This is a genomic window from Bacillus cereus group sp. MG1 (assembly GCF_040460035.1).
GTDB classification, from domain to species: Bacteria; Bacillota; Bacilli; order Bacillales; family Bacillaceae_G; genus Bacillus_A; species Bacillus_A cereus.
The window spans coordinates 1,094,773-1,210,115 of sequence record NZ_JARVGY010000001.1 but is presented as its reverse complement, the minus strand read 5'-3'; the positions used below and the strand labels follow the sequence as shown (position 1 = coordinate 1,210,115).

Here is a 115,343-nt window from a genome sequence, read left to right as displayed (position 1 = left end):
ACTCATTTTTACCAGACTCGATTTCTGCTGCTAAGTCAATCGCCATTTTACCTGTGCTTAAAACAAGACGTTTTACTTTATTTGGTTTCATGCCAAGGTTTTCTTGTTCTAAAGCAGGTTGGAAACGTCCTTCGCTTAACTGACTAGCAGTTGAAAGCGTAAGTGGGTGACGTAATAAACTCTTCGGCGTCATCAATACTAATGGTCGAACAGCTTCTGTTCCTAAGATAGATGCTTGACGACGCAGGATATGGAAGTATTGAGCCGCGCTCGTTAAGTTTGCAACTGTCCAGTTATTCTCAGCAGCTAACTGTAAGAAACGCTCTGGACGTGCACTAGAGTGCTCTGGTCCTTGACCTTCATAACCGTGTGGTAATAGAAGAACTAAGCCAGATTTTTGACCCCATTTTGCTCTTCCAGCTGAAACATATTGATCAAATAATGCTTGCGCAGTATTTGAGAAGTCACCATATTGCGCTTCCCACATAACAAGAGTTTCTGGAGCGAATACGTTATAACCATATTCGTAACCAACAACAGCAGCCTCTGATAACGGACTGTTATGAACAGAGAATGAAGCATTAATGTTTGGTAAGCGATGTAATGGTGAATATGTTTCATTTGTATCAGTATCGTGTAATACGATATGACGGTGTGCGAATGTACCACGCTGTGAATCTTGACCAGTTAAACGAATTGGCGTACCTTCTTGTAAAATAGAAGCGAATGCTAATGATTCAGCAAGTGCCCATTCAATTTTGCCGTTCTCTTCAAGAGCATCTTTACGGCGCTCAAGAATTTTCTTCACTTTCGGATATACGTTAAAGCCTTCTGGCCAAGATAGTAGACCTTCATTAATTGCACGAAGTGAGTCAATCTCAACGCCAGTATCAATTGACTGAATACCTTTTGCAACAACATCTGGTACTTTAACGTGAATTGTTGCATCACTCGTATCAGCTGGTGGTACGAGTGCATAGTCGGATTTTAATTGCTCTTGTATAAACTGTGTAATTGTTTCAACCTCATCTGCATTTAGAACACCAGCAGCTTGTAATTGATCTGCATAAATTGCTCTTACAGTTGGATGGTTTTTAATTTTTTTGTACACTTGTGGTTGCGTAACTGCCGGGTCATCCATTTCGTTATGACCGTAGCGGCGGTAACCAATTAAATCGATTAAGAAGTCTTTTTTGAACAACATGCGATATTGAATCGCAAGGTTAGCAGCTGCAAGACAAGCTTCCGGATCATCAGCATTCACGTGAACAATCGGAATATCGAAACCTTTTGCAAGGTCACTTGAATATTTCGTAGAACGAGAATCATAGCTATCAGTCGTAAAACCAACTGCATTGTTTGCGATAACATGAATCGTTCCGCCTGTTTGATACGCGTTCAATCTGCTTAAGTTGAGTGTCTCAGATACAATACCTTGACCAGGGAATGCAGCATCACCATGAACTAAAATTACGAATGATTTTGAAGTATCTTGATCTGGAAGACCAGATTTTTTACGATTCTCTTGAGCCGCACGTGCGAAACCTTCTACTACAGGATTCACGAACTCAAGATGACTCGGGTTATTTGCTAATGTAACGCGAGTACTAACTTCTTCGTTACTAACGACTTGTTCTCTACCTAAATGGTATTTCACGTCGCCAGTCCAGCCAGAATTAGCCACTGCGCCTTCTATTTTTGCATGTTTGAACTCAGCAAACATGTGGCTATATGGTTTTTCTAATACGTGAGCAAGTACGCTTAGGCGACCGCGGTGAGCCATACCAATCATGACATCCTCTACGCCGTTCTTAGCACCTTCTAGAACAATTTCATCTAAAACAGGTACAAGCATATCAACGCCCTCGATAGAGAAACGTTTTTGCCCAACGAATGTTTTATGCAAGAATTGCTCGAAACCTTCAACAGCTGTTAAACGTTTTAAAAGAGCAGTTCGTTTTTTATTTGATAGTGGTTGACGCAATGAATTTGATTCCACCATTTGATGCAACCACGCGCGTTCTTCACTATCTTGTATATGAGAAAATTCATAAGCTAAAGATTTTGTATAAACGTCTTTTAATCTATGAATTACATCAAGTGCAGTGTGAATACCTTCTGGTGCATCTTGCCATACCGTTTTCGCTGGAATCGCTTTCAAGTCAGCATCGCTCAGTTCGTTCATTGCTTTCTCAAGAAGAGATTGTCCATTTGCAGCATCTTCCATCGGGTTGATGTGAGCCAACGTGTGCCCGAAAGAACGAATCTGCTCAACAAGTTGAACGACTTTAAGAATTTTTTCAATGTTACCTGTGTTTTGAGGAGAAAAATGTGTTGCTGTGTTGTCCCCTGTTACGACATCATCTTGAAACGAAGGAGCTCCAAAAATTTCAAAAAGCTCTTGTAATTCCGGATCAACAGAACCTGCTCCAGTTACGTAAAGATCATACTGCTCAATAACATAACCAAGGTTCGGACCGTGGAACTTGGCCCAAGGGTTTGTCGTTGTATTCTTCCTCGTCATTTGTTTAAACCTCCCAATGCATATAATCCTTTTCCATACAAAGGTGCATTTTGCTCTTTTTCAATAAGTAATGAATCAATAATCAATGTAAATGTTTTTCTTTACTCTTATGTTATTACAATAATTTACATAATACCAAACACTATTACTTATCTGTTTTGTAAAAAAACATTCACAATAACTTATCACCCAAGTTAATCTTTCATGTTATAAAGTAATTTTACAGAAAAATGGGGTGGATATATTTGGTATGCCTATACTAATAGCTATAATTGTTGCATTTAAATATAGGTATAATAGTTAGAATGTTTCGATAAAAACAGTTTGAATTATGTATATTGAAATAATAAGCGCTTTCATAGATATTATACAACAATATAACGGAATATAGTATAAAAAATAAAAAATTATGAATTTATCGTAAACTTTATTTAGATAGTGTTAAATATTGAAAGGAAAGTGAAGGATTTCTACAAAAAAAGTTGCTAAACATAAAAAATGCTCCATAAACAGTTAGTTTCTATAAATATGACGAAAAACACCGTAAAACAAATAACGCATTTCGTGAAATAAAGAAATAAATGAAATATTTTAAAAGGATAAAACAAATATGGAGATATTAAATTTTAAAAAAAGAAGTGAGGAGATATAGTAACAGTTATTTACAGTGTTCCGTGTTTCGCTTCAAAATAGACGTGCTGAAATTTAAAAAAGTTTCTTCTATATAAATAGCGTGAATAATAATCAAAATATATGTAAAGGGAACTTGACGTAAAGTTTACTTTACATATATACTCGGTATATGGAAGGAGGGAGAAATTTCCTTGGAAAATAAAATGGTCGAATACCGAAAAAAATTTGGACTATCTCAAGAAAAGTTGGCTGAGAAACTTGGAGTTTCCAGACAAACCATTATCTCAATTGAAAAAGGGAAATACGATCCATCACTTCCGCTAGCATTTGAAATAGCGAAAACATTTCAGACAACAATAGAACATGTATTTATTTATGAAGGAAAAGAAGAGGGGGAATAGGGATGAATTATTCACAAAAGTACTTTGTAATTATGGGGATTATTTTTCTATTTATGAGTGGATTTATGATATTAACAGGTATAATGACGCATTCTGCACCGCCAGCCATAACGTATCCATTGCTGGGGATGATGATTATGTGTTTCTGTCTAAGCTACTTGCATCCGCAATTTAAAGAAAAAGACGAGCGAATGAAACTGATTCGTTATAAAGGAATGTTTGTAACCTTTTTTGCATTAACGGCATATTATCTTCTTTTCTCTATCGGCTTAAACTTAAAAATACTTACACTATCAGCTACTGAATTATTGAATATACTTATGGCACTTACAATGAGTACCGTCTTTATCTCATTTGTTGTTTTAGCAAAAAGATATTAAGATGGAGGAGAGAAAGGAAGATTAACATATGCAAATGATGTATGCTTTTGGCATTGGGCTTGTATTATTTTTAGCCGTATTCTTATTTATTCGTAAAGACGTTCAAGGTGGGACGTTAACGAAGCGAGGATTTTATAAATTAATCGGCTGTTTAGTTGTTATGCTTATAGCAATTATTGTAATGATCGTATTAATTAATCAGTCACTATAGAATGTAAAAACGGAACCTTACTTCGATAAGGTTTTTTTTATTATTAAACCTAAAAATTACCACCAAATCCATTTACCGTAAATAATTTGTGTTATATAATCCAATGAAATGATAGATAAGGAGTGTAGTATTTGAATAAAAGAACTATCTTCTATTTATTAACTTGTATACTACTGGTAGCTAGTACTACTTATATAATATGTAACAAAAGAGAACAAGTGCCACCTATATTAGTATGGGACGAACAAGAATACTATGTTACGAATGAACCTGTCAAAGTAGAAGAAGTTGGGCAAAAACTTGGCGAAGTAACAAAGAAAATTAAAACAAGTAAAAAACCTACTAAAAATAGAGAATCTAATACATTACAAGAGAAAACAGAAGTATTCATAATGATTGAGGAAGAAAAAAGTGATTACCCGCCTTTAATCATAAAGGAAGCTTATAGTGATGAATATAGGGTAGTGAGGCCGATGTTGAAGCAAGTATTATGATGAAAAGGAGGTTCATATGCAGACACTAACTCCGCATCCGTAGTCGTTAAGAAAAATATTTGTCTTTTTCCTCCTATCGGTGCCGCTTACATTTTGATGAATAGAGGAGCAATACAAAAGAGAGATTACATTTTATATTTATTATTTGCTACTATGAATATATCACTCTGGTTATCGCTTATGATTTTTGATCGGAGTATGTGGATGGTAGCAGGGCATTATGTGTTTGGAGCAGTTGTTGTTGTTTCGAATATGAATAAGAGATAAGCCAGCAACCTCAAAGTTGCTGGTTTTTATTTTGCTATTTATAATAAAGAAACAAATTTTTAATAGAGAGTAGTGGGCGTTATGAGATGGAAAGAGGGAACGTTTGAAAAAATAGACACGAATGACTCACCTGTTGAGCAACTTATAAACACGTTTAAGGAACAAAACTTAATTGGTGGAGCAATAATAAGCTGTTTTAAAGTGCATAACGAAAATTTTTTTAAAGAAATACCACATTCGAAAGATGGACATGAGCACTTCTTTAGAAGAATCTTCAACTCTTTAGACATAATCAATAACTTAGAAGAGTTAAAAATACATACATCAGACAAATATAAGTTTTGTTTTAAAGAGCAGCTCGCAGTCATGCTTGATGGTAGCATTGCTGCGCAAATTTTGTGGGGCGGAGCATATGAAGGGTTTAAGGAACGACCAGTTATCGCAAAACAATTAGCAGTCAATGTATGTCAATATATGTTCCAAGATCGATACGAAGATATTAAAGTGTTCGAAAGCTATCGCCCTTGGACAGATTGGTTTTACGATGTTGCGTGGGATGTTACTTGGATGGTGTTAGATAGTAGGGAACAGAAAATGTGGTTCATTTGTGCTACGGATACAGATTGATAGAAGCCGGGCCTTGTAGGAATGCTGCAAGGTCCTTTATCTTTTGGGAATTAATAGAAAACGAATCATATAAATGATATACTAAAAAATGTTTGTAATGTCAGTTTCATACTATTATATAATGCTGACTTACTAGAAAAGATAAGAGGAGAATGAGCGTGCAAAAGATAAAGAGATTATTGCTATTAATGATGGTAGTAGGATTAACAGCAGTTGTTTTAGCAGGGTGTGCAAATCCGAAAGATACTACAGAAGAATTTTTAACAGCGATACAAAAAGGTGATGTAGAAAAGGCTCGTACATTTGTTGAGAGTGACAAGGAATTTAATAAACTAAATGAAAAAACAGATGATGCTGAGGCAAAAGCAATGCTAAGTGCAATTACAAAAACCTTTAAATTTGAAAAGCTAGAAGAAGTATCGAAAAAGGATGACAAAGCAGAAGTGAAAGTGAAAATTACATCTGCTGATCTATCCGTTGCTGTAACAAAAGCAGTGGGAGAAGTTATGCCAATGGCGTTCGCTAGTGCCTTTAGTGAAGACAAAGAACAATCTGAAAAAGCAATCGAAAAAACAATGACATCAACTATCGTCAAAAACTTAGCAGATAAAGATGCAGCAATGGCAACTCGCGAAGTTACATTGAACTTAAAGAAAGACAAAGATGGCGACTATAAAATCGTTGCTGACGATAACTTGAAAGAAGTATTGTTTGCCAATGCGAAGTCTTTGGAGAAGATGTTTGGTGGGAAGTAATTGAATTAGATAAAAAGAGACACCATATCACGTAGAATGGTCATCTCCCTGTCAAGTAGACAGAAATAAAAAGAGTATTATGCCACGGCCTTTTCCCGATATTCTATCGGGGAAAGGCCGTGAAGTTTTTCTTGGAATCTTTCTGTATTATAAAATTGAATATATTCTTGAATTGCTCGGTAGGCCATTTCATATGTTTTTGGGCACACTAAATACAACTTCTCTGTTTTTAAATGTGAGAAGAATGATTCGATACACGCATTATCAAAACAGTTTCCACGTCTAGAATGACTACCGACAAATCCTAATTTCTCTAACTGTTTTGCGTAGGATTTAGATGTATATTGAAACCCTTGATCTGAATGGAAAAGGGGCTTAGTAGTTAATGACTTCCCTTCTAATTGACGTAATGTAGTTAAAACCAAATCTAAATCATTTCTTGAAGATAGCTTCCAGGCAACAATTTCATTGTTGTATAAATCTAACACAGCCGACAAATAGGCAAATTGTTCTCCGATTCGTACATAAGTAATATCTGTTACGAATTTTTGATTTTGCTTTTCAGCTTGAAACTCTCGATTCAAATGATTTTTAAATACCACAGATGTTTTTCTTCCATAAAACGGACGTTTTTTTCGAATGATAGATTGAATACCCAGCTCTCTCATAAGACGACGAACACGTTTATGATTCATTACCATTCCTTCTCGAGCCAAAGCACGAGTCATACGTTTATACCCATAGTAAGGGTGCTGACGATGAATAGATAAAATATGTTCTTTATGCCACATATCCCTTTTCTGACGTAAACGCTGCACGTTATGATATTTCCGCCATTTATAGTAGCCAGCCTTAGAAACTTCCGCGATTTGAAGCAACCATCGGAGTGGATAGGCTTGGCGTAATGAATCGATAAGAGAAAATCGTTCTTTCTTTAGGACCATTCCTTCCCGTGTAGATTTGGATTGCGCTTTTTTAAATACTCAACCTGTGCCTTCAAATAAGCATTTTCTTCTTCTAGACTATTAAAATTCTTTCGATTCCAGACACCACGTTGATCATCAAAGGACTCCCCTTGTTGCGCACGTTTTACCCACTCAATAATCTGGGCATCGCTCTTCACACCGAGTTGTTCACGAATTTCTCGCAATGATTTTCTCTCTTCTAATCGAAGACGAACTGCTTCTCGCTTTAGTTCTTCTGTATATTTTTGAAATGATTGTCCTTTTCTTGCCATAAAAAAATCCCCTCCAGATAAAACAGTATTGAGTCCATCATATCAGATGGACTCTTTTTTTACTGTCTACCTATAGGGGATAATACCAGAAGGTTGATATGGTGTCTCTTTTTTATGAACCTGGAGAGGTTTGAACTCAAGAAATTAATTCTATAAATTTTATATTATGATTTTTTGGTTTATGACATACAGCTAGTTGTAACAGAGGAGGTACTGTATTCTATGTTTTCTTATGCGGATCCTATAACGTAGAAAGGTAAAATTTCTGGACCAGATTTTAATTAGTGTTCCTTCAGCTTTAATGAGGAGGTGTACGAAGATGTTGTGACTATACCTGCTGGGTATTATTAATTGTGAAGTCAAATAAGAAAACAATTTATTAGAGGAAGATTAGTTAGTTTAAGTATCAGATTTAGGTGTTTAACAGGGGGTACTAATTAATTTCAGTTCTTTCATGAAAAATTATAGAAAAAGTATGGATAAACAAATTCTTGTTTTAAGTGAATTTTGTGAATGTGGGGGCTGCTTTAAATAAAGATGGTCAAACACTATGTAAATAATTAGGAATGTTAAAATATGCAAAATTGCATATTAAATATTTTAAATCTTATGCTAACCTTATAATGCGAAATATAACATTTGTTGGTAATTATTCATTTTTGAAAGATAAAAAATGAATAATTACAGTGAATTGTATACCACTGTCCTATAGTATAAACGATAATAACGAAAGCTATTTGAAGTCCTTTGAAGGAAATAAGTTATTGAAAAAAATTCCATATAGAAAATTTGTTGAAATTTCAGATGTAACAAATGTCATTTTATTTTTAATGTCTGATAAAAGCGATGCCATTAGAGGGCAAAATATTGTGGTTGACTATGGATATACAATTGTATAAATAAATCATCTTGGGAATTAAGGGTGTGGATAATGAGTTTACTAATTAAAGATTTAACAAAGAAATTTGACGAGCATGTTGCAGTGGATAATTTGAATATCGAGATACCAAAAGGTGAAATATTTGGATTCTTGGGCGGGAATGGAGCAGGTAAAACGACTACATTTCGAATGATACTTGGACTTTTATCGAAATCAAGTGGAACCATTTCATGGAATGGTAAACCTATAAATTATGGTGTTACAGATAAAATTGGGTATTTACCGGAAGAACGTGGTCTTTATGCGAAAATGACTGTCAAAGAACAAGTTAACTTTTTTGCAAAACTAAAGAACATGAAAAGTAAAGATGCAGAAAAAGAACTTCACTATTGGCTGGAGCGTTTTAATATTACTGAGCATCTGAACAAAAAGGTAGGAGAACTTTCTAAAGGGAATCAGCAAAAAATCCAGCTGATAACAGCGATTATACATAAGCCTGAACTCTTAATTTTAGATGAACCATTTAGTGGTTTAGACCCAGTAAATGTTGAAATGTTAAAAGACGCTGTTCTTGATATGCAAAAACAAGGGTCGTCAATTCTTTTTAGTTCACATCGTATGGAACATGTGGAAGAGTTATGCCAACACATTTGTATTATGCACAAAGGTGTACCTGTTGTTCAGGGTGACATTGCCAAAATTAAAAGTGATTTTGGTAAAAAGAACGTTGTAATCGTTGGCGATCATGACTTTGACCATTTGAAAGAAATAAAAGGTGTAGAAAGTATGAAGAAACGTAAAAATGCAGTTACTCTTAAAATTTCATATGAAGAAGTGTCACATGTTTTATTTAAAGAGATAACAAAATTAGGGTATGTTAAAAAGTTTGCAGTAGAAGAGCCTACATTAAATGATATCTTTATTGCGAAAGTAGGTGCACAAAATGAATAGTTTCTGGACAATTTTTTTACAAAACTATAAATCTAAAGTGAAATCAAAATCATATTTTGCTATTACAATAATAGTTTCTATGTTAATTATAGGATTGATGAATTTTGACAAGATTTATAACTTGTTTGCAGGTAACGAGGACGATCAAGTTGTTGTTGTTACAGAAAAAGAAGAATTATATTCAACCATTCATCAAGTGTTTAAAAATGTCGATAGTAAGATACAAGTTAAACGTAGCACGGATAAACAAAAAGCAGAATCAGGTGTTAAAAATGGTGATTATACATATGCAATCGTTGTAGAGGAATTGAATAATAAACAATTAAAGGCTACGTATATAACTGAGACGGATGTAAATCAGCAAGATGTTAGCAAGGTTCAAACGATTTTATCTCAAATACAATCTTCTAATTTCGCCCAGCAATTGAATCTATCTCAAGATGAATTAAAGGTGTTAACAACGCCAGTAGAAATTCATACCAAAACGGTTTCAGATAAGGTTAAAGATGGAGAACATACTGAGGGTGTAGGGATTTTAATTAATGTCTTTATCATGCTAAATTATCTAATGATATTAATGTATGCTGCACAATTAGCAACAGATGTTGCAACAGAGAAATCTTCTCGTGTTATGGAGTTAGTTGTTTCAAGTATTTCGCCTACCAAACATTTATATGCAAAGCTATTCTCAACATTATTGGCTGGTATTACGCAAATCATAATTTGGGGCTTGGTCGCAACTGTTGGATATAAAACAGCAATTAATGATTCGAAAAATGATATTTTAAATAGTATTGATTTAAATTCTGTTGCTCCAACTCTAGTGTTTTATGGGATTCTATTCTTCACATTAGGATTCTTATTATATGGCTCATTATCTTGTCTATTTGGCTCTATCATTACGCGTATAGAGGAATCTTCTCAAGCTGTTATGCCGCTGATGTTTATGTTACTTGCTGCTTTGTATATAGCAATTTATGGAATGTCAAACCCAAGCAGCATGGTTGTTACCATTACTAGTTATGTACCTTTCTTCACTCCTATTGTTATGCTTGTACGAATTGGATTCCTCAATATCCCAGTATGGGAGATTGCGCTTGCATTAGCAATTCTAATTGCAACAATATGTATGATGATTGGTTTAACGAGTCGTGTTTACCGCGGTGGCGTATTAATATATGGTAAAGGTGCATTTAGTAATATCAAAAAGGCAATCAAATTAGGGCGAAAATAGGATTCGTCTATTCATTTCTAAACTTAAATTTACAAAGATCTGCATAGTTAAACTGTGTAGATCTTTTTTGTTGAGAAATTTATATAAATAAATATAAAAATTGCTGTATTAGGCTATTTTTCAAAGAGAATTTTAAAAAGCTCCCAAAAGAGAGTAAAGAATCGAGTTCTAGCGAACAACGTAGAGCGATAATTAATATAATTTATGTCTTTCTCCAAAATGGAGAAAAGAAGTAGGGAAAAATTTAGTTTTAATAATAATCATTTATTTGCTACATAAAGAAAACCCCTTGACTATCAAGGGGTTTTTCATATGACCCCGGAGAGGCTCGAACTCACGACCTCCACCCTGTCAAGGTGGCGCTCTCCCTGCTGAGCTACGGGATCCCAACTATAAATGTTACCATCAGCAATGTATTTTCATTTCATTCGTGTAATCGGAGAATTTGTACAATTTGTTGAGTATTGTAACATTTGATGTATTCCTATAATAGCAACAAACTTTAATGGTGTAAAGGTTTAATTTTCCGAATATTCATATTCTAATTTTTGTATAAAAAAATAAGCCCCGAAGAGCTTATTTTAATAATAATATCAACGCAATTATCAATGATATTTTCAAAAATACAATCATAAATAATGGAGCTTGTTCATAAGCTATCGTCCTGTAACTGTCATTCCTGCTGTGTAAATTGTATCAATAGAACCGTCAGCGCCTTTTATTTCGACTTTATAACGATATGTTCCATCTTCATAAATATCATCGCCATATTTCTTTTCAAGGCTGACATTGTAATGAATTTCTTCAGCTCGGTCATTTGTAATTCTTGCAATTACGCTGTTACCAAAAGTAACTTGTGTAGAGTGTACCTGAACTGTAACACCGTTCACCGTTTCACCAGGACCACAAATGTAATGACAACCATCCCATTCGTCAGCATGTGCTTTTGGTGTATCAATGTTCATAACCGTTAAACCGCCTAAAGCTAATGCGCCAGTTAATAATACTTTACAAAATGTTTTCACTTGAAATTCCCCCTAAGTATATTCTCAATTCGTTCGATAGATATCACATTAATCTAATGGAACGTTTTTTCCTTAAGTGTATTCGCTATGAATCTTTCATCTTGTAGTAATCTAATCACTACATAAAATTTCATAGTTTTGATTCCATATATGTATCATGATTTACATAGAACAAATCTGTTAATACGTTTTGGTTATTTGCTTATCCCACTACTTTTATTACCTTTTATTGGTAAAACGTTGATTTAATTATATACCATTATTATCTATTTACAAGAGAAAACAATACTGTATGCAAAAATGCATAATACAAGCAGTGTTGGGTTTCGATTAATATTTGAGTGGAATCTAATGCTAATTTTTTATGTTTAACAGTATAAATCTATCAATGTTTATTAAAGTCATAATTGATAAACATTGTCCAGGGGGCGCCCTTCATGCTGAGATACAGGATCTTCAAAAGGGAAAGTATAAGCGATTATGCTCGTAATGTATGAAGGGATAATGATGAGAAGAAAATTCAGTAGAAAATAGTTTTTGAATGTAGCTGTTATATTATTTCCGGTATTTATCTAAAGGATTTTCATCGCTTAAATCAACAATTAAAGGGCATAAAAATAACAGTGGTAAAGCGGCGTTAGCTTGATGAAAAGTATCATTAGACATATATTGCCTCCCAAAACAATACGGACAATCTTTTTCAAATGTCACGAGTATCGACCATATGTCTTTTACTTTCCACTTCTTTTTACAATACGTACAACGCGCCATTGAGTTCCTCCTCAGTTTAAGGTGTTTTCTAATATATTCTACTTTATTGTACGAAAGTCATTTGAATTTGATGTGGTAAAATGCAAAACAAGCCTAACCTCGTTCTACACTTAGGGAGGGGTTAGGCTTGTTTTAATTCCGTTCAAAGCCTCTTTGTATCAGGCCGTTTATACATTGCCTAGATAGCTTCGCGTTAAATTCGGGAGAATAATTTTTCCATCTTTACTGTATTTTTCGAATAGCTCTGATAGGAGAAAAATAAAGTTTTTATACTGTTCGTCATTTTCTTTCGGAGCATAAGACGCTGATAGATTTCTTCCCAAAAACCCTTCATAATCAAAAAGTAAATCATTTTGATATTCTTTAAACTCATACTTTCCATCTTTAAAAAAGCTGTTAAATACTTCTGGAGTTTCATCTATTCCACCGCTAAAGCCTTTAAAGTTTGGGCAGGTTTTCTGGCAAATTTCTGCATTCTCTTTAATAAGTGGACTAGTTAAATCTCTGCTATTCCAAACAAGTGCAACATTTGCTTTTTGTTTTAAAATTCGTTGGCATTCGATTTTGAAAGCTTCTTTATCAAACCAATGAAATGCTTGGGCAACAGTTACTAAATCTACACTATTTTCTTTTAAAGTGGTATTTTCAGCAGTTGCTTTTATGGATTGAAAACGAGAATATAGTTTTAACGATTGCTCAGCCATCTTCCTCATATCATCATTTGGCTCAACTCCAATAACATGTAAACCACTTTCAAGCAGCTGGCGGCTAAATATCCCCGTACCTGAACCAATATCAGCCACAATCCGATTCCCTTTCACTTGGTTAGCTGGAAGCAAGTAATCAATATATTCATTAGGATAACTAGGGCGATATTTTGCATACATATCGGCCCTGTCAGTAAAATTTTCTGTTGTTTTCACAGCACTACCTTCTTTCTTCCGATATTATGTACAGAAATAGAAATTAAATATGAATTCCGGCATTAGTCTTTAAGTCTACCACTTAAGAGTCCAGCTAAATAGAAGGCCTCAGTTTCTTTATTCAAATATCCTTTATCCGTTTAGTATACTATTTTAGATAATATCTTCCAAAAGTTTATAATGGCTTACTCAACTAAACCCACATAACTGACGTTGTTTAAACAACGTCAATTATGTTTTAGACTGTATGTTTTTATGAATTTATTTAATAATGTATGAGCAATTGTATGTCGTATTACGTTTACATAGGTAAGAGATTTTCATTTTTGCTATTTAAATTGGCCAATATATCCTTTTTACAATTTACTGAAAATCATGTATAACAGAGATACATGATTATTTTATCTCGCTATTTGCGGGCAGTAAGATCCCTTACCTCGAAATTCAGCAAAAGTAAAGAAGTTAGGTTCGGGTCGGAATGCCCGTAAAAGTCCGATTCGTGAGGGTTGATGAAAGTTTCACTTTATAAATATTCAGAAGTAGAGGGAGAAAAGTTGTAATGGTAAGAAAAACGTTCAAGATGCGCGTGTCTAAAAATAGAACGATTTCGATTAATGGATCGATTCTTGATGTGGATGTTACACATGATGAATTTTTACAAGAGTTTGTTGAGTGGGTTGATTCTAAAGGTTGGTCGTTTATGGGAATAACAGATGAGATTACGCCCGAGGAAGCTAGTCAAAAGTTAATAGATTCGTTGATTGATGAGAAGGATAAGAAAGAGTAATTCCTTCTTATTTTTATTGTATATTTATGTTCTTTATCGTAAAAGTATGATATAGTAAAAAATAGTGAAATTTCTTCCAATATAATACAAATCACATATGATTGGTAGATTTATTATTTTGTTAAGGAGTAAATGGAAAAGGGAGAGTCATATGGTAAATTTTAAGAAAATTTTGGTTTTTATTACAGTTATTTGTTCGTTTTTTTTGACGCCCATAACATTGCGTGCTGAGACGAATATTGGAGTAAATCCAGAACAAGTTGCACCACCACCTGCGGAAGGACCGAATGTTTTTAGTCAGTTTGCAACGACAATTGATGCGAAAACAGGAGATGTTTTGTATGATAAAAACGCATATCACCGAGCATATCCTGCTAGTACGACGAAGGTGTTAACAGCGATTTTACTCATGGAGCATACAAAGCCAGAGGACCAATTTACATTTTCACAATTAGCATTAGATCAAGAGAAGAGTAATTATCAAATTGAGTTTCAACCTGGAGAGACAATTAATAGAAATACTGCGCTTATGATTTTAATGGTGCTGAGTGCGAATGATGTGTCGTGTGCGATTGCGGAGCGGATTGGCGGGAGTGTTGAGAATTTCGCTAATATGATGAATGAGAAAGCGAAGCAATTAGGAGCGAAAGATAGCCACTTTGTAACACCGAATGGATTGCATGATCCGAACCATTATACGACGCCGTATGATATGGCTATGATTACGAAGGGTGTGCAAAAGTATCCTGAAATTTTACAAGCGATGAATACGAAAAGAACGACAGTTACGACGTCTAGGCAGACGGTGTCTATTTTTAATAAATCTAATTTTTTTGAAAATCCATATAGCATTGGCGGTAAGACAGGGTTTACGAATGAAGCACGTAATACACTTGTTTTATTAAATGAGAAAGATGGAAATCGTATTATAAGCGTAGTAATGGCTTCTCAAAGACCTGAAATTTATGAAGATTTGAAGCAGATGGCGGAATATTCTTTCGGTCAATTTACGAAGCAAATGGTGCTTGATAAACATAATTGGCATCAAAAAACAACATATTTAAATAAAGATGTTAATTCTGAGTTGGAACAAAGTGCGGAGCTTATGCTTAAGAAAGATGAAGGGAAAAATGTGAAAACTATTTTCCGGGCGGCTTCATTAGATAAAGAATCTTTATATCATAAAGGAATACATCGTGGTGAGGTAGTTGGTGCAGTTGATATTACGAAAAATAATCAAACAATTGCGACGGTAAATGTTCTTTCAACAGAAGATGTCACTTTTACGATGCCTAAAAAAGATACAACTATGCCTGAAGTAAAAGACTCAAATGTGAAAGTAATAAGTGTTGGGATAGGTGCGATTATATTATTTGGAGCAATTTTATATGTAGTGTTGCGCCGAAATACAAAAGGAATGAAATCAGAAGGTAAATAAATTACTAATAAAAAGACTGTGTAAAATTTTGGCACAGTCTTTTTTCTATATTTTAAATAACTAATAATTGTAAATTTTCTTATTGCAATAACTTAAAGTTCGTTATATCATTTACTTTTGTTCTTGTTAAAGAACGTAAGCGGATATTGCATACTTCAAATAATATAAAACAACGGAGAGGGAGAGAGACGATGAAATTAATATGGAAGATAATTAGCAACGCGATCTCATTTGTTTTATTTGCATTGATGGTTTTTTTAGCTTTTGTAGTTATTTCTTCAAAAGCAAGCGGTGGTGATCCGACAGTGATGGGATATCAATTTAAGAGCGTTCTTTCAGGATCAATGGAGCCGACGTTTTTAACAGGATCAATCATTGCAATAGAACCAAACAAAGATGGTTCTAAATATCAAAAAGGTGATGTTATTACCTTTAAAGAGAAAGATCAAAAAATTATCACTCACCGTATTATCGGTGTGAAAGATACAAATGGAAAAGTAATGTATGAAACAAAAGGGGATAACAACAACGGACCAGATTTAGAGCCAGTACTTGCAGAAAATGTAGTTGGAAAGTATGCAGATATTACAGTTCCGTATGTTGGTTATTTACTGAATTATGCGAATTCAAAAGCGGGAGCAGCATTACTTCTTATTATTCCAGGAGTCTTTTTACTTGGGTATTCCGCGATTTCTATTTTTGGTGCTATTCGTAGCATTGACGGAGAAAAGAAAGATAAAAAAGTAGAACAATCCGTCTAGTTCGTTTGGTTATACTTTCCGTTTAGGAAGTTAACAAATATATATTAAGGGGATATGGACATGACTTTAAAGAAAAAATTAGGAATGGGTATTACATCAGCAGTATTAGGAGCAGCTTTAGTTGGTGGAGGAACATTTGCATTTTTCAGTGATAAAGAAGTGTCAAATAATACATTTGCGGCTGGAACACTGGATTTAGCATTAAATCCATCAACAGTTGTTAACGTATCGAATTTAAAACCTGGGGATACAATTGAAAAAGAATTTAAACTAGAAAATAAAGGCTCTTTAAATATTAAAAAGGTTCTACTGAAAACAGATTATAATGTAGAAGATGTAAAGAAAGACAATAAAGATGATTTTGGTAAACATATTAAAGTAACATTCTTAAAAAATGTAGATAAGCATGAGACAATTGTGAAACAAACTACTTTAGATAAATTAAAAGGTGACACACTTACAGCTGTAGATAATGATTTATCGGCTTGGTTCTGGGATGAAAAAGGTATTTCAGCAGGTAAATCTGATAAATTCAAAGTGAAATTTGAGTTTGTTGATAATGGAAAAGATCAAAATCAATTCCAAGGCGACAAGTTACAATTAAATTGGACGTTTGATGCACAACAAACAGCAGGTGAAGAAAGATAATAAGAAAAAGGGCTATCACATGGATAGCCCTTTTTCTATTTTTCTAGTATTTGTCTATCAATTTTAATAGTTCTTTACTATAATATAGATAATGTTCTGTATAAAGAACGTAATGTTCGATGGGAGAGATTAAGATGCTGAAAAGACCGCGTAATTTTAAAAAGATGCTTATATTGCCGTGTATGTGTTCTATTACGTTTTATTTAGGATCTCAAATTATGACGCATACAGAAGCGGCGTTCATTCATGAAACGAAAGTAGAAGCGACGCTTTCTACAGCAATTATATTTCCGAAAACAGTTAATACGTTAAAAGAGCAATCTGAGAAACATAAACAGTTTATTGAGCGTGAGTATGGAACGATGAAGGGAAAATCGAAAGCAACTTCTATTGAAGAAATAAAACAGGCGATTTCTGTATGGCAACAAGGGCGTGAGAAAATTGTTGCTGAGAAGGAAGCCCTGCAAAATGTATATACTGAAATAGAAGCTCCTTACAATCAAATACAAGAAGAATTAAAGGTAAATAAAGATGAGTCGATGCAGCAAGTGTCCATATATGTAAATGAAGGCTTCCGCAGTATCAAAGAGAAGCGTGACTATATTGAGAAAGAAATTAGCTTGAAAGCTATTGATGAGCAAATTCAGGCTCTTCAGCAACAATTAAACGTTGCAATTGAAGCGGAAGGACAAAAGAAAGCCGAAGAACAGAAGAAAGTAGAAGAACAGAAGAAAGCAGAAGAACAGAAGAAAGTAGAAGAACAGAAGAAAGCAGAAGAACAGAAGAAAGTAGAAGAACAGAAGAAAGCCGAAGAACAGAAGAAAGCCGAAGAACAGAAGAAAGTAGAAGAACAGAAGAAAGCAGAGGAACAGAAGAAAGTAGAAGAACAGAAGAAAGCAGAAGAACAGAAGAAAGTAGAAGAACAGAAGAAAGCAGAAGAACAGAAAAAGCTAGAAGAGCAAAAGAAAGCGGAGTAACTGCTTTAGTGAAACAGCCGGAAAACAAGAATGTGGTGTAAGAGAGAGTGAACGAATAAGCAAGACTAGTAATATTTATACGAGTGTGAGGGAACGTTAGCCCTCACCTCTTTGTTTTTCTTTTTTCTTATAGTATTAAATGATTTGAGTGTGAAAAAAGTTATAAATTATCATTGTTTTTTTCTGAAAAGTCTAAATGATATTGAGAAATAAAAATAACTGAAAATATTAATAAATATGTGTTGTGTTTATATAGGGTTGTTCGTTATAATGAACATAAGGTTTTTAAAAAAGAACACATATTAGCTAAGCTAATATAGTTTTCTTTACATCTCTTATTGAAAAATAAGTGATAAAAATATAAAAAAAAGCTAGGGGGAATTGATTGTGAGTCTGAAAAAGAAATTAGGTATGGGAGTTGCATCAGCAGCATTGGGGTTAGCTTTAATTGGTGGAGGAACATTTGCATTCTTTAGCGATAAAGAAGTATCAAACAATACATTTGCAGCTGGGACGTTAGACCTTACATTAAACCCTAAGACGCTTGTAGATATTAAAGATTTAAAACCAGGGGATTCTGTTAAGAAAGAGTTCTTATTACAAAACAGCGGTTCGTTAACTATTAAAGACGTTAAATTAGCAACAAAGTATACTGTTAAAGATGCAAAAGGTGATAATGCTGGTGAAGACTTTGGTAAGCACGTTAAAGTAAAATTCCTTTGGAACTGGGATAAACAAAGTGAGCCTGTATACGAAACAACTTTAGCAGACTTACAAAAAGTTGATCCAGATCTTTTAGCTAAAGATATCTTTGCTCCTGAGTGGGGAGAAAAGGGTGGATTAGCAGCTGGTACAGAGGATTATCTATGGGTACAATTTGAATTTGTAGATGATGGAAAAGACCAAAATATCTTCCAAGGTGATACATTGAATTTAGAATGGACATTCAATGCTAACCAAGAAGCTGGGGAAGAAAAATAATAAAAAAAGCGGGTATTCCCGCTTTTTTTTATAAAGAAAAAGAAGTGCTGGTTGTAAGCACTTCTTTCTATTATTATTTTTGATTTTGCTTCCACTTTGTAAATTCAAGAAATTCACGAAATTGTTCTTTGGAGACACCAGAGTTCATTGCATCTTTAACGAGTTGTGTCCATTCGGAGTCTAGGTTAGTTTCCTTTGTTGTTTCATCATGAAGTAAAGTATCAACTGGAATTTGTAGAACTGCTGCGATCTTTTCAAGAAACTGAATGGAAGGGTTTTTTTGTAAATTTCGTTCTATAGAACTAATGTAAGATTTAGCAACGCCAGCTTTTTCGGCAAGTTCAGTTAATGAAATCCCTTTTTGTAAACGAAGGCGTTTTATACGTTCTCCAATCATATTTGCGCACCTTTCTATCAATATGTAGTTGTCTTATGATGTCATTATTATAACATAAACTTCGTTAAAAAGAACAAACCTATTGAGCCTGACTGGATGGCTTCATACGTTGGAAAAATTGCTCGATGTCTTGCATGGCGATACCGGCATCTAGAGCTTCAAGTATTAAATCAATCCATTCTTGATCCAGTGCGTCTGTCTTATCTTTGTACAAATGTAATTCCTCCCTAATTATCGGTCATAATTGCTGCTACAGAATACATGATAATGAAATCCGATTTTGTGTTTTATATAGTGAATTATCAAATATTGTGTAGATGAAACAAAGATAAAATCCCCATTAAACTCCCTCTATGGAAATTATAAATTGTTCGATAAAAACTTTCAATATTTTCAGAAAACATTGTTGAATTGTGATATATTCGTATGCTAACTATGAAATTTTTACAAATATATTAAAAACATTACATAATATGACTAAATATTGAAAAAATATTGAATTTTTAATAAAATTTAATTTGTAATACATATTATTTATTAGGGGAGGAAATAAGGGATGAACAAGAAACCGTTCAAAGTTTTGTCATCAATCGCATTGACAGCTGTATTAGGCCTTTCATTCGGAGCTGGCACTCAATCTGCATATGCTGAAACGCCTGTGAATAAAACAGCTACGAGCCCAGTGGATGATCATTTAATTCCGGAAGAACGTTTAGCAGATGCATTAAAAAAACGTGGGGTAATTGATTCGAAGGCTTCAGAGACAGAAACAAAGAAAGCAGTCGAAAAGTATGTAGAGAACAAAAAGGGTGAAAATCCTGGGAAAGAAGCAGCGAATGGGGACCAACTTACGAAAGATGCATCCGACTTTTTAAAGAAAGTGAAAGATGCGAAAGCAGACACGAAAGAAAAATTAAATCAACCAGCAACAGGCACACCTGCAGCGACAGGCCCAGTTAAAGGCGGTCTAAATGGTAAAGTACCAACTTCTCCAGCGAAACAAAAAGACTATAACGGTGAAGTTCGTAAAGACAAAGTACTCGTTTTACTTGTAGAGTACGCTGACTTTAAACATAATAATATCGACAAAGAGCCTGGATATATGTATTCTAACGATTTTAATAAAGAACATTATGAAAAAATGTTATTCGGCAACGAGCCATTCACATTAGATGATGGAAGTAAAATTGAAACGTTTAAACAATATTACGAAGAGCAATCTGGTGGTAGTTATACTGTAGACGGAACAGTTACAAAATGGTTAACAGTTCCTGGTAAAGCTGCTGATTACGGTGCAGATGCTCCGGGCGGAGGCCATGATAATAAAGGACCAAAAGGGCCACGTGATTTAGTAAAAGATGCATTAAAAGCAGCTGTAGATAGTGGTATTGATTTATCAGAGTTCGACCAATTTGATCAATACGATGTAAATGGTGATGGGAATAAAAATCAACCAGACGGTTTAATCGATCACTTAATGATTATTCATGCGGGTGTTGGACAAGAAGCAGGCGGTGGTAAATTAGGCGATGATGCAATTTGGTCGCACCGTTGGACAGTTGGACCAAAGCCATTCCCAATTGAAGGTACACAAGCGAAAGTACCATATTGGGGTGGAAAGATGGCAGCATTCGACTACACAATTGAACCAGAAGATGGAGCAGTTGGTGTATTCGCACATGAATATGGTCACGATTTAGGTCTTCCAGATGAGTACGATACACAATATAGTGGTCAAGGTGAGCCGATTGAAGCTTGGTCTATTATGAGTGGCGGAAGCTGGGCTGGTAAAATCGCTGGAACGACGCCAACGAGTTTCTCACCACAAAATAAAGAGTTTTTCCAAAAAACAATCGGTGGTAACTGGGCAAATATCGTAGAAGTAGATTACGAGAAATTAAATAAAGGTATCGGTCTAGCGACATATTTGGATCAAAGTGTTACGAAATCAGCAAGACCAGGCATGATCCGTGTTAACTTACCGGATAAAGATGTTAAAACAATTGAGCCAGCATTTGGTAAACAATATTATTACAGCACAAAAGGTGACGATCTTCATACGAAGATGGAAACACCGTTGTTCGATTTAACGAATGCAACGAGTGCAAAATTTGATTTCAAGTCATTATATGAGATTGAAGCAGGTTATGATTTCCTTGAAGTACACGCTGTAACAGAAGATGGTAAACAAACGTTAATTGAAAGACTTGGTGAGAAAGCAAATAGTGGAAATGCAGATTCGATAAATGGAAAATGGATTGACAAATCATATGATTTAAGTCAATTCAAAGGCAAGAAAGTAAAATTAACATTTGATTACATTACTGATGGTGGTTTAGCATTAAATGGATTCGCTCTTGATAATGCTTCATTAACAGTAGATGGTAAAGTAGTATTCTCTGATGACGCAGAAGGTACACCACAATTAAAATTAGATGGTTTCGTTGTATCTAACGGAACAGAGAAGAAAAAACATAACTACTATGTTGAGTGGAGAAACTATGCTGGGGCAGATAACGCGTTGAAATTTGCTCGCGGTCCAGTATTTAACACTGGTATGGTTGTATGGTATGCAGATTCAGCTTATACAGATAACTGGGTTGGTGTACATCCAGGACACGGTTTCCTTGGTGTAGTTGATTCTCATCCAGAAGCAATTGTTGGTACTTTAAATGGTAAACCAACAGTTAAGAGTAGTACACGATTCCAAATCGCTGATGCAGCGTTTTCATTTGACAAAACGCCAGCTTGGAAAGTCGTATCTCCAACGCGTGGAACATTTACGTATGATGGCTTAGCAGGCGTACCGAAGTTTGATGATTCTAAAACGTATATTAATCAACAGATTCCAGATGCAGGACGTATTTTACCGAAGCTTGGTTTGAAATTTGAAGTAGTAGGACAAGCTGATGATAATTCTGCAGGTGCTGTTCGTTTATATCGTTAATACTGTAAAACTACCGAGAGATTTTCTTTCGGTAGTTTTTTTGTGAGCAATGAATTTTATATAGCTGAAAAAGTCATATATAATGTAACCTTAAGAATAGAAATTTGTTATATATGAAGTTTATATAAATAATGAAAGAATTGGATAAAAATAGTGGGAGAAGGTGAGTGAATGAGTATTTCCTCTATTGTAAGTAGGCAAAAGGAATATTTTTTAAAAGGGCATACGAGAAGCATCGAAATGAGAAAGAATAATTTGAAGAAGCTTTATGAAGGCATTCAGCGTTTTGAAGAAGAAATATTTCAGGCATTGAAATTAGATTTAAATAAGTCAGTTCACGAGTCGTTTACAACGGAAGTTGGATATGTATTAAAAGAGATTTCCTTTCAATTGAAACATATGTCATCGTGGAGTAAACCGAAACGAGTTCGAACAGCACTTACTCATTTTGGATCAAAAGGAAAAGTAGTGCCAGAACCGTATGGTGTGACGCTTATTATTGCACCGTGGAACTATCCTTTTCAATTAGCAATTGCACCACTTGTAGGAGCACTGGCAGCTGGAAATACAATCGTTTTAAAGCCGTCAGAGTTAACGCCAAGCGTTTCAAAAGTGCTTAAGAGAATGTTAGATGAATTATTCCCGGAAGAGCTTGTAGCGGTAGTAGAAGGTGGCGTTGAAGAGAGTACATCTTTGCTGAAGGAACCGTTTGATTATATTTTCTTTACTGGTAGTGTTGGCGTTGGAAAAGTTGTAATGGAAGCAGCAGCGAAACAGTTGACGCCGCTCACTTTAGAACTTGGCGGGAAAAGTCCTTGTATTGTACATAAAGATGCAAAGATAGAGATGACAGCAAGAAGAATTGTTTGGGGAAAGTTTTTAAATGCAGGGCAGACGTGTGTAGCGCCTGATTATATGTACGTGCATTCTTCCGTGAAAGAAAAGCTAATTGAGGCACTGCGACATGAAATTACAGAGCAGTATAGTAAAGAACCTTTACAAAATGAAAATTACGTGCGTATTGTAAGTGAGCGTCATTTTGAACGATTATGTGGATTCTTACAAGATGGTCAAGTCGTAATTGGTGGAAACTATGAGAAAGATACTTTACATATTGAACCGACAGTACTAGCGGATATTACATGGCAAGATGCTGTTATGGAAGATGAAATTTTTGGTCCGATTTTACCAATCATAGAGTACGACAATATAGAAAATGTAATTGGCACAATCCAGCAACATCCGAAGCCGTTAGCGTTATATGTATTTTCTGAAGATAAAGAAGTACAAAAGAAAGTGACGAGTAATATTTCATATGGTGGAGGCTGTATTAATGATGTTGTCTATCACCTTGCTACGCCATATTTACCTTTTGGGGGTGTTGGAAGTAGTGGATTAGGGGGTTATCATGGGAAAGAAAGTTTTCGGACTTTTTCACATTATAAAAGCATTTTAGCCCAATCTACAGCATTCGACATGAAAATTCGTTACTCTTCTACAAAAAGTGCTTTAAAATTCATACGAAAGTTGTTAAAATGATGATGGTGTTTATCAGTAGGCGTAGCCGTATGATAATAGCCCCTTCGCAATGGAAGGGGTTTTTCTGTTCGACGTTATGTATCAGGCGAAAATGAATCAAACATACTACATAAAGAATAGAAACGAACGCTTGCTAAATAACCATTTTTGTTTGGATCGAAACAAAAAATAGTCTATAGAACATAAATATTTATTCATGAATATAAAAATTTAAAATTTAAGGTAGATAGGACGGGAAAATGAAAAAGATTATTAAAGTTGAAGCAGTTGAAAAACATTTTGGAAATCAAGTGATTATCCCACCTCTTTCTTTAGATATTAAAGAGGGAGAGTTTTTAACAATTTTAGGGCCGAGTGGCTGCGGGAAAACGACGTTACTTCGTATGATCGCAGGATTTGAAACTCCAACTAAAGGGAATCTTTTATTAGATGATGAAAGAATTAACGATTTGCCGCCATATAAGCGTCATATGAACCTAGTGTTCCAACATTACGCACTATTCCCACATATGACAGTAGAGAAGAATATTTGTTTTGGTATGAAAATGCAGAAAGTATCAGCAGCAGAGCAGAAAGAGCGTGCTGAAGAGGCAATGCGTTTAACGCAGTTACTTGAGTTCCGTAATCGTAAACCTGCGAAGCTTTCTGGTGGACAACAGCAGCGTGTTGCAATTGCAAGAGCGATTGTAAATAATCCGCGTGTATTACTATTAGATGAGCCACTTGGAGCGCTTGACTTTAAGTTACGAAAAGACTTGCAACGTGAATTGAAAAACTTACAACGTAATTTAGGAATTACGTTCATATACGTAACGCACGATCAAGAAGAAGCAATGAGCATGAGCGATCGTATTGTAGTTATGAATAAAGGACATATCGAACAAATCGGAACACCGAAAGAAATTTACAATAAGCCGAAAACATTGTTCGTTGCGACATTCATCGGTGAAAATAATATTGTGAAAAACGGGGAAGGCTATGTAGCAATTCGCCCTGAAAATGTAAAAGTACGTTCGGTTGAAGAGTCAATTTTAAAAGAATACCATCTTGGACATATTGAAGATATCGAGTTTGTCGGAAATATGGAGAAGCTTTATGTACGTGATGAGAAAACATCAGAATTACTAATGGCATATCAAACTGCTGAAGAGGCAGCACAGTGGAGCATTGGAGATAATGTATATGTAGGCTGGGAGCAAGAGGACGAGGTGACCTTAAATTGAAAAAAGGGAAATTACTCGCACTACCTACAGTCGCGTGGCTGTTAATTTTCTTCCTAATCCCGCTCGTATTCGTATTAGGATTCGCCTTCATGCAGCGCGGAGCTTACGGGACAGTAGAAATGCAATTTACGCTGGAGAATATATCCCGTGTGTTTGATCCATTATACTTAGGAACGTTATGGGAAACTGTTAAAATTGCAGTTATTACAACAGTAATATGTTTATTAATTGGTTATCCGTTTGCGTATACAATTACAATTGTTGACCGCAAATACCGCTCTATTCTTTTATTATTGGCAACGATCCCGTTTTGGATTAACTTTCTTGTTCGTTCATACGCATGGATTGTTATTTTACGTTCACAAGGTCTTGTGAATACGTTGTTATTAAAGCTTGGCATTATTAGTGAACCGTTAAATTTATTATATAATACTCCTTCTGTAATACTCGGAATGGTCTATTCTTTATTACCATTTATGATTTTACCAGTGTATGCAGCAATTGAGCAGCTGGATAAGCGTAAGCTAGAAGCTGCTTATGATTTAGGAGCAACACCAATAAAGGCATTTTGGAATATAACAGTGCCGATGACGATGTCAGGAATTGCGACTGGTTCTATTTTAGTATTCGTTTCTTCTATCGGAATGTTTGTTGTATCAGACGTGATGGGCGGATCGAAAGTAGCATTAATCGGAAACGTTATTCAAAATCAATTCTTAGGTGCACGTGACTGGCCGTTTGGATCTGCGTTATCGATTATCGTTGTTCTATTCTCTGTTCTGTTAATTTACTTATATTATCGTGCAACGAAAGTATATAAATATAATGAGAACGGAGGGGAATAGGCAAAGATGAAGAAGTTTTTAGTTTCTTATTCTTGGTTAATTTTGTTATTCTTGTATTTTCCAATGATGGTTTTAATGGTCTATTCTTTCAACGACTCTCGCATTAATGCGGAGTGGGAAGGTTTTACATTCCATTGGTATACAGATTTATTTCAAAAACAAGATGTTATTGATGCATTTGTAAATAGTATTACGATTGCAGTTATAACAACGATTGTGACAACGGTACTTGGTGTATTCTTTGCAATCGCTTTACATCGTTATAAATATCGTTTTGAAGGGGCTATTAATGGCCTTGTATATTTACCAATTTTAATTCCTGATATTTTAATGGGATTATCTTTACTAATTCTTTTCAGCCAGTTAGGAATGGAACTTGGACAAACAACGATTATTATTGCACATATTACATTTAGTATTTCGTTTGTTGTTGTTATTTTAGCTGCGCGTCTTTCAAGTATGGGACGTGACTTAGAAGAAGCTGCAAATGATTTAGGAGCAACGCCTTGGCAAACGTTTCGTTATGTAACGTTCCCAGCAATTGCACCGGGAGTTATTTCGGCAGCATTATTAACATTCACATTATCAATTGATGATTTTGTAATTAGTTTCTTCGTATCAGGACCAGGATCAACAACATTGCCACTATACATTTACAGTATGGTTAAGCGCGGAGTATCACCAGAAATCAATGCTCTTTCTACAATTTTAATTGTTGCTATCGTAGGATTAATGGTTCTATCTGAAATCTTCCGGAATAAAGGTGCAGATGGTGAAGAAAACTCTGGAGGACACCTTCCTTTATAATACGAACGATATAGAAAGTACAAGGGGGTAATAAACCGATGAAATTAATGAAAAGAATAGCTGGCGCAGCAATTAGTTTTAGCCTTGTTGCTGGTGTGCTTGCTGGTTGTGGTGAAAAGAAAGAAGAATTAAATATTTATAGCTGGGCTGACAATTTTGATGAGCAAGTGCTAAAAGATTTTGAAAAGAAATATAATGTGAAAATTAACTATGACAAGTACGCAAGTAATGAAGAAATGCTTGCGAAATTACAAGCTGGTGGCGCAAAGTATGACTTAATCCAGCCGTCGGATTACATGGTTAAAACAATGGCGAAAATGGACTTATTAGCGCCGTTAGATAAAAAGAATATCCCGAATATCGAAAATATGGTTTCTAATTTCAAAACACCTGCGTTTGATCCAGAGAATAAATATTCTTTAGTGTACACTTGGGGTGTAACAGGGATTGCATACAATAAAAAGTATGTGAAAGAAGCACCTACAAGCTGGGCGGACTTATGGAATGAGAAATATAAAGGACATGTAACGTTATTGAACGATTCTCGTGAAGTATTAGGAGTGGGTCTTAAGAAGCACGGGTTCTCAAACAGTACGAAAGACGATGCACAATTAAAGACAGCAGCAGATGATTTAAAGAAGCTGCTTCCAAACTTATTAGCATTTGATACAGATAACATTAAACAAAAATTCATTACAGAAGATGCTTGGATCGGAACAGTTTGGTCTGGAGATGCAGCATTTATCGCAAAAGATAATAAAGATGTAGAATATGTTGTACCGAAAGAAGGCGGCACAATTTGGGCTGATACGTTAGCAATTCCAAAAGGTGCAAAACATAAAGAGCTTGCTGAGAAATTTATGAACTACTTACTAGATGAAAAAGTAAGTGTGAAAAACTACGAGTCAATTGGTTACAGTAATCCAAATGAAAAAGCTCATCCTCTTCATAGTAAAGAATACCGTGATAATCACATGATTTTCTTAACGAAAGAAGAGTTAGATCGTACAGAATGGCTTGTTGATGTAGACGATAAGTTAAAAGACTATGATCGTTACTGGACAGAGCTAAAAACAAAAGGTAAATAAGTAAGGAAATGCGGTTTCTAAAGTAGAAATCGCATTTTTTCATAGTAGGAGGAAATCGTTTGAAGAAGAAGTTACATCAGTATGAGGTAATGTGTATCGGTTTGTTATTTGCTGTATTTGGTATTGTTGCTTGGCGCGTACATGCAGGTGGCGTTACAGTGATGGATACATATGTCCGTGGATTAGTAAGAGGGCTACAAACGGAAAGTTCTCTTACATTTTTCTCGTACTTTACAAAATTGGGATCAGCAATTGGGATAGTCGCTACGCTCGTTATAAGTTTGCTTGTTTTTTGGAAGAAGCGTTATTATGCTGCGATGATTGTATATCCAATGGGAATTTTAATAACACATCTTGTGAATAAAGGGATAAAAGAGAGTGTAAAGAGAGAACGTCCGTCATTAAATGAAGCGCTAGATGCACTTGGATATAGTTTTCCTAGTGGACATGCAATGCTATCGATTATGACATTTGGATTTCTTACTTATATCATTGCTGCTAATTTGAAAAGTGTAGCTGGGAAATGTGTCACAACAATTTTGATGGGTATAGTAATTTTATCGATTGGATTAAGTAGAGTCATTTTAAATGTACATTATCCAACTGATATTTTAGCTGGTTACTGCGTAGGTGGTATTTTGTTAATTATCGCGATTTACTACCATCGTTTACTTACTGAGAGATTAGGGCTTAATAAAGAGAGATAGAAAAACGTCTGGAAAAACTATTATTATAGTTTTTCCAGACGTTTTTTGTTTATATCAAGATGTGATACAGTATAAGTGACAATTGAATTATTTAAAGTAGGTGAAAATGTGTGAAGACAAATGTACATAAAGTTGATAAGTGGGGGAAGTTAGGAGCCTTTTTGTATCAGTTTCGTTATACCGTAATTGTAACGTTACTGTTGCTCGCAATCGCACTTGGGATTTTTGCTCCAAAGCTACCGGGAGTATTAGGTGGTGACGGTTTCCAAACGGAAGGCGACTATCAAAAAACGAAAGAAATTTTAGATAAAGATTTTAAGAAGTCTCAAGATACGCTGCTGCTCATTTTTGAGAAAAATAAAGATGCTTCGCATGAGGAATTTAAAAAGCGAATAAATGAAATTGTAAAGAATGTTCAAGAGAAAGAGAACTATGAATCTTTCCATCACCCAATCCAAAATAAAGAAATGCTACAAGATGACATCGGTTATGCGACAATTTTATTTTCCGGGAAAACAAATAAAGAAAGAATGGAAAAGACATTACAATTTGCTGATGAGATTGAGAAAGAAAGTAATGTAGCATTAAAAGTAACACCTACAGGATTTCCGAAAATTAATAAAGAGATTAATGAAAGAACGCAAAATGATTTAAAAGTAGCAGAAATGATTGGATTACCAATTGCGTTTCTTGTATTACTATTTTCGTTTGGTAGTCTTTTGGCATCAATTTTACCGATTTTGAATGGGGCGCTTAGTGTTATTAGTACGATGGGGATATTGTATTTCATCGGTGTTGATAAAGAACTATCTATTTTCGTGTTAAATGTTGCACCGATGATTGGACTTGCATTATCTATTGATTTTGCGCTATTATTTGTGAACCGTTTTCGAGAGGAAGTTGCTAAACGAACGGTAAAAGAAGCGATAACAATTACATATCAAACGGCAGGACGTGCGATTGTATTTTCAGGATTATGCGTATTTGTTGGATTATCTGGTTTGTTTTTCTTTAAGATAGATTATATTCAATCTGTCGCGATTAGCGGAATGATTGTTGTCATTATGAGCATTTTATTCTCACTCACACTTCTTCCAGCACTATTATCGTTAATCGGTAAAAGAATATTAAAAAAGAATCAAGTAGCACATACGCCGGCAAAAGCATGGCGTAAATTTGCACAATTTGTGATGAAACATCCAATTGCAATGATTATTGTTGTTACAACATTTATTGTTATTTGCTTATTACCGTTACGTACAGCTAATTTGCAGTTCCCTGGTATTGAAGCTTTACCTGAAAAGAGTGATACAAGGATTGCATATGAAAAGTATGAAGAAGCATTTAATGAAACTGTCAAAACACACGCTGATGTTACGTTAGTTGTAGAGACGAAAAAAGATATGAAAGAAAAAGAAAGTCTACAAAAGATAGAAGAAGTCGTTCAAAAGTTAAAAGATGATAAGAAAGTACATGAAGTAAGAAGTTTATACGACGGGTTAACTGGAATGAAAGCAGATCAAGTTGTTGGAATATTGCAGTCGCCAGAATCAGCGAAACTAACTCCTGTATTTGAAGCATACACGCAAGGGAATAAGACGACGATAGAAATCTTTTTGAAAACAAAACCACGTACAGAGACTGCAAAACAGTGGGTACGTGACTTTAAAAAGAACTATAAAGAAACGGATGTTACGTATTATCTAGGCGGAATGACGACGTTTCAACAAGAATTAGAAGATGAAATTAAAGATAAAGTTGTAATTGGTATGTCTGTTATATTTGGATCGACCTTTGTTATATTATTATTTGCATTCCGATCTATGCTCATTCCAATTAAGGCAATTGTTATGAATATACTTAGTTTAAGTGCAACCATTGGAATTGTTGTTTGGTTATTTGAAGGTGGTCATTTCGGTTTAGAAGCGAGTCCGGTTCTGTTTGTCTTACCAATCTTCATTTTTGGCCTCGTATTTGGGCTTAGTATGGATTATGAAGTATTTCTTATTTCACGTATTCATGAGCTCTATGAAGAAACAGGAGATAACGATCAAGCAACGTTAGAAGGGCTCGTTTCAACAAGCAGAATTATTACATCAGCTGCTTTAATAATGATTGTTGTAACTGGTGCATTCGCATTTACTGATATTTTACCAGTAAAGCAGATGGGTCTTGGCGTTGCATTAGCAATATTTCTTGATGCAACAATTATTCGTCTTATGCTCGTACCAAGCTTAATGAAGTTATTTGGAGACTGGAACTGGTGGTTACCATTTCGAAAAAAACGAGAAAAAGCATCGTAAAAAATGCTCATCAATATGATGAACATTTTTTATGAATAGCAAAGCCTACATTTTGCAAATAGTATGTGATAAGAACATTACATAATAAGTAGGTGAAGGCAATGTTTCGTTATTTTAAGTTTAAGTTAAATGATACAGTACAGTTTGCCGAGAACGATGGGCATATGTATCGCATTGTCGGTTATCGGTTAGAAAAAGGATTTTATCCAAAAGATGAATGGACTCATATCATTTATGAACTACTTAGAGAATTTGACGGGTATACGATGGATGCAGAAGAGGAAGAACTTGTAAAGGTCGTTCAAGTAGAGGATGAGTATTACAAAATACAAGAAGTATCAGGTTATCGCTATCCAGTAAAAATGAAACAAAAACAACAAGTGATGAAAATAGAAAAGATGGACGATTTATTAGATGCTTACAATGATTATAAAAGGTTGGCGGATTTCTTTAAAGATTTATCGTATGAACAAAAAGCTGAAGAAGTATTATTAGAAATGAAAAGACTTAGAGCTTGAGGGGCAGTCTATTATAAGACTGTCCTCTATTTTTGACAGTGCATCAAAGTGTGTTTTCCGTTACAATGAGAGAATCAATAGAAATAAGGTGATAAACAGTATGGAAACAAAGAAAAAGGGCGAATGGTGTGAAATTATCGTTCCAGCTAAATGGAATGGTATAAGTATTGAATCGGTATTAAAAGTAGAATGGGAAATACCGAAAAAGCTATTACATCAGCTTCGTATGGAAAAAGGTGTTACGGTTAACGGGGAACAAAGAAGATGGAATGAGCTTTTAAAAGAGAACGATAAGTTACAAGTCCATATGTTTGCGGAGGAAGAGTACGGTGTAGATCCAGAATATGGTGAATTACATGTAGTATACGAAGATGATCACGTACTTATCGTAAATAAACCAGAGCAAATGGACACACACCCTGCTGAAAGAGGTGGAACCGGGACGCTTGCAAATCTTGTTGCTTTTCATTTTCAAATGCAAGGTTTAGAGACGAAGGTGCGTCATATTCATCGTTTAGATAAAGATACGACAGGTGGTGTCGTGTTTGCTAAGCATAGAATTGCTGGTGCAATTATGGATCGTCTATTAATGGAAAGAAAAATTAAAAGAACGTACGCAGCGCTCGTTGAAGGGAAAGTAAAGAAGAAACAAGGAAAGATTGATGCTGCTATCGGAAGGGATCGCCATCATGCTACAAGGCGTCGTATTTCTCCAAAAGGTGACCAAGCTATCACATATTATAAAGTAGAAAAGTATTTTAAGAAGCAAAACACGACTTTCGTAACGTTACAATTAGAAACGGGTAGAACACATCAAATTCGTGTTCATATGAGTCATAATGGTAATCCACTAGTTGGGGATGTATTATATGGTGGACAAACAAAATATATGTCCAGTCAAGCATTGCATGCGATGAAGATAAATTTCTTGCATCCAATTACGAAAGAAGCAATTGAAGTTGATGTGCCGTTTCCTACAAAGTTAAATAAAAAAATAAAAGAATTTCAAAAAGAAAATGCGTAAAGTATAAGTTTTAACTTGAAAAAAGTAGATTTTTGCAGGGATTTCTCTAAAAGAAGCGAAGCCGTTAAGAGAAAAGAGAGGTGAGAATCACTTGATCAAATATAAGTATGTACTTGGAATATTTTTCGCTTGTCTTTTACTTACTCTATTTCTCTATCCCTATTTACCAAATCGTATGGCAGTACATTGGAATGTAAATGGTGAGCCAAACGAGTTTATGAGTAAACAAGTTGTTGTAGCATTTATTCCCTGTTTTATTATTTTTTCATATGGATTTTTGTATATTATTTCACATAATATATTTAAGTTTAATGAAAGAGGGCATGGTATTATAGGCGGCTTTATAAAGAAAATTACGTTATTTATGTTGTTTATTCATATGCTTATCCTCTTTATTAATTTTAGGAAGGTGATATCCTTTCAAACAGGATTAACGATTGGGATTAGTATGTTTCTTTTTATGCTGAGTAAAGAATTTAAGAACATAAAAGGCAAAGAAAAAGAAAAAGAAAAAGAAAAAGACCCAATTAAATTACAAAAAATTCGTTTAGTGAGTAGACGAATTTTTCAAGTGATGGCATGGGGCATATTGTTTTCATTGTTTTTGAACTTAGAGTGGGGATTTTATGTATTGCTTAGTATAATAAGCTGTGGATCTATGTTGTTTATGTTATATATTTTCTATTCATACATAATAGAAAGCTATGAAACTTAAAAAAGAGTCTTCTCATTATGAGAAGACTCTTTTAATCTATTTACTTCGTAATAAATTGTTGTGTCCAGTAGTTGCCGCTTTCTACATAACCAACACCGATGTGAGTGAAGCCGTTATTTAAAATGTTTGCACGGTGTCCAGCGCTGTTCATCCAAGCTTGTACTACTTCTTCAGGTGTACGTTGGCCTTGAGCGATGTTTTCACCTGCAGATGTATAAGAAATACCAAATTTCTTCATCATATCAAACGGAGATCCGTATGTAGGGCTGTTATGATCAAAGTAGTTGTTTTTTTGCATATCTTCAGACTTAATACGTGCTACTTTGCTTAATTCAGTATCGATTTTTAGTGCTGGTAAGCCTTGTTTTGCACGCTCAGCGTTTGTTAATTCAACAACACGTTGTTCGAACTCACTTAAAGATTTTGCTTCTTCAGCAGGCTTTTGCTCAGCTGGTTTTTGTTCAGCAGGTTTTTGAGTATTGTTGTTTTCAGCAGGTTTTTGAGCTTCTGGTTTTTGAACTTCTTCAGCAGGCTTTTGCTCGGCTGGTTTTTGTTCAACTGGCTTTTGAGTTTCTGGCTTAGCTGTTGGTTGCTCAGTTACAACATTTTCAGTAGGTTGTTGACCAGGAATGAAGCAGTTTGGTTGGAAGTTTCCTTGTTGCCATTGTGCTAATGATTCAACTCCCATAGATTGTAAGAATGCTTGTAATTCTTGTTGGTTCATTTGTTTCATCATCACTTTTGAATGCTGAATATTTTGAACCTTTACGTTAGATGGTTGTACTGTTGCAGCTTGTGCATCTAGAGAAGATACTCCTAAAGTAAGAGCTGTTGCAGCAGCTACAGATAATAAAACACGCTTTTTCATGATGTGTGTCCCCCTATATAAAGTTTTAATTTGTTTTCACACGATTTGTTTTTGACAGCCTGTCTGACTGACAAATTCATCGTAGCATACAATTTGCGAGAAAAAAGATGGAAAAAAATTCATAGACTTTAAAATTACCTAATTTATCCTAAGAGAAGAAGGGAGCAAAAATAAGAGAAATATAGAGTATAAAAGGAATTTATAGTGTTTTTATACTTGGTTTTAAGAGGGGGTTTTTGGATAAAGTTACCTAAATAGAAAATGAAGAATCCTATTGTATCAATGGTTTGAACGATTTTTTGAGGAATATAATGGATTGATTTTTACGAAACTGTAATGTTTCTGTTGTTCTTTTTTATAATAAAGTAACATATTTTTAATGTTGTAGCAGACAAAAAAGCGGCTATCTCTTTACATAGACGAAGGAGATAGCCGTTTTCCTATTATTACGTATGTTACGAGTTATTACGAGTTAGTTTCAATTGCTTCTAATAATAAATCCACAATGTGAATTCCTCTCATTTTATGAGAAAGCCCTTCTCGCTCAATGCCCAATTTCATTTGTAATAAACAACCTGGATTTGCAGTAACAATGGTTGCTGCTTCTGTTTCATGCACACGGTCCATTTTGTAATCTAGAAATTCCATTGATAACTCTGAATGAACAATATTGTAAATACCAGCAGAGCCACAGCAACGATCGGCATCTTTCATTTCTCGATATGTTGCACCTTGGATAGCCTCTAGTAACATACGAGGTTCAGAAGATGTGCGCATAACATTGCGTAAATGACAAGAGTCTTGATACGTAATAACTTGCGGCGTGAGTCGTAAGTCAGTTCGCTTATGGAAGTCTAGTTCTACTAGTATAGCAGTAATATCTTTAATCTTAGAAACAAACTGCTTAGCACGTTCAGCCCAATCCGGATCATCCTTTAAAAGATAATCATAGTCTACAAGATAAGCCCCGCAACCACCTGCATTGGTAATAATATAGTCGATGTTTAAATCTTCGAATGCTTTTATATTTCGCTTTGCTAATTCTTTTGCTCCACTCTTTTCACCAGCATGTCCATGTAATGCACCGCAGCAACTTTGTGTTTTTGGAATAACGATATCACAACCAGCTAGTTGAAGAAGTTTCATCGTTGCGTTATTTGTTTCTAAAAACATCGTATCCATTAAGCAGCCTGTGAAGAATGCAACTTGTTTTTTCTTTGTACTTTCTGCAGGTAAAAATGAAGGACGATCTTTCATCGCTTTCATTTTAGGGACTTTTGGTAAAACGAGATCCATCGTTGCAAGTGTTTCAGGGAATAACTTCATAATCCCTGTTTTATGTGTTAGCGTTTGTAAACCAGAACGTTGATAAAATCCGATTAGTCCAGTTAATGTTCTCATTCGATTTTGATGGGGGAATAATCCTTCAAAAACGACTTTTCGAACAGCTTTCACTGGCACCGAGAATTTTTTATTTTGATTAATAATATCACGAGCTTCTTCTAATAAATGGCCATAATTTACACCAGATGGACAAACAGGTTCACAAGCACGGCAACCAAGACAAACGTTTAATGTATCTTCAACATCTTCATCTGGTTCGATTAAACCATCAACGACAGCTTTCATTAATGCGATACGTCCGCGCGGTGAATGTGACTCTTTATATCCGGATTGAATGTAGGTAGGACAAGTAGGTAAACAAAAACCGCATCGCATACAGTTTAGTAATTCATCTTCACTTAATCGTTCTTTAAATTCTTTTTGAATATTTTCTTTATTCAATGTCGTCATCGCTCAACCACCACTCTTTTTCGAGTGTCTTTCGCGAACATTTTTCCAGGATTCATAATGTTATTTGGATCGAAAGCTTGCTTTATTCCTTGCATAGCTGCAATACCTTCCTTACCTAATTTCATTTCTAAATATGGAGCTTTCATCGCACCAACACCATGTTCACCAGTAATTGTGCCACCAAGTTCAATTGCTTTCGCAAATATTTCAGCAAAAGCTTGTTCAGCTCGGTGCATTTCTTCTGCATTACGAACGTCTGTCATACAAGTTGGATGTAAGTTACCATCACCAGCGTGCCCAAACGTACAAATAGGAATATTATATTTTTTTGCAATGGTATTAATAGCTTCAACCATTGGAGCTATTTGTGAACGTGGTACAGTTGCATCTTCTAATATTGTAGTAGGTTTTAATCTTGCAAGCGCTGATAGGGCACTACGACGAGCGGTACGAAGCGCATCTGCTTCTGTTTCATCTTTTGCAACACGAACATCAACCGCATTCATAGAGTGACAAACGTTAGCCATTTTTTCAATATCTCGATTGACTACTTCGGGCGGACCGTCTTGTTCGATTAATAAAATTGCTTTTACATCTGTAGGTAAACCGATTTGTGCAAACTCTTCTACTACTTCAATTGTCGGTTGGTCTAAAAACTCCAGTGTTGCTGGAATGATTTTATTTGCAATAATAGAAGAAACAGCACGTGCAGCTTCATTAATATCTTCATATAATGCAAGCATTGTTTTCTTTGTTTCAGGCATAGGAACAAGTTTTAATATGGCTTCTGTTACGACGCCGAGTGTTCCTTCAGAACCGATAAATAAACGAGTTAAATCGTAACCAGCTACATCTTTTGCTAATTTACCACCAGTGCGAATAATATCACCATTTGGTAAGACAAGTTCAAGCCCCATTACATAATCACGTGTTACGCCATATTTCAAACCGCGTAATCCACCTGAGTTTTCATTAATATTACCGCCGATTGTAGAAATTTTCATCGAGCTTGGATCTGGTGGATAAAATAAACCTTTTTCTTCTACCGCTTTAATAATATCAAGTGTAATGACACCAGCTTGTACAGTAATTGTTAAGTTTTCTTCATCAATTTCTAAAATATTGTTCATATGGCGGAAAATAAGGACGATACCGCCTTCAAGTGGACATGTTCCTGCGCAAAGATTTGTTCCAGACCCGCGCACATACACAGGGATTTTGTAAGTGTTACATACTTTTAACACTTCAGCTACTTCATTTGTATTACGAGGAGCAATGACTGCATCAGGCATTGCTTGGAAGTTTGGAGTGGCATCATAACTATAAGTTAAACGCCCCATATTGGATGTATCTACATTATCTTCGCCAACAATAGATACGAATGAATGAATAATTTGTTTTTCTAACATTGGAAATCCCCCTCAAACTGTTAACGTGTTTAGTTATAATAAACAACGTGGTAACAGTGCTTTCATTATAATGATAAAAAAGTCGAGGGATTCTTTCTATGTATAATCATCTAAAGATTAATCTGTTTTATCGTTCTTTTTTGTATGATTATCTAATAGGAGGAGTGCGAAGTATAAAACGTTTAAGTCTTTGAATTGTTTTGGATCAAGTCCTGTATGTTCTTCAATCTTTTTTAGCCTATAATGTAAGGTGTTAATGTGTATATGTAATTGTTTAGCTGTCTGTTTATAAGATTGGTTATAATCGATAAATAAGCGTAAAGTGTGCATAAGCTCAGGAGATGATAGTAAGCTTTCGATGGTACGCTCTAGAAATTGTTCACGCGTTTCGGCAGAAATATCTTGTAAACACATTTCTAAACGTAAATCTTCATTAAATACAATTTTTTTCGTTTCCAATGATACAGAAAGAGCACGTAATGCTTGTTCGTAACATATGTTCATATTGTTTGGGGTAACTGTTTGCCCAATCCCGATATATAAAGGAATAGAAAATAAAGCTTCGCAGTCTTGTTTTAACCGTTTTAAAAACTGATAAGTTTGTTCTTTGGAGCTCATCGCTGTAAATAAAATAAAACGATCATTTCCCCAGCGAACAAATAGATGCTCTTTTGTTAAAATATTTCGTACATGTTGCCATATTTTACGCTGGAGCATTGTGTCATTTTTGCCAATAGAAAACAAAACAAGTTGTTTTTTCTTATATAAATCAATGCCAAGTGTTTTGGCACGATCAAGAAAACTCGGGGACCACTCTGTATTTTGAAGCCAATCAAAGACAAAAGCTTCATAAGAACGGTGCTCAAGTTCTAATTGCTCTAAAAAGTAGTTTTCATGAATTAATAATTCGGTCATCTTACGCAATATTTCTCCGTAGCGTGAAATGTTTTCAGGTTCTCCGGTAATCCCAATGACACCGATTACTTCATCATGAAATAATAGAGGAAGATTCATCCCAGCCTTTACACCTTGCAATCGCCTTTCATCTTCTTTTGTAATGATGACGGTTTTCTTTTGTTTAGCGCAGCGGAGTGCACCTTCATGAAATTGGCCAATTCTTTCTGTATCTGTACTTGCGATAATAACGCCTTCTATATTAATGATAATTATATTTTCTGTAATTAGTCTGCGTACTTCTCGTACAATTTTATTCGCTAAATCAGGAAATAGCATAATTGACACACCTCAAATTCTATTTGTTGTACATTATATATGTAAATTGAGTAAGAAAGGGGAATTTCACACTTTCCACACATTTATTTGTTATTTTACAATTATAACGAAATCATCTGAAGGTGGAGGGAATCTTTTGAGAAAGTATGTTTTTCTTCTCTGTTTTTTATTTCTATTAGTAGGGTGTCAAGGAAGTTCATATACACCAATTGCTAAAGATAAAAATGTTATTATAACTACGAATATAAAAGAAGGCAGTATTAGTTTTATTGATAAAAAAGATAAAAAGTTAATTACGACATGGGAACTAAATGAGCCAATGGCTGGAATCACACTGCTTCCAAATGGCGATGAAATACTTGTATACGGTAAGCAATTAGAATATATGTATGTATATTCACTAGCGGAAGGAAGGCAAGTGGAAAAATATAAAACTGGAAAGGGCATTGTAAATGTGGTCGTATCAGCAGATAAAAAACAATTATTTGCTGCTGATCAAAATGTTCAAAAGGTAAGGTTCTTTACGATAAATGGGAAAGAGACAGGAAATGTTTCAACAGGAAAAGGGCCTATAACGATGGTAGAGTATCAGAATCGGTTATCTGTACTAAACTTTTATGATACGAAACTAACGACAATTGATACGAAGAAAAAAGAAGTTGTTCAATCCTTTATGATTCCGCCAGCATCAACAGGAGCGACGATTAGTCCTGATGGGAAAGAAATATGGATTGGCGGGCATGGTGATGGAAATCAAGTGAATGAGAAAGTATTAGTGTATTCTTTACAGAGCGGTGAAATGGTACGTTCTTTACACGCTCCATTTATGCCTGTGAACATAACGAAAGATAATAAGTACGTATATGCATTAAGCCACGGTTCGAATATGCTTAGAAAATTTGATATTAGTACGTATAAAGAGGTAGCTTCCGTTGAAATAGGCTCAAATCCATTTGCATTTTTGAAAAGCGGAGCAGAAGGATATGTAGCAAGTTATGATAGTGATGAAGTGTGCGTCATGGATATGAAGAGTATGAAAATAAAACAAACAATTAAAGTCGGAAAAGGACCGTTTCAACTCATAGAGAGGGAAGGGAAGGACAATGAATAAATATAGAGTGCTAGTTGTAGATGATGAAAGTGATATGAGGCAGCTTGTTGGAATGTATTTGGATAACTTTGGATATGAGTGGGGAGAAGCTGAAAACGGAAAAGAGGCTCTTAAAAAACTAGAAACGGATCATTATGATTTCGTTGTATTAGATATAATGATGCCAGAAATGGATGGACTTTCAGTTTGTAAAGAAATTAGAAAAACGTCAGATGTGCCGATTATATTTTTAACCGCAAAAGGTGAAGAGTGGAATAGGGTGAATGGCTTACGTATGGGAGCAGATGATTATATTGTAAAACCGTTTAGTCCTGGTGAATTGGTTGCCCGTATGGAAGCTGTACTAAGAAGATATACAAAGCAAGAACAGCAAGAAGAGATTCAATTTGGACCAATTCTTATCAATGAAAAAAGCAGACGAATTGAGGCGAATGGTGAGTCGATTTCTCTTACTGTAAAAGAGTTTGATTTACTATATTTTCTTTGTCAGCATACAGGACAAGTATTTAGCCGGGAGCAATTACTTGAAAAGGTATGGGGATATGATTATGCCGGAAGTACAAGAACAGTAGATACGCACGTGAAAACGATGCGCTTGAAGCTTGGAGAAAGTGGAAACTACATTCAAACTGTTTGGGGTGTAGGCTATAAATTTGAGGTGTAACATATGTTTACGATGGTACAAAAACTTTGGCTTACAGTAGTATGTGCAGTATGTGTAACAGTGTCCTTTCTTTATTTCGTATCTTTATACTCGTATGAAAAGTTATACGTTGATAATTTAAAAACTTCGTTAGTAATGGAAGGGAAAAGTCTTGCTGCTCAATATGATAAGCGTGAAGGAATATCAACTTTTGAAGAGAAAGTAAGATCGTTTGATCAAATATCTAGTTCAGACGTTATTTTCGTATCTAATCCGCGTGATTTAAGCGCATGTTTGCCTTTTGATGTGCATCATCATTCTCTTATAAGTGAAGGAGATAGGCAAACGCTATTAGATGGGAAAACTGTGACAAAAATAGGATATGAAGAACATTTTGAACGTAATATTATGGGGGTTGTCATTCCTGTATTGGAAAATAAAAAATTAGTCGGAATTGTCTATTCGTATATTCCTTTAAAAAGTATAAAAGATTTAATCTATGATATGGGTCTTATTTTAGCACCGCTAGCAATTGCTATGATTTTAATTACGATATGGGTTGGAAGAAAAATTATAATTGCAATTACGAAGCCACTTTCGCAAATGGAGCGGGTTGCAAATCATTTGGCTACGGGAGATTTTTCGGAGCGGATTACAGTTTCTTCAGAGGATGAAATTGGACGATTAGGAAAAGCATTTAATAAAATGGCAAATTCATTAGAAACAGAAGATGTAAAGCGTAAGGAATTTTTAGCAAATGTTTCGCATGAACTTAGAACACCACTTAGTTATATAAAAGGGTATAGCGAGGCTATTTTAGATGGTGTTGCAAAGGGAGCTCAGCAGGAAAAAGTAACTCAGCTAATTCATAAAGAAGCAGGTCGTATGCAGCGTCTCGTTCATGACTTGTTAGACTTAGCACAATTAGAAGGTGAGCACTTTCCGTTAAAGAAGCAACCTATCGTTTTTTCACAGCTGATTGAAGACGTATTAGATACGTATGAGATTAAGTTTATAGAAAAGGAAATTCATATTTCAACCAATTTAAATCCAGAGGTCATTGTCATGATTGATGAGGATCGTATGCAACAAGTGCTTCATAATGTGTTAGATAATGCGATACGGTATACAAATCAAAAAGGAAATATCGTTATAACTTTAGAGCAAATCGATGATTACTGTGAATTAAAAATAAAAGATACAGGAATTGGCATTGATATAGAGCATTTGGAGAATCTTGGGGAACGCTTTTACCGAGTTGATAAAGCGAGAAGTCGTCAACATGGTGGAACAGGTTTAGGCCTTGCTATTGTGAAACAAATTGTTCATATACATGGTGGACAGTGGAAAATTGAAAGTGAAAAAGATAAGGGAACAACGGTTATTATTAAACTGAATGTACAGGATGAGGGGGCATGTTCTAATTTTTAGGGCATGTTCTTTATATTGAAGAAAATATTTATCCCGCTATTCTCCGGTCAGTAAGACCCTCACCTCAAAATTCAGCGGAAGCAAAGAAGTTAGGTGGAGGCACTGCTGCCCGTAAAAGCCCGATTGGTGAGGGCTAATAATCAGTGGGGGATGAACAAAACCCTCACTGATTAAAGTTTCACTTTATACGTAAAAATATAAATTAATATGTAATAAATATCGAAAATTTGACTATTTTATGAACAAAACATTTGTACTTCTTATCAATTCGGTCTAAAATAGTTATGATGCAAAGTTCTTATAAATCGTTTCAATTGTTGTTTGGAAGATACTGAGGTGATTTAACTGGAGTACAAATCTATTAAACCGAAAAAAATTTACGAAGAAGTATCTGAAGCTATTTTAACAATGATTAAAAATGGTACGTTAAAACCTGGTGACAAACTACTCCCTGTGCATCAATTAGCTGAGCAGTTTCAAGTTGGCAGATCTGCTGTTCGTGAAGCGCTAAGTGCGCTAAGAGCGATGGGCTTAATTGAGATGAAACAAGGAGAAGGTACATATGTGAAGAACTTCGATTCTTCTTCATTAACGAAATCATTAAACAATAGATTATTAATGAAGAAAGAAGATATTTTGAATTTATTAGAAGTACGAAAGGTGCTTGAAGTGGGGGCAGTTCGAGTAGCGGCGGCAAAACGTACGGAAGATAATTTACAAAATATGAAACATTGGTTAGATGAAATGGCAAAGAGCATTGGAGATGAAAAGGCTGGCGAAAAAGCCGATTTTCAATTTCATATGGGAATTGCAGAGTCTTCGCATAATAGCATTTTGCTTGAACTCATGAATCATGTTTCAGAGATGATTGCTGAAACGATTGGTGAATCAAGACGCATTATTTTATATGGTGAACAAACGACATCAGAACGACTTATAGAAGAGCATCAAGTTATATATGATGCGGTGTTAAAACAAGATGTAGAATTAGCGCAGCAAGCAATGCTAGATCACTTAACAAATGTAGAACATATTGTCACAGGTAAAAACGATATAAATTCGTAATTTAATCTTTTAAAAATTTAATTTTCTGATAAAATAGAGAAAGGTTAAGTAAGCGTTTTCTTTAGAAGAGGGAGAGGATAGGCCATGGTTGAGCCTATTTCTTCTCTGCTAAGTCATCTGATGACCATATGTTTGTTGGTGAAGTTGTAAAAAGGGGGAGTAATAGTTATGAAAGTTACTTTATTTGTTACTTGTTTAGTCGATATGTTTGAAACAAATGTCGGTAAAGCAACGGTTGAAGTGTTGGAGCGTTTAGGTTGTGAAATTGAATTTCCAGAAGCGCAAGTTTGTTGTGGTCAGCCTGCTTATAATAGCGGCCATGTAGAAGCAGCAAAAGAAGCAATGAAACATATGATTGAAACTTTCGAAGATGCAGAATATATTGTTACGCCATCTGGTTCTTGTGCGACAATGTTTCATGAGTATCCACATGTTTTCAAAGATGATCCAAAGTGGGCTAAACGTGCACAAAAAGTTGCTGATAAAACTTATGAATTTACACAGTTTATTGTGGATGTTTTAAAGGTTACTGATGTTGGTGCAAGTTTACCAGGGGTCGCTACTATTCATAAATCATGTCATATGACACGTATGCTTGGAATAAAAGAAGCACCAGGAATTTTATTATCAAATGTAAAAGGATTAACTGTGAGAGATTTGCCAAACGTGCAAAATTGTTGCGGGTTTGGGGGAACGTTTTCAGTTAAGATGACTCCAATTTCTGAGCAAATGGTAGACGAAAAAGTAGATAGTGTAATGGAAACAGGTGCAGATTATTTAATCGGTGCAGATTGTGGGTGTTTGTTAAACATTGGCGGACGTATTGAGCGTTTAGGAAAAGAAGTAAAAGTAATGCATATTGCTGAGGTACTGAATAGTCGCTCATGAAGGGGGAACATAAGCTATGTCTATGAAAATCAGTGAGAAAAAATTTAATGATCGCGTTGGTGATGGAATTCAAGATTCGTTTATGCGCGGAGCAGTATCTTCTGCACAAACGCGTTTATATACGAATCGCTTAAAAGCCGCAGATGAACTAGGAAACTGGGAAGAGTGGCGTGAACTAGGTGAACAAATTCGTCAACATACGTTAGAAAATCTTGATTATTACTTAATGCAGTTAAGTGAAAATGTATCAAAAAGAGGCGGACACGTGTACTTTGCGAAAACGAAAGAGGAAGCAGCAAAGTATATTCAAGACGTTGCAAAAAAGAAGCAGGCAAAAAAGATAGTAAAATCAAAGTCGATGGTAACAGAAGAAATCAGTATGAACCATGCGCTTGAAGAGATTGGCTGTGAAGTGTTAGAGAGTGACTTAGGAGAGTATATCTTGCAAGTAGATAACGATCCACCTTCACATATTATTGCACCTGCACTTCATAAAAATAGAACGCAAATTCGCGATGTATTTAAAGAAAAGCTAGGTTATGAAAATTCTGATGACCCGTATGAAATGACAAAGTTTGTTCGTAAACAACTTCGTGAGAAATTTATGGATGCAGAAATTGGTGTAACTGGTTGTAACTTTGCTGTTGCAAATACTGGCTCTCTTTGTTTAGTAACGAATGAAGGTAATGCAGATCTTGTTATGTCAATTCCTAAAACACAAATAGCGGTAATGGGTATGGAACGTATGGTTCCGACAATGGAAGAATTAGATGTTTTAGTTGGTTTACTATGTCGTAGTGCAGTAGGTCAAAAATTAACAAGTTATGTAACAGTAGCGGGGCCAATTCAAGAAGAGGAAGTTGATGGACCTGAAGAATTTCATTTAGTTGTTGTTGATAATGGTCGCTCTCAAATTCTTGGATCTGAATTCCGTTCAGTATTACAATGTATTCGTTGCGCTGCTTGTGTTAATGTATGTCCTGTATATCGTCACGTTGGTGGACATTCATATGGATCGATTTACTCAGGACCAATCGGTGCGGTATTAACACCGCTTCTAGGTGGATATGATGATTACAAAGAGCTTCCTTATGCATCTAGTTTATGCGGAGCATGTACAGAAGCTTGTCCAGTAAAAATTCCATTGCATGATTTATTATTAAAACATCGTCAAGTCATCGTTGAGCAAGAAGGTCGTGCACCACTTGCAGAAAAACTGGCTATGAAAATGTTTAGTATGGGTGCTTCTTCAGCTGCTTTATATAAAATGGGTTCAAAAATGGCACCAGCGGCAATGAGTCCATTTACATCTGGTAATCGTGTATCAAAAGGTGTTGGACCACTTAAAAACTGGACGGATATTCGTGAATTCCCAGCTCCAAGTAAAGAACGATTCCGTGATTGGTATAAAGATCATAAGAAAGGCGGGGATAAATAATGACAGGATTAATTCAAAACCGTGATGCCTTTCTAGATAACATTGCAAAAGAACTTGGGCGCGCGCGTAAAACAGAAGGTGTAGAGCGTCCAGTATGGAAAAGTAATGTGAATATAGAAACGTTAAAAGATTATTCACAAGAAGAATTACTAGAAGTGTTTAAAGAGCAATGTACAAACATTCATACAACTGTAGTAGAAACGACAAACGACCGTTTAGGTGAAGACCTTCAAAAAGTAATCATGGAAAACGGCGGGGGACCTATTTTATTATCAGCAGATGCGCGTTTTGATGCATATGGTTTAACATCTTTATTTAAAGAAGAACTTCCAAAACGAGATGTTGAAGTAAATGTATGGGATCCAGAGAGAAAAGACGAAAATATGCGTTTAGCTGAAAAAGCGAATATTGGTATTGCATTTAGTGATTATACATTAGCTGAATCTGGTACAATTGTTGTACAAAGTCATAAAGGTCAAGGGCGTTCTTTACACTTTTTACCGACTGTATATTTTGCTATTATTCCACGTGAAACACTTGTGCCTCGTATTACACAAGCAGTTCAGGATATGAACTCACGCGTAGAAAATGGGGAGACAGCGGCATCTTGTATTAACTTTATTACAGGGCCAAGTAACTCGGCTGACATCGAGATGAATCTTGTTGTCGGAGTACATGGACCATTAAAAGCAGTTTATTTCATCGTATAAAAGAGGGGAAAGCAGGCCAGGAAATGGCCTGCTTTTTAGTAGAATAAAGGATAATATGAAGTAGAAGTTCTCTCCTTTTTTTGCTATGTTTTTTGGGAAAGGAGAGGAAGGGATGTTCACTTATTTATATGCACTGTTAGCAGGGATGGTGTTTGGTTCTTTTTTTATGCTAGTTGCGATGAGGGTTCCATCAGGTGCTTCTATTATTACCCCGCGTTCACATTGTGATTATTGCAAATATGTGCTAAGGACAAAAGAACTAATCCCCATCATTTCATTTTATATACAAAGAGGCTGTTGTACGAATTGTAAGAGGAAAATTCCAATTATGTATGTAGCATTTGAATGTATAACAGGAGGTATATTTCTTCTTACAGTGTATATGATTGGAATAGAACGAGAGCTTATTATTATTTTATCCCTTTTTTCGCTGCTTCTTATTATTTCAGTTACAGATTACTTATATATGTTAATTCCTGATTGTATTTTAATTTCGTTTGCCTTTTTACTCATTCTCGAAAGTGTTTTTGTACAATTAGTTACTTGGACAGATAGTATAGCTGGTAGTGGTGTTATATTTATTTTGTTATATTGCATGCAAAAGATATATCCAGAAGGGCTTGGCGGAGGAGATATAAAACTACTTTCGTTACTTGGATTTATAGTAGGAGTGAAAGGAGTTTTTATCGTTTTATTTTTAGCATCTTGTTTTAGTCTTTGTTTTTTCGGGATTGGTATCGGATTAAAACGTATAGAAGTACGAAAGCCAATTCCATTTGGTCCTTTTATTAGTCTCGGGGCAATATGTTATGTATTGGCCGCATATTCAAATTAGAGAGGGAATCGAAAATGAACGTATATATGGATGATCAAAGAAGTTGCCCGTTCGGGTATGTGCCCGCAACTACAGTAGAATGTGCTTTGCAAATGGTTCGGGATTATGATGTGAATATTCTTTCTCTTGATTTTAATATGGGATGGGGAGCGAAAAATGGACTGGATTTTGTAGAAGCTTTTTGTACAGAGGGGTTATATGTAAATGAAATTCACTTTCATACGAATGATGTCATCGGTATGTACAAGATGAAACAGAGAATGGATAAGGGAAAGGAAGAAGGAGAAATTACTCCTCACCTTGTTATTAAATACGTGGGAAGCTAAAAACTCCAAAGTAAAACTTTGGAGTTTTTAATGTTTCATATGGGCTTGTAAAGGAATAATCTCTTCTTGTTGAGCTGTTGCGATTTCAGTTTCTTCCTGTTGAACTTCAGGCGTTTTCTTTGTTAAGTAGTGGTATACCATACCGACAAATACTGATCCGCCAATAATGTTACCAATTGTAACAGGAATTAAGTTATGAATAGCACCTGAAAAAGAAATTGTCTCAGGATGCGGTGAAACTAAAGATAAAGCAAAGAGTGATAAGTTTGCAATACTATGTTCGTAACCAGATAAGAAGAATGTGAAAACAAGTAGCATCATGACCATTATTTTTGCTGTGTCACCTTTAACCTGAGAAGGTAAGAAGCAAGCAAGACATACGAGCCAGTTACATAAAATGGCTTTAAAGAATAACTGCATCGTAGGTGTATTCATTTTTCCTTCAACGACTTTACTCATTAAGTGACCGTGATCAATTGCTTCAAAAATTCCAGTTGCGTAAAATAGTAAGGCAAAGAATAATGCGCCGGCTAAGTTACCTGCATAACAAGCAACCCAGTTACGAAGTGTATCAGAAATCGTTGTTTCTTTTCTTAAAGTTGCGACAGTAAAGTACATTGTGTTCCCAGTAAACAATTCAGCACCGCCATATATAATAAGTACGAGAGCAATCCCGAAAAACATAGAAGCGGCTAAATAAGTTGCTGGTGAATCTGCAATGTGAAAAAAGTTACCTAATTTAAAACATAGTACAATAATAAAACCGATATAAATACCAGCAAGTGCAGCACGAATGAAATATTGCATTGGGTTTGTATCTAGTATTTTCTTTTTGCTTTTAGCCAGTTTGACAACATAATCTAGTCCTTGTTCTAGCATGAGTAATACGCTCCTTTAGTAAATCTTCTATAAATACTCCTTATATGAATAAAGTACATGGAATTGTTCTTACTTTCAATAAGTTTGTGCAATGTTTCACAAAAAGGACATACATACATTAAGAAAACGTTTACAAAAGGTAGTATAATGGAATTTTTTCTGGACATTGCGAGGAAGAAAGGAAAAAGAAAAAGCGCTGTAATTACAGCGCTTTTTCGTCTAAATTCTTTTCCACTTTTACTTCTACTTCTTTTGAGAAGAACCAACCACCAACTGCGATTCCGACTAATACAATCCAGAATGTAAGCTTCCACGGAGTGGATTCTGGGAATGAATGTGGAATTACATTTAATGCAGGATGTGCTAATGTATAAACTGCTAGCTTCACACCAACCCAACCTACAATTAAGAATGCTGCAGTTTCAAGCCCTGGTTTACGTTTTAAGATTTGTACGAAAGCAGTTGCTGCAAATCGCATAATGATTAATCCGATAAGTCCACCTACAAAGATAACAACGAATTGCCCAGTATCAAGACTACCAATTGTACCTAGTCCTGTTTTTGGTAAAGTCATTGCTAGTGCAACAGCAGCTAAAATTGAATCAACTGCGAAGGCGATATCAGCAACCTCAACTTTAAATACAGTCCACCAAAAGTTCTCTTGTTTTTTCTTTGCTTCTTTTTCTTCAGTTTCTTCATCTGTATTCTTTTTAACATATGTTTTAAATAAGTGATTACCAGCGATAAACATAAGGTAGATGGCACCGATTGCTTGCACTTGCCATACATCGACTAAGAACGAAATCATAAATAACGATCCAAATCGGAAAACGAATGCCCCCGCTAATCCGTAAAATAGTGCTTTCTTTCGTTTTTCTTCTGGTAAATGTTTTACCATAATTGCAAGAACAAGAGCGTTATCAGCCGCTAAAATCCCTTCAAGTGCAATTAGGATGAGTAATACCCAACCATACTCCAATAATAATGATACATCCATGTACATTCTCCTCTCATCTCTATAACTTCTAAATAAGTGAAGAATTTCCCCACTATTTAGTTTCCCCATACTCCTGCCTATTAACTTTGGGAGAATCTGGAAATGAATGCAAAAAAGACCTCTGCCGTTAATAGGCAAAGGTCTTGCTAGACATATGTAATAAAAATGCCAACAAAGCCGGAAGAACTAAGTTCTACGTAATGACGACTTTGTTTCCAAGATATATTCTTGGACGCTACTCCCCTTTGGAGATATGTTATTGTATTCTCATTATATGGATAATTTATACGGTTGTCAACCTGTTAAAATATCTTCATTCGGATATTTTATTTTTCGGTTCTTTTTACGAGCAAATGAAAATGCCAATGTTAAAGGACCCATTTTCCCAAAAAACATCATAAAAATAATAATCGCTTTTCCAATTATAGTTAAGTGGGGTGTTAAGTTCATACTGAGGCCAACAGTCCCAAATGCTGAAAATACTTCGAAAGCACTCATCAATAGAGGAACTCGTTCAGTAATACTCAAAATTAAAATAGCAAAAAAGATAAATGAAATAGAAATAATAGTAATGGTTAATGATTTGACAATGAGAGTATCTTTAATGGATTTTTTAAATACGACAATATCTTCTTGTTGTTGTAAAAATTTAAATACGCCAAAAAATATGATTAAAAATGTTGTTAACTTAATCCCCCCACCCGTTGAAGCACTACCAGCACCAATAAACATAAGTAGCATCATTAATAGCAGGGAAGGTTTTGACAATGTAGAAATATCAACTGTATTAAAACCGGCAGTTCGCGTTGAAATTGCTTGGAAATAAGAGGCCATTCCTTCTTCAAATGGGGTAAACCCTCTCATAGAAAGGGAGTTATGGAACTCGAATATAAAAATAAAAAGGGTAGCAATAATGTTGATGATTAGAGTAGAAGAGAGCATAAGTTTTGAATGTAGTGTAAGGTTTTTAAAGTTTTTCTTTCTTTTTATGTCTACGATCACTGTAAAACCAATTCCACCTAAAATGATGAGAGAGGAAATGACGAAATTGACAATAATGCTATGAGAATGGGACATTAAATTATCGCTCCACACAGAAAAACCAGCATTGTTAAAGGCTGAGATTGAATGGAAAAAACTATAATAGATCCCTTTGGTAACCCCGTATTTTGGTACCCACTCAAAAGAAAGAATTAAAGTAGCGATACATTCGACTGTAAAAGAGAATAAAAATAATGCTTTGGCAAGACGGATGACGCCGCCTATATTCGTTTGATTTAATGCTTGTTGCAGTAAAATCCGATTTTGAAGACCGATTTTTCTTCCGAGCATAATCGCAATTAAGACAGCAAAGCTCATAATACCAAGCCCGCCAACTTGTATAAGCGTTAAAATGATACATTGTCCAAACAAAGTAAATACTTTTCCAGTGTCCACAACACCAAGCCCTGTAACCGTACAAGCAGAAACTGTTGTAAATAAAGCATCGAGCCATGAAATAGACGTTGTTGTAGCAATTGGAAGCTTTAATAAGCATGTACCTATAATTGATAACATGATAAAAGACAAAGTAAGAACGCGGGGAGGACTCATACGAATGTTAATCCGTTTCATGTTATATATCGTTCCTTTCTGTTTGCTCTTACTAGTATGTGAAAAAGTCCGATTATGTATGTGAAAAATAGAAAGAGGCAGAGAATATCTGCCTCTAAGCCATATGTTATATTATTATCCACGTAATTGTTGTTGAGCTAAAGAAACAAGACGTTTTGTTACTTCACCGCCAACTGATCCGTTAGAACGAGATGCTGTATTAGACCCTAAGCTTACGCCGAATTCTTGTGCAATTTCATATTTAAATTGATCAAGTGCTTGTTCAGCACCTGGAACTAGTAATTTGTTTGTTTTTGCCATGATGATACACATCCTTATGAGTAATCCAGTCCAGATAAGTACTTATCTGAATTGGTACTGTTATTTTATGTGGAACCGGCGTGCTCATACGCGGAAGTAATCGGTGTGATTAGAAGTTATTGGATAGAAAAAAGAGTAGCAAATTTGCTACTCTTTTTTTAGTATTGTCGCTGTACCTTCCACGACAATATCATCCGATTGATTATATATATTTGTTTGCAACGTAATGATTTTTTTATCGTCACGCTTCTTAATAACCTCTGCCACAACGCGAAGTGTATCACCGATTTTGACAGGGGCACGGAATGAAACATTTTGGGATAAATAAATCGTATTTTTGCCTGGGAGTTTCGTTCCAAGGATGGTAGAAATAAAACTCGAAACGAGCATACCATGGGCAATACGTTCTTTAAACATTGTCGTTTTCGCAAAAGAATCTAAAATGTGAATAGGGTTCACATCTCCAGTCAATTTTGCAAAATTGATAACATCTTCATCTGTAATTGTTTTTGTAAGGGATGCTTGATCACCGACTTGAATCTCATCATAGCGAAGCTCCGGAACAGTTTGTGCTTCTTGAAATGGATTCATTTTGTCCTCCTTCTTTTCCATATCGAAAAATGTTAGCCATCTTGATGTAGTAGGAGGAAGAAAGAGTTTTGTTTGTGCTGCGGTTAGCTCCCACATTTTTCTTACTTGATGGAAGTAAATAGATTTTTTGAGTTTTCCTCGAACTTTTTTGCGAGTTCCAACTGTTTTGACTTGAACTCTTCCAAAAAACCCTCTAACTGTTTTTGAGCCTCTTCACGTTGTAATTGTTGTTGTTCAATAAATTGTTTTGTTGTTTCTTCAAATTGACCGCTTGTTTGTGTAAGAATTGACAAAGAAGTTTTTGTAGGAGAAACGGTAAGCTGATGCATATGAGCAGAAAGTTCTTTCCATTTGTCTTGCCACTCGTTAATTTGATCATTTAAGGAGTTTCCAGTTAATTGTTTCACGTAATCTGTATATTGGTTATTGAACTGAGCAGTGAGTTGTTGTAGTTCTTTTTCTAGTTCATCTACTCCTGATGTTAACTTATGCAAAGCGTCTTGTTGTTGTTTTAATGTTTCTAAAGTAAGTTGCTCTAACTGTTTCCCAGCTGAAGAGAAAAGGGAAAGTGATTGAGACCAGTTTTTCCAAAATGCATCGACTAATTCGTATGGTTTAGTTTCCATTGTTTGACCCCCAAATGTTTTTTTGCATATTGTGAACGCAGATTACTCTGCTGTACCACCAGGTGAAGATGAAGAATCCTTTTCATCCTTTTCTGGAGAAGTAGAAAATGGAAAGAATGCATTGGTGTATAACGTGAAAAACGTTCGCAACATATTTTGATAATGTTCAAAAGAAGTCGCACATGTTGTTAAATATTGCTCTCCATATTCAGTTAAAGAATAAATTCTTTTTGCTGGCCCTCCATCGCTTGTATCCCAAGTAGAAGAAATAAGGTTTTCTTTTTCTAACTTGCGTAGTGTTCTATAAACATTACCTTGGTCAACAGAAGAAAAGCCGATATCCATTAGCATTTGAATAAGTTTGTAACCATGAAGACTCCAGTCTTTTAGACAGAGAAGTAAGAAGGGAACTAAGAAGTTTTTTGGCATGGAGTTTGGTTGTTTCGCTTGGTTGCTCTCCAAACTTTCGCGTTGTTCTGGTTCATTTTGTAGCATGATTGTGCATCACCTCATGAATCAGTTAGATGGAATTTTTTGCTTATAAGTGCAATTTACACCTATCTGTTTTTAAAGTCAACACATTTGTTAGAAAATAGAAAAAAATAAAATATAGACTTGAAGTTTTATTCAGAATATTAGAAAATAGTGAATAGGTTGAATTGTTTCAAAAACGAAAAAAGGAGTGTAGGTAAAGTGATTGATCAAAAATTCGATCCACTACAAGCATGGAAAAATGCTTATGAACAAACCGAAACATTTTGGGGAAAAGCGCTCAATGAAACAATTAAAACAGAAGAATATTCTGCTTGGATGGGCAGCGTTCTAGATTTGAATTTGTTTTATCAAAAAGCATTAAATGATACGACAAAAAACTATTTAGAACAAGTAAATGTGCCGACGAAAGAGGATATCGCAAGAGTGGCTACGCTTGTTATTAACTTAGAAAATAAAGTAGATAACATTGAGGAGTTTCTAGAGGAGAAAGTAGATTCTTTAGGACAAGCTCCTACATTAAAGCGTGATGTGACGAAAGTAAAACAAGATATTCGTACGCTTGAAACAAAAGTAGATCAAATTTTAGAATTGCTAGAAAAGCAAAATGCAGTACTAGCTAAACTACAAGTACCTGTAAAAGAAGAGGTAAAGCCTGCGAATAAACCAGAAAATAAAAAATGATAAAAGCGCTTGTTTATAACATGTAAAAGAGAGAGGGAGAATCTCTTTTCGTGTATAAACAGCGAAACATAATTATATATGGACTCTATAGTATGAGTACCAAAATGATTCATAACAATCGTTCACAAATTCATTTAAGGGGGAAAAGAAATGGTTCAATTAAATGGAAAAGTAGCAATCGTAACAGGTGGAGCAAAAGGAATTGGAAAAGCAATTACAGTAGCATTAGCACAAGAGGGAGCGAAAGTAGTTATTAACTATAATAGCAGTAAAGAAGCAGCTGAAAATTTAGTAAATGAATTAGGAAAAGACGGACATGACGTTTATGCAGTGCAAGCGGATGTTTCTAAAGTAGAAGATGCAAACCGACTTGTAGAAGAAGCTGTGAATCATTTTGGTAAAGTTGATATTCTTGTTAATAATGCTGGTATTACAAGAGATCGTACATTCAAAAAGTTAAATCGTGAAGATTGGGAGCGCGTAATTGACGTGAATTTAAGTAGCGTATTTAATACGACAAGCGCGGTTCTTCCATACATAACGGAAGCAGAAGAAGGAAGAATTATTAGCATTTCTTCTATTATTGGTCAAGCAGGTGGATTTGGCCAAACAAACTACTCAGCAGCAAAAGCGGGTATGTTAGGATTTACAAAATCATTAGCGTTAGAACTTGCAAAAACAAATGTCACTGTAAACGCTATTTGCCCAGGATTTATTGATACTGAAATGGTAGCAGAAGTACCAGAAGAAGTACGTCAAAAAATCGTTGCAAAAATCCCGAAAAAACGTTTTGGTCAAGCTGATGAAATTGCAAAAGGTGTAGTATACCTATGCCGTGACGGTGCGTATATCACAGGTCAACAATTAAACATTAACGGCGGATTATATATGTAATGAAGTAAGAAAAAAGTGCATATCCATAGCAGGAATGCACTTCTTTTTTTAGAAGGAAATCGACCAAAAAGGAGATAGAAAAATGACTACATTCGCAACAGAATGGGAAAAGCAATTAGAGCTATACCCAGAAGAGTACCGAAAAGCATACCGCCGAGTGAAAAGGGCGAGTGAAATTTTATTACGTGAACCAGAGCCCCAAGTCGGATTAACGCCGAAAGAGGTTATTTGGACGAAGAATAAGACGAAGCTTTATCGCTACATTCCAAAACAAGAAAAAACACAAAGAGTTCCAATTCTATTAATATATGCTCTTATTAATAAACCATATATTATGGATTTAACTCCTGGAAATAGTTTAGTGGAATATCTAGTGGATCGTGGTTTTGATGTGTATATGCTTGATTGGGGCACATTTGGTTTAGAAGATAGTCATTTGAAATTTGATGATTTCGTGTTTGATTATATTGCAAAAGCAGTAAAAAAAGTAATGCGAACTGCAAAATCGGACGAGATTTCTTTACTTGGTTATTGCATGGGTGGAACGCTAACTTCTATTTATGCAGCACTTCATCCGCACATGCCAATTCGTAATTTAATTTTCATGACAAGTCCTTTTGATTTCTCTGAAACAGGATTGTATGGCCCTTTATTAGATGAGAAATACTTCAATTTAGATAAAGCGGTTGATACATTTGGAAATATTCCGCCAGAAATGATTGATTTCGGAAACAAAATGTTAAAGCCAATTACGAACTTTGTTGGTCCATATGTTGCTTTAGTAGATCGTTCAGAGAATGAGCGCTTCGTCGAAAGCTGGAGATTGGTTCAAAAGTGGGTTGGTGATGGTATTCCGTTCCCAGGTGAATCATACAGACAGTGGATTCGTGATTTTTATCAAAATAATAAGTTGGTTAAGGGTGAACTCGTTATTCGCGGACAAAAGGTAGACCTTGCAAATATTAAGGCGAATGTCTTAAATATTTCCGGGAAACGTGATCATATCGCTTTGCCATGTCAAGTAGAAGCATTACTAGACCATATTTCTAGCACAGATAAACAATATGTATGTTTACCAACAGGGCATATGTCTATCGTTTACGGTGGAACAGCTGTAAAACAAACATATCCGACGATTGGAAATTGGCTTGAAGAGCGTTCTAATTAAAAATAAAAAAATCCAACTAGCCTATGTTAGTTGGATTTTTTTATGAAAAATAACAAAACATAGAAAGGAGAAATTTATATTTTAGGAGTATAATTATGAAACTTATGATGGGTAAGTTGTTTTGGAATACAGGAGTTTCTGTACCTTGTTATCCACTGTTAGAAAATGATATGATATGTGATGTGCTCGTAGTTGGAAGCGGCGAAGCCGGTGCTCATATAGCGCATTCGTTAGCGCAAATTGGCATGAGTGTTACACTTATTGAAAAAAGAGCAATTGCGTGTGGTAGCACAGCTGCTAATACAGGTTTACTACAATTTCTTCATGATAAATCGTTAACCTCTCTTATCCATACATTTGGTAAAGAAAAAGGGGTACGAGCATATAAGCTTTGTTATGAAGCGCTAAGAACAATGGAAGAGGTTATACCGACTCTTGATATTAATCCCCATTTTATTCCGCGAAATAGTTTATATTATGCAAGTAAAAGTGAGGATGTCTCATTTTTACAAGAGGAATATAATACGTTACAGAATTATGGATTTCCAGTTGAATATTTTACAGAAGCTGATATTAAGAAACGTTATTCTTTTGCAAAACAAGCAGCGTTATATACGCAAGGTGATGCTGAGGTGAATCCGTATTTACTAGCGTATAGTTTTTTGCATAAAGCAAACCAAATGGGAGCTAATATATATGAACATACAGAGGCAATACATATAAAAAAACGCAAAAATGATTTAATTTGTTACACGAAAACAGGAAATCAAATTGTAGCAAAGAATATTATTATGGCGACAGGTTATGAGGCGCTTTTTGGAAAGAAAGAAAAAAATACAACAGTAGACACCTCTTATGCAATTGTAACAAATGAAATAGATCAATTTGAAGGCTGGCATGAGCGATCGTTAATTTGGGAAACGGCACGGCCTTACTTATATTTTCGAACGTATCGAAACCGCATTATTGTAGGCGGATTAGATGAAGCGCTACAAATTCAAACAATTGGTGATACGAAATTATTGCATAAGCGTGATATCCTTATTAATATTGTAAAAGAGATGTTCCCGCAGTATAAAAATATACAGGCAGACTACTATTGGGCAGCCGCATTTGGTGGTACTCATGATGGTCTCCCCATTTTAAAAGAAGACGAAAAGATACATAATTTGTTTTATGCATTGCCGTATGGAGGTAATGGAACTGTATATGGAATGGTCTTTGCCAAATTATTTGAGCAGTTATTTACAAATAAAGAAAGTAAAGATTTTTCTTTATTTAATCGATAGAAAAAAGGTAGCGAAGTGATGGAATGAGAGATATAAAAAAGTTTTTACAAAAATTACGTCCTGTACAACTCATCGTTTTGTTTTATTTATTAGCGGTAGTTGTATCGGTGATATTGCTTAGTTTACCGTTTGTTACGAAGCCTGGTGTGAAATGGACATTTATAGATGCGCTTTTTACATCGGTTAGTGCGGTAAGTGTTACGGGACTGTCTGTTATTACGATTTCAGATACGTTTACTACAGCAGGAATTATTGTTTTAGCCCTTATTTTACAATTAGGCGGCTTAGGAATTATGGCGCTTGGGACATTTGTTTGGATCATTACGGGGAAAAAGATTGGTTTGCAAAGAAGAAGATTAATTATGGCAGACCATAATCAAGGAAATTTATCGGGTCTCGTAGAATTGATGCGTTCTATTTTAATTGTAATTATTTCAATAGAACTTATTGGAGCAATCTTATTGGGGACAAGATTTTTACTTTACTTTCCGACTTGGCAAGAAGCTTATTTTCACGGTTTCTTTGCAGCTGTTAGTGCGACTACGAACGGCGGATTTGATTTAACAGGACAATCATTAATTCCGTATAAAAAAGATTATATTGTTCAAATGATTCATATGTTACTAATTATTTTAGGAGCGATTGGTTTCCCTGTGCTAATGGAAGTGAAACAATTCCTTAGTAAAAGGAGACAACAATTATTCCGTTTTTCATTATTTACAAAATTGACGACAACAACATTTTTTGCACTCGTTGTTGTTGGTACAATTATGATTTTTTTACTGGAGAGAAATCATTTTTTAGTAGGAAAGTCATGGCATGAAACTGTATTTTATACATTATTCCAATCTGTGACGACGCGAAGTGGTGGACTTGCAACAATGGATATACGTGAATTATCACAACCGACGCTTTTATTTATGAGTATATTAATGTTTATAGGGGCATCTCCAAGTTCGGTTGGGGGCGGAATACGTACAACTACATTTGCTGTTAGTATATTGTCACTATACACCTTTGCAAGGGGCGGTAGAACAGTTAGAGTCTTCAAACGTCAGCTACATGAAGAGGATGTACTGAAAGCATCTGTCGTTATGACGATGGGGATTTTGTTATGTGCTACTGCGCTATTCATTTTATCTATTACGGAAAATGTACCGCTTATGAGCTTAATTGTTGAAGTTTGTTCTGCTTTCGGAACGACGGGACTATCAACAGGTGTTACGCCGGATTTAACAACTGTTGGGAAACTTGTACTTATTGTGCTTATGTTTATCGGACGCGTTGGTATTTTAACATTTATTTTAGCTAGTGGTGGAAGGGAACAACCACCTCGCTATAAATACCCGAAAGAGCGGATTATTATTGGATAGTATGAAACCATTCTACCTACGTTAGGTAGAATGGTTTTTTAGTCGTTAATGCCAAATTGTGGATGCATAAAAGCTTCATTTTTATTATCCACTTCGTTTTTTAGTAACTCTTGATTTTCTTCTGAAATCCACCCAATATCATTTGTCGGATGGATCCACTCATCGCCAGCCATAATGGCAGGATCTACTTCATCACTCCAATTGTTAAGCGGACTGTTCTCGGAATTATATTTACTGTCTCCAATTACAACATTATATTGATTCACAAAAGGTTGTTGCATCGTTTTTCCTGTTCCTTTAAAAGATGGAAAATTCATTTGATGCGGGAGCGTTTCGTCTAAAATGGGTGATTGAATCTTTTCTTTTTTCTTCAAAATTATCGCTCCTTTTTATAATGATTTCTTCATATGTAGTATTTCCATCTAACGCCTCTTATGTACTTGTTAACACTTGCCAGTAATAATTATTTTAAGTTGTTTCAAACTAGAGTAGAAAGTAATTTCTTGAGAGCAGGTGAATGTATTGGTAAAAAGAAAAGTGAAACAAAATGCGGCAATCAATAATAATAAAACTCCGAAAGAAAGCTTACCAGATGCAGAATTTGCATTAGAGTATGAAGGAGAAAATAGCGCAAAGTATGCGAATCGTAATTCAAAAAAAGGGAAACAAAAATGAGGCGTTTTTTACAAACGCCTCATTTTTTTGTGGGATTATAAAGGTTTTTTTAATTATTTGTAAATTTAGTGTTTTCTATTAGCAGAAAAATGCGAAAAAACATAGAAGTAGCAACGTATTACACAAAAACAAACAACAAACAAAAGATTAATGTTGGTTTAATACTGCTTTTACACTAGTTGTTTATATTTGAGTTGTACATAAGATTTGTAAAAGGAGAGAGAAACAGTGAAAAAAACAATCTTTAAAGCTGTAGCGACTGGAATGGTATTTTCGTTATTAATGGGGTGTGGTGCAAAGAAGGAAGAAAGTGTTGGAGCGAAAGTGAAAGATGACAAATTATCTGGATCATTAACTGTTTACACAGCAATTGAAGAAGAACTTGTACCAATTTATCTTGATTCCTTTAAAAAGAAATATCCTGATGTGAAATTGAACATTGTACGTGATTCAACAGGAGTTATTACTGCGAAATTGCTAGCTGAAGGGAAAAATACACAAGCAGATGTTGTATGGGGAACTGCGGCATCAAGTCTATTAGCTTTAGATAAAAAAGATATGTTAAAAGGATACTCTCCAAAAGGAGCAGATCGTGTTCTTCCACAATTTAAAGATGATAAGCAACCTGAAAAATGGGTAGGAAATACTGCATTTATGACGGGGATTGCTGTAAATAAAGAAGAGTTAAAGAAGAAAAATTTACCGATGCCAGAATCATATGAAGATTTAACGAAACCAGAGTATAAAGGAACACTTGTTATGCCACATCCAGCATCATCTGGAACAGGATTTTTAACAGTTTCTGCATGGCTACAAATCATGGGTGAAGATAAAGGCTGGGATTACATGAAGAAACTTCATGATAATATGGCAAGTTATACGCATTCAGGATCAAAACCAGCGAAATTAGCAGGAGCGGGTGAATATCCAGTTGGCGTATCAATGGTTTATAGTGCTTTGAAAGAGAAACAAAAAGGTGCACCAGTTGAAGTTGTATTGCCGAAAGAAGGATTAGGTTGGGAAGTAGAAGCGAACGCACTTATTAAAAAAGATAATGCAAAAAATGAAAAATTAGCGCAAGCATTTTTAGATTGGGCGATTACTGATGATGTAATGAAGTTATACTTCGAGAAAAATGGATTTGCGACAATTAAAAATGATTATAAACTTCCAGATGGATTCCCTAAAGATGTAACAGAAAAGTTATACAAAAAGAATGACTTTAAGTGGGCAGCAGAAAATCGTGACAAAATTTTAGAAAAATGGGAAAAAGAGTTTGGCCAAAAAGCAGAACCGAAAAAGTAAGTGAGTGGGAGAGAGAAAAAATGAGCGAATATTTATCAATTCAACACATTCAAAAACAGTTTGATGCATTTACAGCGTTAAAAGATATTTCTTTTACTGTGAACAAAAATGAGTTTGTATGTTTATTAGGCCCAAGTGGTTGTGGGAAAACGACATTGCTTCGAATTTTAGCAGGTCTAGAAGAGGCAACAACAGGTAGTATAGCTGTGAATGGAAAAGATATTACAGCATTACCTCCTGGAAAGAGAAACTTCGGAATGGTGTTTCAATCGTATGCATTATTTCCGAATTTAACAGCACTTGAAAATATTGAATACGGCTTAAAGACAAAAAAATATGGAAAAGCAGAAGTAAAAGAGAAAGCGCTAGAGGCGTTAAAACTTGTAGATTTACTGAATGTAAAAGATAAATATCCTGCTCAAATGTCTGGTGGACAACAGCAGCGAGTGGCACTTGCACGTGCGCTCGCTCTGTCTCCAGATATTTTGTTACTTGATGAGCCGTTATCTGCTTTAGATGCGAAAGTACGTGAAAAGTTACGTAGAGAAATGCGTGATTTGCAAGAGAAAGTAGGAGTAACAACTATTATGGTCACGCATGATCAAGAAGAGGCATTAACGATGGCTGATAAAATTGTTGTAATGAATCATGCGGAAATTATGCAGATTGGAACACCAGAGGAGATTTATCAAAGACCAGCCAATCCGTTTGTGGCAGATTTTATTGGTTCTATTAATTTCTTTTCGAAAAATAACGAAGAGCATGCAATTCGTCCTGAACATGTAACAATTGTACAAAAGGACGGTATTAAAACAGTTGTGGAAAGTATGGAATTTCGTGGATCTGTATATCGAACGGAAGTGCGAGTCGTAGAAGAAAACACACACCTTTATAATGAGAAAATTGTAGTGGATATATTAGCATCAGAAGTAGAAGTAGCTGATATTAGAAAAGGAAAGCCGATTCAAATCTCTTTCTCAGAAAATCATATGTTGTCATATGGAAAGAAGGTCATTGTATAGATGGAGATGTTAGAAAACTACAAGGTAGAAAGTGCGAAAAAAAAGATTAAGAGAAGTATAGGGAAAGAGGAATGGATCCAAAGGCTTGTAATTATCGGTATGATTCTTTCCTTCCTTGTCATACTTGTATTACCACTATTACAACTATTTACACAAGCTTTTTATAATAAAGATGGAGTTTTCATTGGTTTAGCGAATTTCAGTAAATATTTTACAACACCAACTTTAGTTCAGTCTTTACAAAATACGGTATGGATTTCGGGCGCAACAACAATTATTTCAGTTTCAATTGCATTCGTTTACGCATATGCAATTGCCCGTACGAATGTTTTTGGAAAGCGTGTATTTCAGTATGTAGCGTTATTACCATTGTTTGCACCAACGATGATGCACGGTATAGCACTTACATATTTATTTGGTAATCAAGGGCTAGTAACGAAAGGAATGTTTGGGTTATTTGAAGGTATACAAATCCCTTTATATGGACCAGTAGGAATTGTAATAGCTGAAGTTATGTATACATTTCCGCAAGCCTTTCTCATATTACTAATTGCCTTTCAAGGATCCGATTATCGTTTATATGAAGCTTCTAATATGCTAGGGGCGAGTAAAACAAAACAATTTTTCACGGTTACTTTACCTAGTGTAAAGTACGGATTAATTAGTGCAATGTTTGTTGTGTTTACACTTAGTTTCACTGATTTTGGGGCACCAAAAATTGTTGGTGGACAATATAATGTGCTTGCTACTGACGTATACAAACAAGTAATTGGACAGCAAAATATGTCGATGGGTGCAACAGTTGGAATGATTTTATTAATCCCAGCTATATTCGCATTTGCAGTTGATCGTATTACGCAAAGAAAGCAGGCGAATTTCTTATCTTCAAAAGCAGTACCATACAGAATAATAGCTAATAAGAAAAGAGATGTCATCTCATTCATATACTGTAGTGTGATTACATTTATGATCATTCTGTTATTTGTGGCAGTTGGTATTGCTGCAAGTGTGAAAGTATGGCCATATAATATGAGTTTTACATTTGAGCATTTTAATTTTTCGAGTTTAACAGGAGATGGACTTGAAGCATTTAAAAATAGCGTAATTGTTTCAGCAGTTACAGCAGTTATTGGGGCGATTTTAACATTTGTATTTGCATATGCAATTGAGAAAATAGACCAGCTACAATTCTTCCGAAAAACAGGTTACTTTTTCTCTATCGTTCCTTTAGCCATACCAGGTTTAGTACTCGGATTAGGATATGTCTTTTTCTTTAGTCAACCAACGATTCAAATTTTGGGACTATCAGTAACGAACCCGTTTCATTCTTTATACGGAACAATCGCTGTGTTAGTACTAGTAAATATCATTCATTTTTATTCTGTAACATTTGTCACGGCAACGACTGCTTTAAAGAAATTAGATCGAGAGTTTGAGCTTGTTTCGCAGTCGATGGGTATTCCGTTTTATAAAACATTCTTTAGAGTAACGGTACCAATGTGTTTACCAGCAATTTTAGAAATGGTAATGTACTACTTCGTAAATTCAATGGTAACTGTATCGGCAGTTGTATTCCTATATGCAGCTGATTTTAAACTAGCTGCCGTATCAATCGTAAATATGGATGATGCAGGAAATGTGGCGCCAGCAGCTGCAATGAGTGTGCTTATTGTTGTTACAAATATTGTAGTAAGAGTTGTATATGAATGGGGAACGAAAGCACTTCGTAACCGAACTTCACAATGGCAAAAAAGATAAGTAAGAAAGGTGATGGACAGAATGAAAATTGAAGCAGTTATTTTTGATTGGGCAGGGACAACAGTTGATTACGGATGTTTTGCACCACTAGAAGTATTCATGGAGATTTTTCATAAACGGGGTGTAGCAATTACAGCAGAAGAAGCTCGTAAGCCAATGGGGTTATTAAAAATAGATCATGTAAGGGCACTTACTGAGATGCCTCGTATTGCGAGTGAGTGGAATCGTGTTTTCCGACAATTACCAACAGAAGCAGACATTCAGGAGATGTATGAAGAATTTGAAGAGATTCTCTTCGCTATTTTACCGCGCTATGCTTCGCCGATTAATGGAGTAAAAGAAGTGATTGCTTCTTTACGTGAAAGAGGAATTAAAATTGGTTCAACGACTGGTTATACGAGAGAAATGATGGATATTGTAGCAAAGGAAGCAGCGTTACAAGGATATAAACCTGATTTTCTTGTTACGCCAGATGATGTTCCAGCAGGCCGTCCATATCCATGGATGTGCTATAAAAATGCAATGGAACTTGGTGTGTATCCGATGAACCATATGATAAAAGTTGGGGACACAGTATCAGATATGAAAGAAGGTAGAAATGCTGGAATGTGGACAGTTGGTGTAATTCTTGGCAGTAGCGAGCTCGGTTTAACGGAAGAGGAAGTGGAGAATATGGATTCGGTAGAACTTCGTGAAAAAATAGAAGTAGTTCGCAATCGTTTCGTTGAAAATGGGGCGCACTTTACGATAGAAACGATGCAGGAACTCGAAAGCGTAATGGAACATATCGAGAAACAAGAACTTATTATTTCATAAAAGGGGAATAGGATCATGACTGAAAATCACTACTTATTATTAACACCAGGACCATTAACGACAACAAAATCAGTAAAAGAAGTTATGCTATACGATTGGTGTACGTGGGATGATGAATATAATACGATGGTGCAAGAAGTAAGAGCTAAACTTGTATCGTTAGCGACGAAGGAAGAAGAGAAATATACAACAGTGTTAATGCAAGGAAGCGGTACGTTTTCAGTTGAAGCAGTAATTGGTTCTGTTATTCCGGCAAATGGGAAGATTCTCGTTTGTACAAATGGTGCGTACGGTAAGCGCATTGTGCAAATGGCAGAGATGTTACAGATTGATGTAGTGGTCAGTCAAACAGAAGAGTGGGAACCTACTAATATTGTAGAAGTAGAGAAGTTATTGCAAGAAGATAAAGAGATTACGCATATTGCAGTTGTTCATTGCGAAACGACGACAGGCATTATAAATCCAATTGTAGATGTATGTAAATTAGGAAAACAGTATGGAAAGGTTACAATTGTTGATGCGATGAGTAGTTTCGGCGGGATTGAAATAGACATTGCTGATTTACAAATTGATTTTTTAATTAGTAGTGCGAATAAGTGTATTCAAGGGGTTCCTGGATTCGGATTTGTAATCGCAAAACGTGATGAATTATTGAAGTGTAAAGGGCAAGGACGCTCTTTATCTCTTGATTTATATGATCAATGGGAAACGATGGAAAAACAAAATGGGAAATGGCGTTTTACTTCACCTACACATGTTGTACATGCTTTTTATCAAGCACTACTTGAACTAGAAAAAGAGGGAGGAGTAAGAGCGCGTTACAATCGATATTACAACAATCAAAAACTACTAGTAAATAGAATGGGAGAAATCGGATTTAAGCCACTAGTAGATGAGGAATACCAATCTCCTATTATTACATCTTTCATTTATCCAAAAGAGGGATTCGAGTTTCAACAGTTATATAACGAATTAAAGCGTTATGGATTTGTTATTTACCCTGGGAAAATTTCGAAAGTAGATACGTTCCGCATTGGAAATATCGGTGATGTACATGAACAAGATATTAATCGCTTAGTTGATAGTATTGCTAAAGGAGCTGTTATTGGGTGAAAGTGTTTTGCTTAGGTGGAGCAGGTAAAATTTGTCGCGAAGCTATTTTGGATTTAGTTCAATTTTCATCTTTTGAGACAATTACAGTAGCTGATTTTAACGAGGTAGAGGGCCGTAAAGTAGTAGAATGGCTCAACGACCCTCGTGTTGATTTTGTAAAAGTAGATGTAACGGATCACGAGGATACGGTTGCAAAAATGATTGGTTATGACATTGTAATGGACGGTACGACGATAAAGTTAAACAGATTGTCGACCCGCTGTATTGCAGAAGCAGGATGTCACGGTGTGAACTTAAATGGATTTGGTGAAGAAAATGAATCGCATGCTATATTTGTTGAAAATGAAAAGATATGTTTACCTGGATTTGGCATGACGCCGGGTGTAACGCAAATGATGGCAATGCATGCAGCAAATCAATTGGATACTGTAGAGTCTGTCCGTGTAAGTCACGGTTCGTATCGTCCGATTGCTTTTTCTGCATCAATTACAGAGACAACGACATATGAATATGATCCATATTTACCATCGCGTACAGTGTATGAAGATGGTGAATTTAAGCAAGTACCTCCGTTTGCGCGTCCGAGAGAAATAGAATTGCCAGAGCCTTATGGTAAGGCAACGCAGTATATCATTCCGCATTCTGAAACAATTACGCTAGCAAAGGCATTAGAAAATAAAGGTGTCAAACTGATAGAGACGAGAGGAACTTGGCCACAGCAAAATATGCAACTTGTACGTGCTTTATATGATTACGGCATATTGCGTAATGATCAGATTGAAATAAACGGGAAAGAAATAGGCATTATGGATTGTATTTCACAGTATTTATTGCAATCGAAAGAAGGGCAAGAAACAGAGCTTTATGGTTATGCACTTCATGTAGAAGTAATAGGTATGAAAAATAATGAGAAGCAAAGACATGTGTTATATCATACACATCCGTTATCTGATGGTTCTGTTGTAGGATGGGAAAAATTAAGAGCGTATACGAGAAACGTCGGTATTCCATTTGGGATTGCTGCAGAGTTAATTGCAAATGGAAATGTAAATAGGGTGGGTGTTGTTACGCCTGAAGAAGCCTTTGAAAATCCACAATTGATTTTTGATGAGCTAGCAAAGCGCGGTATTCATATTCATGAAGAAGTTTCTACTTATAAAGAAAATTATAGCTTTGTATAAGTAAGGACGTTTATAAGGGAGATATAAATGAGGTGAAGCTATGTCTGTAGTAGGAGAAGAGAGAAAGCGAACCATTCTTGAAAAGGTAGAATTTAAAGGGAAAGTAAAGGTTTCAGAATTAGCGAGAGAATTTGCTGTATCAACAGAAACGATTCGTCGATATTTAGAAGAATTAGATCGTGAAAAGAAGCTGAAAAAAGTGTATGGTGGAGCTGTTCAACTTCCAGGCGCTGGAGTAGAGGCACCAATGTTAGAAAGAGAAATGCTACATATAGAAGAGAAGAAAAGAATTGGTTATAAAGCAGCGACATTTGTAGAAGACGGTGATGTCATTGCAATTGATGATGGAAGTACACCGCTTCAAATGGTTCCATACCTTGTTCATCGTAAAAACTTAACGATTGTAACAAGTTCATTTCCAGTCGCAACACAATTAATTTCTTCTATTAATAAAAAGATGTTTCACGGTGAAGTTTTGTTTATAGGTGGAAAAGTATCTCCAAAGCATTCGCGTGTATCAGGGTCTATTTCTCAGCAAGTCATACAGCAATTTCATTTTCATAAAGCGTTCGTTTCGATTGATGGGTTATTACCTAGTTTTGGAGTTTCCAGCTTTGAATTAGAGAAAGCGAAATTGTCAGAGGCGATGATGAAATTAGCTGAGAAAACATATATTTTATGTGATCATACGAAGGTAGGCGTGAAAGGGAATTATCGTATAGCAGCAATTTCGCGTATTCAACACGTAATTTGTGATAAAAAAATGCCATATAGCTTTGAAGAAGAACTTAAGAAGCATAATATTCAGTGGACAGTTTGTTAAATACAGTGAAAGCACATAAACTCCCGCCTAATTTTTAGGAGGGAGTTTTATTATCTGTAAATCGTAAAATAAAAGATTTGCAGTTATGCAAAAAGTGGACACATTTTCTCACCTCTTTCATATAATTTACCAATACAAAAAAAGTTGGTCGAAGGAAAGAAGGGAGAACATGTCAGAACGAATATATAATAAACTTGTATTGTACGCGAATATTTTGCAAAAAATCGGTGTCATCAATGAGAAGGAAAAAAGTGAAATTCTTCATACGATAGGTAAAAAAGCCCTTTGAATAAAGGGCTTTTATCAGGCTGTGGAGAAAGTCTTCTCCACAGCCTGTTTTTGTGTCTGAACCTCTTTTTATGTGTCAACACTGATAAAAAGAGGTAAAGGAGAGATTTTTTATGATGGGTGCTTTAAAAAATCATCGTGATAAACGTGTATCTGTTTCTGTAGAAGAGTTGGTTCCACAAGATCATTTCCTTCGTGCGATCGAAGCGACAATTAGTTTTGATTTTATTGAAGAGAAGTTACGCCCTTATTACTGTGAAAACAATGGACGTCCGTCAATCCATCCTATCGTTTTATTTAAAATGATGTTTATTGGATATTTTTACGGTATTCGTTCGGAGCGTCAATTGGAAAAAGAGATTAAAACGAATATCGCCTACCGTTGGTTTTTAGGGTTTTCTCTATCAGATACTATTCCAGATCATTCTACAATCAGTTGGAATCGTCGTACTCGCTTTATTCATACAAATATTTTCGAAGAAATTTTTGATGAGATCGTGAGGCAAGCGACAGAGCACCGGATGGTGGGAGGACGTGCGCTGATGACAGATTCTACGCACATTAAGGCCAATGCTAATAAAAATAAGTTTGTACATAAATATAAAAAAGAAAAGGCAAAGTTTTATATAGATGAACTAGAAGCTGCGGTAATTGAAGATCGTGAGGTACACGAAAAAAAGAATTAAAACCCAGAAAGGAAAGTGATACTCCCACTAAAAAAACTCGTATAAGTACTACGGATCCAGATAGTGGATTTTTAATGAGAGATGGAAAACCGAACGGTTTTCATTTCTTAGACCATCGTACGACTGATGCGAAGTACAATATTATTACAGATACTTATGTAACGGCTGGAAATATGGCAGATTCCGAGCCATATTTAGCGCGTCTACAAGCTCAAATTGATAAATTCGGATTTAAAGTGGAAGCTGTAGCTCTTGATGCAGGCTATTTTACAGGGTATATCTGTAAGAAATTATCGGAGAGAAATATATTTATGGTGATGGGGTATCGCCGATTTGGAAAACGAAATAAAGAAGTACCAAAAAGCCAATTTAAATATGTAGAAGAAATGAATGCATTTGCTTGTCCGGTGGGGTGTATTTTAGAGTATGCGACAACGGATCGTGAAGGATATCGTCACTATAAATCCAACCCAGAAGACTGCGCTGTTTGTCCGCTACGTGAGGTATGTTTTTCAAAGAAACAAAAACAAAAAGTTATCACTCATCATATATGGGAGAAATATAAGGATATCGCTAGAAAAAACAAACTAACAGTTACAGGGAAAAAGTTGTACAAAGTACGCTGTTCAACTATAGAGCGAAGCTTTGCGGACGCCAAAGAACTACATGGCTATCGATATGCTCGATTTCGGGGGCTGAAGTCTGTCCAAATGCAGGCTTATCTCACCGCAACTTGTCAAAACATGAAAAAAATAGCCCTCCATCTGACCAAAAAAGGTCTGGTGGAGGGCTATTTTTTTGAAACTCTATTATTTTATGTTGTTTTTATTCGCTAAAATCAAAATGATTCCAGAGTGTGGGGAACCCTAAAGGGTTTCCCAACACTCTGAAAAAAGCCCTTTGAATAAAGGGCTTTTATATTTTTTTATCTTTAAAAATATAAATTTAATGTAATATTCTCATTGACAATGATAATGATATTCATTATCATTTATTTGTGGATAATTGATAATACTTATCAATTGTAAAGATTATATATGATAGGGGATATTATTTTGAAAAAAAATTACATGAAGGCGCTAGTAGTAGCGACAACATTAGCAATTCCATTTGCTACGTACTCTACTCCAGCATTAGCGGCATTAAAAGTTGAAGCAAATCAATCGGTAGCAGCAGCGAGTGATCGCACGTATGATACTGAGATTAAAATATATAAGGACCAAAAAGATGAGCCATCTATGGTTTCTCAATATATAAAAGATCCTAAAGTAACGATTGCAGCTGGCAAAAAAATTGTCACTGTAACAATGCAAGATAGTGATTATTTTCAATATCTTAGAATAGAAGATAGAAACCAGCCTGGTGTATTTCATGATGTGAAGGTTTTGTCAGAAGATAAGAGGAAGAATGGAACGAAAGTAGTTCAATTTGAAATTGGTGAGTTTGAGAAGAAGCACAATATGCAAATGCATATACTTATTCCAGCTATTGGATATGATCACAAATATCAAGTTCAATTTGAAATTAAAGATCCAACTGTAGGTAACAAAGAAACAGAGAAACCAGATGATAACTCTAATTCAGGCAATACGGAAACGGATAATCCAGTTGATAATCAAAATATGATAACAGATAACAAATTAAGAGAACTTGTGAATAAAAAAGTATTTAATAGAAAAGATTTAAATACACCAATTACGAAAGAAGAGTTATTACAAGTAAAGGATTTGTTTTTAAATACGAATGAGATACTTGATTATAGTGCATTAAAATATATGCCAAATTTAAAATCTTTAACAGTTGCGAATGCGAAGATAAAAGATCCGTCGTTCTTTGCGAACTTAAAGCAATTAAGTCATTTAGCTTTGCGTGGTAATGAATTTTCAGATGTAACGCCACTTGTTAAGATGGATAATTTAGAATCTCTTGATTTAAGTAATAATAAAATTACAAACGTTGCACCACTAGCTGAAATGAAAAATGTAAAAAGTTTATTTCTATCAGGCAACCAAATAGAAGATGTAACAGCATTAGCGAAAATGGAACAACTAGATTACTTGAATTTAGCAAATAATAAAATTACGAACGTTGCTCCATTAAGCGCTTTGAAAAATGTAACATACTTAACTTTAGCAGGTAATCAAATTGAAGATATTAAAGCGTTATATTCATTACCTTTAACAGACTTAGTATTAACACGTAATAAAGTTAAAGATTTATCCGGCATTGAGCAAATGAAGCAATTAGAAGAATTGTGGATCGGGAAAAATGAAATAAAAGATGTTACTCCTCTAAGTAAGATGACACAGTTAAAACAATTACACTTACCTAACAATGAGTTAAAGGATATTACGCCATTATCAAGTTTAGTAAACTTACAAAAGCTTGATTTAGAAGCGAATTATATTTCAGACTTATCACCAGTTAGTAATTTGAAAAAATTAGTATTTCTAAGTTTTGTTGCAAATGAAATCCGTGATGTCCGACCAGTTATAGAACTAAGTAAGACGGCTTATATTAATGTCCAAAATCAAAAAGTATTTTTAGAGGAAACAGAAGTAAATAAAGAAGTAAAAGTACCTATATATGAAAAAGATGGTGAGGTTTCTACGAAAATCCGTCTGAAGAGCGATAACGGTACGTATAGTAATGGTGTAGTGAAATGGAGTACACCAGGTGAGAAAATATATGAATTTGGTGTGAAAGATCCATTCGCGGATACAGGAATTTTCTTTACAGGGTCTGTTATTCAAAATGTAGTAGAAAGTAAAGACGGTAATACGTCTAAAGAAGATGAGAAAACAGAAGTGATAGAATTTAAAGATGTACCAAAGGGACATTGGTCAGAAGAAGCAATTAATTACTTAGCGAAAGAAAAATTATTTATAGGCTATGGAAATGGTGAATTTGGATTTGGTGATAACATTACTCGTGGACAAGTAGCTCTTCTAATACAAAGGTATTTAAAATTAGAAAATAATCTAGTACCAAAAACGGCATTTACAGATACGAAAGGAAATATGTATGAAACGGCTATTGATGCAGTGGTTCAAGCTGGAATTATGACAGGCTATGGAAATGGTATGTTCCGTCCAGATGGAGTATTAACTCGATATGAAATGTCAGTAGTATTACAAAGAGTATTTCAGTTAAAAGAAAATGAAAATAGTGCAGAGAATTTTAAAGATATACCAAATGACCATTGGGCGAAAGGATATGTGAAAGCTTTAGTGGATAATAAAATATCAAAAGGCGATGGGGAAGGGAATTTTTTAGGAGATAATTTCGTAACACGTGAACAATATGCACAGTTTTTATATAATGCAATAAATAAATAAAGTGAAACTTTAATCAGTGGGGGTTTTGTTCATTCCCCACTGATTATTAGCCCTCACTAATCGGGCTGCCCGTTAATGCGGAATAAAAAATGAGGAAAATACGCTATTCTTTAATTAAAGAGTAGCGTATTTTTATGTACAAAATGAAATAGGAAATAGATAGGAGTATAGACATATGAATAGCCTATTTTAAAGAAGAACCACGAAACTATATTGACAAAAAAGCGTTCTCATGTGATAATTCAATTAATTTTTAGAATAATCAAAAAATATTCCTTTTACATAGAAAGGATTCGAACCTTATATGAATATTATGCCGGGGGTGACGAAATGTTATTTTTTCTGAAGAAATGGAATGAATTAAAAGATGTGAAATCTGAATTGGCACTTCGTGATTGGTTTTATGGTACCAAAATTAGCTTATCGCTATGTACGTCAAAAGAGCCGTTAACATTCTTAGTAAATGTTGAAGGAAGAGATAAAGGGCTATTTTCGGAAGAAGATTTTATTGTCGTAAATTGCATGTGCGAGTCAGTATTTGAAAATGAAGAAAAACCAGCTGCAGAGTCATTTATGCATGCGGATATTTATAAAAAAAGTAGTGCAGGATGTATTTTACAAGTGCAGACTGTAGATAGTCATTTAATATCAGAGTTATATGGGGAAGAAGGAGAAGTAACGTTCGATAAACGCAGTGTGGAGCGTGTTTTCGGAAAAGAAGGTATAACAGAAATGACAATTCCAATTGTAGAAGATGAAAAAAAATTCGCTGATTTATTAGAAAGGAATGTTCCGAATTTCATTGAAGGTGGAGGAGTAGTTCTTGTTCATAATTACGGCATGATTGTGTGGGGAAAAACGCCAGAAGAGGCGAAAAAATGGCTAGAGGGTATAGAATATTTAATGAACTATCATGTAAAGTTATTAATGATTAAGGGGGCAAGGAGCTCTGTTATATAAAAATGGATGTGATATAGCTACAAGTTAATAAATAAATGAAAGCGTTTTAAAAATAATTTCACTCATAAAATATAGGTCTCCTTATTATATATAGATTACATGTTGACATGTAAGGAGGAACATATTTTGCGAGTTAAATATCATTTTCTGCCAAAGCAGCAAGTAACATTTTGCAAAATAAATGATTCTGGTGAAGAGGCACTGCAAATGATGAACGAAACGGGATTTCGAGCCATCCCGGTATTAGCAGAAGATGAGAAGAAATTCACGGGGATTATTTATAAAGTAGATTTATTAGAAAAAAAATGCAATAGCGGATTAGAGCATGTAAGTGCAGGGGATATGCTCTACGATTCCAATGCATTTATTTTTGAAAAGGATTCCTTCTTCAGAGCCTTTTATGTAATTCGTCGGCTTCCGTTTTTAGCCGTGCTAAATGATTATAATGAATTTGTCGGTATGTTAACGCATTCGAATATATTTGATGTTATTGAAGATTCATTTGGTATGCGAACAGGTGGTTATATATTAACAATTGCAACACAAGATTGTAAGGGAACGATTAAAGAGCTTGGGACATTGTTAAAAGCATATAATATCGGTGGCCTATTTACGCTAGATAACGGTGATCAATATATCCGCCGCGTTATTGTAAATATATCAGATGAGTTAGATGAAACAAAATTAAAGCAATTAATCGGAAAAATAGAGAAAAAAGGATTCAGAGTGAGTCACGTAGATTATATTTAAGTTAAAAAGAAAAGTACCTATCTGTTATATATAGATAGGTACTTTTTTGTCCCACTATTTGTGGGTAGTAAAATCCACGCCTCAAAATTTGGTGAAAGCAAAGAAGTTAGGTGGGCGGGTGTTACCTGTAAAAGCCCAATTGGTGAGGCTGATTATATGTGAGTAATGAACTTTATTTTGAAACAGGAGGCGGGGATAATGCTAGATCAGATAAGAAAATAAAGTCTGCATGCTCACGAATTTTAGGGATAGAAGTTTCAATAACGCGTGATGTAATTTCACCTGGGGGGCCCACATGCCCGATAGCTACCATAATAGGTTTTTCTTGAATTTTTTTGATGAGTAATTGGGCTTGTTTTGAAATATGTCCTGCTGTATACACATCATCAAAAAATAGTTGGTTTTCAATAATAGGAACTCCTAATTCTTTTCCGATTTTTGGGACGACACTATTAGGATTCGTTTTACTATCTAAGTAAAATAAACCGTGTTTTTTACAAGCAGCAAGTATAAGGCGAACAATTCTTTCATCCGCTGTTACTTTTGACCCCATATGATTGTTCATTCCAATTGCATGCGGTACTTCTTGAATGGCTTGTTCAAGTCGGTTGTTTATTTCTTCATCGCTTAAATCAGTTGTAATTGCTTTCGGCCCAAGCCATTCTTTTTTACCTTTTATAGGTTCCATTGGCATATGTATAATAACTTCATGGCCTTTCTTATGGGCAGCTATTGCGTCTTCTTTTGTGGAAGGAAGAAAAGGCATAACAGCAACAGTGAGTGGAATGGGAAGTGATAACATTTGATTAGTCCCCTTCATATTATTACCGAAATCATCAATGACAATAGCAACTTTATTCGTATGAGCATTTGCTTGAATAGGAAATAAGAAAGACGGTAAAAACAAAACAATGATGAATAATGCAATCGTATATTTTCGCATATAAATATTTCCTTTCTATTGTTATCCTGCTATTTGTGGGTAGTAAGACTCCCACCTCAACATTGGGCTGGATAGGTGGGAGATTAACTGCCTACCCGATTGGTGAATGCTAATTATCAGTGGGGGCTGAACAAAAAAACACTGATTAAAGTTTCACTTTATCAATCATCATTATGTTTTGCTTTTTTATATAAATTAAACAAAAAATGTCGAAGAAAAGTAGGTGGAAAATTAAGAATCCCCGGTTTACGTAGAATTTATAAAAAAAGAAGATGAAAAAAATGTCTATTATTGCGAATGTATTTACAAAGATAGAATAATTTGTAATAATTCTCAAAGTGAGGGTAAAGATTTGTAAATTACAGGGAGAAAATGTTAAATTTTCTGATTCTTCAAATTTGCATATGATTAAGTAGTTAAAAAAAGTCAATGGAGAAGTGAAGTTAAGAGCATGGAAGTATAATAAGGGGGATATGGATGTTTACTGTAAAAAGGAAGTACACATTAGAAAAGCTTTCACGTGATATTCATATGAAACGTGAAGAAATGATTCAACTAGGATTAACAAGTGGGCTAAATAGTAGGGAGACAATTCAAGTTAGTCAAGAATTGGACAAGCTTATTTTACAATATCAATGTTATAAAGAAAAACAAACACCGAAATGGTTTTCAATTATAAAAATACCTATTTTCCAAATCGGGTATGAAGGAAAATCAAATAATTTTTGGCGAATGCTTGTGGCTGGTTTTATGAAATAAGTATAATTACCCTTATAGGATAAGGATAATTATACTATGTGTAACGGAATTTCGATATGAACTGTCGTTCCTTCATTTTCTGTACTGTCGATAAAAATATGCCCATTATACATCTCTACAATTCGTTTACATATGACAAGTCCAAGACCTGTTCCAGTATCTTTATTAGTAAAGAACGGATGAAAGAGGTGTTTTTGAATATGTTGCGGAATCCCTTTTCCAGTATCTGTAATATGCAGTTGTGCGTGTGTTTCATTGTTTTTTACTACAATGGTTAGTGTATCATTAGAAGTCATGGCCTCAATTGCATTTTTGGTAATGTTTAAAACCACTTGTTTCATATGGTCTTTCGAACAACGGATATGAACAGGATGGTCTGGCAAATGTAAATGGAATACAATGTTATGTAAATTCGCCTCAGATTGAATAATTAATGCTACCTCATTTAGAATTGTTCTTACATCATATGTTTGTTCGATGATGGCGGTTGGCTTTCCTAGAATAAGAAATTCACTTACAATTTCATTGATTCGCTCTATTTCTTGTTCAATTACGGAAAAGTAGAACTGATCTTGTTCATCTTTATATTTCTCTTTTAATAGAGCGACGAGTCCTTTAATTCCAGTAAGAGGATTACGGATTTCGTGTGCTGTACTCGCTGCAAAAGTTCCAACTAATTCAATTTTCTGTAGTTCATTTTGTTGTCTTTCAAGTTTTGTTTGACGTTTTAACAACATATATTGAGCAAGCAAAAATAAAATAGACATTAAAAATAAAGTAGCTATACACTCTATTGCAACCCACTGGTATAAGGTTTTTTGATGAATGGGTAATGGAGAAACAGAGACCTTCCAATTTAATCTTTGGAGTGGGGTAGTAAGCATATTAGAATGCGTATCACTTGTGTCGTTATTATCATCGGTTAGAAAAACTACATCATGTTTATCAGTTACCTCAAAATGGTATTGTGGTTTAATGGCATTTAAAGAAGAGGAAATGTAATCAAAGCGTAAACTAGCTAATAATAATCCTGAGAGCTCCTTCTGTTTATTAAATATGGGGGCAGCAATCATAATAGCTTTATGTCCAAGAACGCGATCAGTAATGACTGATGATACAGTGGTTTTTTTAGTTTGGAGCGCGTCTTGAATATATTTACGGTCTGAAACATCTATAGGCTTTGATTCATCTTCAGATGCGATTGTAATGACTCCTTCTGGTGTAGCGTAATATAGACCAGAAAAGCGTGCATCGTTTCCATCTGTATCATGTACAATTTGTTTAATGCCATTTATATTACCAGTCTCGGTGCCTACAACTTTTGCAAGCATGTCTAAAGCAGAAATTGCTTCACCAAGATGATGATCCAAATAATCTCTATATAAAAAGAGAACTGTATGAGCAGATAATTTGTTTTCCTGTTTCATTTTATATGTATGATACGAATAAAATGTAGCACCAATCCCTATTGTCGGTAGGATAACAAGCAATATATATATAATTATGCTTTGGAATTTGACTTTCAAATGTGGTACTCCTTCTTTTTTTATTATCATTATATATAAACTATGTTAAAATTGTCATGTTTTTATTCAAGAATGATTTTTAATATATTAGGGGAGAGGAAATGGATGAGTGAATGCTCATTCGGAATTCACATGAAGTATGAAGTGGTATTTTCTTTTTATTGCTGAGAATTTAAGTGAAGGGTTGAAAGTTGTATGACATCAAATAATGAACGAGAAGATATTTCTCAATCTTTAAAAGTATTTATTGCATTATCTCGTGTACATCGTTCTGTTATGGATACTACAAATAAATCTATACAAAGTAACGGGTTAAATCCAACTGAATTTGCTGTATTAGAACTGCTATATCATAAAGGCGGTCAACCACTCCAGCAAATTGGTGAGCGCATTTTAATAGCTAGTGGCAGCATTACATATGTTGTAGATAAGTTGGAGAAAAAGGGATTAGTAAAGAGAATCCCATGTCCGAATGACAGACGTGTTATTTACGCGCAATTAACTGAGTCTGGCGAGAACTTTATTGCTTCTATTTTTCCGGGGCATGAGAAAGTTATACATCAGTCTTTTGAAATGTTAACGAAAGATGAAAAAGATGAATTACTTGATTTATTAAAAAAAATTGGGAAGTATGAAAAATAATATGTTCCAAAGGAGCTTTGGATAAATAAATCCAAGGCTTTTTTATTTGTAATGAACTCATGGCAGTCACTGCCGAAATTTGTTGGAAATTAAGAGGGGATTCGAGAATACGTATTGAATTATAATAAAGGTATGTAATGGAGAGGAGGCTCGTTCATGTCATTTAAAGACTATGAATATAAACGCCCAAATATTGAAGAGTTAAAAGAGAAATTTACTGTTGCTTTAGAGAAGTTTGATAACGCAAAAACTGTAGAAGAACAAAAACAAGTCATTCATTCAATTAATGAGATTCGCAACGATTTTGGTACAATGGGAAACCTTTGTTACATTCGCCATTCTGTTGATACGACGGATACTTTTTATAAGGAGGAGCAGGATTTCTTTGATGAATTCTCTCCAGTTGTACAAGGATATGGTACAAAATATTATAAGGCACTCATTAATTCTCCATTTCGTGAAGAATTAGAGGCGTATTATGGAAAACAATTATTTGCTCTAGCAGAATGTGATTTAAAAACATATTCAGATGAAGTCGTGAAAGATTTACAATTAGAAAATAAATTATCATCGCAATATACACAGTTATTAGCATCTGCAAAAATTGACTTTGCTGGAGAAGAAAGAACGTTATCGCAACTGATTCCGTTTATGCAAGGAAAAGAAAGAAGCGAACGTAAAGCAGCAAGTGAAGCATACTACGGATTTTTAGCTGGAATTGAGGAAGAACTAGATCGTATTTATGATGAGCTTGTTAAAGTGAGAACGAAAATCGCAAAATCTTTAGGTTTCAAAAACTTTGTTGAACTTGGATATGCAAGAATGTACCGTACAGATTATAATGCGGAGATGGTGGCTAATTACCGTCAGCAAGTGCTAGATTATATCGTTCCCGTTACAACGGAATTAAGAAAGCGACAACAAGCACGTATCGGTGTAGAGAAGTTAGCTTATTACGACGAAAACTTTGAGTTTGCTACAGGTAACCCAACTCCAAAAGGAGATGCGGATTGGATTGTTGATCATGGAAAGACAATGTATAAAGAGTTATCGATTGAAACAGATGAATTTTTCAATTTCATGCTAGATAATGATTTATTAGATTTAGTTGCGAAAAAAGGAAAAGCTGGTGGCGGATATTGTACATATATTGAGAATTATAAAGCGCCATTTATTTTCTCAAACTTCAATGGAACATCTGGTGACATTGATGTATTAACACATGAAGCAGGTCATGCTTTCCAAGTATATGAAAGTCGTAAATTTGAAATTCCAGAATATAATTGGCCAACATATGAGGCATGTGAAATCCACTCTATGAGTATGGAATTCTTTACATGGCCATGGATGAAGCTATTCTTTGAAGAAGATGCAGATAAATATTACTTCTCTCACTTAAGTTCAGCACTTCTGTTTTTACCTTATGGTGTATCTGTTGATGAATATCAACATTATGTATATGAAAATCCTGAAGCATCACCTGAAGAGCGTAAGACAGCATGGCGTAACATAGAGAAGAAATATTTACCACATCGTGATTATGAGGATAATGATTATTTAGAGCGCGGTGGTTTTTGGCAACGTCAAGGGCATATTTATAGCTCACCGTTCTATTATATTGATTACACGCTTGCTCAAATTTGTGCGCTACAATTTTGGAAACGTGCAAGAGATAATAGACAAGAGGCTTGGGAAGATTATGTGAATCTGTGCCAACAAGGTGGAAGTAAATCGTTCTTAGAATTAGTAGAAGTTGCAAATTTAACATCACCATTTGCTGAAGGCTGTGTGAAAAGTGTTATTACAGAAATTGAAGCATGGTTACATGCGATTGACGACACAAAATTGTAAAAAACATGCGCTTTTTTTCACATGTTTAACATCGACATAATGGGAAAATGATGAGATAATAAAAGAAAATTCAGAATACTAAAGAGGTGTTTCTAATAAGGAGCACCTCTTTTCACAAACAAAAGGGGGGAACAAGTATGCTTCAATCTAATATGGATGTAAGTTTAGAAAGTTTAGTAAACTCATTACAGTCTACTCGAAGCACGCTATTATCAGAAATTGAAATGTTAAATGACACAGAAGTGAATGTAAAGCCACGCCGTGATAAATGGAGCATTATTCAAATTTTACACCACTTGCATTTAGTTGAACAATCTGTCACGTCTGCCCTTGTATATGCTTTACAAAAAAAGGAAAGAAACATGACTCCATTTAAAGACCTCCAACTTACGCTTGATCGCACACATAAACGAGAAGCTCCTCAGCAAATGCAACCAACAGAAACTTTAATGAAAAAACAGCAAGGAATTCAATTGCTAGAACATTCACGCCAAGAACTATTACACGCGCTTCATAGTGTTATAGATGAAAAAGATTTATTTGAAAATGGATTAAAGCATCCTGTTTTTAATGATCTGAATTTGTATCAATGGGTTCAATTTCTTGATTTGCATGAACAAAGACATCTTACGCAGTTAAAAGAGGCGAAACATGCAATTTTGCAACGCTAAAGTGGAAGAAGTGGGAAACCACTTCTTTTTTGATACGTGCATAGTTTTCTTTCTTATTTTGGAATACTACATGGAGAAAGAAAAGAAGGAGTTGAAAAAACATGTCTAAGAAGAAGCGAGAAGAAGAGCGCGCCTGGAAAGCACGTAAAGAAAATCAACAACCGCACGGAAAAGTGAAAGCTTTTGCTGAATTAGTTGAAGGAACAGAAAAAACGTGATGAGTATTTCATCACGTTTTTTGTATGAGTGGAAAAGTTAATAAAAAGGTTGTACCGATTCCTTTTTCACTTATAATATCAATTTTTCCATTCATAGCTTGAACAACACTGAATACGACCATCATTCCAAGTCCAGTACCTTTTTCTTTCGTTGAATAAAAAGGAGAGCCAAGACGTTTTACTTGTTCTGAATCCATACCGACTCCTGTATCTTTTATATATAACTGAATATGCTTATGATCAGGAACTAATGTGAAATAAAGATCACCGCCTTTTGGCATAGCCTCAATGCAATTTTTTAAAATATTTAATAAACATTGATTTAGTTTTTGCTTTTCACCAGCGATAAAAAAAGAAGTGCTTTGCTTTATATAATGAGTACGTACATTTGTTAAATTAGTAAGCGGTGTAATTAACGACAATGCATGTAGTAATTCTTCTTCTAACTGTAATGTTTGTTCTTTTTCAATGCTTGGTTTAGCAAAGGTTAAATAATCTGTAAGAACATGATTTGCTTGTTCGATGCCGTTAATGGCAATGTCGATATACAATTTTCGTTCCTGCTCAGTACAGGTATCTGATTGTAACAGTTGTAAAAAACCTTTCGTTGAAGTTAATGGATTGCGAATTTCATGAGAGATAGACGCTGCCATTTCACCAATTAAATGAAACTTTTCAGCATTTATAAGTTCGTTTTGGAGACGAACTTGAGTTTGTAATATGTGCAGTAAATATAAAATTAGAATCGTACCAAGCATTGAACATAACTCATACACAATAATATGCAGTATATAATCAGTCTTATTTGTAACCTTTGAAAGGAAGAAGGGTATCCAACTAAATCCGTATGTGAGACTGTAGATAATAGCAAGTGTTATTTTTATACGATTAGAAGTTTGATTAAAAAATTTATATGTTAATAGTAGAACAATAAATAGAAGAACAGAACCGATAAGAGATGGGAAAACACCTACCCCACCTAATAATAAGCGATATATGTTTAATACAACTAAGATAGAACCACCAGCAATAGGCCCTCCCGTTAATGTACCGACAATTAATACAATATGGCGCATATCAAATTGAAAACCATTATTTGTTTTTGCTGCAAATGTAATACAGAGTACGGTAGCAAGGCAACAGAGTACAATGAATATAGCTGAATTTAATTTAGGAGAGCGTTTCCCTTTTTGATTCCAAAATAAATGATATACGAGCATTGTAATCAGGATGAATAATATATTTAAAAAGAGATAAATAATAAAGGATTTCAGTGGGATGCCTCCTCTCTTCTTAGATTAAATTAATCATACTATAAAATGAAAGAAATGAAATAATAAATAGCGGAAAAATCAGAAATTTTTACGCTAGTATACAATATGTTACAATAAGCTGTGTCAATGAAAGAAGAAATTCCGTGCATCGCGCGGGAGAGGTTCGCGAACTCCCTCTATAAAAAACTATGGAAACAACAATATCCTTAGGTATTGTTTTGTTTTTTTATTGTGACAGTTCAAGAACGTTCTTTCTTCTTATTTATAGTAGAGAAGGAGAATGAGTGAAATGAAAAAAGAAAAAGCAGTTGTTGTTTTTAGTGGAGGACAAGATAGTACGACATGTTTATTTTGGGCAATAGAGCAGTTTGCAGAGGTAGAAGCTGTAACGTTTAATTACAATCAACGTCATAAGCTAGAAATTGATTGTGCAGCGGAAATTGCAAAAGAACTAGGAATAAAGCATACGGTACTAGATATGAGTCTATTAAATCAACTTGCTCCAAATGCGTTAACCAGAACGGATATGGAGATTACACATGAAGAAGGTGAATTGCCATCGACATTTGTAGATGGACGAAATTTACTCTTCTTATCATTTGCTGCTGTATTAGCAAAACAAGTTGGAGCACGTCATATTGTAACGGGTGTATGTGAAACTGATTTCAGTGGTTATCCAGACTGCCGTGACGTGTTTGTGAAATCGTTAAATGTTACTTTAAATTTATCTATGGATTACCCGTTTGTCATTCACACGCCACTTATGTGGATTGATAAGGCTGAAACATGGAAATTATCAGATGAACTTGGAGCATTTGAGTTTGTTCGAGAAAAAACATTAACATGTTATAACGGAATCATTGGTGATGGTTGCGGTGAATGTCCAGCATGTCAACTTCGTAAAGCAGGATTAGATACGTACCTACAAGAACGCGAAGGAGCGAATAACTAATGGATAACTTTTTTGGATTTCGCATCGTAGAGAATTTGCAAAAAATGGACAAGGATATTCAGCGTAAACAACTCAAATACCATAATAAAAGAGTAATGGTCAGCAAGGAATTTACATTTGATGCAGCACACCATTTACACTGTTATGAAGGGAAATGTAAAAACTTACACGGTCACACATATAAAGTTGTATTTGGAATTAGTGGATATGTAAATGAAATAGGTCTTGCAATTGACTTTGGAGATATAAAAGAAATTTGGAAAAATGAAATCGAAATTTATCTAGATCATCGTTATTTAAACGAAACGTTACCTGCAATGAATACGACTGCTGAAAATATGGTCGTTTGGATTTATGAAAAGATGGCAGAAGCACTAACAAAAGAGAATCGAGTGAACGAATATAAAGGAGCTCGCGTTGAATTTGTTCGTCTATTTGAGACGCCGACTAGTTATGCGGAAGTAAGACGGGAGTGGATGCTTGATGAGTAAAATCCCTGTCTTAGAAATATTCGGTCCGACTATTCAAGGTGAAGGAATGGTTGTAGGGCAAAAAACAATGTTTATTCGTACAGCTGGTTGTGATTATAGCTGTGCTTGGTGTGATTCTGCTTTTACGTGGGATGGATCAGCTAAAGATCAAATTAGACAGATGACACCAGAAGATATTTGGGATGAGCTTGTTGCAATTGGAGGAGAAAATTTTTCTCATGTTACGATTTCAGGTGGAAATCCGGCATTGCTGAAAAATATTGAGTTTCTTCTTTCTATATTAAAAGAAAATGGAATGCGAACGGCAATTGAAACGCAAGGGAGTAAATGGCAAGATTGGTTACTTCAAATTGATGAGGTAACAATTTCTCCAAAACCACCAAGTTCAACGATGAAAACAGATTTTCATAAGTTAGATGCTATTATTGAGAAACTAGCAGGAAAAGATATTAGTTTAAAAGTAGTAGTATTCGATGATCATGATTTTGAATATGCAGTTAAGATGCACGAACGTTATCCAAAGGTACCATTTTTCTTACAAGTAGGAAACGATGATACAAAAACAGTGGATGATGCGATGCTTATAAAAAATTTATTAGATAAGTATGAATGGCTGATTGATAAAGCTGTAAATTGTAAAGAGATGAATGATGCCAAAGTATTGCCTCAGCTTCATGCGTTAGTATGGGGAAATAAGCGCGGCGTATAACGAGAAGGGATGTTTAAAATGACAGGAAGATTAGATGAAGATTTAAAAGATGTAACATTACTAGGGAATCAAAATACAAAATATTTATTTGAATATAGCCCAGAAATATTAGAGGTATTTGATAATAATCATCCAAACCGTGATTATTTTGTAAAATTCAATTGTCCTGAATTTACAAGTTTATGCCCGAAAACAGGACAACCAGATTTTGCAACAATTTATATTAGCTATATTCCAGAGCAAAAAATGGTAGAGAGTAAATCTTTAAAGTTGTATTTATTTAGTTTCCGCAATCATGGTGATTTCCACGAAGATTGCATGAACGTTATTATGAACGATTTAATTAAATTAATGGATCCGCGTTATATTGAGGTATGGGGGAAATTCACACCACGTGGTGGCATTTCAATTGATCCATACTGCAACTACGGGCGCCCAGGTACGAAGTATGAACAAATGGCTGACTACCGCATGATGAACCACGATCTATATCCGGAAACAATTGATAATCGTTAATAGAAAGAAAGGGCCTGTATACTATACAGGCCCTTTCTTTCTATTATATTATGCATTTTGATTAATGACAGTATAGTTTTTATGACTTACAACTGTAAGAGGTTCCATATCTAGTTCTCTAAAATTCTTCATAATTGTTATATCAACAATAACAGAGTTTTGATTTACTTTTTGAACACGGCCTTGCATTCCACCTTTAAATTCGATGATATCTCCAGTTTCTGCGATCTGCATAAGCAACTCTCCTTGTTACAGTTTTCCCAAAAAAAGAATAAATTTGGGTTTTTTTATTTCCTCCTATTTTGAACCATATTTCCTACTTTGTAAATGTTTCCAAAGTAAAAATTCGAAAAATATTCACTTTTTGTAAGAAAATATGTAGAAAATCCATGTTTTTTAGAAAAAATAGCAAAAATGCAAGAATCTTTATATCGAGGTATAATGAAAAAGTAGAATAACCTGCTGAAGTGGGAGAAATTAGAGGCGGTAAAATGATGTTTGAATTTGTGGGGAGTGTTATAGCTTTAATTTTATTTTTATTTTCTTATATGCATTTAAAAAAGATTCGTCAATATGATACGAGTACATATTTTGATGGGATGGATGGTATCCATGCTTCGATAACACATGATAGTGGTGGGGAGATGTAAAGGTATATAACTTTATTTTCTTGCGTGGTATGATGTTTAGAACTAGTGCATAATAGAGTTCATAAGTGATGAATGGAGAGTGAAAAGAATGAAGATTTCTTTTATTCGTCATGGTTGTTTAAGTCGTATAAGAGAACCGATGACAATTAATTCATTTCACGAATGGATGAAACAGTATGATTCCGAGTCAATGATACAAAAAGCTAAAATGCCGATAGAAACAATAGAGGCAATTGAAGCAGCGAAATTTGTCTTAACAAGTGATCAAAGGCGTGCTGTACAATCAGCAGCTGAATTGACGGATTCTTTATCTTTTATGCAAAATTCTCTTTTTAGAGAAGCTGAAGTTCCTTCATGCTTTTTTGCTCCGAAGTGGTTGAAATGCACAATTAAGGTATGGATGTTCATTGGACGAACATTATGGATACTTGGCTACCATAAAGATGTTGAGTCTTATAAGGAAGTAAGAGAGAGGGTAAGGCAAGCGGCTTACCTGTTACATCGTTATGCTCTCGTACATGGAAGTATAGCTCTTGTAGGTCATAATTATGTGAATGTAATGATTGGTGCCGAACTGAGAGCGATGGGATGGTCTGGTTCTCCTATTTTGCACAGAGAGCCATGGGGATGTACAACATATACGTTTCACGAGGCGATGGATGGAAATATATTAAATACAAATTTAACATAAAAGCACACGATTTATATAAATCGTGTGCTTTCTTTTTAAGATATAGAAATTTTGACGTTTAATGGTTTTACGAGATGAGCATAAGGTTCTCCTACTAGCATAACAATTTCATCTTTTTTATAACCTAACTTTTCGTATAGTGAATAGGCGCGTTTGTTTTCTAAATTAACAAGTAAAGCGATTTTTTTATGCCCTTTTTCAGTTGCATAGATTTCGGCAGCTTCAATTAATTTAGAACCTATACCTTTTCCGCCGTGTGCACTTGAAACTGATAATGTATCAATGTAATACTCATCAAGCTCAGCTTCTTTTTCTAACGTAATTGATTCATCTTTATGTAATGCTCTTAAGTGATGTACAATTGGTGCGTCAAGCTGTGTTGCTTCACTACCGTGATAAGCGACAATAATTCCAACTGCACTCTCGTCTTGTTCATAGACAAAACAGTTTTCGTAGCTCAGACGGTTATTTTCTTTTGAGAACCATGTCTCAAGTCCTAGTAATACTTCTGCTTCAACTGTGCTACCTGTGATTTTTTCAGCAATTTCATGCAGAGCATTATACAATAAAGGAGCTATTGCCATTGCATCTGTCTTTTTTGCTTTCCGAATCATAGTATCCCTCCTAGTTCTATTTGTATATTGTAGCATAGTGGTATGGAACTTTGCATAATTGAATGCCGAAATGTTTGATATAGAGAAGTAGCTATGTTAGTATATGATATTTAGTGGACATATAGTAAAACAATATTGTTTGCGAAATAACGAAAATAAAATCATGGCATAACAACGAGATAAAGTGAAACGTTAATCAGTAAGATTTTTTGTTCATTCTACGACTGATTAGTAGTCAACACCAATCGGACTACCTGCAAATAGCGGGATAAATTTACAGTTGTTGACCTATAGAATATAAGATAAAATAAAATATTGCAGAGAGGTGAAATACATGGATAAAGAATTAGCAAATACAATTTTAGATCAGCTAAAAAATGGTGAAATAAAGGAGTATGTTGTTACGAAAGATGTATTTTATACGTTCAGAGAAGTTGTTGTAAATAGAGAAGACTTTAAGCATTTCATTGGTAACGCACAGCGAGGCGGGCAAGTGATTTATACATATTCAGAAACGCCACGTTCATAAAGGAGAATTTTGATCAGCAGGGCATCTCTCACTGATTAGTAGCCTTCACCAAACGGACGTTTCATGCGGGATAAATAAAAGATAAAGGAGAGGGGAATTATGGGCGATTTTAAACAAGGCATTTTACCACATTGGGATTATATGTGGAAAGATAGAGCCGGCAATCGATTTATGGGAATGGTTATGTATCCAGAGAAACGAAAATGTTCAGCAAAAATGCTTCAGAAAATAAAAAGAGCATATGAAGAAGCAATAGAAATTAAAGTAACTGTACAAGTTCAACATACATATCAGTACGTAGAAGGACTGATTGTATACTTTGATGAAGAGGCTCCTGTATGTACAATGCTTGATAAAGATGAAAATCCACATCATATATTTGTAAAAGATATTTTGCGCATTGAGTACTCTGAATAAACTTTTCATAAATAAATTGAAGTTCCATAATAATAATCTTTTTCTATAATAGTTATCTTTTAGTATGTAACGAAAAACGAAAGTATATGTATAATATATTTAATAAGGTAAATTTGATAAATGTAATCGTTTTTTAGAGCAGATTATAGTTTCATATCTGTTCTTTTTTGCGTGATGCTGGAGAAATATATTTCTTCAGCATCTACCGTTTTATGACAAAATATATTGTTAACTTTTTTAAAAATAAGGTTAAATTCGTTGACAACTTTTTTGAAAAGCACTTTATTGACATGAGTTTTAGAATGTTGTTTCATAGTCATTGTATTGAAAAAAAACGGCTATCATGTCGAAAAGTAAAAGTTAAAAAAAGAAAGAATTTATACATATATCTTGTGTCTTATTTTGAAACGTAATACAATATATAGAGAAATCAAGAACAACATATAGAGAATATAGATTTGAGAGGGAGGGTCGGAAATGTTAGTTGCATATGATTCTATGACAGGAAACGTGAAGCGTTTCATTCACAAATTAAATATGCCGGCCGTTCAAATTGATGAAGATCTAGTAATAGATGAAGACTTTATTCTTATTACGTATACAACAGGTTTTGGAAATGTACCAGAACGTGTTTTAGACTTTTTAGAGCGCAATAATGAAAAATTAAAAGGCGTATCTGCAAGCGGCAATCGTAACTGGGGAGACATGTTCGGTGCAAGTGCTGACAAGATTTCTACTAAATATGAAGTGCCTATTGTATCAAAATTTGAGTTATCTGGAACAAATAACGATGTAGAATATTTTAAGGAAAGGGTGCGGGAGATTGCGACACATTGAACTGAATAATGAAATCACGCAAATGCAGGACGGTTTTTATCAGCTTCATAAAGATAAAGAGGCATTAGAAGTCTTTATGGAAGAAGCTAGAGAGAATACCGTTCCTTTTAATAGCGTGGCAGAGCGAATGGAGTATATGAAAGAACATGATTACTATTACAACGTTCTGGACGAGTATAGCTTGGAGGAAGTAGAGGAAGTATATAACATCGCTTATGGTGAAAACTTCGAGTTCCAATCTTATATGGCAGCATCTAAGTTCTACAAAGATTATGCGTTAAAAACGAATGATCAAAAACAATACTTAGAAAGCTATGAAGATCGTGTAGCAATTGTTTCATTATACTTAGGACGCGGTGATGTTTCGAAAGCAAGACAATTCGCAAGCATGATTGTAAAACAAAACTACCAACCAGCGACACCAACCTTTTTAAATGCGGGAAGAAGCAGAAGAGGAGAAATGGTGTCTTGTTTCTTGTTAGAGATGGATGATAGCTTAAATTCAATTGGCTTTAACATTAATACTGCGATGCAATTATCAAAAATCGGCGGGGGAGTAGCTTTAAACTTATCTAAGCTACGCGCACGTGGTGAGCAAATTAAAGGTATCGACAACGCTGCAAGTGGCGTAGTACCTGTTATGAAATTGCTTGAAGATTCGTTTTCATATGCGAATCAGCTTGGCCAACGAAAAGGTGCCGGTGCAGTATATTTAAACATTTTCCATTGGGATATTATTGAATTCCTTGATACCAAAAAAATAAATGCCGATGAGAAGAGCCGTATTCAGTCTCTATCAATCGGAATTATCGTTCCAAGTAAGTTCTTTGAGCTTGCTGAGAAAAACGAACCTTTCCATGTTTTCGCGCCTTATACGGTTTATAAAGAATATGGCAAGCATTTAGATGATATTGACATTGATGAAATGTACGATGAATTAATGAGCAATCCGAAAGTGAAGAAGAAGCCACTAGATATTAGTGCACGTGATATGCTTATTAAAATCGCTATGATTCAGCTTGAGTCTGGTTACCCATACTTAATGTTTAAATCAAATGCAAATAATCAACATCCATTGAAGGATATTGGAACTGTGAAGATGTCGAACTTATGTACAGAAATCTTCCAGCTTCAAGAAACTTCAGAAATAAATGATTACGGTACAGATGACATTATCCGTCGTGATATTAACTGTAACTTAGGATCGTTAAATATTGTAAACGTAATGGAAAATAAAGAAATTCGTGAAGCAGTTCATGCGGGAATGGAAGCTTTAACAGCTGTTTCTGATATGACGATTATTCCGAATGCACCAACTGTGAAAAAAGCAAATGACGAGCTTCATTCAGTTGGACTTGGAGCAATGAACTTACACGGATATTTAGCAAAAAATAAAATCGCTTATGAAAGTGCAGAAGCGAAAGAATTCGCTCGTACATTCTTTATGATGTTAAATTACTATTCTATTGAGAAAAGTATGGAAATCGCTACAGAAAAAGGCGAGACATTTAAAGACTTCGATAAATCTGATTATGCGAATGGCACATACTTCGAAAAGTATGAAACGACAGATTACAGTCCTGTAACTGAAAAAGTTCAGCAACTATTTGAAGGAATTCATATTCCGACAAAAGAAGATTGGACAAGTTTAAAAGAGCAAGTGCAGAAGAATGGTTTATACAACTCATATCGTCTTGCCATTGCTCCAACACAATCAATCAGTTACGTTCAAAATGCAACTTCAAGCGTAATGCCGATCGTAAGTCAAATCGAATCAAGAACATATGCGAATGCGACAACATATTATCCAATGCCGTATTTATCAAAAGATACGTTCTGGTACTATAAATCTTCTTACGATATGAATCAGTTTAAATTAATTGATTTAATCGCAGAAATTCAAGAACATATTGACCAAGGAATTAGTACAATTCTTTACGTTAATAGTGATATTTCAACACGTGAATTAGCACGTTACTACATCTATGCACATAAAAAAGGCTTAAAGAGTCTGTATTATACGAGAACACGTAAATTAAGCGTGGAAGAGTGTGTGGCTTGTACCGTTTAATGGCATATTGCCATACTAAATGAATAACCCAATAGTATGAGCAGGGTTATGAACCCTGCTCATACTTGGTTTGTTCTACTAAACGGTTAGCTTTTCATTGTTAGATGGAAATTTAACCGTTCAGTAGAACAATAATAGATATAGGGGTGATTCAATGCGCGCTGTTAACTGGAATAAAAAGGAAGATGATTTCAGTTTAATGTTTTGGAAGCAAAACATCGCTCAGTTTTGGACAGAAGAAGAAATCGCGGTTTCGTCTGACAAAAATACTTGGGTGCAATTATCGAAAGAAGAGCAAATTGCTTATAAGCGTGTATTAGGTGGTTTAACACTTTTAGATACGAAACAAGGTGGCGAAGGAATGCCACTTGTACTTGTTCATCTTGAAAATTTACAAGCGAAAAGTGTATTAGCTTTCATGGGAGCTATGGAAGAAGTACATGCGAAAAGTTATAGTCACATTTTCACAACATTAGCTACAGAAGAAGAAATTGATGATATTTTTGACTGGGTAGACAATCATCCGTTACTTGAGAAAAAAGCTGGTATTATTACTAGTTACTATCGTCGTTTATTAAAGCCTGAAGTAACGAAAAAAGAGTTATACATGGCAATGGTAGCAAGTGTGTTCTTAGAAAGTTACTTATTCTATAGTGGATTTTTCTATCCACTTTACTTAGCTGGTCAAGGTAAACTGACGGCAAGTGGTGAAATTATTAACCTTATTATCCGTTAACTTATGGCGGCTTTTGGTAGAGATACCAATTGAAAAACCCTTTTAATTGCTGGGACCCCCTAGTGTAAATTTATCTGTATTATTATTGATGAATATATGCATTCAGGTTATTCTCTAACTATCAATAGATGGAAAGGAGAATAGCTGATAGGGCAATCAGCAGCGAAGCCTTTATCTAGCGATAACATGTACGGAAGTATCAGACATCGAAAACTGTATAAACAGTGGTGGGTGCGATACGTAGATAAAGGAACGTTCAACGACTATCCCAATGGCGGTGAAATTCCGCAAGAGGAGTAGGGCCAAGCGGTGGGTGAGAATCCCTTAAATCGAAATGGAGGGCTACCTGAGAAGGTAGATGATATAGTCTCTTCTTACAGGAAACTGTAAGCTGTATAAACGGCATAGGAGTAGCGAACTTATGTGAAGGTAAAGGATGAGTCAATTCACGGCGTATTCGTCGGTATTTTAGCACAACAAATCTTCGCAGAACTTTCTGTAGAAGAGCAACAAGAAGTGCAAAAAGAAACACAAGAGTTATTAATGGAACTATATGAAATTGAAATGGCCTATACAGAAGAAATTTACACTTCTATCGGTCTTGTAGAAGATGTAAATCGTTTCGTTCGTTACAATGCAAATAAAGGGCTTATGAACTTAGGACTTGAGCCGAAGTTTGAAGAAGAAGAAATTAACCCAATCGTTTTAAATGGTTTACGTACAGATACGAAAAACCATGATTTCTTCTCTGTAAAAGGAAATGGTTACGTAAAAGCAACGAACGTTGAAAAGTTAGCTGACGATGACTTCGTGTTTAACTTTTAATATAGGATTATAAGGAAAAGCTGTCTTATTGATTGATAAGACAGCTTTTCTTTATAATTTTGTTTACATAACACTATTATTTTTGTATAGCGATTTATATTTGGGAAGTTCTATTCGGTTAACGGATAGAACTTTTTTGTAATTAAATGGGTATTTACAAACCTTTTGTATCAGTGTATTATTTAACTAGTACACCGATACAAAAGGAGGGAAGAAATGAAAATAGAGTTTTCTCCAAATACACCAATTTACATTCAGGTAATGGAATGCATAAAAAAAGAGATCGTAACAGGACATTTATTGCCTGGTGATAAAATTCCCTCTGTCCGTGAATTAGCGAGTGAATTACAAGTGAATCCAAATACGATTCAGCGTACATTTCAAGAGCTAGAACGGGATGGAGTTGTTGTCACACGTAGAGGAATGGGACGGTATGTAACGAATGAAGGGGAGAAAATTATGGAGCTGCGAAAAGAGATGGCGAAAGAATTACTTCATTCTTTTATAGATGGAATGGACAATTTAGGTTTTTCAGAAGAAGAAATTCTTACAATTCTTCGTTCTTCATTACATGATAAGAGGGAGGAGAGCCAATGACAGAGCTATTGAAAATAGAAAACTTATGGAAGAGATACGGATTAAAAGCAGTGATCCGTGAATTAAACATAGAGATTACGGAAGGGAAAATCGTTGGGCTTGTTGGAGATAACGGGAGCGGGAAAACGACGTTATTGAAAATGATTGCAGGCTTGCAACACCCTTCTGAAGGTAGTATTACAATAGACGGTAAAAAGGTAGGATTACAGACGAAAGAAATCGTTTCATTTATGTCCGATAAGCCAGTCTTTGATGATTGGATGACTGTAAAAGATGCTTTATTTTTTTACCGAGATTTTTATAAAGACTTCGATATTCAAAAAGCGGTAGATACGATTGCAGAATTTAAAATACCGTTAGAAGAAAAAATTACAGCATTGTCAAAAGGTATGATAGAGAAGCTGCAAATCATTTTAACATTTTCTCGAAAAGCGAAGCTATACGTACTGGATGAGCCGTTGGGCGGGATAGATCCTCTTTCTAGAGAACATGTATTGGATTTAATTCTACAGTTCTATAGGGAAGATTGTACGATATTAATTTCCACTCACTTAATAAATGAAATTGAAAATATTTTTGATGAAGTGATCTTTTTAAAAGATGGAGAAATGGTTCTATATGAAAATGTAGAAGAAATTCGTTTTCAGAGAGGAAAAGCAGTTCATGAATTGTTTAAGGAGGTGTTTAGTAAGTGAAGTCAGTACTTTCCTATTTATGGAATGTAAATAAGAAAAGATATATTGTTACTTTTTTATTCTTTGTGCTAATTGAAGCTGTGTTATTTTCACAAATGATTGTAAGAAAAAGTGATGCGGCTATCAGTAGACAAGAGGGTATATTTGGAATCATTATGATTATATTTTTCTTTTATATTGTTTATATGTTTATACAAACAATGAAATCATATTCACGCTTACTAACTAATCCAATGTTACGACTTACAGCAATATCTGGGAAACAATATGTAATTTCTATGCTTATTTTCTCATTTATCGCAATGGCTATATGGTATGGGATATGTGGAATTCTTTTCTACGTAAGTTATGTATTAGCTTTTCCTACGACTTCTGTATATGTAGAGGCAAAAGAGATTATGCAAGTAGGCATAATTAATAATTTAATATATACGATAAGCGATTTATTTGAGTTTTTGTTTAGTGTGTTACAAATCATATTAGTAATTACTCTAGTTAAGTTACTTACCAAAAAGAAAAAGGCGCAAAATATACTGATCGTTATTATTTTTCTAGTAATAAATATAGCGATTACTTTAGCGACAACCTTGCTAGGAAAATTAGCTCCAGCTTTCCAAGTATTGCGAAGAGTAGAATATCATAGTGAAAGCAAGAGTCTGTTTATTAATATGTTTCAAGAAAATGGATTTAACATTTTTAATATAAGTTTCATGGTAATGGTTAGTGCTCTAATAATATATGTAATTGCTTATATTATCGATAAAAAACTAGAAGTCTAAAGGAGGAATCAGCATTGGGAAACGTAGTAGTAAAGTTAGAGAATGTTCGAAAAAGGATTGGTGGAACGGAAATTATTCGTGGTTTATCATTTGAGGTTCGTGAAGGAGAAGTATACGGATTCCTTGGGCCGAACGGTAGCGGTAAGACGACGACGATCCGTATGATGACAGGTCTTATTTCAATGACAGAGGGCGATATTACAATTTGTGGACATAGTATTCGCTCGGAGCGTGAAAAGGCACTAGAGCAAATTGGAGCGATTGTAGAAAATCCTGAACTATATGATTATATGACAGGAATGCAAAACTTAAAGCATTTTGCGAATATGGCCATTACACCAATTAGTAAAGAGCGCATTGCTGAGATTGTAAAGCTTGTTGAATTAGAGCATGCGATTCATAAAAAGGTGAAAACATATTCACTTGGTATGAAACAACGTTTAGGAATTGCACAGGCATTACTTCATCAGCCGAAAATCTTAATTTTAGATGAGCCGACAAATGGATTAGATCCAGCTGGTATTCGCCAAATTCGTGATTATTTACAACGTTTAGCGAAAGAAGAGAATATTGCTGTAATCGTATCAAGTCACTTATTGAGTGAAATTGAATTAATGTGTGATCGCGTTGTTATTATTAAACAAGGTGAGTTTGTACAAGAGTACAACTTACATGAAAAAGTGAAACATGATGAGGCAGTCGTTGTAGCGTTTGAAGTAGATGAAGTTCAGAAAGCAAATGAAATCATTAAAGGCAAAGCAAAAGGGAATGTAATTGTAGCATCTGTAACAAAAGACAACATTCCGCAACTTGTAAAAAAACTTGTTCATGCTGATGTGCTTGTATATGGCGTTACTGTTCAAAATAAAACTTTAGAGGATGAGTTCTTAGCGATTACTGGGGGAGTGAAAGCGTAATGTTTAAATTAATTCAAAATGAATTTTTAAAGTTGCATGCGAAAAAAGGTATGTATATTTTAATTGGTGTCATTGCGGCACTCGAAATTTTAGGTACTTTAGCAATGTTGAAGTGGGGAAAAGGTGATGAGTTTAAGGGGGCATATTTAGATTATGCAAACTCAGAGATTGGCTTAATTGTTTTATTTACAACGATTTTTGGGATTACACTTGCTGCCCGTACTCTTACTGATGAGTTCCAAAAAGGTACAATTAAACAATTGTTAATCCGTCCAAGAAAAAGACTTGCAGTTTTATTTTCTAAATATATTACAGTGTTATTAGCAATGTTATTTATCGTATTAGCTGGTATGCTAATTGCAATGATTATTGGCGGTATTGTAATGGATGGTAGTAAAACAGAATTAACGTTAGGAATCGTAATGAAGTCAACTTTATATCAACTACTTTCACCGTTCTTTTTTGCAACACTTGCATTTTTCCTAGCAAATGTCTTTAGAAAATCTGTATTACCATTAATTATTACGATGTTCCTATTCTTCTTACAAGGTGCAATTAATATGGTATTAATAATGTTTGCAAAAGGTGTAGCGAAGTTTGTAGTATTCAACCATTTGGATTTAAGAGCTTACGATAGTAATAAATTAATCAATGGTGGAATGGAACCAACATTTACAGAATTTACGTTTACAACTTCATTATTACTTGTAGTTGCATACTTTGTTGTGTTACTTGTAGCATCAAGTGCATTATTCCAAAAACGTGACGTATTATAATAAAAGAAATCCCCGCTTGTAAAAACGGGGATTTTTATTACATAAAATTCACTTAGATTGCAACAAGTATGCAATTTTTCGGTGGAGAAGAAAGTGGTACAATCTCAATTACTGAATTACAAGCGCAAAGTAATTTATGGATTGGTATTGGTCTTACAGTTGTTGGATTACTTTGGTTAATTCCTTATGTTTGGAAACAATGGCGTACAGTAAAAGAAGTTGGCGTGCCACGAGTACGTTTTATAAATGAGCAAAAAGTAGTGAGTTCATCACAAGAAAATGAAGTGTATAGTCAAGTGATCGTAACCGATAGATTGATGGCCATAGAGTTACCAGATGAGGCTGTAAATAAGCTTCGGTTAGAAGAAAATGATTATGTAACAGTATCTGTAGAAGAAGATAAAATCGTTATAAAGAAAGCACATAATAGATAATTAAAAAGTAGCTCCTTAGGAGCTACTTTTTAATTTGTAATAATTTCTACACGAAAATTATTACCGTTCTTTACATATTTAATATCTGTAACAGTGCGGACCGTCTTTAAAATTTCCACTTTTTCACCAATTCGTGGGATGGTCGGAACATTGTCCCAAATACCAAGCAAGTCATCTAATTGTGCCGTTTTTTCATAAAACCAGATTTTCAATGTAAAGCCCCTTTCTCGAACTTTATGTATTTTAATACATAATATATTATTTTTATTCTTATTGTAAGGGGTTTTTTTATATTTTATGAATAAAAATAAATTAATCTTCTGGGAAGATATGTTCAATATCAGGAGTAAGAGATACTTCTGATAATACGATATGAGAAACGGTCGTTGCATATGAAGAAACGTCATTGATAAATTCTTCCAGTTCAACGAGTGAAGGAACAGAAATTTTTACAATGTAGCATAAGCTTCCTGTTACTCGGTAACAAAAACTTGCAGATGGATAAGATTGAATAAACTGTTGCATACGTGTTGTATCACCATTTTTTAAAGTGATTTCTAAAATACAATCTAAAACGAGTCCTGCTTTTTTATAATCAATATCGATTGTGTATTTTTGAATAACACCTTCGCTTTCGAGCTTACGAACACGTTCTGAAGTAGATGGAGCAGATAAGTTTACTCGTTTCGCCAATTCACGCATCGAAAGGCGACTATCATTATATAATTCATTTAAAATTTTTCGATCAACACGGTCTAATTGCATTTGTAAATATACCTCCAGTAAAATAATGATTTTTGTAAAGGGAAAATATAAATTAAGATTCATATGAAATGTAAAGTGAACGTTATTTATTTTACAATAAAACAGAAGGAAATAGGAGGGGAAATGATGGAGAGAATTTCATTATCAAATGTAGGAGATACAAAGTTTCAAAAGTTATTAGGGCATAATTCGGATATATTACATTCGTGGAGTACGTTAGAAGATACACTGTACAATAAAGGAACTCTTTCAGCAGAGTTGAAGGAGCAAGTGAGAAGAACATTAGCGTATGGGAATGAATGTCCGTACTGTATGGCAAAAGGAAGACCTGATGATATGCAAAAGGCAGAGGAGATTGGTGTAGCCGTTACTTTTGCGCATACATTTGTTCATGACCGAAAAGCAATAGATGATACTATGTTTCACGTATTAAAACAATATTGGACAGAAAAAGAAATTGTAGAGCTTTGCGCCTATGTTTGCTTTATTACTGCGTCACAACAACTTGGTTTTCTATTTCAATTACAGCCAAATTAAGGGGGAAATGATGACAAATCAAATAGCACTTATCATAATCGATGTACAAAAGGCATTTCAATTACCAGATTGGGGCGAGAGAAATAATATTTTTGCTGAAGAAAACATGAGAATTTTGTTAGAAGAATGGAGAAAAAGGAAACGACCAGTTTTTCATATTCAGCATGTAAATAAAGAAAATGCTCAGTCAATGTTTTATGAGAGAGCGGAAACGGTAAACTTTAAAGAAGAAGTGCAACCACTACTTGGTGAAGTGGTTATTCAGAAATTCGTTAACAGCGCGTTCATTGGGACAAATTTAGAAGAGCAATTAAGAAAGAACAAATGTAATGCAGTAGTGGTTGTAGGATTAACGACAAATCATTGCGTGGAAACTACAACACGAATGGCAGGGAATTTAGGATTTACAACATATTTAGTGAGTGATGCAACGGCTACTTTTAACCGTAAAGGTTTAGATGGTAAGGAGTATAGTGCAGAAGATATTCACAATATGACACTTGTAAATTTACATGAAGAGTTTGCTACGATTGTGACGACAAAAGAAGTATTAAAATTATTTTAAGAAAATAATTGCAAATTATGTAGAAAAAAATAAGAATATTTCGTATAATCTAAGTACAATCATTTTGAAAATAGGGGTGGCATCATATGGAGCAAATTTCAGTAAAGAAATTAGAAGAGGTACTTGTTGTAGCAGGGGATGATAAACAGAAGCAAAAGGAATTTTATGAATTGCTCTTATCTACTGAGTTTTATGTTGCTGGTTCACTAGAAGCAGAGGACGGGGCAACAGAGGGAATACTTCGTTTGCGTCATTTCCAAGGAGAAGGTAGATGGATCGTTCCGTTCTTTACACAAATGGAATTTGTAAAAGATGTGTTGCCAGAAGGAACGCCCCTTATTACGATACGTGGGAAAGAGTTATTTGGTAGCATTGAGAAAGATGCTACAGCTGTATTAAATGTTGGTACTGATATAAGTAAAACATTTATTCCAGAAGAAATTGCAGATATCTCATCTGGACGAATTTTTAATTATTATAAGTAAAAGGAAAAGCGTAATCGCTTTTCCTTTTTAATTTGAATATGGAGTGGCTATACCGGAAGAAATAGAGACTGTTTTATTATTCGTGTTTATTGTCGCTGTAGCTCCAAGTGGAATACCGATGTTTGGACTTATATGTCCAATTGGTAAACCGAATAGGACCGGTATATGATATGGTGCGAAATATTCATATAATATTGCTTGCAATGATTGAGATGGCTTTGAAGGAGTGCAGTCGTGACAACTTGTGAAAATAACGCCCCTACATTCATTAAACTTTCCAGATAAAAGTAGCTGATTTAACATACGGTCAATGCGGTACGGTTCTTCACCAATGTCTTCAAGTAATAAAAGTGTATTGTCCGTATTTATCTCGTAGGGCGAGCCAATTATACTTGTTAACACAGCTAAATTTCCTCCAACTAACGTACCTGTAACTGTACTGTGAGAGCTAGATACGATACATTCTGATGCAGATAAAATGGTTGAATACGGATGGAATAGCTGATTGAAAGAGGATAAAGATAGGGAATCAATACCTTTTCCTAGTTCTTCAATCATCGGACCATGAAATGTTATAAGCTTTGCATAACGTGAAACAGCAGTATGTAAAGCTGTAATATCGCTATATCCCCAAAAGATTTTAGGGTTTTGCCGAATGATTTCATATTGAATGTGAGGGAGGAGACGAGCACTTCCGTAACCACCTCGTGCACAGAAAACGGCCTTCACTTCATTATTTGTAAATGCTTCATGTATATCGTCAAGCCGAACTTGATCACTTCCGGCTAAAAATCCATATTTCTCGTAAACGCTCTTCCCGATTATTACGGATAACCCCATCTCTTGTAATACATTCACACCTTGTAATACATTTTCGATTGTAGGTGGACCAGATGGTGCAATGATCATTACTGTATCACCTTGTTTTAATGCATTTGGATAAATCATTAAGCTCAGCCTCCTTCTCTTTCAATATATTCGCTTCATATGAAGTTCAACCCTTGCAAAAGCAGGGGAAAGCTTATCAAATAAAGAAGATATAAAGGAAATAGGAGGGGAAATGATGTTTACAAGTCGAGTAACAGACATATTAAAAATTGAGTATCCCGTTGTTCAAGCCGGTATGGCAGGCGCGATTACGACGCCAGAACTTGTTGCAGCAGTAAGTAATAGCGGAGGATTAGGGACGCTTGGAGCGGGCTATATGAGCCCAGAACAAATTCGTGAAGCGATTTATAGAATAAGAGAACTAACAGATAAGCCTTTCAGTGTTAATTTACTTGTAACGAAAGAGATACAAATAGAAGAAGAGAAGGTAAATGAGGCGAAAGTATTACTAAGTGGAGTAAATAGAGAATTAGGTATAGAAGTAGAAGGGACGTTAAAACTTCCAAAAAGCTATAAGGAACAATTACAAGTGTTATTAGATGAAAAAGTACCGGTCGTTAGTTTTGCATTTCAAACGTTAGAAAAAGAAGAAATAAATGATTTAAAAAGAAGTGGAATAAAAGTTATCGGAACAGCTACCCATGTGAAGGAAGCGAAAGTACTTGCCGAGTTAGGAGTAGATATTATTGTCGGGCAAGGAAGCGAAGCCGGAGGGCATAGAGGAACGTTTATTGGGAAAGAACGAGATGCTATGATCGGTACTTTTGCGTTAATACCTCAGTTAGTAGGGGCTATTCCGCATATCCCAATTGTCGCAGCAGGTGGTGTAATGAACGGACAAGGGCTTGTTGCGGCATTGGCACTAGGAGCAGAAGGTGTTCAAATGGGATCGGCCTTTTTAACAAGTGAAGAGAGTATTACGCACGATGTGTATAAAGAAGCGGTTTTACATAGTACAGATACGAGCACAACTGTAACTCGTGCGTTTTCTGGGAAATATGCGCGGGGTATTCGGAATGAATTTATAGAGAGACATGAAGGAAAAGAAGAAGGGCTGCCGATGTATCCAGTGCAAAACGTATTAACTTCTAAAATACGCCAAGAGGCAGCGAAGCAAAATAAGGAAGAATATATGTCACTTTGGGCAGGACAGGCAGCATCATTAGCTCGAATCGAATCAGCTCAGCATGTAGTGGAGCGAGTTATGAAAGAAGCAGAGAATGCAATCGAACAATTACAAAATATATACAAAAAGACCACTTGAGTAATTCAAGCGGTCTTTTCATTAGTTTGCTTTATAAAATTGTTGGATGGCTTCGTCGATGTAAACCCAGCCTTTCCAACCTAAGTGCATATGATCTTTTAAGAAGTATTTATCGTATTCATGATTTGAGAAGTCGGCAATTGGATAACCAGCTTTTTCAATTTGCTCATGAACTTTCTTATAGTATGCTTCGCGGCGTTCTTTCGGGAAGCCAGCGTAGTCGTACCAAGGACCTTTGACAGGAACAGAAATGAAGAGTGGTTTTGCACCAGATTGTTTTAATAAATCAAGTACAATTTGTAAATCTTCATATTCTGGCGATTGATCATAAGCATCATTTTTTAAGTAGCCTTCACGTTGCTTTAATTTCTTCTTGATTTTGCTATTGAAGTAACCATCTTCGATACCATATTCATTAGATCCAGATTCTGCTGCACCTGTTTGATCTGCATGTTTACGAGCTTCATCCCAGTTCATTTGTTTTAATGAAGGGTCAAGCTTTTCTTTATGCGGTTTAATATTAAACATAGCTGTAAATAAATCTTTACGATCTAAAATGTTACGGTAAATATAAGCGAAAGGTTTAGCAGCAAGTGCTTTTACTTTATACTTCGTATCATCATAAGCGATGCCTTCAAGCGAGATTTTTAATAAAGTTTCTTTTTTTACAATCTCAAAGTTTAATAAACGCTTTGCAATTTGTTTTTTCATTTCAGGTTTTAAATCATTGTTGAAAATGAAGTGGTAACCTTGTTGTTTTGAAAAGTTAGGTGCAAAGTGCGTTTCATCAATACCTTGTGGTACAAACCATTGCGGAGAAAGAACGAATACCATTTTCTTATCTTTCAATTGATCCATTGTAGATGCGAAGTTTAACACATGTACAAGGTCTTGTGTTCCGCCGCGTCCAAGAAGGAATGGCGTAAATCCTTCAGGCTTTACTTTAAAATAATTAGATGGATGGAAAGCATCCATACGTGCGAATTCCGATGAACCGTACATCGGAAGATATTTTGGATCTGCTAACATCTTTTGCTGTAAAATCATACTTTGAATTTTTTCTTCTTTTAAAGAAGTAGCAGCTTGTTCTACTTTTTCATCACTTAAAAGTGGAAGTAGGAAGCGCGTTGGAATAAGTAAGAATACAGCAAAAAGGGCCAATGCTAAAAGCATCGGACCAAATTTTGCTTTGTTCATCGGATTTCTTCCAACTTTTTAATAACCATGTTTGGTGTAGCCCACTCGTCACGGTCAAAATCAGAAATAGAAACTTCAATATCTAAACGCTCTTGGAATTCAACTAATAAAGATACTACAGCAAAAGAATCAAGAATACCTTCTTCAAATAATTGAACATCTAAGTTTTCTTTCACAATATCGTTTTCACATACTTCTTCTAAAATATCTAATACTTGCTCTTTGAATTCTGCCATTTTTAAAATCTCCTTTATATCCGAAATATATTATATGTGCAACTTCTTAATGGAATAAGAAGGGTGCATTAAAAGTATCTGTTAAGGTGTCCAGAGAAGATTAGGAAACCGAAACATACAATGTGGAACGTAATTACAATCGCAAGGATGCGTGTGAATTTATTGTTTGGCCAAAATTTATGCTTCTTGTTTTTTCGTTCGAAAATATCGAATAAAATAAACAGTGCGGCATGATATAGACCATAAATAATATACTGCGCAACAGCGCTTCCTTGGATATGCCAAATTCCCATAATGAAGAAGTTTAAAAATGCACCGATATACGAAATTGTGTAACGGTTCTTAATTAACTTTTTCTTCGTTGCAAAAAATACGAAACGCATGTAGATGAAGTCACGGAACCAGAATGATAAACTCATGTGCCAGCGGTTCCAGAAGTCTTTAATATTACGACTAAGGAATGGCTTATTAAAGTTTTCTGGCGCTTTAATTCCCATCATATAACTTACACCAATTACAAAAGAGCTATAACCAGCAAAATCAAAGAATAGATATAAGCTATAGCTATACATGTAAATCATATTTGAAAAGATTGTATCGTGTTGAGCGAATGCTGGATCCATACAATATTGCTTTATTAAGTAAGCAATAATAAATTTATACAAGAAACCTTGGAAAATACGATTTAGTCCTGTATATAGTAAATTTTGATATTCTTCAGCGCTAGGTGGCTTTTGAATATCTTTTTGGAATCTACGGTAACGATCGATAGGTCCTGTTGAAATCGCAGGGAAAAATAAAACGAATTCCCAGAAGTTAAAGAAAGAAAGCTCTTTAATTAAACCATCACGAACTTCAAATACCATTTGAACTGCTCTGAATGTTACGTAAGATATACCTAGAAAAACAACAAGTTTTAACTCAGGTAGTAACGATGCAAATGGTGCGATTTTTGCCAAAATAAGAGGCAAAATCGATAAAATAACAGCTATGCAAAATGTGAATGTACTATTATTTTTTTTTCTTAAAATTAAATAGCCTTTAATTAGGGCATATTGCCAAATAATAAATGCGGCTAACATCATTGCTTGCTTTGGTTTATCTGAGAAGATAATAGCAAGCATGATTAATGTTAAAACGGCATTATATTTACGCAACATTTTACCTTTTAATCCAGCTATGATAGTAGGTATTAATAAAATGCCCACTATAGCGAAAAAATAAAATGATCCATATGCGGTCATGCTGTAACCTCACTCAATAATTTTTTGCGATCTACCTTTCCATTTGGTGTCATTGGAATAGAAGATTGATACATGAATTTACGTGGAATCATGTAGTTTGGTAATCGCTCATTGAGTTCTTTTTTGATTGCAGATGTTAATTTGAATTCTTTTTCAAACGAATGCTCCCCAGGAACAACAACCGCTAATAAATAATCGTATTTCTCACCTTTTTTAATTGGAACGATAACTGCTCCTTCTACGTAAGAACACGCACGAAGGTGATGCTCAATTTCTTCTAATTCCATTCGATAACCATGCAACTTAATTTGGAAATCAAGACGACCATTATAGAATAGAAGACCATTTTCAACATAGCCAGCATCGCCTGTTTTATAGGCGCGCTCACCGTCAATCATAGTAAATGCTTTTTCTGTTAATTCAGGGCTTCCTAAATATCCAACGCTTACGCTTGGACCGACAATTACGATTTCACCTTTTTCACCATCAGGTGCAATCGTGCCATCTTCTTTCATAATAAGAAGGCGACAGTCTGATTTACAATAGCCAACTGGAAGTGATTTGTATTGATTAAGCACTTCTTCTGTAACGTGAATACCTGTTACAGCGACAGTAGCTTCTGTTGGACCGTAAGTATTCATAATTGTTGCTTTTGGGAAACGCTCAATTAATTTTCTAGCCACTTCATTTGGTAACACTTCACCGCAGAATAAGAATGTTTTCATGTTCGGTAGCATACTTTCAGAGAAGGATGCTTCCATTAAACACATTTCAGCGAAAGAAGGTGTCGAAGTCCATACTTGAATATCCGATTGCTCTAAAGAAGCAAACAAGTCTTTTGGACGCGCAATCATATCTTTATCGATTGCCCAAAGTGTACCACCTGTTACTAATGATGGGTAAATATCCATTACAGATAAATCGAATGAGAAAGGTGCTTGATTTAAGAATACTTGCCCTGTTTGTAAGTTGAAATCTTCTACAGCCCATTTTGTAAAGCTAACAAGGCAGTTATAAGTAATCTGAACCCCTTTCGGATTACCTGTGCTTCCTGATGTGTAAATAATGTAGAAGTTCTCATCACCTTTTACCGCATGTTCAGGATTTGGAGTGTTCCCTTTATGAGTAAAGAAAATATCTTTTAAGTTGTCTTCACTTACGATGCGAACTGGTAAATCAGTTACAGTTACTGCTGTTGCCGATAAAAGTAATTTCGCACCAGAATTTTCAGCAATACGTTGTACACGATCAGCTGGGATAGATAAATCTACAGGAATGTAAGCATGTCCAGCTTTTACACATCCTAAAAAGTTAACAATCATTTCAGGTTGCATATGGCCATACACCATAATTGGTGAACGATCGTCTGGATACTCAGAAGAAATCCAATGTGCTAACGCATCAGAATCTTCCTTTAATTGTTTGTACGTAATTTTCGCATCTCGCCAAACAAAAGCGGTTTGATCAGGCGTTTCTGCAGCCCACTTTTCAATTTGTTCTAATAACTTCATAACGTTCCCACCCTAGAATTCATTGTAAATAAATGTACTTGTGTTTGTATCATGGAATCCATACAACCAAAGTAATGCAAATAAAATTGCAAGATAATAAACCGTCTTTGCAACCCATTGTGTGAGTGGTCGAGACCATATCTCTTTTAATCTTTCCATGTCTTTCCCTCTCTTAATGAAATAATAGCTCTTTGTAGGTATCATGTCCTACATTATTGTGAAAAAAACAAAATCCCACATTTTAGGTAAAAATAAGTCAAAAGGCTCTTTTTTGATATTAGCACTAAATACTAAAAAAGAAAATCCCTAACTTAGCAATTATATTACATTCAGCATGAATTTGTAATGGGTTTGACATGTAAATAGAAAGTGGATTGTGTGAATACATAAAAGTGGACTATAAGAATACGTAAAAATACAGTATTTGTTTTTATTAATCATTCAAGACGGAGTAAACTTTTAAATTTCTAGTTCTTTTGAAAAGGAGGAAATTATCATGAATAGAGTGTGGAAGAATCTAATTTCGGAAGAAAATATCGTGAAATGGAGAAGGCACTTCCATAAGTATCCGGAATTATCATTTCATGAAAAAGAAACTTCGCAATTTATATATGATACATTATGCTCATTTTCTTCTTTTGAAGTAACGAGACCGACGAAGTATAGTGTACTAGCAATTAAAAGAGGTGTGAAGCAAGGGAAAGTAATTGCGATTCGAGCTGATATAGATGCTTTGCCAATTCAAGAGGAGACAAGTAAATCTTATACATCTGTGAATAAAGGAATGATGCATGCATGTGGGCACGATGCTCACACAGCTATTTTATTAAGCACAGCAGAGGTGCTATCAAATATAAAGGAAGATTTTGCAGGTGAGATTCGTCTATTCTTTCAGCACGCAGAAGAGGTGTATCCCGGTGGGGGACAAGAAATGGTTGAGGCAGGTGTAATGGACGGTGTTGATTATGTAATAGGTTTACATGTTATGTCTGGATTAGAAAGCGGAAAGATAGGAATTGTGTATGGGCCGATGATGGCGGCACCAGACGTATTTACAGTTGAAATTCAAGGCAAAGGAGGACATGCGGCGCGACCAGAAGAAACGATAGACCCTATTGCTATCGGAGCACAGATTATTACAAATTTACAACATATCGTATCAAGAAATACGAGTGCTTTTATGCAAAGGGTTATTTCAGTTACACAATTTCATGGGGGAACGGCTGACAATATTATTCCTAGTACAGCAACTTTAATGGGAACCGTTCGTTCATTTAATCAAGCATTGAGGGTGGAAGCAGAAGGGAAAATCGAGAAAATTGTGAAAGGAATTACAGAAGCACATGGAGGATCGTATACATATACGTATCGATATGGATATGATCCGGTTATTAATGATGAATATATTACGAAAATAGTAGAAGAAAGTGCACTACATTTGTTTGGGAATGAGCGTGTTGTGAAGCTTGAACCTTCTATGGGTGGGGAAGATTTTTCAGCATATTTAAGAAAAGCACCCGGTTGTTTCATTAAATTAGGAACAGGTAATGAAAATATATATACTTGTTATCCACATCATCATCCGAAATTTGACGTGGATGAATCAGCATTAATTTGTGGAGTGGAGCTATTTTTAGAGACGACTATAAGATTACTAAAATCATAGAAAAACAAAAAAAGGCAACTGCACTCTATTGCAGTTGCTTTTATTTCTTTCCGTCAGAGAGGGCTGAGAAAGAACTATGCTCATTCATAGTATATGAATAGCTAACGGACAAGCTTGTACATTTTAATCATTTTTTTAAAAATAGTTGTTGACACTGATAATCAATGTCAATTAATCTAAAAGTAGTTGAAATTGATAATTATTATCAATAGGATGGATGCGACATGTTAATGAGAAAAAATTTTCACCTTCTGCGGAGGGGATTAAAATAAAAATAAAGATAAAGATGTTGATCAGCATATGGAATGGCAAAGAAATGTAATTCGGTCTGAATATGTAGATGAGAAGAAGAGCATTCAAACAGAAAAAGAGATACAAAGTAAAGGGAGAGGTTCAGTTGAGTAAGTTAGTAATGATTTTTGCAAGTATGAGTGGAAATACAGAGGAAATGGCTGACCACATTGCCGGCGTAATTCGTGAAACAGAAAATGAAATTGAAGTTATTGATATTATGGATTCACCAGAAGCTTCTATATTAGAACAGTATGATGGAATTATTTTAGGTGCATATACTTGGGGAGATGGTGATCTTCCTGATGATTTCTTAGATTTTTATGATGCAATGGATTCTATTGATTTAACTGGGAAAAAAGCGGCAGTATTCGGATCGTGTGATTCAGCTTATCCGAAATACGGAGTGGCAGTTGACATTTTAATAGAAAAGCTACAAGAGCGCGGGGCAGCAGTTGTGTTAGAAGGACTAAAAGTAGAATTAACGCCAGAAGATGAAGATGTAGAAAAATGTTTACAGTTTGGAGCTGAATTTGTAAAACACCTTTCTTAATGGCAGAAGGGAGATGAAGAGCAAGTGCATGAGAAAATCTCAATCAAAACGATGACAGATTATCATTTGTATGATTTTATGCGTTGTCCGCATAAATTTTATTTTCGTCATATAAAAAGAAGAGAACCTTCTTCATTTGAATGGCAACAAATAGCACAAATGATTGTCAATCAAATTATTAACGAGTATTACACGCTACCTGCGGGTCAACAAACGAAAATTGTACTTTTAATATTAATAGAAAAGTATTGGAAAAAAGTAAGGATTAATATGTTTGCTTCGAAGACGGAGTACTATATTGTATTAGCTAAGCTAACGGATCACTTATTACAGTTTGTTGAAAAGGATGATAGTCAGACACCACCATTGTTTTTATACGAGAAGTTTCAAACATATATGGAAGAGTTAGGTGTCCACATGTCATTGACATTTGAAGTTGGTGAGTGGAGTGCTGGGTCGTTTGTAATTAAAAAGTATGTCGTCGATGCGGATGAGGAAATGCTTGCTCTTTGTCAGAAGCTAATGACAGTATTTAGTTATAAAGCTTTCGGCGTTCTTCCAGGAAAGATTGAAGTTATTAATTTAATAGAAGGAACTAAGTATGAGTACATTCCAAAACAGGAAGATATTATAACTGGAATGGCTGATTTATCTAGAATGAAAGAAATGTTGCAACAACCTGAGCATTATACAGAGCGTCATTTTCGTTCTGAGTGTATAAGTTGTGCATTTCGTAGTGAATGCCAAGGGGAAGAAGTAAAGAAAGAAGCGGAGCAGAAGAAAAATATCGTACATTAAAGGATGCAACTTTGCATCCTTTTTTGTTGTTGACATGAAAAGCTTTTCATCATTTACCGTATATTTATAGCAGATTTTAATAAAGTGAATCTTTAATCAGTGGGGGTTTTGTCAATCCCCCACTGATTATCAGCCCTCATTAATCGGGCTACCCGCGAATAGCAGGATAAAGGGAGGAATAATCAATGAAAGATGAAACGAAAGTATTTCAATGGTTAAAAGAACAAAATGCTCCTTTTGAAATTCAACTGCAAATTTTACAGGCATTTCAATTGTATAAAGTCATTGTTGAAATGGATAAAAAGTTAATGTTGTATGAGGAGAGAGTATATAGGGAGAGAATGTAATCTCATCCCTGTAATATCGTTTTTAGCTGTTCTGTGCCTGTAATGAATTCGAGTTTATTCTCTGACTCAAAGTTATAAATAATATTATGTAGTAAAGGACTGTATTGATAGAAGATAGTAATGCGATGAATGAGTAATGGATCATGATGAGAAATAAGTGTACTGTACTGTTCATATACAGATGTAGTAAACTCATGTCCGAAATCATAATATAGTCCTGCAAAATCAAAAGCAGGATCGCCAATTTGCGCATCACCAAAATCGATAACACCTGAAATACTTTTGTTATGCTTGTTAAATAAAATGTGATGATGAGTAAAATCAGTGTGAATGATTGTGTTTTGAAAAGTGGATATAGCTAAACATGCAAAGAAATTTTCAAATAAGCGATTTAAGGCTAGTTTCTGTAATGAAGTAAGGCTAGTAGTGAGATATTGGTTTAATTTTGTTTGTAGCTCTTTCCAGTAGGTACATGTTTTTTCAATAGGGAAACATAGCGTTGTAACTTGGTGTAAAGGAATGCTATGTAGTACCGCAAGGAAAGTAGCTAATTGTGTAATAATTGCTTTCAGCTCTGGATCCTCCAGCGTGGCAACTGTGTCTGTTTTTAATGGTTCACCATGAATGAGAGTATAGTAACTACAAAGAGGAACCTCATCAGATTCATTTTTATAAATTAGGTGATATTGTGGAACTTCGATTTCTTGTAGTGATTGAGTGAGAATTGCGCATAGTTCTTTTTCTAACGGAATTCGCATCGCATATTCCTGTTTTCGCGGGAAACGAAACAATAGCTCATCATTTACTATAACTGCTACATTATCCCATCCTTCTTCATTTTGTTTATATGAATGTATAGAAAGATTAGGCAAAGCTTCTTTTATATAATGTTTGTAAGAGTCCATAATTGTTCCTCGTTTCTAAGTTAAGTTATTCCACTTTATGATATCAGAATTTTCTTTCTATATGTTAAAATATAGCTATCATTATTAAGAAGGGCGGGAGTATTACGAAAAAAAGACTGTTAATCAGTTCTCTATGTATCGCTTTTATATTGTTATGGTCATATAAAGAGGAGGTTTTTGCTACCTTTAAACCGATTGATCAGTACGAGTTAAATAAGGAGTTAAAGAACAAAAGTATAGAAAATTTAACTCATAATGAAATGAAAAAGGTAGGAGAGCATTTTGTGACCGAGCAACTATCAGTGTTTGGGTCTACTAATAAAGAAGATGTGAAACGAAAAGGTGAAGAACTATTTTTAAATAGAGGGTATGAACAATTAATGGGAAATTATTATCCAAATCGTTTTCGAGATTTAGAGTATAAATTTACAAACGAGGAGATACGTGAAGAGACCGATGAGAGTTTTCTTTATCAAGCTGTAGCGTACGTTGCGGGTACTGAAAATGGTAAGAGAAGCGAAATGAAATTGAATTATGAAGTGAAAATTGTAAAGGTTAATAATATATTTATGGTGCTAGAACAAAAGCAGCGCGTACAATAAAGGAAATTCATTGCTCAATAGAACATTTTGGAGTGTGTACTACTTAATCCGGAATAAAAAGGCCCTCAAGGAATAAAGGGCCTTTAAAGATTTTCATTTTGTTGACCAAGTTCTTTTTGAGCAATATATAAATTTCCTTGCTCGACTTGTTTAAGGGTATGAACAGAATCTCCTGCATATCCTTTTTGTGTTTTAACAGTTCTTTTTGAACGATTGGAATCTTGTTTCTTCATAATAATAGGCCACCTTTCATCAAAAATAAACGAAAATGATAAGTATGAGTAATACAGCAGCGAAAATGGTAATGCCCATTAAAAACGAAGTGTTTTTATATTTAGGTGGCTTATGTACATCTTGCCGATATCCAGGTGAAATTTCAGGGGCAAATTCTTCATCGAATGATTGCTTTTTTTCTTTGTCGTCCATATGTACCCACCTTTCTTTTTCATTATATTATACGTTACAAGAAAAAATATGCATAAAGAAAACAGCCGCTTTATTATTAGCGGCTGTTTTGTGTTGTATATTTTCGTTGTACTTGAAAGAGACGGATAAGTAGGAAGGCAGCGCCAAATGCTAGACCGATAATAAGACCGATCCAATAGCCTTTTGCGGCCCATTCTGTATACGTTGCTAATATATAACCTAGTGGTAGACCTATTATCCAATAAGCAATTAAAGTCATAATTAGAGCGACATTTACATCTTTATAACCACGCAGAGCTCCTTGTACAGGGGTTGCAATTGCATCTGAAATTTGAAATAAAATCGCAAAGATAAGAAATTCTTTTGCTAAATGATGAACTTTTGCATCTGTCGTATAAATAGAAGCAATTTGATCATCAAAGAAGTAGAGAAGAATCGAATATAATAAAGCAAAGGTAAGGGCTAATCCAATTCCAATCAGTCCGTATTGTTTTGCATTATCGAAACGTTTTGCACCAACTTCGAATCCGACCGCAATAGTCATTGCCATTGCTAAACTTAGCGGAGTCATATATAACAAGGAAGCAAAGTTCATAGCTGCTTGGTGAGCTGCAATAGTTGTCGTACTAAAATTACTCATCATAAGCGTTACCGCAGCGAAAATACTCGTTTCAAAAAAGATAGCAAATCCGATAGGGACGCCAAGCTTTAAGAATGCTGTCCAACTCGAAAGAGAAGGGCGGTATAATTGTTTGAAAATGTTGAAAGAGGCAAAAGGCTCTTTCGTCTGAATAATAATGACTGTAATAATTAAAATGCACCAATATGTTGCAGTGGAAGCAATTGCCGCTCCAACACCACCAAGTTTTGGGAAACCGAAGTTACCAAAGATTAATAAGTAATTTAATATTACGTTAATTGGTAATGATAGTAATGTAATAATCATCGTTGTTCGAGTTTTTCCTAATGCATCAATAAATCCACGTAAAACCGTGTAAGTGAATAAAGGTATAATTCCTATTGCGATAATACTTAAAAATTGAGCTGCAATACGTTCCACAGGTTCTTCTAAGCGCATGCCGTTTAAAATAGGTGAAACGACGAAGAAACCGATGAGGATAACAACGAAACTAGCACAAATTGCTAAATAAACTGCTTGTATGACAACGTGGGGAACGTCCTCTTTTTTCTTGGATCCAACGAGCTGTGCAACAATGGGAGTCGTGGCCATTAAAATTCCTGTTAACCCAGTACTAACTGGAATCCATATACTTGTTCCAATTGCGACACCTGCTAAATCAGTTGGGCTTGCATGTCCTGACATTGTTGTATCGAAAAAGCTCATCGCAAATAATGACATTTGCGTTACGAAAATCGGAAAAAATAGTAATACAAATTGCTTTAACTTTTGTGAGAATGAAGTAGTTTCTTTCATAAAATCCCCTTTCCGTATAAAAAAACAAACTCTTACTATCATACAATTTAATCAAAGATTAGAAAAGAAATACGCGCCTACAACATATGAAGCCAATAAAAAAAGGATGCACTTTGAAAAGGGATAAGGTATTATGATAAGGTGTGAAAAAATTACATATTATTTGTTATTAAGGAGGCACTACTTGTGGCTGATTGGTTAATTGGTTTAATCATGGGTGCTGTTGAAGGGTTAACAGAGTTTCTACCAGTATCATCAACAGGACATATGATTTTAACAGGACATTTAATTGGATTTGACGATGAGAGAGCGAAAGTTTTTGAAGTTGTAATCCAATTGGGATCGATTTTAGCGGTTGTAGTTGTATTTTGGAAACGATTATGGTCGTTAGTTGGAATTGGGAAAGTAAAAGAAGGGCCATCGTTAAATTTATTACATATTATTATTGGGATGATTCCTGCCGGGGTACTCGGTGTATTATTCCATAGTGCAATTAAAAAGGTTTTATTTGGTCCAGGACCAGTTGTCATTAGTTTAGTAGCTGGTGGTATTTTAATGATTGTTGCTGAGAAGTTTTCAAAACCAAGTACAGCAAGAACGTTAGATGAAATCACATATAAGCAAGCATTTACAATTGGAATGTTCCAATGTTTAGCACTTTGGCCAGGATTTTCTCGTTCTGGTTCTACAATAAGTGGTGGTTTATTAGCTCGCGTGTCGCATACAGCGGCAGCTGAATATACGTTCATTTTAGCAGTACCGATGATGGTAGCTGCAACTGGATTAGATTTAATTAAAAGCTGGGATGTATTAAGCTCGGCAGATGTAACGCTATTTGCAACAGGATTTGTAACTGCATTCGTTGTTGCGATGCTTGCAATTGTCTCATTCTTAAAATTATTATCTCGTGTAAAACTAACACCGTTCGCTTATTATCGTTTCATTTTAGCTGCGGTATTCTATTTCTTCATTATGTAAAATAAAAACCTGCCGAGCTCGGCAGGTTTTTATTTTACTAATTTTTCTATCATGTTTTCCATTACATGTTCCCAAAGAGAAGTATCATCAGCTAATGTAGCACGGAAATTAGCATACATTTCTTTTTGTTTTTCTTCGAATGTTGGATCTTCTTTTTCAGGTAATGTAGCGCGCATTGAAGTTACTAATTCTTGTACTTTTGGAGCGCGTGGTCCAAAGACGGCTTGTTCATTTCCATCTTTATCAATGAAAATAAAGATTGGAATAGCACGTGCTGTTCCATTTGTTAAATATTGATCCATTAATTCTAAGTTTTCATCGCGAATTAATAAACGCATATCAATATTTGCAACTTCAGAAATTCGTTTCATAACAGGTACGCATAAAAGAGCATCGCCACACCAATCAGCAGTTAATACGATAACACGCCAGCCATCATTTTGACGTTCTTCTAATACAGGAAGTAATTCATTTGGAATTAAAAAATTATTGTAAATGTGTAGTAGCTCGTATTGGTTTACTTGCATTTCATTCACATATGTATCAAAGGACATACCTTTATCAGCCCATTGTTGTAAGTTCATAATTAACACCTCTTTAGTAAGATTTGCTTTCATTGTACCAATTTTTATATAGAAAAGCTTGTATTCTTACTCTTTCTTGTCACTTAATAATTATTATTTTATCTTTTTGGCTGAGATTTGAGAACCTCTCCTCCTCACGCATTAAAATCCCCCTTTTTCTGGAAGTTGACTTCATTTTATCATGAAATACATATTAAAAAACTACGAATTATGGGAAAATAAGATGACAAAAAGTAAGATTTAATGTAAAATTATTAATAAGGTTTTTATTTAACTAAATGAAATAAAAGGAGCTGTCAATGTTGTCTCAAAATCGAGAGCAATTAATGGAAGAACTATCGACAAATGTGTTTGCTATGTTTCGCACGTTGCGTAATGATATCGGAAAAATATTCGGTGGTTACATACCGTGGAATGAATTCATCGTTCTGAGAATATTAAATCGTACGAATAAAGAAATGGTATCGCGTGTAGCAAATGAATTAAATGTGTCGAATAGTCATATTACAGCTGTTACAGAAAAATTAATTAATAAAGGTTTTGTAACTCGTTCACGTTCTACATCAGATCGCCGAGTTGTGTATTTAGAGATTACAGAACAAGGGAAAGATTTAGTTGCGAAAATGGAAGATGCGAAAAAACAATATTTACAAGAAAGATTCTCTGCACTTTCAGAAGATGAAATGAATGTAATGATTTCAATTTCCAAAAAACTTATTTAAGTGATTATAAATAAGAAAACGCTTACGTGATAAAATAGAAGGTCTTCCTTATAGATGGGAGATCTTCTTTCGTGTGTAATAGATGTTAATAAATAAAATGTGTATGAAAAAAGATAGAGCGCCATACTACTAATACAAGGAAGGAGGGAGAAATATGACGAATCGTAACGGTAGTAAAGGGAGCGGTAATCAAGGATCACCAAAGTCCGGCCAGTTTAATCAGGAATTTAGCACTGAATTTGAAACTGGTAATGATAATAAAGGGAAAGAATATCGTTCTAAAAAAGGGAGTAAATCAAAAAAGGAGTGAATTAATTCACTCTTTTTTGATTTAAGATGCTGCCGATTGATCCGTATTATATTTTTCTTCTGATTTTGCGACAATCATTGCGCAAATTGCATCGCCAGAAATGTTTACAGCTGTTCTAGACATATCTAGAATACGGTCAATACCGATAATTAAAGCGATACCTTTTACTGGTAGATTTACTTGATTTAAAACCATTGTAAGCATTACAAGTCCAACACCAGGTACACCAGCAGTACCGATACTAGCTAGTACAGCAGTTAATACGACCATAGCTAATTGCGGTAATGTAAGTTCAACTCCGTATACTTGAGCGATAAATACAGTGGCTACTCCTTGCATAATGGCAGTACCATCCATATTAATAGTTGCCCCTAGTGGTTGTACAAATGAGCTTATCGCTTTTGGAACGCCAAGCTTATCTTGTGCTGTTTTCATTGCAAATGGAAGCGATGCATTAGAGCTAGATGTACTAAATCCAATTGCCATTACTGGCCCGAAATGTTTAAAGAAACGAACAATACTTTCTTTTGCTAATATCTTTAATAAGCCACCATATACAAAGACCCCGTGAATAATGAGTACTAACATAACGACAATCATATACTTGAACATCGCAGCGACGCCTGCAAGCCCCATTTTACCAACGGATGAAGCGAGCAAACCGAATGTTCCAATTGGGGCTAATTTCATAACGAGATTAACAAGATACATCATTAATTCGTTGCCCTGTTCAAGTAATGAATGGATACCTTGAACTCGTTTTCCTAAAATAGCTATACCGAGTCCAATCAATATGGCAAAGGCAATGATTTGTAACATGTTTCCGTCAGCCATCGCTTTTGCTGGGTTATCTGGTACGATATTTAGCAATGTGTCAACGAAAGATGTTTCAGTTTTTGCACCTTCATACTTAAGACCTTCTGTTTTAAAATTACCGCCAGCTCCTGGTTTTATAATAAGTGCAAATGTAACCGCTATAGAGATGGCAACCGCAGTTGTTACGAGAAAGAATGAAATTGATTTTAAACCGATTCTTCCAAGTTGTTTCGGATCTCCAAGGCCGGCAGCACCAAGTACGATAGAAATGAACACAACAGGAACAACTAGCATTTTAATAAGTCGAATAAACAATTGACCAATTGGGTTGAACACATATTGATTTAGTGGCTCAAAGATAGATGGAGCAGCTAAATTTAGAGTGAGTCCAACAACTAGACCTAGAAATAATGCGATTAAGATTGCTTTTGTTTGTTTCAATAAAATCCCCCCTTTTGTTTTTGTGAAATTTCTTTCTAAAGTAATTATACCGAGAAAATCCCTAATTTAACAATATTTTCTGAATTTTTTGGTTTTTAGGTGTAGATAGACTGATTTTGTGTTTGGAAAATAAAATAGACCATCACATAGGATGGTCTAGGGAAGGGGACAATTTATGTCAATTTAATTAGGGATGGAAGTTGCTTTAAGACACTGGGGAATGTCTTATAAATTAGGGAGGAACAACTTCAATACATATACTATAAAAGGTAGGTGTGACTCTCATGTGAACATAGGGTGAAAGAGAGAGGGAGTTTTAAATAAAAGATAGAAAGACAAAAAAATAAGACCATCACATAAGATGGTCAAGGAAGGGGACAATTTATGTCAATTTAATTAGGGATGGAAGCTGTTCAAAGACACTGGGGAATGTCTTATAAATTAGGGAGGAACAACTTCGATACATATACTATAAAAGGTAGATGTGACCTCTGTGTGAACATAGAGTGAAAGAGAGAGGGAGTTTTAAATAAAAGATAGAAAGACAAAAAAATAAGACCATCATTTATAAGATGGTCAAGGAAGGGGACAATTTATGTCAATTTAATTAGGGATGGAAGTTGCTTTAAGACACTGGGGAATGTCTTATAAATTAGGGAGGAACAACTTCGATACATATACTATAAAAGATAGATGTGACCTCTGTGTGAATATAGAGTGAAAGAGAGAGGGAGTTTTAAATAAAATGAAAATTTAATGAGTGTTTTTTGTTCATCCCCTGTTGATTATTAGCCTTAACCAATCGGGCGTTTATTGCCCACAAATAGCGGAATAAAAGATAAAGCAAACAAAAAATAAGACCATCATTTATAAGATGGTCAATGGAAGGGGACAATTTATGTCAATTTAATTAGGGATGGAAGCTATTCAAAGACACTGGGGAATGTCTTATAAATTAGGGAGGAACAGCTTCGATACATATACTATAAAAGGTGGATGTGACCTCTATGTGAACATAGAGTGAAAGATATGGGGATTTGAAAGATAGTACATATGAAATTGTTATTGCTAGCAATATAGAATTAGGATATAGAGTTTTCCAGCATAAAACGAAAAGGAATCTGAATATAAATAAAAGTTGTAATCTATGAAAAAAAAGATTATGCTCAACTATATTATGAGAATATAAGGTTTGTCCCAATTATTTAAGGGCTTTTAAAAAGCTTTTTATTGTATGAGGGGAAGCTTCACTTTAATAAGGGAGTT

123 protein-coding genes, 1 tRNA gene, 5 pseudogenes and 2 riboswitches (1 of these 131 running past the window's edge) are annotated in these 115,343 nt (G+C 34.9%); of the genes and pseudogenes, 90 read left to right on the top strand and 39 right to left on the bottom strand.

All coding sequences use genetic code 11. The features are described from left to right. Positions 1-2,524, bottom strand: partial view of a 2-oxoglutarate dehydrogenase E1 component gene (gene odhA / locus QCI79_RS06165; protein WP_021727511.1) — the 5' portion only. The gene continues 344 nt to the left of window position 1, outside the view; the window shows 2,524 of its 2,868 coding nt (coding positions 1-2,524); the start codon lies at positions 2,522-2,524; its stop codon lies beyond the left edge, outside the window. An 824-nt stretch (positions 2,525-3,348) separates the two neighbouring features. Between odhA and QCI79_RS06160 the strand changes: the two genes are divergently transcribed. The 7 genes from QCI79_RS06160 (at position 3,349) to QCI79_RS06130 (ending at position 6,292) form a co-directional block, all read left to right on the top strand. Beyond that, positions 3,349-3,558 (top strand): helix-turn-helix transcriptional regulator, encoded by a 210-nt coding sequence (locus tag QCI79_RS06160; RefSeq protein WP_000428506.1) that lies wholly within the window; start codon positions 3,349-3,351, stop codon positions 3,556-3,558. Between the two features lie 2 nt (positions 3,559-3,560). Next, the gene (locus QCI79_RS06155) at positions 3,561-3,938 is read left to right on the top strand and encodes a hypothetical protein (RefSeq protein ID WP_001109895.1); all 378 of its coding nucleotides are present in this window, start codon (positions 3,561-3,563) and stop codon (positions 3,936-3,938) included. 28 nt (positions 3,939-3,966) lie between these two features. Next, positions 3,967-4,149 carry a DUF3976 domain-containing protein gene (locus tag QCI79_RS06150; RefSeq protein ID WP_001178294.1) on the top strand — a complete coding sequence of 61 codons (183 nt, stop codon included), beginning with the start codon at positions 3,967-3,969 and terminating at the stop codon, positions 4,147-4,149. A gap of 131 nt (positions 4,150-4,280) precedes the next feature. Beyond that, a complete protein-coding gene (locus QCI79_RS06145) occupies positions 4,281-4,643 on the top strand; it encodes a hypothetical protein (protein ID WP_001042765.1) in 363 nt (120 codons plus the stop codon). A 93-nt stretch (positions 4,644-4,736) separates the two neighbouring features. Further along, entirely contained in the window at positions 4,737-4,910 is a 174-nt protein-coding gene (locus QCI79_RS06140) for a hypothetical protein (RefSeq protein WP_153580444.1), read from the top strand. Between the two features lie 81 nt (positions 4,911-4,991). After that, positions 4,992-5,537: a hypothetical protein gene (locus tag QCI79_RS06135; RefSeq protein ID WP_001267329.1), complete on the top strand. Its 546-nt coding sequence runs from the start codon at positions 4,992-4,994 to the stop codon at positions 5,535-5,537. 158 nt (positions 5,538-5,695) lie between these two features. After that, positions 5,696-6,292: a DUF4878 domain-containing protein gene (locus QCI79_RS06130; RefSeq protein WP_001169504.1), complete on the top strand. Its 597-nt coding sequence runs from the start codon at positions 5,696-5,698 to the stop codon at positions 6,290-6,292. 77 nt (positions 6,293-6,369) lie between these two features. Here QCI79_RS06130 and QCI79_RS06125 read toward each other — a convergent pair. Further along, a protein-coding gene (locus tag QCI79_RS06125) for an IS3-like element ISBth8 family transposase (RefSeq protein WP_087874946.1) occupies positions 6,370-7,529 on the bottom strand; the annotation gives its coding sequence in 2 pieces (ribosomal slippage) (positions 6,370-7,271 and positions 7,271-7,529; 1,161 coding nt in all). A gap of 686 nt (positions 7,530-8,215) precedes the next feature. On the opposite strand from QCI79_RS06125, the gene QCI79_RS06120 reads away from it, so the two are divergent. Genes QCI79_RS06120 through QCI79_RS06110 form a run of 3 tightly spaced genes read left to right on the top strand, consistent with a single transcriptional unit; the run spans position 8,216 to position 10,594 of the window. After that, complete coding sequence (locus QCI79_RS06120) at positions 8,216-8,428, top strand: SDR family oxidoreductase (protein WP_228161125.1); 213 nt, start codon at positions 8,216-8,218, stop codon at positions 8,426-8,428. Between the two features lie 32 nt (positions 8,429-8,460). Beyond that, positions 8,461-9,360, top strand: a complete 900-nt coding sequence (locus tag QCI79_RS06115) for an ABC transporter ATP-binding protein (protein ID WP_000054715.1) — start codon at positions 8,461-8,463, stop codon at positions 9,358-9,360. Then, on the top strand, positions 9,353-10,594 hold the full coding sequence (locus QCI79_RS06110) for an ABC transporter permease (protein ID WP_001084161.1): 1,242 nt from the start codon (positions 9,353-9,355) through the stop codon (positions 10,592-10,594). The genes QCI79_RS06115 and QCI79_RS06110 overlap by 8 nt, the downstream gene beginning before the upstream one ends. 313 nt (positions 10,595-10,907) lie before the next feature. On the opposite strand, the gene QCI79_RS06105 is transcribed toward QCI79_RS06110, so the two are convergent. The 4 genes from QCI79_RS06105 to QCI79_RS06090 form a co-directional block, all read right to left on the bottom strand. Continuing rightward, positions 10,908-10,980 (bottom strand) — tRNA-Val (locus QCI79_RS06105). 270 nt (positions 10,981-11,250) lie between these two features. Then, positions 11,251-11,619 (bottom strand): hypothetical protein, encoded by a 369-nt coding sequence (locus QCI79_RS06100; RefSeq protein WP_021727728.1) that lies wholly within the window; start codon positions 11,617-11,619, stop codon positions 11,251-11,253. A 555-nt stretch (positions 11,620-12,174) separates the two neighbouring features. Further along, positions 12,175-12,390, bottom strand: a complete 216-nt coding sequence (locus tag QCI79_RS06095) for a hypothetical protein (RefSeq protein ID WP_000090205.1) — start codon at positions 12,388-12,390, stop codon at positions 12,175-12,177. Positions 12,391-12,557: 167 nt separating this feature from the next. Then, a complete protein-coding gene (locus QCI79_RS06090; protein WP_000858666.1) occupies positions 12,558-13,313 on the bottom strand; it encodes a class I SAM-dependent methyltransferase in 756 nt (251 codons plus the stop codon). A gap of 559 nt (positions 13,314-13,872) precedes the next feature. On the opposite strand from QCI79_RS06090, the gene QCI79_RS06085 reads away from it, so the two are divergent. From QCI79_RS06085 to calY, 6 genes are all read left to right on the top strand, one after another. Then, positions 13,873-14,100: a hypothetical protein gene (locus tag QCI79_RS06085; protein WP_000251856.1), complete on the top strand. Its 228-nt coding sequence runs from the start codon at positions 13,873-13,875 to the stop codon at positions 14,098-14,100. Between the two features lie 151 nt (positions 14,101-14,251). After that, the gene (locus QCI79_RS06080; RefSeq protein WP_021727727.1) at positions 14,252-15,538 is read left to right on the top strand and encodes a D-alanyl-D-alanine carboxypeptidase family protein; all 1,287 of its coding nucleotides are present in this window, start codon (positions 14,252-14,254) and stop codon (positions 15,536-15,538) included. A gap of 191 nt (positions 15,539-15,729) precedes the next feature. Next, positions 15,730-16,299 (top strand): signal peptidase I SipW, encoded by a 570-nt coding sequence (gene sipW / locus QCI79_RS06075; RefSeq protein WP_000767792.1) that lies wholly within the window; start codon positions 15,730-15,732, stop codon positions 16,297-16,299. A gap of 60 nt (positions 16,300-16,359) precedes the next feature. Beyond that, complete coding sequence (locus QCI79_RS06070; protein WP_000172854.1) at positions 16,360-16,947, top strand: CalY family protein; 588 nt, start codon at positions 16,360-16,362, stop codon at positions 16,945-16,947. A gap of 134 nt (positions 16,948-17,081) precedes the next feature. Then, positions 17,082-17,924 (top strand): DUF4047 domain-containing protein, encoded by an 843-nt coding sequence (locus QCI79_RS06065; protein ID WP_021727726.1) that lies wholly within the window; start codon positions 17,082-17,084, stop codon positions 17,922-17,924. 387 nt (positions 17,925-18,311) lie between these two features. Continuing rightward, positions 18,312-18,905, top strand: coding sequence for a biofilm matrix protein CalY (calY, locus tag QCI79_RS06060; protein WP_000053713.1), 594 nt, complete (start codon positions 18,312-18,314; stop codon positions 18,903-18,905). A gap of 73 nt (positions 18,906-18,978) precedes the next feature. Here the strand turns inward: calY and QCI79_RS06055 are convergent, their stop codons facing one another. Together QCI79_RS06055 and QCI79_RS06050 are read right to left on the bottom strand one after the other, a co-directional pair. Continuing rightward, positions 18,979-19,302, bottom strand: coding sequence for a helix-turn-helix domain-containing protein (locus tag QCI79_RS06055; RefSeq protein WP_000578885.1), 324 nt, complete (start codon positions 19,300-19,302; stop codon positions 18,979-18,981). A 79-nt stretch (positions 19,303-19,381) separates the two neighbouring features. After that, a complete protein-coding gene (locus QCI79_RS06050; protein ID WP_000276219.1) occupies positions 19,382-19,516 on the bottom strand; it encodes an anti-repressor SinI family protein in 135 nt (44 codons plus the stop codon). Positions 19,517-19,858: 342 nt separating this feature from the next. Here QCI79_RS06050 and inhA1 point away from each other — a divergent pair, with 342 nt between their 5' ends. From inhA1 to QCI79_RS05995, 11 genes are all read left to right on the top strand, one after another. Next, positions 19,859-22,249 carry a M6 family metalloprotease immune inhibitor InhA1 gene (gene inhA1 / locus QCI79_RS06045; RefSeq protein WP_071699958.1) on the top strand — a complete coding sequence of 797 codons (2,391 nt, stop codon included), beginning with the start codon at positions 19,859-19,861 and terminating at the stop codon, positions 22,247-22,249. Positions 22,250-22,420: 171 nt separating this feature from the next. Beyond that, positions 22,421-23,788, top strand: coding sequence for an aldehyde dehydrogenase (locus QCI79_RS06040; protein WP_000028382.1), 1,368 nt, complete (start codon positions 22,421-22,423; stop codon positions 23,786-23,788). A gap of 239 nt (positions 23,789-24,027) precedes the next feature. Continuing rightward, positions 24,028-25,011 carry a spermidine/putrescine ABC transporter ATP-binding protein PotA gene (gene potA / locus QCI79_RS06035; RefSeq protein WP_000720336.1) on the top strand — a complete coding sequence of 328 codons (984 nt, stop codon included), beginning with the start codon at positions 24,028-24,030 and terminating at the stop codon, positions 25,009-25,011. After that, the gene (gene potB / locus QCI79_RS06030) at positions 25,008-25,856 is read left to right on the top strand and encodes a spermidine/putrescine ABC transporter permease PotB (RefSeq protein WP_000715500.1); all 849 of its coding nucleotides are present in this window, start codon (positions 25,008-25,010) and stop codon (positions 25,854-25,856) included. The genes potA and potB overlap by 4 nt, the downstream gene beginning before the upstream one ends. Positions 25,857-25,862: 6 nt before the next feature. Further along, on the top strand, positions 25,863-26,663 hold the full coding sequence (gene potC / locus QCI79_RS06025) for a spermidine/putrescine ABC transporter permease PotC (RefSeq protein ID WP_000714192.1): 801 nt from the start codon (positions 25,863-25,865) through the stop codon (positions 26,661-26,663). 38 nt (positions 26,664-26,701) lie between these two features. Further along, positions 26,702-27,751 carry a spermidine/putrescine ABC transporter substrate-binding protein PotD gene (gene potD / locus QCI79_RS06020; RefSeq protein ID WP_000772485.1) on the top strand — a complete coding sequence of 350 codons (1,050 nt, stop codon included), beginning with the start codon at positions 26,702-26,704 and terminating at the stop codon, positions 27,749-27,751. Positions 27,752-27,810: 59 nt separating this feature from the next. Beyond that, positions 27,811-28,458: a phosphatase PAP2 family protein gene (locus tag QCI79_RS06015; protein WP_000727794.1), complete on the top strand. Its 648-nt coding sequence runs from the start codon at positions 27,811-27,813 to the stop codon at positions 28,456-28,458. Between the two features lie 110 nt (positions 28,459-28,568). Further along, a complete protein-coding gene (locus QCI79_RS06010; RefSeq protein ID WP_000856440.1) occupies positions 28,569-30,761 on the top strand; it encodes an MMPL family transporter in 2,193 nt (730 codons plus the stop codon). 101 nt (positions 30,762-30,862) lie between these two features. After that, the gene (locus tag QCI79_RS06005) at positions 30,863-31,279 is read left to right on the top strand and encodes a hypothetical protein (protein ID WP_000490301.1); all 417 of its coding nucleotides are present in this window, start codon (positions 30,863-30,865) and stop codon (positions 31,277-31,279) included. 100 nt (positions 31,280-31,379) lie between these two features. Further along, on the top strand, positions 31,380-32,303 hold the full coding sequence (locus tag QCI79_RS06000; RefSeq protein ID WP_000448324.1) for an RluA family pseudouridine synthase: 924 nt from the start codon (positions 31,380-31,382) through the stop codon (positions 32,301-32,303). A 91-nt stretch (positions 32,304-32,394) separates the two neighbouring features. Further along, positions 32,395-33,018, top strand: coding sequence for a DUF1648 domain-containing protein (locus QCI79_RS05995; protein WP_021727725.1), 624 nt, complete (start codon positions 32,395-32,397; stop codon positions 33,016-33,018). A gap of 40 nt (positions 33,019-33,058) precedes the next feature. Here the strand turns inward: QCI79_RS05995 and QCI79_RS05990 are convergent, their stop codons facing one another. The 4 genes from QCI79_RS05990 to QCI79_RS05975 form a co-directional block, all read right to left on the bottom strand. Beyond that, positions 33,059-33,886: a CAP domain-containing protein gene (locus tag QCI79_RS05990; RefSeq protein WP_000747593.1), complete on the bottom strand. Its 828-nt coding sequence runs from the start codon at positions 33,884-33,886 to the stop codon at positions 33,059-33,061. Positions 33,887-34,351: 465 nt separating this feature from the next. Further along, positions 34,352-35,680, bottom strand: coding sequence for a (Fe-S)-binding protein (locus QCI79_RS05985; protein ID WP_000209617.1), 1,329 nt, complete (start codon positions 35,678-35,680; stop codon positions 34,352-34,354). Next, positions 35,677-37,089: a glycolate oxidase subunit GlcD gene (glcD, locus tag QCI79_RS05980; protein ID WP_000890763.1), complete on the bottom strand. Its 1,413-nt coding sequence runs from the start codon at positions 37,087-37,089 to the stop codon at positions 35,677-35,679. The genes QCI79_RS05985 and glcD overlap by 4 nt, the downstream gene beginning before the upstream one ends. 117 nt (positions 37,090-37,206) lie before the next feature. Then, positions 37,207-38,331, bottom strand: coding sequence for a CdaR family transcriptional regulator (locus QCI79_RS05975; protein ID WP_001999325.1), 1,125 nt, complete (start codon positions 38,329-38,331; stop codon positions 37,207-37,209). A gap of 127 nt (positions 38,332-38,458) precedes the next feature. On the opposite strand from QCI79_RS05975, the gene QCI79_RS05970 reads away from it, so the two are divergent. From QCI79_RS05970 to QCI79_RS05930, 9 genes are all read left to right on the top strand, one after another. Continuing rightward, the gene (locus QCI79_RS05970; protein WP_001234146.1) at positions 38,459-39,433 is read left to right on the top strand and encodes a YncE family protein; all 975 of its coding nucleotides are present in this window, start codon (positions 38,459-38,461) and stop codon (positions 39,431-39,433) included. After that, a complete protein-coding gene (locus QCI79_RS05965; RefSeq protein ID WP_001046400.1) occupies positions 39,426-40,097 on the top strand; it encodes a response regulator transcription factor in 672 nt (223 codons plus the stop codon). Before QCI79_RS05970 ends, QCI79_RS05965 begins: the two co-directional genes overlap by 8 nt. 3 nt (positions 40,098-40,100) lie before the next feature. Next, positions 40,101-41,507, top strand: coding sequence for a sensor histidine kinase (locus QCI79_RS05960; RefSeq protein WP_000494819.1), 1,407 nt, complete (start codon positions 40,101-40,103; stop codon positions 41,505-41,507). A gap of 375 nt (positions 41,508-41,882) precedes the next feature. After that, positions 41,883-42,572, top strand: a complete 690-nt coding sequence (locus QCI79_RS05955) for a FadR/GntR family transcriptional regulator (RefSeq protein ID WP_254904472.1) — start codon at positions 41,883-41,885, stop codon at positions 42,570-42,572. Between the two features lie 168 nt (positions 42,573-42,740). Next, the gene (locus QCI79_RS05950) at positions 42,741-43,460 is read left to right on the top strand and encodes a (Fe-S)-binding protein (RefSeq protein WP_000869150.1); all 720 of its coding nucleotides are present in this window, start codon (positions 42,741-42,743) and stop codon (positions 43,458-43,460) included. A 16-nt stretch (positions 43,461-43,476) separates the two neighbouring features. After that, complete coding sequence (locus QCI79_RS05945) at positions 43,477-44,898, top strand: LutB/LldF family L-lactate oxidation iron-sulfur protein (protein WP_000061922.1); 1,422 nt, start codon at positions 43,477-43,479, stop codon at positions 44,896-44,898. After that, complete coding sequence (locus QCI79_RS05940) at positions 44,898-45,608, top strand: LutC/YkgG family protein (protein WP_000147183.1); 711 nt, start codon at positions 44,898-44,900, stop codon at positions 45,606-45,608. The genes QCI79_RS05945 and QCI79_RS05940 overlap by 1 nt, the downstream gene beginning before the upstream one ends. A gap of 112 nt (positions 45,609-45,720) precedes the next feature. Continuing rightward, a complete protein-coding gene (locus QCI79_RS05935) occupies positions 45,721-46,443 on the top strand; it encodes a prepilin peptidase (protein WP_021727724.1) in 723 nt (240 codons plus the stop codon). Between the two features lie 14 nt (positions 46,444-46,457). Beyond that, complete coding sequence (locus QCI79_RS05930) at positions 46,458-46,769, top strand: cyclic-phosphate processing receiver domain-containing protein (RefSeq protein ID WP_016109581.1); 312 nt, start codon at positions 46,458-46,460, stop codon at positions 46,767-46,769. 27 nt (positions 46,770-46,796) lie between these two features. Here QCI79_RS05930 and QCI79_RS05925 read toward each other — a convergent pair whose 3' ends face one another. The 7 genes from QCI79_RS05925 to phaQ all read right to left on the bottom strand — a co-directional run bounded on the left by QCI79_RS05925 (position 46,797) and on the right by phaQ (position 52,271). Continuing rightward, positions 46,797-47,648: a formate/nitrite transporter family protein gene (locus QCI79_RS05925; RefSeq protein WP_000893027.1), complete on the bottom strand. Its 852-nt coding sequence runs from the start codon at positions 47,646-47,648 to the stop codon at positions 46,797-46,799. Between the two features lie 202 nt (positions 47,649-47,850). Further along, positions 47,851-48,645 carry a TerC family protein gene (locus QCI79_RS05920; protein ID WP_000383326.1) on the bottom strand — a complete coding sequence of 265 codons (795 nt, stop codon included), beginning with the start codon at positions 48,643-48,645 and terminating at the stop codon, positions 47,851-47,853. Positions 48,646-48,727: 82 nt separating this feature from the next. Then, a riboswitch (yybP-ykoY riboswitch) is annotated at positions 48,728-48,901 on the bottom strand. Between the two features lie 38 nt (positions 48,902-48,939). After that, complete coding sequence (locus QCI79_RS05915) at positions 48,940-50,259, bottom strand: TrkH family potassium uptake protein (protein WP_000822330.1); 1,320 nt, start codon at positions 50,257-50,259, stop codon at positions 48,940-48,942. 114 nt (positions 50,260-50,373) lie between these two features. Beyond that, positions 50,374-50,559 carry an alpha/beta-type small acid-soluble spore protein gene (locus QCI79_RS05910; protein WP_001140707.1) on the bottom strand — a complete coding sequence of 62 codons (186 nt, stop codon included), beginning with the start codon at positions 50,557-50,559 and terminating at the stop codon, positions 50,374-50,376. Positions 50,560-50,706: 147 nt separating this feature from the next. Beyond that, positions 50,707-51,150 (bottom strand): MaoC family dehydratase, encoded by a 444-nt coding sequence (locus tag QCI79_RS05905; protein ID WP_001067916.1) that lies wholly within the window; start codon positions 51,148-51,150, stop codon positions 50,707-50,709. Between the two features lie 101 nt (positions 51,151-51,251). After that, positions 51,252-51,776, bottom strand: a complete 525-nt coding sequence (gene phaP, locus QCI79_RS05900; RefSeq protein ID WP_000448594.1) for a polyhydroxyalkanoic acid inclusion protein PhaP — start codon at positions 51,774-51,776, stop codon at positions 51,252-51,254. Positions 51,777-51,818: 42 nt separating this feature from the next. Then, a complete protein-coding gene (gene phaQ / locus QCI79_RS05895) occupies positions 51,819-52,271 on the bottom strand; it encodes a poly-beta-hydroxybutyrate-responsive repressor (protein ID WP_000939955.1) in 453 nt (150 codons plus the stop codon). Positions 52,272-52,469: 198 nt separating this feature from the next. On the opposite strand from phaQ, the gene phaR reads away from it, so the two are divergent. The 5 genes from phaR to QCI79_RS05870 all read left to right on the top strand — a co-directional run bounded on the left by phaR (position 52,470) and on the right by QCI79_RS05870 (position 57,676). After that, positions 52,470-52,952 (top strand): polyhydroxyalkanoic acid synthase subunit PhaR, encoded by a 483-nt coding sequence (gene phaR, locus QCI79_RS05890; protein ID WP_000566942.1) that lies wholly within the window; start codon positions 52,470-52,472, stop codon positions 52,950-52,952. A 150-nt stretch (positions 52,953-53,102) separates the two neighbouring features. Then, positions 53,103-53,846, top strand: coding sequence for an acetoacetyl-CoA reductase (locus QCI79_RS05885; protein WP_000250407.1), 744 nt, complete (start codon positions 53,103-53,105; stop codon positions 53,844-53,846). An 82-nt stretch (positions 53,847-53,928) separates the two neighbouring features. After that, positions 53,929-55,014 (top strand): class III poly(R)-hydroxyalkanoic acid synthase subunit PhaC, encoded by a 1,086-nt coding sequence (gene phaC, locus QCI79_RS05880; RefSeq protein WP_000206336.1) that lies wholly within the window; start codon positions 53,929-53,931, stop codon positions 55,012-55,014. A 95-nt stretch (positions 55,015-55,109) separates the two neighbouring features. Then, the gene (locus QCI79_RS05875) at positions 55,110-56,303 is read left to right on the top strand and encodes an NAD(P)/FAD-dependent oxidoreductase (RefSeq protein ID WP_021727723.1); all 1,194 of its coding nucleotides are present in this window, start codon (positions 55,110-55,112) and stop codon (positions 56,301-56,303) included. A 23-nt stretch (positions 56,304-56,326) separates the two neighbouring features. Then, complete coding sequence (locus QCI79_RS05870) at positions 56,327-57,676, top strand: TrkH family potassium uptake protein (protein WP_001204707.1); 1,350 nt, start codon at positions 56,327-56,329, stop codon at positions 57,674-57,676. A 38-nt stretch (positions 57,677-57,714) separates the two neighbouring features. Here the strand turns inward: QCI79_RS05870 and QCI79_RS05865 are convergent, their stop codons facing one another. Further along, a complete protein-coding gene (locus QCI79_RS05865; protein ID WP_000726028.1) occupies positions 57,715-58,050 on the bottom strand; it encodes a DUF3905 domain-containing protein in 336 nt (111 codons plus the stop codon). Positions 58,051-58,198: 148 nt separating this feature from the next. Between QCI79_RS05865 and QCI79_RS05860 the strand changes: the two genes are divergently transcribed. The 12 genes from QCI79_RS05860 to cbpA all read left to right on the top strand — a co-directional run bounded on the left by QCI79_RS05860 (position 58,199) and on the right by cbpA (position 72,391). Then, positions 58,199-58,351, top strand: a complete 153-nt coding sequence (locus QCI79_RS05860) for a hypothetical protein (protein WP_000240799.1) — start codon at positions 58,199-58,201, stop codon at positions 58,349-58,351. A 228-nt stretch (positions 58,352-58,579) separates the two neighbouring features. Next, complete coding sequence (locus tag QCI79_RS05855; protein WP_021727722.1) at positions 58,580-59,656, top strand: putative 2-aminoethylphosphonate ABC transporter substrate-binding protein; 1,077 nt, start codon at positions 58,580-58,582, stop codon at positions 59,654-59,656. A 20-nt stretch (positions 59,657-59,676) separates the two neighbouring features. Further along, positions 59,677-60,678, top strand: coding sequence for a putative 2-aminoethylphosphonate ABC transporter ATP-binding protein (locus QCI79_RS05850; RefSeq protein ID WP_000006190.1), 1,002 nt, complete (start codon positions 59,677-59,679; stop codon positions 60,676-60,678). Beyond that, on the top strand, positions 60,679-62,436 hold the full coding sequence (locus tag QCI79_RS05845; RefSeq protein WP_000425518.1) for a putative 2-aminoethylphosphonate ABC transporter permease subunit: 1,758 nt from the start codon (positions 60,679-60,681) through the stop codon (positions 62,434-62,436). It abuts the gene before it with no gap. A 21-nt stretch (positions 62,437-62,457) separates the two neighbouring features. Continuing rightward, a complete protein-coding gene (phnX, locus tag QCI79_RS05840; protein WP_000687366.1) occupies positions 62,458-63,252 on the top strand; it encodes a phosphonoacetaldehyde hydrolase in 795 nt (264 codons plus the stop codon). Positions 63,253-63,267: 15 nt separating this feature from the next. Then, positions 63,268-64,365 (top strand): 2-aminoethylphosphonate--pyruvate transaminase, encoded by a 1,098-nt coding sequence (gene phnW / locus QCI79_RS05835; RefSeq protein WP_000138230.1) that lies wholly within the window; start codon positions 63,268-63,270, stop codon positions 64,363-64,365. Beyond that, entirely contained in the window at positions 64,362-65,546 is a 1,185-nt protein-coding gene (locus QCI79_RS05830; RefSeq protein WP_000862174.1) for a saccharopine dehydrogenase family protein, read from the top strand. The genes phnW and QCI79_RS05830 overlap by 4 nt, the downstream gene beginning before the upstream one ends. 40 nt (positions 65,547-65,586) lie before the next feature. Continuing rightward, positions 65,587-66,369 (top strand): DeoR/GlpR family DNA-binding transcription regulator, encoded by a 783-nt coding sequence (locus QCI79_RS05825; protein ID WP_000117667.1) that lies wholly within the window; start codon positions 65,587-65,589, stop codon positions 66,367-66,369. Between the two features lie 401 nt (positions 66,370-66,770). Continuing rightward, positions 66,771-68,179 (top strand): IS1182 family transposase gene (locus QCI79_RS05820; protein ID WP_209291804.1). Its coding sequence is split into 2 segments (ribosomal slippage): positions 66,771-67,329 and positions 67,329-68,179, totalling 1,410 coding nucleotides; the frame shifts between segments, so codons are not numbered across the junction. 201 nt (positions 68,180-68,380) lie between these two features. Further along, a complete protein-coding gene (locus tag QCI79_RS05815) occupies positions 68,381-70,681 on the top strand; it encodes an NEAT domain-containing leucine-rich repeat protein (RefSeq protein WP_031303502.1) in 2,301 nt (766 codons plus the stop codon). A gap of 330 nt (positions 70,682-71,011) precedes the next feature. Then, complete coding sequence (locus QCI79_RS05810; RefSeq protein WP_000896005.1) at positions 71,012-71,641, top strand: class II aldolase/adducin family protein; 630 nt, start codon at positions 71,012-71,014, stop codon at positions 71,639-71,641. A 126-nt stretch (positions 71,642-71,767) separates the two neighbouring features. Next, on the top strand, positions 71,768-72,391 hold the full coding sequence (cbpA, locus tag QCI79_RS05805; RefSeq protein ID WP_001264211.1) for a cyclic di-AMP binding protein CbpA: 624 nt from the start codon (positions 71,768-71,770) through the stop codon (positions 72,389-72,391). Positions 72,392-72,563: 172 nt separating this feature from the next. Here the strand turns inward: cbpA and QCI79_RS05800 are convergent, their stop codons facing one another. After that, positions 72,564-73,334 (bottom strand): divergent polysaccharide deacetylase family protein, encoded by a 771-nt coding sequence (locus QCI79_RS05800; RefSeq protein ID WP_001234107.1) that lies wholly within the window; start codon positions 73,332-73,334, stop codon positions 72,564-72,566. A 477-nt stretch (positions 73,335-73,811) separates the two neighbouring features. Here QCI79_RS05800 and QCI79_RS05795 point away from each other — a divergent pair, with 477 nt between their 5' ends. Beyond that, positions 73,812-74,093, top strand: coding sequence for an aspartyl-phosphate phosphatase Spo0E family protein (locus QCI79_RS05795; RefSeq protein ID WP_000495536.1), 282 nt, complete (start codon positions 73,812-73,814; stop codon positions 74,091-74,093). 29 nt (positions 74,094-74,122) lie between these two features. Here QCI79_RS05795 and QCI79_RS05790 read toward each other — a convergent pair whose 3' ends face one another. After that, positions 74,123-75,619 (bottom strand): DUF3149 domain-containing protein, encoded by a 1,497-nt coding sequence (locus tag QCI79_RS05790; RefSeq protein ID WP_000865053.1) that lies wholly within the window; start codon positions 75,617-75,619, stop codon positions 74,123-74,125. Between the two features lie 195 nt (positions 75,620-75,814). Between QCI79_RS05790 and QCI79_RS05785 the strand changes: the two genes are divergently transcribed. The 4 genes from QCI79_RS05785 to QCI79_RS05770 all read left to right on the top strand — a co-directional run bounded on the left by QCI79_RS05785 (position 75,815) and on the right by QCI79_RS05770 (position 79,001). Then, entirely contained in the window at positions 75,815-76,261 is a 447-nt protein-coding gene (locus QCI79_RS05785) for a MarR family winged helix-turn-helix transcriptional regulator (RefSeq protein WP_000203336.1), read from the top strand. Positions 76,262-76,417: 156 nt separating this feature from the next. After that, on the top strand, positions 76,418-78,112 hold the full coding sequence (locus QCI79_RS05780) for a M3 family oligoendopeptidase (RefSeq protein ID WP_000008572.1): 1,695 nt from the start codon (positions 76,418-76,420) through the stop codon (positions 78,110-78,112). A 137-nt stretch (positions 78,113-78,249) separates the two neighbouring features. Beyond that, positions 78,250-78,783: a DinB family protein gene (locus QCI79_RS05775; protein ID WP_000941970.1), complete on the top strand. Its 534-nt coding sequence runs from the start codon at positions 78,250-78,252 to the stop codon at positions 78,781-78,783. 101 nt (positions 78,784-78,884) lie between these two features. After that, complete coding sequence (locus QCI79_RS05770) at positions 78,885-79,001, top strand: DUF6254 family protein (protein WP_000038355.1); 117 nt, start codon at positions 78,885-78,887, stop codon at positions 78,999-79,001. Positions 79,002-79,012: 11 nt separating this feature from the next. On the opposite strand, the gene kinB is transcribed toward QCI79_RS05770, so the two are convergent. Next, the gene (gene kinB, locus QCI79_RS05765) at positions 79,013-80,221 is read right to left on the bottom strand and encodes a sporulation sensor histidine kinase KinB (RefSeq protein WP_000964152.1); all 1,209 of its coding nucleotides are present in this window, start codon (positions 80,219-80,221) and stop codon (positions 79,013-79,015) included. 206 nt (positions 80,222-80,427) lie between these two features. Then, positions 80,428-80,471, top strand: a riboswitch (PreQ1 riboswitch). 93 nt (positions 80,472-80,564) lie between these two features. On the opposite strand from kinB, the gene queC reads away from it, so the two are divergent. The 4 genes from queC to queF are packed head-to-tail and all read left to right on the top strand — an operon-like array spanning position 80,565 to position 82,943. After that, the gene (gene queC / locus QCI79_RS05760; protein WP_000711595.1) at positions 80,565-81,227 is read left to right on the top strand and encodes a 7-cyano-7-deazaguanine synthase QueC; all 663 of its coding nucleotides are present in this window, start codon (positions 80,565-80,567) and stop codon (positions 81,225-81,227) included. Beyond that, positions 81,227-81,718, top strand: coding sequence for a 6-carboxytetrahydropterin synthase QueD (gene queD, locus QCI79_RS05755; RefSeq protein ID WP_000368414.1), 492 nt, complete (start codon positions 81,227-81,229; stop codon positions 81,716-81,718). Before queC ends, queD begins: the two co-directional genes overlap by 1 nt. Further along, positions 81,711-82,427 carry a 7-carboxy-7-deazaguanine synthase QueE gene (gene queE, locus QCI79_RS05750; RefSeq protein WP_000036296.1) on the top strand — a complete coding sequence of 239 codons (717 nt, stop codon included), beginning with the start codon at positions 81,711-81,713 and terminating at the stop codon, positions 82,425-82,427. The genes queD and queE overlap by 8 nt, the downstream gene beginning before the upstream one ends. An 18-nt stretch (positions 82,428-82,445) precedes the next feature. Continuing rightward, positions 82,446-82,943, top strand: a complete 498-nt coding sequence (queF, locus tag QCI79_RS05745) for a preQ(1) synthase (protein ID WP_001986050.1) — start codon at positions 82,446-82,448, stop codon at positions 82,941-82,943. Between the two features lie 48 nt (positions 82,944-82,991). Here the strand turns inward: queF and QCI79_RS05740 are convergent, their stop codons facing one another. Beyond that, the gene (locus QCI79_RS05740) at positions 82,992-83,177 is read right to left on the bottom strand and encodes a YkvS family protein (protein WP_001165082.1); all 186 of its coding nucleotides are present in this window, start codon (positions 83,175-83,177) and stop codon (positions 82,992-82,994) included. A gap of 260 nt (positions 83,178-83,437) precedes the next feature. Between QCI79_RS05740 and QCI79_RS05735 the strand changes: the two genes are divergently transcribed. Further along, complete coding sequence (locus tag QCI79_RS05735; RefSeq protein ID WP_000461432.1) at positions 83,438-83,593, top strand: hypothetical protein; 156 nt, start codon at positions 83,438-83,440, stop codon at positions 83,591-83,593. Positions 83,594-83,681: 88 nt separating this feature from the next. Further along, the gene (locus QCI79_RS05730; RefSeq protein ID WP_000703098.1) at positions 83,682-84,284 is read left to right on the top strand and encodes a histidine phosphatase family protein; all 603 of its coding nucleotides are present in this window, start codon (positions 83,682-83,684) and stop codon (positions 84,282-84,284) included. A 35-nt stretch (positions 84,285-84,319) separates the two neighbouring features. On the opposite strand, the gene QCI79_RS05725 is transcribed toward QCI79_RS05730, so the two are convergent. After that, a complete protein-coding gene (locus QCI79_RS05725; protein ID WP_000619548.1) occupies positions 84,320-84,898 on the bottom strand; it encodes a GNAT family N-acetyltransferase in 579 nt (192 codons plus the stop codon). 334 nt (positions 84,899-85,232) lie between these two features. On the opposite strand from QCI79_RS05725, the gene QCI79_RS05720 reads away from it, so the two are divergent. The 13 genes and pseudogenes from QCI79_RS05720 to QCI79_RS05660 form a co-directional block, all read left to right on the top strand. Then, positions 85,233-85,427 (top strand): hypothetical protein, encoded by a 195-nt coding sequence (locus QCI79_RS05720; RefSeq protein ID WP_000356684.1) that lies wholly within the window; start codon positions 85,233-85,235, stop codon positions 85,425-85,427. A gap of 99 nt (positions 85,428-85,526) precedes the next feature. Beyond that, positions 85,527-85,844, top strand: a complete 318-nt coding sequence (locus QCI79_RS05715; RefSeq protein WP_000502197.1) for a hypothetical protein — start codon at positions 85,527-85,529, stop codon at positions 85,842-85,844. Between the two features lie 477 nt (positions 85,845-86,321). Further along, the gene (gene nrdI, locus QCI79_RS05710) at positions 86,322-86,681 is read left to right on the top strand and encodes a class Ib ribonucleoside-diphosphate reductase assembly flavoprotein NrdI (protein ID WP_000959447.1); all 360 of its coding nucleotides are present in this window, start codon (positions 86,322-86,324) and stop codon (positions 86,679-86,681) included. After that, positions 86,668-88,752: a class 1b ribonucleoside-diphosphate reductase subunit alpha gene (gene nrdE / locus QCI79_RS05705; protein WP_001215839.1), complete on the top strand. Its 2,085-nt coding sequence runs from the start codon at positions 86,668-86,670 to the stop codon at positions 88,750-88,752. Before nrdI ends, nrdE begins: the two co-directional genes overlap by 14 nt. Positions 88,753-88,906: 154 nt before the next feature. Then, positions 88,907-89,485, top strand: a pseudogene (locus tag QCI79_RS05700) (ribonucleotide-diphosphate reductase subunit beta); the annotation flags it as partial. Between the two features lie 201 nt (positions 89,486-89,686). After that, a pseudogene (locus tag QCI79_RS05695) lies at positions 89,687-89,788 on the top strand (nuclease); the annotation flags it as partial. 129 nt (positions 89,789-89,917) lie between these two features. Next, positions 89,918-90,313: pseudogene (locus QCI79_RS05690) on the top strand (ribonucleotide-diphosphate reductase subunit beta); the annotation flags it as partial. Between the two features lie 216 nt (positions 90,314-90,529). Next, complete coding sequence (locus tag QCI79_RS05685) at positions 90,530-90,910, top strand: GntR family transcriptional regulator (RefSeq protein ID WP_000687508.1); 381 nt, start codon at positions 90,530-90,532, stop codon at positions 90,908-90,910. Further along, complete coding sequence (locus QCI79_RS05680) at positions 90,907-91,605, top strand: ABC transporter ATP-binding protein (protein ID WP_000137747.1); 699 nt, start codon at positions 90,907-90,909, stop codon at positions 91,603-91,605. The genes QCI79_RS05685 and QCI79_RS05680 overlap by 4 nt, the downstream gene beginning before the upstream one ends. Next, positions 91,602-92,384 carry a hypothetical protein gene (locus tag QCI79_RS05675; protein WP_000843921.1) on the top strand — a complete coding sequence of 261 codons (783 nt, stop codon included), beginning with the start codon at positions 91,602-91,604 and terminating at the stop codon, positions 92,382-92,384. The genes QCI79_RS05680 and QCI79_RS05675 overlap by 4 nt, the downstream gene beginning before the upstream one ends. Positions 92,385-92,398: 14 nt before the next feature. Continuing rightward, positions 92,399-93,301: an ABC transporter ATP-binding protein gene (locus QCI79_RS05670; protein ID WP_000528820.1), complete on the top strand. Its 903-nt coding sequence runs from the start codon at positions 92,399-92,401 to the stop codon at positions 93,299-93,301. Continuing rightward, a complete protein-coding gene (locus QCI79_RS05665) occupies positions 93,301-94,077 on the top strand; it encodes an ABC transporter permease (protein ID WP_000475423.1) in 777 nt (258 codons plus the stop codon). Before QCI79_RS05670 ends, QCI79_RS05665 begins: the two co-directional genes overlap by 1 nt. 56 nt (positions 94,078-94,133) lie before the next feature. After that, positions 94,134-94,511: pseudogene (locus QCI79_RS05660) on the top strand (AbrB/MazE/SpoVT family DNA-binding domain-containing protein); the annotation flags it as partial. A 29-nt stretch (positions 94,512-94,540) separates the two neighbouring features. On the opposite strand, the gene QCI79_RS05655 reads toward QCI79_RS05660, so the two are convergent. After that, complete coding sequence (locus QCI79_RS05655) at positions 94,541-94,723, bottom strand: DUF3913 family protein (RefSeq protein ID WP_000707107.1); 183 nt, start codon at positions 94,721-94,723, stop codon at positions 94,541-94,543. A gap of 100 nt (positions 94,724-94,823) precedes the next feature. Then, the gene (locus QCI79_RS05650) at positions 94,824-95,276 is read right to left on the bottom strand and encodes an Lrp/AsnC family transcriptional regulator (RefSeq protein WP_001175505.1); all 453 of its coding nucleotides are present in this window, start codon (positions 95,274-95,276) and stop codon (positions 94,824-94,826) included. Positions 95,277-95,402: 126 nt separating this feature from the next. Between QCI79_RS05650 and QCI79_RS05645 the strand changes: the two genes are divergently transcribed. The 3 genes from QCI79_RS05645 to QCI79_RS05635 all read left to right on the top strand — a co-directional run bounded on the left by QCI79_RS05645 (position 95,403) and on the right by QCI79_RS05635 (position 96,863). Next, positions 95,403-95,813, top strand: coding sequence for a carboxymuconolactone decarboxylase family protein (locus tag QCI79_RS05645; RefSeq protein ID WP_000439753.1), 411 nt, complete (start codon positions 95,403-95,405; stop codon positions 95,811-95,813). 10 nt (positions 95,814-95,823) lie between these two features. Continuing rightward, on the top strand, positions 95,824-96,378 hold the full coding sequence (locus tag QCI79_RS05640; protein WP_000184437.1) for a cysteine hydrolase family protein: 555 nt from the start codon (positions 95,824-95,826) through the stop codon (positions 96,376-96,378). An 86-nt stretch (positions 96,379-96,464) separates the two neighbouring features. Continuing rightward, on the top strand, positions 96,465-96,863 hold the full coding sequence (locus QCI79_RS05635) for an SseB family protein (RefSeq protein WP_000435266.1): 399 nt from the start codon (positions 96,465-96,467) through the stop codon (positions 96,861-96,863). 27 nt (positions 96,864-96,890) lie between these two features. On the opposite strand, the gene QCI79_RS05630 is transcribed toward QCI79_RS05635, so the two are convergent. Continuing rightward, on the bottom strand, positions 96,891-97,811 hold the full coding sequence (locus tag QCI79_RS05630; protein WP_000640075.1) for a S66 peptidase family protein: 921 nt from the start codon (positions 97,809-97,811) through the stop codon (positions 96,891-96,893). 115 nt (positions 97,812-97,926) lie between these two features. Here QCI79_RS05630 and QCI79_RS05625 point away from each other — a divergent pair, with 115 nt between their 5' ends. Beyond that, positions 97,927-99,015, top strand: a complete 1,089-nt coding sequence (locus QCI79_RS05625) for an NAD(P)H-dependent flavin oxidoreductase (protein WP_000495286.1) — start codon at positions 97,927-97,929, stop codon at positions 99,013-99,015. 21 nt (positions 99,016-99,036) lie between these two features. Here QCI79_RS05625 and dltD read toward each other — a convergent pair whose 3' ends face one another. The 5 genes from dltD to QCI79_RS05600 form a co-directional block, all read right to left on the bottom strand. Continuing rightward, positions 99,037-100,212: a D-alanyl-lipoteichoic acid biosynthesis protein DltD gene (dltD, locus tag QCI79_RS05620; protein ID WP_001030266.1), complete on the bottom strand. Its 1,176-nt coding sequence runs from the start codon at positions 100,210-100,212 to the stop codon at positions 99,037-99,039. Beyond that, positions 100,209-100,448: a D-alanine--poly(phosphoribitol) ligase subunit DltC gene (gene dltC, locus QCI79_RS05615; RefSeq protein WP_000807310.1), complete on the bottom strand. Its 240-nt coding sequence runs from the start codon at positions 100,446-100,448 to the stop codon at positions 100,209-100,211. Before dltC ends, dltD begins: the two co-directional genes overlap by 4 nt. A 68-nt stretch (positions 100,449-100,516) precedes the next feature. Next, positions 100,517-101,692, bottom strand: a complete 1,176-nt coding sequence (gene dltB, locus QCI79_RS05610) for a D-alanyl-lipoteichoic acid biosynthesis protein DltB (RefSeq protein WP_021728338.1) — start codon at positions 101,690-101,692, stop codon at positions 100,517-100,519. Further along, positions 101,689-103,203, bottom strand: a complete 1,515-nt coding sequence (dltA, locus tag QCI79_RS05605) for a D-alanine--poly(phosphoribitol) ligase subunit DltA (protein ID WP_000770512.1) — start codon at positions 103,201-103,203, stop codon at positions 101,689-101,691. The genes dltB and dltA overlap by 4 nt, the downstream gene beginning before the upstream one ends. Before the next feature lie 12 nt (positions 103,204-103,215). Beyond that, entirely contained in the window at positions 103,216-103,362 is a 147-nt protein-coding gene (locus QCI79_RS05600) for a teichoic acid D-Ala incorporation-associated protein DltX (protein ID WP_000440293.1), read from the bottom strand. A gap of 337 nt (positions 103,363-103,699) precedes the next feature. On the opposite strand from QCI79_RS05600, the gene amaA reads away from it, so the two are divergent. From amaA to QCI79_RS05575, 5 genes and pseudogenes are all read left to right on the top strand, one after another. Continuing rightward, positions 103,700-104,869, top strand: coding sequence for an N-acyl-aliphatic-L-amino acid amidohydrolase (amaA, locus tag QCI79_RS05595; RefSeq protein WP_001082787.1), 1,170 nt, complete (start codon positions 103,700-103,702; stop codon positions 104,867-104,869). Between the two features lie 224 nt (positions 104,870-105,093). Beyond that, positions 105,094-105,274, top strand: a pseudogene (locus tag QCI79_RS05590) (hypothetical protein). Then, positions 105,267-105,713, top strand: a complete 447-nt coding sequence (locus QCI79_RS05585) for a flavodoxin (RefSeq protein WP_000041153.1) — start codon at positions 105,267-105,269, stop codon at positions 105,711-105,713. Before QCI79_RS05590 ends, QCI79_RS05585 begins: the two are co-directional and overlap by 8 nt. 24 nt (positions 105,714-105,737) lie before the next feature. Beyond that, positions 105,738-106,511 (top strand): hypothetical protein, encoded by a 774-nt coding sequence (locus tag QCI79_RS05580; RefSeq protein WP_000544577.1) that lies wholly within the window; start codon positions 105,738-105,740, stop codon positions 106,509-106,511. Positions 106,512-106,696: 185 nt separating this feature from the next. Further along, positions 106,697-106,858 carry a hypothetical protein gene (locus QCI79_RS05575; RefSeq protein ID WP_000651084.1) on the top strand — a complete coding sequence of 54 codons (162 nt, stop codon included), beginning with the start codon at positions 106,697-106,699 and terminating at the stop codon, positions 106,856-106,858. A gap of 2 nt (positions 106,859-106,860) precedes the next feature. Here QCI79_RS05575 and QCI79_RS05570 read toward each other — a convergent pair whose 3' ends face one another. Further along, positions 106,861-107,763, bottom strand: a complete 903-nt coding sequence (locus QCI79_RS05570; protein ID WP_000378980.1) for an aminoglycoside phosphotransferase family protein — start codon at positions 107,761-107,763, stop codon at positions 106,861-106,863. An 83-nt stretch (positions 107,764-107,846) separates the two neighbouring features. Between QCI79_RS05570 and QCI79_RS05565 the strand changes: the two genes are divergently transcribed. After that, entirely contained in the window at positions 107,847-108,365 is a 519-nt protein-coding gene (locus QCI79_RS05565; protein ID WP_000715262.1) for a hypothetical protein, read from the top strand. A gap of 83 nt (positions 108,366-108,448) precedes the next feature. Here QCI79_RS05565 and QCI79_RS05560 read toward each other — a convergent pair whose 3' ends face one another. The 3 genes from QCI79_RS05560 to QCI79_RS05550 form a co-directional block, all read right to left on the bottom strand. Continuing rightward, the gene (locus QCI79_RS05560) at positions 108,449-108,598 is read right to left on the bottom strand and encodes a hypothetical protein (protein ID WP_000743742.1); all 150 of its coding nucleotides are present in this window, start codon (positions 108,596-108,598) and stop codon (positions 108,449-108,451) included. A 19-nt stretch (positions 108,599-108,617) separates the two neighbouring features. Further along, positions 108,618-108,791 (bottom strand): hypothetical protein, encoded by a 174-nt coding sequence (locus QCI79_RS05555; RefSeq protein WP_000341062.1) that lies wholly within the window; start codon positions 108,789-108,791, stop codon positions 108,618-108,620. A gap of 76 nt (positions 108,792-108,867) precedes the next feature. Continuing rightward, positions 108,868-110,226 (bottom strand): MATE family efflux transporter, encoded by a 1,359-nt coding sequence (locus tag QCI79_RS05550; protein WP_000665551.1) that lies wholly within the window; start codon positions 110,224-110,226, stop codon positions 108,868-108,870. A 186-nt stretch (positions 110,227-110,412) separates the two neighbouring features. Here QCI79_RS05550 and uppP point away from each other — a divergent pair, with 186 nt between their 5' ends. Next, the gene (gene uppP, locus QCI79_RS05545) at positions 110,413-111,204 is read left to right on the top strand and encodes a bacitracin resistance undecaprenyl-diphosphatase (RefSeq protein WP_000796258.1); all 792 of its coding nucleotides are present in this window, start codon (positions 110,413-110,415) and stop codon (positions 111,202-111,204) included. Positions 111,205-111,233: 29 nt separating this feature from the next. On the opposite strand, the gene QCI79_RS05540 is transcribed toward uppP, so the two are convergent. Next, on the bottom strand, positions 111,234-111,821 hold the full coding sequence (locus tag QCI79_RS05540) for a thioredoxin family protein (RefSeq protein WP_001999429.1): 588 nt from the start codon (positions 111,819-111,821) through the stop codon (positions 111,234-111,236). Positions 111,822-112,090: 269 nt separating this feature from the next. On the opposite strand from QCI79_RS05540, the gene QCI79_RS05535 reads away from it, so the two are divergent. Next, positions 112,091-112,510, top strand: coding sequence for a MarR family winged helix-turn-helix transcriptional regulator (locus QCI79_RS05535; protein WP_000081432.1), 420 nt, complete (start codon positions 112,091-112,093; stop codon positions 112,508-112,510). Positions 112,511-112,664: 154 nt separating this feature from the next. Then, the gene (locus tag QCI79_RS05530; protein ID WP_000184928.1) at positions 112,665-112,820 is read left to right on the top strand and encodes a hypothetical protein; all 156 of its coding nucleotides are present in this window, start codon (positions 112,665-112,667) and stop codon (positions 112,818-112,820) included. Between the two features lie 21 nt (positions 112,821-112,841). Here QCI79_RS05530 and QCI79_RS05525 read toward each other — a convergent pair whose 3' ends face one another. Beyond that, entirely contained in the window at positions 112,842-114,077 is a 1,236-nt protein-coding gene (locus QCI79_RS05525) for a dicarboxylate/amino acid:cation symporter (RefSeq protein WP_021728341.1), read from the bottom strand. Positions 114,078-115,343 lie beyond the last annotated feature (1,266 nt).

Excerpts from the sequence above, each read along its gene's own strand:
- queC (WP_000711595.1), top strand. The coding sequence starts at position 80,565 with ATGAAAAAAGAAAAAGCAGTTGTTGTTTTTAGTGGAGGACAAGATAGT.
- QCI79_RS06155 (WP_001109895.1), top strand. The coding sequence starts at position 3,561 with ATGAATTATTCACAAAAGTACTTTGTAATTATGGGGATTATTTTTCTA.
- QCI79_RS06080 (WP_021727727.1), top strand. The coding sequence starts at position 14,252 with ATGGTAAATTTTAAGAAAATTTTGGTTTTTATTACAGTTATTTGTTCG.
- QCI79_RS05640 (WP_000184437.1), top strand. The coding sequence starts at position 95,824 with ATGACAAATCAAATAGCACTTATCATAATCGATGTACAAAAGGCATTT.
- QCI79_RS05630 (WP_000640075.1), bottom strand. The coding sequence starts at position 97,811 with ATGATTTATCCAAATGCATTAAAACAAGGTGATACAGTAATGATCATT.
- QCI79_RS05730 (WP_000703098.1), top strand. The coding sequence starts at position 83,682 with ATGAAGATTTCTTTTATTCGTCATGGTTGTTTAAGTCGTATAAGAGAA.
- nrdI (WP_000959447.1), top strand. The coding sequence starts at position 86,322 with ATGTTAGTTGCATATGATTCTATGACAGGAAACGTGAAGCGTTTCATT.
- QCI79_RS05770 (WP_000038355.1), top strand. The coding sequence starts at position 78,885 with ATGTCTAAGAAGAAGCGAGAAGAAGAGCGCGCCTGGAAAGCACGTAAA.
- potC (WP_000714192.1), top strand. The coding sequence starts at position 25,863 with ATGAAGAAGTTTTTAGTTTCTTATTCTTGGTTAATTTTGTTATTCTTG.
- QCI79_RS06150 (WP_001178294.1), top strand. The coding sequence starts at position 3,967 with ATGCAAATGATGTATGCTTTTGGCATTGGGCTTGTATTATTTTTAGCC.
- glcD (WP_000890763.1), bottom strand. The coding sequence starts at position 37,089 with ATGTTAGAAAAACAAATTATTCATTCATTCGTATCTATTGTTGGCGAA.
- QCI79_RS06065 (WP_021727726.1), top strand. The coding sequence starts at position 17,082 with ATGCTGAAAAGACCGCGTAATTTTAAAAAGATGCTTATATTGCCGTGT.
- QCI79_RS05985 (WP_000209617.1), bottom strand. The coding sequence starts at position 35,680 with ATGACGACATTGAATAAAGAAAATATTCAAAAAGAATTTAAAGAACGA.
- QCI79_RS06005 (WP_000490301.1), top strand. The coding sequence starts at position 30,863 with ATGTTTCGTTATTTTAAGTTTAAGTTAAATGATACAGTACAGTTTGCC.
- QCI79_RS05625 (WP_000495286.1), top strand. The coding sequence starts at position 97,927 with ATGTTTACAAGTCGAGTAACAGACATATTAAAAATTGAGTATCCCGTT.
- QCI79_RS05785 (WP_000203336.1), top strand. The coding sequence starts at position 75,815 with ATGACATCAAATAATGAACGAGAAGATATTTCTCAATCTTTAAAAGTA.
- QCI79_RS05845 (WP_000425518.1), top strand. The coding sequence starts at position 60,679 with ATGGAGATGTTAGAAAACTACAAGGTAGAAAGTGCGAAAAAAAAGATT.
- QCI79_RS05825 (WP_000117667.1), top strand. The coding sequence starts at position 65,587 with ATGTCTGTAGTAGGAGAAGAGAGAAAGCGAACCATTCTTGAAAAGGTA.
- QCI79_RS05555 (WP_000341062.1), bottom strand. The coding sequence starts at position 108,791 with ATGGACGACAAAGAAAAAAAGCAATCATTCGATGAAGAATTTGCCCCT.
- QCI79_RS05635 (WP_000435266.1), top strand. The coding sequence starts at position 96,465 with ATGGAGCAAATTTCAGTAAAGAAATTAGAAGAGGTACTTGTTGTAGCA.
- potA (WP_000720336.1), top strand. The coding sequence starts at position 24,028 with ATGAAAAAGATTATTAAAGTTGAAGCAGTTGAAAAACATTTTGGAAAT.
- QCI79_RS06085 (WP_000251856.1), top strand. The coding sequence starts at position 13,873 with ATGGTAAGAAAAACGTTCAAGATGCGCGTGTCTAAAAATAGAACGATT.
- QCI79_RS05815 (WP_031303502.1), top strand. The coding sequence starts at position 68,381 with ATGATAGGGGATATTATTTTGAAAAAAAATTACATGAAGGCGCTAGTA.
- dltA (WP_000770512.1), bottom strand. The coding sequence starts at position 103,203 with ATGAAGTTATTAGAACAAATTGAAAAGTGGGCTGCAGAAACGCCTGAT.
- QCI79_RS05910 (WP_001140707.1), bottom strand. The coding sequence starts at position 50,559 with ATGGCAAAAACAAACAAATTACTAGTTCCAGGTGCTGAACAAGCACTT.
- QCI79_RS05935 (WP_021727724.1), top strand. The coding sequence starts at position 45,721 with ATGTTCACTTATTTATATGCACTGTTAGCAGGGATGGTGTTTGGTTCT.
- QCI79_RS05780 (WP_000008572.1), top strand. The coding sequence starts at position 76,418 with ATGTCATTTAAAGACTATGAATATAAACGCCCAAATATTGAAGAGTTA.
- dltD (WP_001030266.1), bottom strand. The coding sequence starts at position 100,212 with ATGAACAAAGCAAAATTTGGTCCGATGCTTTTAGCATTGGCCCTTTTT.
- QCI79_RS05885 (WP_000250407.1), top strand. The coding sequence starts at position 53,103 with ATGGTTCAATTAAATGGAAAAGTAGCAATCGTAACAGGTGGAGCAAAA.
- QCI79_RS06095 (WP_000090205.1), bottom strand. The coding sequence starts at position 12,390 with ATGGCGCGTTGTACGTATTGTAAAAAGAAGTGGAAAGTAAAAGACATA.
- phaC (WP_000206336.1), top strand. The coding sequence starts at position 53,929 with ATGACTACATTCGCAACAGAATGGGAAAAGCAATTAGAGCTATACCCA.
- QCI79_RS06070 (WP_000172854.1), top strand. The coding sequence starts at position 16,360 with ATGACTTTAAAGAAAAAATTAGGAATGGGTATTACATCAGCAGTATTA.
- QCI79_RS05945 (WP_000061922.1), top strand. The coding sequence starts at position 43,477 with ATGTCTATGAAAATCAGTGAGAAAAAATTTAATGATCGCGTTGGTGAT.
- QCI79_RS05600 (WP_000440293.1), bottom strand. The coding sequence starts at position 103,362 with ATGGAAAGATTAAAAGAGATATGGTCTCGACCACTCACACAATGGGTT.
- QCI79_RS05735 (WP_000461432.1), top strand. The coding sequence starts at position 83,438 with ATGTTTGAATTTGTGGGGAGTGTTATAGCTTTAATTTTATTTTTATTT.
- QCI79_RS05990 (WP_000747593.1), bottom strand. The coding sequence starts at position 33,886 with ATGAAAAAGCGTGTTTTATTATCTGTAGCTGCTGCAACAGCTCTTACT.
- QCI79_RS05725 (WP_000619548.1), bottom strand. The coding sequence starts at position 84,898 with ATGATTCGGAAAGCAAAAAAGACAGATGCAATGGCAATAGCTCCTTTA.
- QCI79_RS05665 (WP_000475423.1), top strand. The coding sequence starts at position 93,301 with ATGTTTAAATTAATTCAAAATGAATTTTTAAAGTTGCATGCGAAAAAA.
- QCI79_RS05560 (WP_000743742.1), bottom strand. The coding sequence starts at position 108,598 with ATGAAGAAACAAGATTCCAATCGTTCAAAAAGAACTGTTAAAACACAA.
- QCI79_RS05540 (WP_001999429.1), bottom strand. The coding sequence starts at position 111,821 with ATGAAAGCAAATCTTACTAAAGAGGTGTTAATTATGAACTTACAACAA.
- sipW (WP_000767792.1), top strand. The coding sequence starts at position 15,730 with ATGAAATTAATATGGAAGATAATTAGCAACGCGATCTCATTTGTTTTA.
- QCI79_RS05715 (WP_000502197.1), top strand. The coding sequence starts at position 85,527 with ATGGGCGATTTTAAACAAGGCATTTTACCACATTGGGATTATATGTGG.
- QCI79_RS05950 (WP_000869150.1), top strand. The coding sequence starts at position 42,741 with ATGAAAGTTACTTTATTTGTTACTTGTTTAGTCGATATGTTTGAAACA.
- QCI79_RS05530 (WP_000184928.1), top strand. The coding sequence starts at position 112,665 with ATGACGAATCGTAACGGTAGTAAAGGGAGCGGTAATCAAGGATCACCA.
- QCI79_RS05875 (WP_021727723.1), top strand. The coding sequence starts at position 55,110 with ATGAAACTTATGATGGGTAAGTTGTTTTGGAATACAGGAGTTTCTGTA.
- QCI79_RS05870 (WP_001204707.1), top strand. The coding sequence starts at position 56,327 with ATGAGAGATATAAAAAAGTTTTTACAAAAATTACGTCCTGTACAACTC.
- QCI79_RS06000 (WP_000448324.1), top strand. The coding sequence starts at position 31,380 with ATGGAAACAAAGAAAAAGGGCGAATGGTGTGAAATTATCGTTCCAGCT.
- QCI79_RS05795 (WP_000495536.1), top strand. The coding sequence starts at position 73,812 with ATGTTTACTGTAAAAAGGAAGTACACATTAGAAAAGCTTTCACGTGAT.
- QCI79_RS05905 (WP_001067916.1), bottom strand. The coding sequence starts at position 51,150 with ATGAATCCATTTCAAGAAGCACAAACTGTTCCGGAGCTTCGCTATGAT.
- dltC (WP_000807310.1), bottom strand. The coding sequence starts at position 100,448 with ATGGCAGAATTCAAAGAGCAAGTATTAGATATTTTAGAAGAAGTATGT.
- kinB (WP_000964152.1), bottom strand. The coding sequence starts at position 80,221 with ATGCTCGTATATCATTTATTTTGGAATCAAAAAGGGAAACGCTCTCCT.
- QCI79_RS05550 (WP_000665551.1), bottom strand. The coding sequence starts at position 110,226 with ATGAAAGAAACTACTTCATTCTCACAAAAGTTAAAGCAATTTGTATTA.
- QCI79_RS05680 (WP_000137747.1), top strand. The coding sequence starts at position 90,907 with ATGACAGAGCTATTGAAAATAGAAAACTTATGGAAGAGATACGGATTA.
- queF (WP_001986050.1), top strand. The coding sequence starts at position 82,446 with ATGACAGGAAGATTAGATGAAGATTTAAAAGATGTAACATTACTAGGG.
- QCI79_RS05915 (WP_000822330.1), bottom strand. The coding sequence starts at position 50,259 with ATGAAACGGATTAACATTCGTATGAGTCCTCCCCGCGTTCTTACTTTG.
- amaA (WP_001082787.1), top strand. The coding sequence starts at position 103,700 with ATGAATAGAGTGTGGAAGAATCTAATTTCGGAAGAAAATATCGTGAAA.
- QCI79_RS05740 (WP_001165082.1), bottom strand. The coding sequence starts at position 83,177 with ATGCAGATCGCAGAAACTGGAGATATCATCGAATTTAAAGGTGGAATG.
- inhA1 (WP_071699958.1), top strand. The coding sequence starts at position 19,859 with ATGAACAAGAAACCGTTCAAAGTTTTGTCATCAATCGCATTGACAGCT.
- QCI79_RS05810 (WP_000896005.1), top strand. The coding sequence starts at position 71,012 with ATGTTATTTTTTCTGAAGAAATGGAATGAATTAAAAGATGTGAAATCT.
- QCI79_RS05645 (WP_000439753.1), top strand. The coding sequence starts at position 95,403 with ATGGAGAGAATTTCATTATCAAATGTAGGAGATACAAAGTTTCAAAAG.
- QCI79_RS05930 (WP_016109581.1), top strand. The coding sequence starts at position 46,458 with ATGAACGTATATATGGATGATCAAAGAAGTTGCCCGTTCGGGTATGTG.
- QCI79_RS05925 (WP_000893027.1), bottom strand. The coding sequence starts at position 47,648 with ATGCTAGAACAAGGACTAGATTATGTTGTCAAACTGGCTAAAAGCAAA.
- QCI79_RS06055 (WP_000578885.1), bottom strand. The coding sequence starts at position 19,302 with ATGATTGGAGAACGTATAAAACGCCTTCGTTTACAAAAAGGGATTTCA.
- QCI79_RS05940 (WP_000147183.1), top strand. The coding sequence starts at position 44,898 with ATGACAGGATTAATTCAAAACCGTGATGCCTTTCTAGATAACATTGCA.
- QCI79_RS05850 (WP_000006190.1), top strand. The coding sequence starts at position 59,677 with ATGAGCGAATATTTATCAATTCAACACATTCAAAAACAGTTTGATGCA.
- phaP (WP_000448594.1), bottom strand. The coding sequence starts at position 51,776 with ATGGAAACTAAACCATACGAATTAGTCGATGCATTTTGGAAAAACTGG.
- QCI79_RS05685 (WP_000687508.1), top strand. The coding sequence starts at position 90,530 with ATGAAAATAGAGTTTTCTCCAAATACACCAATTTACATTCAGGTAATG.
- potD (WP_000772485.1), top strand. The coding sequence starts at position 26,702 with ATGAAATTAATGAAAAGAATAGCTGGCGCAGCAATTAGTTTTAGCCTT.
- QCI79_RS05800 (WP_001234107.1), bottom strand. The coding sequence starts at position 73,334 with ATGCGAAAATATACGATTGCATTATTCATCATTGTTTTGTTTTTACCG.
- dltB (WP_021728338.1), bottom strand. The coding sequence starts at position 101,692 with ATGACCGCATATGGATCATTTTATTTTTTCGCTATAGTGGGCATTTTA.
- QCI79_RS05960 (WP_000494819.1), top strand. The coding sequence starts at position 40,101 with ATGTTTACGATGGTACAAAAACTTTGGCTTACAGTAGTATGTGCAGTA.
- QCI79_RS06110 (WP_001084161.1), top strand. The coding sequence starts at position 9,353 with ATGAATAGTTTCTGGACAATTTTTTTACAAAACTATAAATCTAAAGTG.
- QCI79_RS05920 (WP_000383326.1), bottom strand. The coding sequence starts at position 48,645 with ATGGATGTATCATTATTATTGGAGTATGGTTGGGTATTACTCATCCTA.
- queD (WP_000368414.1), top strand. The coding sequence starts at position 81,227 with ATGGATAACTTTTTTGGATTTCGCATCGTAGAGAATTTGCAAAAAATG.
- phaQ (WP_000939955.1), bottom strand. The coding sequence starts at position 52,271 with ATGCTACAAAATGAACCAGAACAACGCGAAAGTTTGGAGAGCAACCAA.
- QCI79_RS05650 (WP_001175505.1), bottom strand. The coding sequence starts at position 95,276 with ATGCAATTAGACCGTGTTGATCGAAAAATTTTAAATGAATTATATAAT.
- QCI79_RS06135 (WP_001267329.1), top strand. The coding sequence starts at position 4,992 with ATGAGATGGAAAGAGGGAACGTTTGAAAAAATAGACACGAATGACTCA.
- phnX (WP_000687366.1), top strand. The coding sequence starts at position 62,458 with ATGAAAATTGAAGCAGTTATTTTTGATTGGGCAGGGACAACAGTTGAT.
- QCI79_RS05965 (WP_001046400.1), top strand. The coding sequence starts at position 39,426 with ATGAATAAATATAGAGTGCTAGTTGTAGATGATGAAAGTGATATGAGG.
- QCI79_RS05570 (WP_000378980.1), bottom strand. The coding sequence starts at position 107,763 with ATGGACTCTTACAAACATTATATAAAAGAAGCTTTGCCTAATCTTTCT.
- QCI79_RS05775 (WP_000941970.1), top strand. The coding sequence starts at position 78,250 with ATGCTTCAATCTAATATGGATGTAAGTTTAGAAAGTTTAGTAAACTCA.
- phnW (WP_000138230.1), top strand. The coding sequence starts at position 63,268 with ATGACTGAAAATCACTACTTATTATTAACACCAGGACCATTAACGACA.
- QCI79_RS06040 (WP_000028382.1), top strand. The coding sequence starts at position 22,421 with ATGAGTATTTCCTCTATTGTAAGTAGGCAAAAGGAATATTTTTTAAAA.
- QCI79_RS06115 (WP_000054715.1), top strand. The coding sequence starts at position 8,461 with ATGAGTTTACTAATTAAAGATTTAACAAAGAAATTTGACGAGCATGTT.
- queE (WP_000036296.1), top strand. The coding sequence starts at position 81,711 with ATGAGTAAAATCCCTGTCTTAGAAATATTCGGTCCGACTATTCAAGGT.
- QCI79_RS05575 (WP_000651084.1), top strand. The coding sequence starts at position 106,697 with ATGAAAGATGAAACGAAAGTATTTCAATGGTTAAAAGAACAAAATGCT.
- QCI79_RS05720 (WP_000356684.1), top strand. The coding sequence starts at position 85,233 with ATGGATAAAGAATTAGCAAATACAATTTTAGATCAGCTAAAAAATGGT.